Annotated in this window: 88 protein-coding genes and 1 pseudogene; 26 read left to right on the top strand and 63 right to left on the bottom strand. The window is 32.2% G+C overall.

The genetic code is table 11. The features are described 5' to 3' along the window. Positions 1–216: 216 nt before the first annotated feature. From eno to rpsL, 34 genes are all read right to left on the bottom strand, one after another. On the bottom strand, positions 217–1,509 hold the full coding sequence (gene eno, locus JM80_RS15955; RefSeq protein WP_013621740.1) for a phosphopyruvate hydratase: 1,293 nt from the start codon (positions 1,507–1,509) through the stop codon (positions 217–219). Between the two features lie 130 nt (positions 1,510–1,639). Next, the gene (gene carA / locus JM80_RS15960) at positions 1,640–2,752 is read right to left on the bottom strand and encodes a glutamine-hydrolyzing carbamoyl-phosphate synthase small subunit (protein ID WP_144711059.1); all 1,113 of its coding nucleotides are present in this window, start codon (positions 2,750–2,752) and stop codon (positions 1,640–1,642) included. A gap of 108 nt (positions 2,753–2,860) precedes the next feature. After that, positions 2,861–3,349: a 50S ribosomal protein L17 gene (rplQ, locus tag JM80_RS15965; RefSeq protein ID WP_013621738.1), complete on the bottom strand. Its 489-nt coding sequence runs from the start codon at positions 3,347–3,349 to the stop codon at positions 2,861–2,863. Positions 3,350–3,386: 37 nt separating this feature from the next. Beyond that, a complete protein-coding gene (locus JM80_RS15970; protein ID WP_013621737.1) occupies positions 3,387–4,379 on the bottom strand; it encodes a DNA-directed RNA polymerase subunit alpha in 993 nt (330 codons plus the stop codon). Positions 4,380–4,395: 16 nt separating this feature from the next. Beyond that, complete coding sequence (rpsD, locus tag JM80_RS15975; RefSeq protein ID WP_013621736.1) at positions 4,396–5,001, bottom strand: 30S ribosomal protein S4; 606 nt, start codon at positions 4,999–5,001, stop codon at positions 4,396–4,398. Positions 5,002–5,098: 97 nt separating this feature from the next. After that, positions 5,099–5,491, bottom strand: coding sequence for a 30S ribosomal protein S11 (rpsK, locus tag JM80_RS15980; protein ID WP_013621735.1), 393 nt, complete (start codon positions 5,489–5,491; stop codon positions 5,099–5,101). A 99-nt stretch (positions 5,492–5,590) separates the two neighbouring features. After that, on the bottom strand, positions 5,591–5,965 hold the full coding sequence (gene rpsM, locus JM80_RS15985; protein ID WP_013621734.1) for a 30S ribosomal protein S13: 375 nt from the start codon (positions 5,963–5,965) through the stop codon (positions 5,591–5,593). A gap of 2 nt (positions 5,966–5,967) precedes the next feature. Further along, positions 5,968–6,084 carry a type B 50S ribosomal protein L36 gene (ykgO, locus tag JM80_RS15990; RefSeq protein ID WP_013621733.1) on the bottom strand — a complete coding sequence of 39 codons (117 nt, stop codon included), beginning with the start codon at positions 6,082–6,084 and terminating at the stop codon, positions 5,968–5,970. A 1-nt stretch (position 6,085) separates the two neighbouring features. Then, entirely contained in the window at positions 6,086–6,301 is a 216-nt protein-coding gene (infA, locus tag JM80_RS15995; protein WP_013305172.1) for a translation initiation factor IF-1, read from the bottom strand. A gap of 3 nt (positions 6,302–6,304) precedes the next feature. After that, positions 6,305–7,648, bottom strand: a complete 1,344-nt coding sequence (gene secY, locus JM80_RS16000) for a preprotein translocase subunit SecY (RefSeq protein WP_013621732.1) — start codon at positions 7,646–7,648, stop codon at positions 6,305–6,307. A 14-nt stretch (positions 7,649–7,662) separates the two neighbouring features. Further along, complete coding sequence (gene rplO / locus JM80_RS16005) at positions 7,663–8,115, bottom strand: 50S ribosomal protein L15 (protein WP_013621731.1); 453 nt, start codon at positions 8,113–8,115, stop codon at positions 7,663–7,665. Positions 8,116–8,131: 16 nt separating this feature from the next. Next, positions 8,132–8,311 carry a 50S ribosomal protein L30 gene (rpmD, locus tag JM80_RS16010; RefSeq protein ID WP_013621730.1) on the bottom strand — a complete coding sequence of 60 codons (180 nt, stop codon included), beginning with the start codon at positions 8,309–8,311 and terminating at the stop codon, positions 8,132–8,134. 10 nt (positions 8,312–8,321) lie between these two features. Further along, on the bottom strand, positions 8,322–8,846 hold the full coding sequence (rpsE, locus tag JM80_RS16015) for a 30S ribosomal protein S5 (RefSeq protein ID WP_013621729.1): 525 nt from the start codon (positions 8,844–8,846) through the stop codon (positions 8,322–8,324). A 6-nt stretch (positions 8,847–8,852) separates the two neighbouring features. After that, a complete protein-coding gene (gene rplR / locus JM80_RS16020) occupies positions 8,853–9,206 on the bottom strand; it encodes a 50S ribosomal protein L18 (protein ID WP_013621728.1) in 354 nt (117 codons plus the stop codon). 11 nt (positions 9,207–9,217) lie between these two features. Beyond that, positions 9,218–9,760, bottom strand: coding sequence for a 50S ribosomal protein L6 (gene rplF / locus JM80_RS16025; protein ID WP_013621727.1), 543 nt, complete (start codon positions 9,758–9,760; stop codon positions 9,218–9,220). Positions 9,761–9,779: 19 nt separating this feature from the next. Continuing rightward, on the bottom strand, positions 9,780–10,178 hold the full coding sequence (gene rpsH / locus JM80_RS16030; protein ID WP_013621726.1) for a 30S ribosomal protein S8: 399 nt from the start codon (positions 10,176–10,178) through the stop codon (positions 9,780–9,782). Between the two features lie 75 nt (positions 10,179–10,253). After that, a complete protein-coding gene (rpsN, locus tag JM80_RS16035) occupies positions 10,254–10,523 on the bottom strand; it encodes a 30S ribosomal protein S14 (protein ID WP_013621725.1) in 270 nt (89 codons plus the stop codon). A 1-nt stretch (position 10,524) separates the two neighbouring features. Then, entirely contained in the window at positions 10,525–11,076 is a 552-nt protein-coding gene (rplE, locus tag JM80_RS16040) for a 50S ribosomal protein L5 (RefSeq protein ID WP_013621724.1), read from the bottom strand. 2 nt (positions 11,077–11,078) lie between these two features. Further along, positions 11,079–11,393 (bottom strand): 50S ribosomal protein L24, encoded by a 315-nt coding sequence (rplX, locus tag JM80_RS16045; RefSeq protein ID WP_013621723.1) that lies wholly within the window; start codon positions 11,391–11,393, stop codon positions 11,079–11,081. Positions 11,394–11,404: 11 nt separating this feature from the next. Further along, positions 11,405–11,773: a 50S ribosomal protein L14 gene (rplN, locus tag JM80_RS16050; protein ID WP_034642780.1), complete on the bottom strand. Its 369-nt coding sequence runs from the start codon at positions 11,771–11,773 to the stop codon at positions 11,405–11,407. A 1-nt stretch (position 11,774) separates the two neighbouring features. Continuing rightward, entirely contained in the window at positions 11,775–12,032 is a 258-nt protein-coding gene (rpsQ, locus tag JM80_RS16055; protein WP_013621721.1) for a 30S ribosomal protein S17, read from the bottom strand. Between the two features lie 13 nt (positions 12,033–12,045). Continuing rightward, complete coding sequence (rpmC, locus tag JM80_RS16060) at positions 12,046–12,237, bottom strand: 50S ribosomal protein L29 (RefSeq protein ID WP_013621720.1); 192 nt, start codon at positions 12,235–12,237, stop codon at positions 12,046–12,048. Between the two features lie 18 nt (positions 12,238–12,255). Next, the gene (gene rplP / locus JM80_RS16065) at positions 12,256–12,675 is read right to left on the bottom strand and encodes a 50S ribosomal protein L16 (RefSeq protein ID WP_013621719.1); all 420 of its coding nucleotides are present in this window, start codon (positions 12,673–12,675) and stop codon (positions 12,256–12,258) included. Positions 12,676–12,695: 20 nt separating this feature from the next. Then, positions 12,696–13,412 (bottom strand): 30S ribosomal protein S3, encoded by a 717-nt coding sequence (gene rpsC / locus JM80_RS16070; RefSeq protein WP_013621718.1) that lies wholly within the window; start codon positions 13,410–13,412, stop codon positions 12,696–12,698. A 9-nt stretch (positions 13,413–13,421) separates the two neighbouring features. Then, positions 13,422–13,829 (bottom strand): 50S ribosomal protein L22, encoded by a 408-nt coding sequence (rplV, locus tag JM80_RS16075; RefSeq protein ID WP_013621717.1) that lies wholly within the window; start codon positions 13,827–13,829, stop codon positions 13,422–13,424. A gap of 3 nt (positions 13,830–13,832) precedes the next feature. Continuing rightward, positions 13,833–14,111, bottom strand: a complete 279-nt coding sequence (gene rpsS, locus JM80_RS16080) for a 30S ribosomal protein S19 (protein ID WP_013621716.1) — start codon at positions 14,109–14,111, stop codon at positions 13,833–13,835. A gap of 12 nt (positions 14,112–14,123) precedes the next feature. Then, complete coding sequence (rplB, locus tag JM80_RS16085; protein ID WP_013621715.1) at positions 14,124–14,948, bottom strand: 50S ribosomal protein L2; 825 nt, start codon at positions 14,946–14,948, stop codon at positions 14,124–14,126. A gap of 9 nt (positions 14,949–14,957) precedes the next feature. Next, a complete protein-coding gene (rplW, locus tag JM80_RS16090) occupies positions 14,958–15,248 on the bottom strand; it encodes a 50S ribosomal protein L23 (RefSeq protein WP_013621714.1) in 291 nt (96 codons plus the stop codon). A gap of 7 nt (positions 15,249–15,255) precedes the next feature. Then, on the bottom strand, positions 15,256–15,885 hold the full coding sequence (gene rplD, locus JM80_RS16095; protein WP_013621713.1) for a 50S ribosomal protein L4: 630 nt from the start codon (positions 15,883–15,885) through the stop codon (positions 15,256–15,258). Further along, the gene (gene rplC, locus JM80_RS16100) at positions 15,885–16,502 is read right to left on the bottom strand and encodes a 50S ribosomal protein L3 (RefSeq protein ID WP_013621712.1); all 618 of its coding nucleotides are present in this window, start codon (positions 16,500–16,502) and stop codon (positions 15,885–15,887) included. Before rplC ends, rplD begins: the two co-directional genes overlap by 1 nt. Positions 16,503–16,662: 160 nt before the next feature. Then, positions 16,663–16,968, bottom strand: a complete 306-nt coding sequence (rpsJ, locus tag JM80_RS16105) for a 30S ribosomal protein S10 (protein ID WP_013621711.1) — start codon at positions 16,966–16,968, stop codon at positions 16,663–16,665. 10 nt (positions 16,969–16,978) lie between these two features. Next, on the bottom strand, positions 16,979–19,111 hold the full coding sequence (gene fusA, locus JM80_RS16110; protein ID WP_013621710.1) for an elongation factor G: 2,133 nt from the start codon (positions 19,109–19,111) through the stop codon (positions 16,979–16,981). Positions 19,112–19,116: 5 nt separating this feature from the next. Beyond that, positions 19,117–19,593, bottom strand: a complete 477-nt coding sequence (gene rpsG, locus JM80_RS16115; RefSeq protein ID WP_013621709.1) for a 30S ribosomal protein S7 — start codon at positions 19,591–19,593, stop codon at positions 19,117–19,119. Positions 19,594–19,619: 26 nt separating this feature from the next. Further along, positions 19,620–19,994: a 30S ribosomal protein S12 gene (rpsL, locus tag JM80_RS16120; protein WP_013621708.1), complete on the bottom strand. Its 375-nt coding sequence runs from the start codon at positions 19,992–19,994 to the stop codon at positions 19,620–19,622. A gap of 315 nt (positions 19,995–20,309) precedes the next feature. Between rpsL and JM80_RS16125 the strand changes: the two genes are divergently transcribed. The 8 genes from JM80_RS16125 (at position 20,310) to rlmB (ending at position 36,372) form a co-directional block, all read left to right on the top strand. After that, complete coding sequence (locus JM80_RS16125) at positions 20,310–23,411, top strand: SusC/RagA family TonB-linked outer membrane protein (RefSeq protein ID WP_144711061.1); 3,102 nt, start codon at positions 20,310–20,312, stop codon at positions 23,409–23,411. 11 nt (positions 23,412–23,422) lie between these two features. Next, positions 23,423–24,928 (top strand): RagB/SusD family nutrient uptake outer membrane protein, encoded by a 1,506-nt coding sequence (locus tag JM80_RS16130; protein ID WP_144711063.1) that lies wholly within the window; start codon positions 23,423–23,425, stop codon positions 24,926–24,928. A 60-nt stretch (positions 24,929–24,988) separates the two neighbouring features. Beyond that, positions 24,989–25,435 carry a hypothetical protein gene (locus JM80_RS16135; RefSeq protein ID WP_141103699.1) on the top strand — a complete coding sequence of 149 codons (447 nt, stop codon included), beginning with the start codon at positions 24,989–24,991 and terminating at the stop codon, positions 25,433–25,435. 246 nt (positions 25,436–25,681) lie between these two features. Further along, positions 25,682–28,912: a SusC/RagA family TonB-linked outer membrane protein gene (locus JM80_RS16140; protein WP_144711065.1), complete on the top strand. Its 3,231-nt coding sequence runs from the start codon at positions 25,682–25,684 to the stop codon at positions 28,910–28,912. 11 nt (positions 28,913–28,923) lie between these two features. Then, on the top strand, positions 28,924–30,348 hold the full coding sequence (locus JM80_RS16145; RefSeq protein WP_013621703.1) for a SusD/RagB family nutrient-binding outer membrane lipoprotein: 1,425 nt from the start codon (positions 28,924–28,926) through the stop codon (positions 30,346–30,348). Positions 30,349–30,783: 435 nt separating this feature from the next. After that, on the top strand, positions 30,784–34,077 hold the full coding sequence (locus tag JM80_RS16150; RefSeq protein WP_089118132.1) for a SusC/RagA family TonB-linked outer membrane protein: 3,294 nt from the start codon (positions 30,784–30,786) through the stop codon (positions 34,075–34,077). Between the two features lie 13 nt (positions 34,078–34,090). Then, positions 34,091–35,563: a SusD/RagB family nutrient-binding outer membrane lipoprotein gene (locus JM80_RS16155; RefSeq protein ID WP_089118133.1), complete on the top strand. Its 1,473-nt coding sequence runs from the start codon at positions 34,091–34,093 to the stop codon at positions 35,561–35,563. A gap of 71 nt (positions 35,564–35,634) precedes the next feature. Further along, a complete protein-coding gene (gene rlmB, locus JM80_RS16160; protein WP_013621700.1) occupies positions 35,635–36,372 on the top strand; it encodes a 23S rRNA (guanosine(2251)-2'-O)-methyltransferase RlmB in 738 nt (245 codons plus the stop codon). 6 nt (positions 36,373–36,378) lie between these two features. On the opposite strand, the gene JM80_RS16165 is transcribed toward rlmB, so the two are convergent. Next, on the bottom strand, positions 36,379–37,125 hold the full coding sequence (locus JM80_RS16165; RefSeq protein WP_075695191.1) for a rhomboid family intramembrane serine protease: 747 nt from the start codon (positions 37,123–37,125) through the stop codon (positions 36,379–36,381). 89 nt (positions 37,126–37,214) lie between these two features. On the opposite strand from JM80_RS16165, the gene JM80_RS16170 reads away from it, so the two are divergent. Further along, the gene (locus tag JM80_RS16170) at positions 37,215–38,492 is read left to right on the top strand and encodes a replication-associated recombination protein A (RefSeq protein WP_013621698.1); all 1,278 of its coding nucleotides are present in this window, start codon (positions 37,215–37,217) and stop codon (positions 38,490–38,492) included. A 2-nt stretch (positions 38,493–38,494) separates the two neighbouring features. Here JM80_RS16170 and JM80_RS16175 read toward each other — a convergent pair whose 3' ends face one another. Genes JM80_RS16175 through radC form a run of 6 tightly spaced genes read right to left on the bottom strand, consistent with a single transcriptional unit; the run spans position 38,495 to position 44,001 of the window. Continuing rightward, complete coding sequence (locus JM80_RS16175) at positions 38,495–39,277, bottom strand: hypothetical protein (RefSeq protein WP_144711067.1); 783 nt, start codon at positions 39,275–39,277, stop codon at positions 38,495–38,497. A gap of 14 nt (positions 39,278–39,291) precedes the next feature. Continuing rightward, positions 39,292–40,710: a DUF5723 family protein gene (locus JM80_RS16180; protein ID WP_144711069.1), complete on the bottom strand. Its 1,419-nt coding sequence runs from the start codon at positions 40,708–40,710 to the stop codon at positions 39,292–39,294. Beyond that, positions 40,707–41,249, bottom strand: coding sequence for a hypothetical protein (locus JM80_RS16185; protein WP_148228899.1), 543 nt, complete (start codon positions 41,247–41,249; stop codon positions 40,707–40,709). Before JM80_RS16185 ends, JM80_RS16180 begins: the two co-directional genes overlap by 4 nt. Positions 41,250–41,286: 37 nt before the next feature. Further along, positions 41,287–41,976, bottom strand: a complete 690-nt coding sequence (locus tag JM80_RS16190) for a YjjG family noncanonical pyrimidine nucleotidase (RefSeq protein ID WP_013621694.1) — start codon at positions 41,974–41,976, stop codon at positions 41,287–41,289. Continuing rightward, the gene (locus JM80_RS16195; protein ID WP_144711073.1) at positions 41,969–43,264 is read right to left on the bottom strand and encodes a polysaccharide deacetylase family protein; all 1,296 of its coding nucleotides are present in this window, start codon (positions 43,262–43,264) and stop codon (positions 41,969–41,971) included. Before JM80_RS16195 ends, JM80_RS16190 begins: the two co-directional genes overlap by 8 nt. 38 nt (positions 43,265–43,302) lie before the next feature. After that, positions 43,303–44,001, bottom strand: coding sequence for a DNA repair protein RadC (gene radC / locus JM80_RS16200; protein ID WP_144711076.1), 699 nt, complete (start codon positions 43,999–44,001; stop codon positions 43,303–43,305). Between the two features lie 74 nt (positions 44,002–44,075). On the opposite strand from radC, the gene JM80_RS16205 reads away from it, so the two are divergent. Together JM80_RS16205 and JM80_RS16210 are read left to right on the top strand one after the other, a co-directional pair. Next, the gene (locus tag JM80_RS16205) at positions 44,076–44,369 is read left to right on the top strand and encodes a hypothetical protein (protein ID WP_013621691.1); all 294 of its coding nucleotides are present in this window, start codon (positions 44,076–44,078) and stop codon (positions 44,367–44,369) included. Between the two features lie 6 nt (positions 44,370–44,375). Further along, positions 44,376–46,871 carry an Hsp70 family protein gene (locus JM80_RS16210; protein WP_144711078.1) on the top strand — a complete coding sequence of 832 codons (2,496 nt, stop codon included), beginning with the start codon at positions 44,376–44,378 and terminating at the stop codon, positions 46,869–46,871. Between the two features lie 82 nt (positions 46,872–46,953). On the opposite strand, the gene JM80_RS16215 is transcribed toward JM80_RS16210, so the two are convergent. Further along, the gene (locus JM80_RS16215) at positions 46,954–49,050 is read right to left on the bottom strand and encodes a hypothetical protein (protein ID WP_144711080.1); all 2,097 of its coding nucleotides are present in this window, start codon (positions 49,048–49,050) and stop codon (positions 46,954–46,956) included. A gap of 70 nt (positions 49,051–49,120) precedes the next feature. Continuing rightward, on the bottom strand, positions 49,121–50,479 hold the full coding sequence (gene murC / locus JM80_RS16220) for a UDP-N-acetylmuramate--L-alanine ligase (RefSeq protein WP_144711082.1): 1,359 nt from the start codon (positions 50,477–50,479) through the stop codon (positions 49,121–49,123). Between the two features lie 253 nt (positions 50,480–50,732). Here murC and JM80_RS16225 point away from each other — a divergent pair, with 253 nt between their 5' ends. Next, a complete protein-coding gene (locus tag JM80_RS16225) occupies positions 50,733–56,780 on the top strand; it encodes an alpha-2-macroglobulin (protein WP_144711084.1) in 6,048 nt (2,015 codons plus the stop codon). 50 nt (positions 56,781–56,830) lie between these two features. Continuing rightward, positions 56,831–58,288 carry a cardiolipin synthase gene (cls, locus tag JM80_RS16230; protein ID WP_144711086.1) on the top strand — a complete coding sequence of 486 codons (1,458 nt, stop codon included), beginning with the start codon at positions 56,831–56,833 and terminating at the stop codon, positions 58,286–58,288. Between the two features lie 186 nt (positions 58,289–58,474). Here cls and JM80_RS16235 read toward each other — a convergent pair whose 3' ends face one another. The 7 genes from JM80_RS16235 to JM80_RS16255 form a co-directional block, all read right to left on the bottom strand. Then, on the bottom strand, positions 58,475–59,224 hold the full coding sequence (locus JM80_RS16235) for a LytTR family DNA-binding domain-containing protein (RefSeq protein WP_144711088.1): 750 nt from the start codon (positions 59,222–59,224) through the stop codon (positions 58,475–58,477). Then, positions 59,221–60,309: a sensor histidine kinase gene (locus tag JM80_RS16240; RefSeq protein WP_013621684.1), complete on the bottom strand. Its 1,089-nt coding sequence runs from the start codon at positions 60,307–60,309 to the stop codon at positions 59,221–59,223. Before JM80_RS16240 ends, JM80_RS16235 begins: the two co-directional genes overlap by 4 nt. Before the next feature lie 147 nt (positions 60,310–60,456). Further along, positions 60,457–60,591, bottom strand: a complete 135-nt coding sequence (locus JM80_RS16625; protein WP_255436841.1) for a hypothetical protein — start codon at positions 60,589–60,591, stop codon at positions 60,457–60,459. 191 nt (positions 60,592–60,782) lie between these two features. Continuing rightward, positions 60,783–60,917, bottom strand: a complete 135-nt coding sequence (locus tag JM80_RS16630) for a hypothetical protein (RefSeq protein WP_013621682.1) — start codon at positions 60,915–60,917, stop codon at positions 60,783–60,785. 189 nt (positions 60,918–61,106) lie between these two features. Further along, complete coding sequence (locus JM80_RS16245) at positions 61,107–61,631, bottom strand: DUF4136 domain-containing protein (protein WP_013621681.1); 525 nt, start codon at positions 61,629–61,631, stop codon at positions 61,107–61,109. Positions 61,632–61,733: 102 nt separating this feature from the next. Beyond that, the gene (gene obgE, locus JM80_RS16250) at positions 61,734–62,735 is read right to left on the bottom strand and encodes a GTPase ObgE (RefSeq protein ID WP_013621680.1); all 1,002 of its coding nucleotides are present in this window, start codon (positions 62,733–62,735) and stop codon (positions 61,734–61,736) included. Positions 62,736–62,773: 38 nt separating this feature from the next. Further along, positions 62,774–63,880 carry an adenylate kinase gene (locus JM80_RS16255; protein WP_013621679.1) on the bottom strand — a complete coding sequence of 369 codons (1,107 nt, stop codon included), beginning with the start codon at positions 63,878–63,880 and terminating at the stop codon, positions 62,774–62,776. Positions 63,881–64,007: 127 nt separating this feature from the next. Here JM80_RS16255 and JM80_RS16260 point away from each other — a divergent pair, with 127 nt between their 5' ends. Both JM80_RS16260 and purE read left to right on the top strand, forming a co-directional pair. Continuing rightward, positions 64,008–65,162, top strand: a complete 1,155-nt coding sequence (locus tag JM80_RS16260; RefSeq protein ID WP_034642833.1) for a 5-(carboxyamino)imidazole ribonucleotide synthase — start codon at positions 64,008–64,010, stop codon at positions 65,160–65,162. Between the two features lie 3 nt (positions 65,163–65,165). Continuing rightward, on the top strand, positions 65,166–65,651 hold the full coding sequence (gene purE / locus JM80_RS16265) for a 5-(carboxyamino)imidazole ribonucleotide mutase (RefSeq protein ID WP_013621677.1): 486 nt from the start codon (positions 65,166–65,168) through the stop codon (positions 65,649–65,651). A gap of 326 nt (positions 65,652–65,977) precedes the next feature. Here the strand turns inward: purE and JM80_RS16270 are convergent, their stop codons facing one another. The 3 genes from JM80_RS16270 to JM80_RS16280 all read right to left on the bottom strand — a co-directional run bounded on the left by JM80_RS16270 (position 65,978) and on the right by JM80_RS16280 (position 69,134). Continuing rightward, positions 65,978–66,883 (bottom strand): zinc metalloprotease, encoded by a 906-nt coding sequence (locus JM80_RS16270; RefSeq protein ID WP_186439777.1) that lies wholly within the window; start codon positions 66,881–66,883, stop codon positions 65,978–65,980. An 11-nt stretch (positions 66,884–66,894) separates the two neighbouring features. Then, the gene (locus JM80_RS16275; protein ID WP_144711092.1) at positions 66,895–68,439 is read right to left on the bottom strand and encodes a DUF5018 domain-containing protein; all 1,545 of its coding nucleotides are present in this window, start codon (positions 68,437–68,439) and stop codon (positions 66,895–66,897) included. A gap of 80 nt (positions 68,440–68,519) precedes the next feature. Then, positions 68,520–69,134 carry a Crp/Fnr family transcriptional regulator gene (locus tag JM80_RS16280; RefSeq protein WP_013621674.1) on the bottom strand — a complete coding sequence of 205 codons (615 nt, stop codon included), beginning with the start codon at positions 69,132–69,134 and terminating at the stop codon, positions 68,520–68,522. Between the two features lie 201 nt (positions 69,135–69,335). Between JM80_RS16280 and JM80_RS16285 the strand changes: the two genes are divergently transcribed. Next, entirely contained in the window at positions 69,336–71,351 is a 2,016-nt protein-coding gene (locus tag JM80_RS16285; protein ID WP_144711094.1) for a M3 family metallopeptidase, read from the top strand. An 85-nt stretch (positions 71,352–71,436) separates the two neighbouring features. Here the strand turns inward: JM80_RS16285 and JM80_RS16290 are convergent, their stop codons facing one another. Next, complete coding sequence (locus JM80_RS16290) at positions 71,437–72,018, bottom strand: DUF4494 domain-containing protein (RefSeq protein WP_144711096.1); 582 nt, start codon at positions 72,016–72,018, stop codon at positions 71,437–71,439. Between the two features lie 343 nt (positions 72,019–72,361). Between JM80_RS16290 and JM80_RS16295 the strand changes: the two genes are divergently transcribed. From JM80_RS16295 to JM80_RS16305, 3 genes are all read left to right on the top strand, one after another. After that, positions 72,362–73,378 carry an LLM class flavin-dependent oxidoreductase gene (locus tag JM80_RS16295; protein ID WP_144711098.1) on the top strand — a complete coding sequence of 339 codons (1,017 nt, stop codon included), beginning with the start codon at positions 72,362–72,364 and terminating at the stop codon, positions 73,376–73,378. A 113-nt stretch (positions 73,379–73,491) separates the two neighbouring features. Beyond that, positions 73,492–74,076, top strand: coding sequence for a hypothetical protein (locus JM80_RS16300; protein ID WP_144711100.1), 585 nt, complete (start codon positions 73,492–73,494; stop codon positions 74,074–74,076). A 19-nt stretch (positions 74,077–74,095) separates the two neighbouring features. Then, positions 74,096–74,473: a hypothetical protein gene (locus tag JM80_RS16305; RefSeq protein ID WP_144711102.1), complete on the top strand. Its 378-nt coding sequence runs from the start codon at positions 74,096–74,098 to the stop codon at positions 74,471–74,473. A 3-nt stretch (positions 74,474–74,476) separates the two neighbouring features. Here JM80_RS16305 and JM80_RS16310 read toward each other — a convergent pair whose 3' ends face one another. From JM80_RS16310 to JM80_RS16350, 9 genes are all read right to left on the bottom strand, one after another. After that, positions 74,477–76,222: a leucine-rich repeat domain-containing protein gene (locus JM80_RS16310; RefSeq protein WP_144711104.1), complete on the bottom strand. Its 1,746-nt coding sequence runs from the start codon at positions 76,220–76,222 to the stop codon at positions 74,477–74,479. Positions 76,223–76,263: 41 nt separating this feature from the next. Next, positions 76,264–77,148, bottom strand: a complete 885-nt coding sequence (locus JM80_RS16315) for a hypothetical protein (protein WP_144711106.1) — start codon at positions 77,146–77,148, stop codon at positions 76,264–76,266. 35 nt (positions 77,149–77,183) lie between these two features. Continuing rightward, positions 77,184–77,579, bottom strand: a complete 396-nt coding sequence (locus tag JM80_RS16320; RefSeq protein ID WP_144711108.1) for a hypothetical protein — start codon at positions 77,577–77,579, stop codon at positions 77,184–77,186. A gap of 10 nt (positions 77,580–77,589) precedes the next feature. Further along, positions 77,590–78,108: a hypothetical protein gene (locus tag JM80_RS16325; RefSeq protein ID WP_075695180.1), complete on the bottom strand. Its 519-nt coding sequence runs from the start codon at positions 78,106–78,108 to the stop codon at positions 77,590–77,592. A gap of 11 nt (positions 78,109–78,119) precedes the next feature. Continuing rightward, entirely contained in the window at positions 78,120–78,641 is a 522-nt protein-coding gene (locus tag JM80_RS16330; RefSeq protein WP_144711110.1) for a hypothetical protein, read from the bottom strand. A 115-nt stretch (positions 78,642–78,756) separates the two neighbouring features. Continuing rightward, positions 78,757–79,260 (bottom strand): endonuclease V, encoded by a 504-nt coding sequence (locus tag JM80_RS16335; RefSeq protein WP_144711113.1) that lies wholly within the window; start codon positions 79,258–79,260, stop codon positions 78,757–78,759. 26 nt (positions 79,261–79,286) lie between these two features. Next, on the bottom strand, positions 79,287–79,748 hold the full coding sequence (locus JM80_RS16340) for a hypothetical protein (protein ID WP_144711115.1): 462 nt from the start codon (positions 79,746–79,748) through the stop codon (positions 79,287–79,289). 86 nt (positions 79,749–79,834) lie between these two features. Then, complete coding sequence (locus JM80_RS16345; protein ID WP_013621663.1) at positions 79,835–80,251, bottom strand: hypothetical protein; 417 nt, start codon at positions 80,249–80,251, stop codon at positions 79,835–79,837. A gap of 122 nt (positions 80,252–80,373) precedes the next feature. Beyond that, positions 80,374–85,362 (bottom strand): DUF4132 domain-containing protein, encoded by a 4,989-nt coding sequence (locus JM80_RS16350; RefSeq protein ID WP_144711117.1) that lies wholly within the window; start codon positions 85,360–85,362, stop codon positions 80,374–80,376. 224 nt (positions 85,363–85,586) lie between these two features. Here JM80_RS16350 and JM80_RS16355 point away from each other — a divergent pair, with 224 nt between their 5' ends. The 7 genes and pseudogenes from JM80_RS16355 to JM80_RS16535 all read left to right on the top strand — a co-directional run. Beyond that, complete coding sequence (locus tag JM80_RS16355; protein WP_144711119.1) at positions 85,587–86,741, top strand: hypothetical protein; 1,155 nt, start codon at positions 85,587–85,589, stop codon at positions 86,739–86,741. A gap of 155 nt (positions 86,742–86,896) precedes the next feature. Further along, positions 86,897–87,232 carry a hypothetical protein gene (locus JM80_RS16360; RefSeq protein WP_144711121.1) on the top strand — a complete coding sequence of 112 codons (336 nt, stop codon included), beginning with the start codon at positions 86,897–86,899 and terminating at the stop codon, positions 87,230–87,232. A gap of 322 nt (positions 87,233–87,554) precedes the next feature. Then, the gene (locus JM80_RS16365; RefSeq protein WP_144711123.1) at positions 87,555–88,103 is read left to right on the top strand and encodes a hypothetical protein; all 549 of its coding nucleotides are present in this window, start codon (positions 87,555–87,557) and stop codon (positions 88,101–88,103) included. A 176-nt stretch (positions 88,104–88,279) separates the two neighbouring features. After that, entirely contained in the window at positions 88,280–88,768 is a 489-nt protein-coding gene (locus JM80_RS16370) for a GbsR/MarR family transcriptional regulator (RefSeq protein ID WP_144711125.1), read from the top strand. Positions 88,769–88,789: 21 nt separating this feature from the next. Beyond that, a complete protein-coding gene (locus tag JM80_RS16635) occupies positions 88,790–88,996 on the top strand; it encodes a DoxX-like family protein (RefSeq protein ID WP_255436843.1) in 207 nt (68 codons plus the stop codon). A gap of 172 nt (positions 88,997–89,168) precedes the next feature. Continuing rightward, a complete protein-coding gene (locus tag JM80_RS16640) occupies positions 89,169–89,408 on the top strand; it encodes a DUF2071 domain-containing protein (RefSeq protein ID WP_255436844.1) in 240 nt (79 codons plus the stop codon). A 469-nt stretch (positions 89,409–89,877) separates the two neighbouring features. Next, a pseudogene (locus tag JM80_RS16535) lies at positions 89,878–90,067 on the top strand (hypothetical protein); the annotation flags it as partial.

Here is a 90,067-nt window from a genome sequence, read left to right on the forward strand (position 1 = left end):
TTAATCGAACTGTAAATTTAAGAAAAAGACAAGAGTTTATCAATTAGTTGCAGCTATTTATACATTTAATAACATATATTATTTAAAAAATATATAATGTAAATTAAGATACTATAAAAACAACCTAAAAAGTTACTTATATTATATTAATTTAACAAAAACAAGAAAGCCGCTCTCAAAAAGAGCGGCTTTTTATTATATAACTTTAAAGTTAAGTTATTTTATTTTAAATGCATCCATTTGTGGGTAATATGCAACAGTACCTAATTCTTCTTCTATACGTAATAATTGATTGTATTTTGCCATACGATCTGATCTAGAGGCAGAACCTGTTTTAATTTGACCTGTATTTAATGCAACCGCTAAATCTGCAATTGTATTATCTTCAGTTTCTCCAGAACGGTGAGACATTACAGATGTATAGCCTGCATTTTTAGCCATTGTTACAGCTGCAATTGTTTCTGTAAGTGTTCCTATTTGGTTTACTTTAATTAAAATAGAGTTTGCAATGTTATTTTTAATACCCTTAGACAAGCGCTCTACGTTTGTAACAAACAAATCATCACCAACCAACTGTACTTTATCTCCAACTTTTTCTGTTAAAGACTTCCAGCCATCCCAGTCATTCTCATCCATACCATCTTCTATAGAAATTATTGGATATTTAGCAGACAAATCTGCTAAGTATTGTGCTTGCTCTTCAGATGTTCTTACTACACCTTTATCTCCTTCAAACTTGGTATAATCATACTTACCATCCACAAAAAATTCTGCAGCAGCACAATCTAAAGCAATCATAATTTCATCACCCAATTTATAGCCAGCATTAGAAACAGCCTTAGCAATTGTATCTAAAGCATCTTCTGTACCACCTGCTAAATTTGGAGCAAAACCACCTTCATCACCAACTGCTGTACTTAATCCTCTATCATGTAAAACTTTCTTTAAATGATGAAAAATTTCTGTACCCATTTGCATTGCATGCGTAAAGTTTTTTGCTTTAACGGGCATTACCATAAATTCTTGAAAAGCAATAGGTGCATCTGAGTGAGAACCTCCATTTATAATATTCATCATTGGTACTGGTAAAGTATTTGCACTTACACCACCAACATATCTATATAAAGGCATACCCATTTCATTAGCAGCAGCTTTTGCAACAGCCAAAGAAACACCTAAAATAGCATTAGCTCCTAATTTAGATTTGTTTGGAGTACCATCTAAATCTATCATTGTTTGGTCTATTAAGTTTTGCTCAAAAACAGACATTCCAACAATTTCTTCTGCAATAGTAGTGTTTACATTAGCAACGGCATTAGAAACACCTTTACCCATAAAAATATCTCCACCATCTCTAAGCTCTACTGCTTCATGTTCTCCTGTAGAAGCTCCAGAAGGAACTGCGGCTCTACCTAAAACGCCATTTTCTGTATAAACATCTACTTCTACTGTAGGGTTACCTCTTGAATCTAATATTTGCCTTGCATGCACATTTATGATAATACTCATAGAATTTTTTATTTTTTAGGTTGATATAATCTAGTTGTAAAGATACAAAAGTGTAGCATTAACAGTGTTCTTTACGCTATAACTATATCAATAATTAACTATAATTTAAACGAAAACGATATCGTATTATTTAGTTCTGACTGTTTTTTATTAATTCAAAAAAATTATCAAACAAATAATTAGAATCATTTGGTCCTGGGCTAGCTTCTGGATGATATTGAACAGAAAAAACATTCTTATTTTTCATTTTAATACCTGCTACGGTATTATCATTTAAATGTTTGTGTGTAATTTCTAATTCAGCGTTAGCCTCTGTTTCTTCTCTATTAATAGCAAATCCGTGATTTTGAGATGTAATTTCTCCTTTACCTGTTGTTATATTCATTACAGGGTGGTTAATACCCCTATGACCATTATGCATTTTATAAGTAGAAACACCATTAGCCAAAGCAATAACTTGGTGCCCCAAACATATACCAAATAATGGGTTATTATTTGCTATAATATCTTTAGCTGTTTGTATAGCGTCTGTTAGTGGTTCTGGATCACCTGGCCCATTAGATATAAAATAACCATCAGGATTAAAAGAACTTAACTCATTATAAGATGCATTGTATGGATATACCTTAATGTATGCATCTCTTTTAGCTAGATTACGAAGTATATTTTTCTTTATTCCTATATCTAAAGCTGCAATTTTATATTTAGCATTTTCGTCTCCATAAAAATAAGGCTCTTTAGTAGATACTTTAGAAGAAAGTTCTAAACCTTCCATACTAGGAACATTTGCCAATTGCTCTTTTAAACTTTCTATATTATCTACATCTGTAGAAATTACAGCATTCATTGCACCATTATCTCTAATATAACTAACTAAAGCTCTTGTATCTACATCAGAAATAGCAAAAAGGTTACTGTTATTTAAAAATTCTTGCAAACTAGCATTTGCATTAACTCTAGAATAATCATAACTAAAATTTTTACAAACAAGACCTGAGATTTTCACAGAGTTAGACTCTACTTCTTCTTCGTTTGTACCATAATTACCAATGTGTGCATTAGTAGTTACCATTATTTGTCCAAAATAAGATGGATCTGTAAAAATTTCTTGGTACCCTGTCATACCAGTATTAAAACAAACCTCACCAAATGCAGTACCTTCTGCATCACCAACAGCTTTTCCGTGAAAAATTGTACCGTCTGCTAATAAAATTAGCGCTTTTTTTCTTGCTTGATATTTCACCCTATAAAAATTTAATCCTTATTATTTTTACTTTACAAATTTAACATAAAAAAAAGGATAGACTATAAGCCTATCCTTTTTTGAATATTTAAAAATAAAATCATTATTTTATTCTTCTGAATCATCTGATTTTGTTTCTGCTACAGGCGCTACAGCCTTTTTGCTTCTACCTCTTCTAGATTTTTTCTTCTCTTTTGGTTTTCCAGCGTTGTAAACTTCATTAAAATCTACTAACTCTATTAAAGCCATATCAGCATTATCACCTAACCTGTTACCAAGTTTAATAATCCTTGTGTAACCACCTGGTCTGTCTCCTACTTTAGAAGAAACCTCACCAAATAAAGTTGTTACTGCATACTTATCTCTTAAGCTTTTAAAAACTATACGTCTGTTGTGAGTTCCTTTCTCAACAGATTTATTGTTTTCTGCCTTTGATTTAGTAATTAAAGGCTCTACAAATTGTTTTAAAGCTTTAGCTTTAGCAACAGTAGTGTTAATTCTTTTGTGCTCAATTAAAGAACAAGCCATATTTGCTAACATAGCTTTTCTATGCGCTGCTTTTCTTCCTAAATGATTAACTTTTTTACCGTGTCTCATTGTATTATCTTATATATCTCCTTTAATGGAAATAAAATTAATCTTTATCCAATTTATATTTTGACAAGTCCATTCCAAAACTTAATCCTTTATTAATCACTAACTCTTCTAATTCAGTTAATGATTTTTTACCGAAGTTTCTAAACTTCATAAGATCATTTTTGTTAAATGAAACTAAGTCTCCTAATGTATCTACTTCTGCTGCTTTTAAACAATTTAGTGCACGAACTGATAAATCCATATCTACTAATTTAGTTTTTAGCAACTGACGCATATGTAATGATTCCTCATCATAAGTCTCAGTCTGAGCTATTTCATCTGCTTCTAGAGTAATACGCTCATCAGAGAATAACATGAAGTGATGAATTAAAACCTTTGCAGCTTCAGTTAAAGCATCTTTAGGATTTATTGATCCATCGCTACTGATTTCAAAAACTAGTTTTTCATAATCAGTTTTTTGTTCTACACGATAGTTCTCAATACTATATTTTACGTTTTTAATAGGCGTAAAAATAGAATCAATTGGAATAGTTCCTATAGCAGCACCAGGCTTTTTATTCTCTTCTGCTGGTACGTATCCTCTTCCTTTTTCAATAACAATTTCCATATTGATGCTTACTTTAGCATCCATATTACAAATTACTAAATCAGGATTTAATACTTGGTACCCAGAAATAAATTTCTGAAAATCACCCGCAGTTAACTGATTTTTACCACTTACAGAAATTGAAACTGTTTCAGCTTCAACATCTTCTATTTGTCTCTTAAAACGAACTTGTTTTAAGTTTAAAATCATTTCTGTAACGTCTTCAACAACACCAGGAATAACAGAGAACTCATGTTCTACTTTGTCCATTCTCACAGAAGTAATTGCAAAACCTTCTAATGCAGAAAGTAATACTCTTCTTAATGCGTTTCCAACAGTCAATCCATAACCAGGCTCTAAAGGACGAAATTCAAATTTCCCTTCAAAATCTGTAGAATCGATCATTATAACTTTATCGGGCTTCTGAAAATTTAATAATGCCATAGTTGAATTAGGTTGTTTATTTAGAGTATAACTCGACGATTAGTTGTTCCTTGATATTCTCTGGAATCTGAACTCTTTCTGGAATAGATACATATGTACCTTCCTTCTTTTCAGAATTCCAAGTAATCCACTCGTATACTCGACTGTTAGCAGCCAATGCATCTTGTATAGCAGATAATGATTTAGATTTTTCTCTAACACCTACAACATCTCCTGGCTTTAAAGAATAAGATGGTATGTTTACCAATTCTCCATTTACAGTAATGTGACGGTGAGAAACTAATTGTCTTGCCCCTCTTCTTGAGTTAGAAATACCCATTCTGTAAACAACGTTATCTAAACGAGATTCACATAACTGAAGTAAAACTTCACCAGTTACTCCTTTACTACTGTTTGCTTTTGCAAATAAGTTTCTAAATTGTTTTTCTAAAATTCCGTAAGAATATTTAGCTTTTTGCTTCTCCATTAATTGGATAGCATATTCAGATTTTTTACCACGACGTCTGTTGTTACCGTGTTGTCCTGGAGGATAATTTTTTTTCTCAAAAGACTTATCTTCTCCAAATATCGCTTCTCCGAATTTACGTGCGATCTTAGTTTTAGGTCCTGTATATCTTGCCATTTTCTAAAATTTTGAAAGTGAGATTATGAATTAAGGCTTATCCTTCGATAATCGTAATTACACTTTCTGTGAAATGCCCTTAGGGCTATTAATTTAATTAAACTCTTCTTCTTTTTGGAGGTCTACAACCGTTGTGTGGTAATGGAGTAACATCAATAATTTCAGTTACTTCAATTCCTGAGTTGTGAATTGCACGTATTGCAGATTCTCTACCGTTTCCAGGTCCTTTTACGTATACTTTAACTTTTCTTAGTCCTGCTTCATGTGCAACTTTTGCACAGTCCTCAGATGCTACTTGTGCAGCATAAGGTGTATTTTTCTTAGATCCTCTAAAGCCCATTTTACCGGCAGATGACCAAGAGATTACATCTCCTTTTTTGTTTGTTAAAGAAATAATAATGTTGTTAAAAGAAGCTGTTACGTGTGCTTCTCCAACAGATTCAACTATAACTTTACGTTTTTTAGCTGTTTTTGTATTTGACTTTGCCATATGATTTTAGTTTTTAGTTGTTAGTTGTTAGTATTAGAATCCTAAACTATTACATTTCAAACAGATTCAATCCAACTACTAAATACTAATGACTTTTAATTATTTAGTTGCTTTTTTCTTATTAGCAACAGTTTTTCTTTTACCTTTTCTAGTTCTAGAGTTGTTCTTAGTTCTTTGACCTCTTAAAGGTAGACCAGATCTATGACGAATTCCTCTGTAACATCCGATATCCATTAAACGCTTAATGCTTAATTGAATTTCTGAACGTAATTCACCTTCAATTGTAAACTCAGATACAGCATCACGAATACGACCTATTTCGTCATCATTCCAATCTGATACTTTAGTATCTTCACTAACTTGGGCTTTAGCTAAAATTTCTTTAGCTCTACTTCTACCTACACCAAATATATAGGTTAAAGCTATAACTCCTCTTTTCTGTTTTGGTATATCTACACCTGCAATTCTTGCCATAATTACCCTTGTCTTTGTTTAAATCTAGGATTCTTTTTATTAATTACGTACAACCGTCCTTTTCTGCGCACTATTTTGCACTCGGCACTTCTCTTTTTTATTGATGCTCTTACTTTCATCTTAATATCTATATGTAATTCTTGCTTTAGTCAAGTCATAAGGGCTCATTTCTAATTTAACCTTATCACCTGGTAATAATTTAATATAATGCATTCTCATCTTTCCAGATATATGCGCTGTTACCACGTGTCCGTTTTCTAACTCCACACGGAACATTGCATTTGATAATGCCTCAATTATAGATCCGTCTTGCTCTATCGCTGCTTGTTTAGCCATAACTTATGCTACTTTTCTATTTTTACCACTTTTCATTAAGCCATCATAATGTCTATTTAACAAATATGAATTTACTTGCTGAACTGTATCAATTGCCACACCTACCATAATTAGTAGTGATGTTCCACCATAAAACATTGCCCAATTTCCTTGAATTCCTAGCAGTTGAACAACAATAGCTGGTAAAACAGCCAGCAAAGCTAAGAAAATAGATCCGGGTAACGTAATTAATGACATAATTTTATCTAAAAAATCTGCAGTTTCTTTCCCAGGCCTTGTTCCTGGTACAAATCCACCACTTCTTTTTAAGTCATCTGCCATCTTATTTGTTGGTACAGTGATAGCAGTATAAAAATATGTGAATATTATAATTAGAAAAGCAAATAACAAATTATATGCTAATCCAAAGGGATCCTGAAAATTAACCTCAAACCATGAACCTATTGCAGAAGTATTAAAATACTTACCAATCATACCAGGCAAAAACATTAATGCTTGAGCAAATATTATTGGCATTACACCAGATGCATTTAATTTTAATGGAATATATTGTCTAGATCCAGTAATATTTTTCTCATAACCACCAGAAGCTGTTCTTCTAGCGTACTGAACAGGTATTTGACGAGTTGCCAAAACTATAAGCACAGATGCTAATATAACTAAGAACCATAAAATAACTTCTACAAGTATTAACATTGGACCACCAGTATTTTCTCCTGTTCTAGAAGCAACTTCTTGCATAAATGCCTGCGGCATTGTAGCAATAATACCAATCATAATTAATAATGAAATACCATTACCAATACCTTTATCAGTTATTTTTTCTCCTAACCACATTGCAAATACAGTACCAGTTACTAATATTATTACGGCTGGGATCATAAAATCTAATCCTTTACCTAATACAAAAGCACTATCTGGTACACCAAAAGCACCTAAACCTAACAAATAAGCAGGAGCCTGCACTATACATATAGCAATTGTTAACCATCTTGTAATTTGGTTAATTGTTTTTCTACCACTCTCACCTTCTTTTTGTAATTTTTGAAGGTAAGGGATAGCTATACCCATTAATTGCACTACAATAGATGCAGAAATATAAGGCATTATACCCAATGCAAAAACAGATGCCTTGGCAAAAGCCCCACCTGTAAATGCATTTAATAAACCAAATATACCTTGTTCTGTACCCGATTGTAAATTACCCAATTCCTGAGAGTCTATCCCTGGTAGTGCAATTTGAGCACCAAAACGGTATACTAATAGTAAAGTAAGCGTAATAATTATTCTGTTTCTTAACTCTTCTATTTTCCAAATATTGGATATGGTATCAAAAAATTTCTTCATCTTCTGTTTAGTGATTAAAGACTTATTGCTTCTCCTCCAGCAGCTTCAATAGCTTGCTTAGCAGATGCAGTAAATTTGTGAGCAGAAATCTTAAGTGAAGCTTTTAACTCACCACCACCTAAAATCTTAACCAAATCATTTTTCCTTACTAATCTATTCTCTACTAGAGTTTCAAAAGTAACTACATCTTTTATAGCTCCTTTTTCAACCAACCCTTGTAGTTTGTCAAGATTAATACCTTGGTATTCTTTTCTATTAATGTTTGTGAAACCAAACTTAGGCACACGTCTTTGCAACGGCATCTGTCCACCTTCAAAACCAATCTTCTTAGAGTAACCAGATCTAGATTTAGCACCTTTGTGCCCTCTAGTGGCAGTACCACCTTTACCAGAACCTTGTCCTCTACCTACGATTTTACCTGCCTTATTAACAGCACCTTCTGCAGGTGTTAAATTACTTAAATTCATCTTGATAAATTTATAATTAAGCTTCTTCAGTAGAAACTAAATGTTCAACTTTATTTACCATACCAAGGATATTTGGCGTAGCCTCATGCTCAACAACTTGACCAATTTTTCTAAGCCCAAGAGCCTCTAAGGTTCTTTTCTGTCTTTGAGTCTGTTTAATATTACTCTTAACTTGCTTTACTTTAATCTTTCCCATTGTATCCTATTTATCCTTTAAATACTTTTTCTAAAGATACTCCTCTTTGATCTGCAATTGTTTTTGCATCCCTAATTTGTAATAAAGCATCAAAAGTTGCTTTTACTACGTTATGAGGGTTAGAAGATCCTTGTGATTTTGATAATACATCATGTACACCAACTGCTTCTAATACAGCTCTTAAAGCTCCACCAGCAATTACACCTGTACCGTGAGATGCAGGCTGAATGTATACACGTGCTCCACCAAATTTACCTTTTTGCTCGTGAGGTATAGTTCCTTTGATTAGAGGGATTCTAATTAAATTCTTTTTTGCGTCTTCAACAGCTTTTGCTATAGCAGTAGCAACATCTTTAGATTTTCCTAAACCGTGTCCTACAACACCATTTTCATCTCCTACAACAACTATAGCAGAAAAACCAAAAGCTCTACCACCTTTTGTTACCTTAGTAACTCTTTGTACACCAACCAGACGATCTTTTAAATCTAATCCTCCTGGTTTAACTGTTTCTACGTTTTTATATTTTTGGTACATAATATATTAGAATTTAAGTCCGCCTTCTCTAGCACCTTCTGCTAATGATTTAATTCTTCCGTGGTATAAGTTTCCACCTCTATCAAAAGCAATAGTCTCTATACCAGCTTTTAAAGCCTTTTCAGCAATAGCTTTACCAACTTGGTTTGCTATTTCTATTTTAGTTCCTTTTGCATCTAGCTCTTTATCTCTTGATGAAGCAGCAACTAAAGTAGTTCCTGCATTATCATCAATAATTTGAGCGTAAATTTCTTTATTACTTCTAAATACAGCTAATCTTGGTCTAGTTGCAGTTCCAAATGAAACTTTTCTAATCCTTCTCTTGATTCTGTATCTTCTTTCAGTCTTTGATAATCCCATATTGCTAATTATTAAGCTGATTTACCTGCTTTTCTTCTTAATATTTCTCCAACAAACTTAATACCTTTTCCTTTGTATGGCTCTGGCTTACGGAAAGCTCTTATTTTTGCCGCTACTTGACCTACTAATTGCTTGTCAAAAGATGTTAATTTTACAATTGGATTCTTTCCTTTCTCAGAAACTGTTTCCACTTTTACTTCTGGAGCTATGTCCAGAACTATATTGTGTGAAAAACCAACAGCCAAATCTAATTTTTGTCCTTGGTGGCTAGCTCTATAACCTACACCAACCAATTCTAATTCTTTAGTCCAACCTTTAGAAACCCCTTCAATCATATTAAAGAATAAAGCTCTGTACAAACCGTGCTTAGCTTTATCACTCTTATGTTCTGAATTTCTCGTTACAATGATTGATCCTTCTTCTATTTTTACTGAAATTCCTGAAAACTCTTGAGTTAATTCACCCAATTTACCTTTCATAGTAACTACATTATCGTTAACCTCTACGGTTACACCCTCAGGAATTGTTACTGGATTATTACCTATTCTAGACATTATTCTTATTCTTTATAGATTAATAAACGTAGCATAAAACTTCACCACCAACTTTTTCTAACTTAGCTTGCTTGCTAGTCATAACTCCATGAGAAGTAGAAACTATAGCGATACCTAAACCGTTAAGTACTCTTGGCAAGTCTGAAGAACCAGCATACTTACGTAAACCTGGCTTACTTACTCGTTGTATTTTTTTAATTACAGGCTCTTTAGTTGCTTTATTGTATTTCAAAGCAATTTTAATTGTACCCTGTACTGCGTCTTCAATGACTTTATAACTTAAAATATATCCTTGATCAAATAATATTTTAGTTATTTCTGTTTTTAGATTTGAAGCAGGAATCTCTACCACTCTGTGACCTGCACGACTGGCATTTCTAACTCTTGTTAAATAATCTGCTATAGGATCTGTTACCATTTAAAATAATTTGCGGTGACGGTTTTTAACTTTTTTTGTTAAACCTGAAACCAATTTATATTGATTGTTTATTGTTTACCAACTTGCTTTTTTAACCCCTGGGATTAAACCATTGTTAGCCATTTCTCTAAAAGTTACCCTAGAAATACCAAAAGTTCTCATATAACCTTTTGGTCTTCCTGTTAACTTACATCTGTTATGCATACGAACAGGTGAAGCATTTTTTGGTAATTTTTGTAATGCTTCATAATCTCCAGCTTCTTTTAAAGCTTTTCTTTTCTCAGCATATTTTGCAACTGTTGCCGCTCTTTTTCTTTCGCGGGCCTTCATTGATTCTTTAGCCATACTAATTCTTTTTAAAAGGTAATCCTAAATGAGTTAATAATGATTTAGCTTCTTTATCAGTCTCAGCAGTAGTTACAAATGTAATATCCATACCATTGATTCTATTAATCTTATCAATGTTTATTTCTGGAAATATAATTTGCTCTGTAATACCTAAGTTATAGTTTCCACGACCATCAAAACCTGTAGCCTTAATACCTTGAAAATCTCTAACACGTGGCAACGCACTTGTAATTAACCTATCTAAAAACTCATACATTCTCTCACCTCTTAACGTAACTTTAGCACCAATTGGCATTCCTTTACGTAATTTAAATGAAGCAACATCTTTTTTAGACATTGTAGAAACTGCTTTTTGACCAGTGATAAGTGTTAACTCATCAATAGCGTGATCTATAAGCTTTTTATCTGCAACTGCAGCACCAATACCTCTACTTAAAACTATTTTAGTAAGTTTTGGCACCTGCATAACGTTTTTGTACTCAAACTCTTCTGTAAGAGATGAAACAATACGCTCTTTATATTCTTGTTTTAATCTTGGAGTGTAAGTCATAATTAAATTACTTCATTAGATTTTTTAGAAAATCTCACTTTCTTACCATCTCTTACTTCATAACCAACTCTTGTAGTTTCTCCTGATTTAGGATCAATTAAAGATAGGTTAGAAATGTGTAATGGAGCTTCCTTTTTAACGATTCCTCCTTGAGGATTGTTTGCGCTAGGCTTTTCATGCTTAGATACCATATTAGCACCTTCAACAATTGCCTTATTTTTTTCACGGTCTACACTAACAACTTTACCTTCTGTACCTTTATGGTCTCCAGCTATAATTCTTACTGTATCTCCTGTTTTAATTTTTAACTTCATCATTTTTCTGAATATTAAAGTACCTCAGGGGCTAATGAAACAATCTTCATGAATTGCTTATCACGAAGCTCTCTTGCAACAGGTCCAAAAACACGCGTACCTCTCATTTCACCCGTTGGGTTTAATAATACACACGCATTATCATCAAAACGAATGTAAGATCCATCTTGTCTTCTTACTTCTTTCTTTGTTCTTACAACCACTGCAGTTGAAACAGCACCTTTTTTGATACCTCCGTTTGGAGTAGCATCTTTAACAGACACTACTATTTTATCTCCAACAGATGCATATCTTCTTTTTGTACCGCCCAATACACGTATAGTCAAAACTTCTTTTGCCCCTGTATTGTCTGCCACTTTTAGTCTAGATTCTTGCTGTAACATATTATTTAGCTCTTTCTAAAATTTCCACCAATCTCCAACACTTAGTTCTACTCAATGGACGAGTCTCCATTATTTTTACTGTATCACCAATATTGCAATCGTTTGTTTCGTCGTGCGCAACATATTTCTTTGTTTTTAACACGAACTTACCGTACATAGGGTGCTTAACACGCTTAACTTCTGAAACCACAATTGATTTCTCCATTTTGTTGCTAGTAACAACTCCTACTCTCTCTTTTCTTAAATTTCTTTTTTCCATAAAGCAGAACCAATTATTGGTTATCCCTTTTAGTTAATTCAGTTGCTAGTCTAGCCACCGTTCTTCTCGTCTTTCTGATTTGAAGTGGATTCTCCAAAGGTGTAACAGAATGTGCTAATTTTAAATCGCCATACTGTTTTTTGTACTCAGCTAATTTATTTTTTAAATCTTCAACTGATAATTCTTTTACTTCTGATTGTTTCATGATTCCTTAAATTATAAATTAAGCTGAATAATCTCTAGCAACAATAAATTTAGTCTTTACCGGTAATTTTTGAGCCGCAAGACGTAAAGCCTCTTTAGCGATGTCCATAGGAACACCTGCAATCTCAAACATAATTCTACCTGGTTTCACAACAGCAACAAAATATTCTGGAGCACCTTTACCTTTACCCATACGTACTTCTAATGGCTTTTTAGTAATAGGCTTGTCCGGAAATATTTTTATCCATAACTGTCCTTCTCTCTTCATATATCTAGTAGCAGCAATACGAGCCGCCTCTATCTGACGTGAAGTAATAAACTTAGAATCTAAAGATTTTATACCGAACATACCGTTAGAAAGCTGATGCCCTCTTTGCGAAAGTCCTTTCATACGGCCTTTCTGCGCTTTACGAAATTTGGTTCTTTTTGGTTGTAACATTTCTCTATCTCTTTAAATAATTACTTTCTACGACGTTGTTTCTTAGGCCCCTCATTTCTTCCACCTTTGCCCTGTCCTTTAGACATACCAACTAATGGAGAAAGTTCTCTTTTACCATAAACCTCACCTTTCATAATCCACACTTTTATACCTAATCTACCATAAGTAGTATGTGCTTCATTTAATGCATAGTCTATATCTGCTCTAAAAGTAGACAATGGAATTCTACCATCTTTGTAAGCTTCAGAACGCGCCATCTCAGCACCGTTTAATCTTCCAGAGATTTGAATTTTTATACCTTCTGCATTCATTCTCATTGCTGCAGCAATTGCCATTTTTATAGCTCTTCTATAAGAAATTCTATTTTCAATTTGACGAGCAACACTAGCAGCTACAAGATTTGCATCTACTTCTGGTCTCTTAATTTCAAAAATATTAATCTGAACTTCTTTACTAGTAATCTTCTTAAGCTCCTCTTTTAACTTATCTACTTCCTGCCCACCTTTACCGATAATAATACCAGGTCTAGCAGTAGTAATAGTTACAGTTACAAGCTTTAAAGTACGCTCTATAATAACTCTAGAAACACTAGCTTTTGCTAAACGAGCATGAACATACTTACGTATTTTATCATCCTCTGCTAATTTATCTCCATAATCATTTCCACCATACCAGTTAGATTCCCAACCTCTGATGATACCTAGACGATTCCCGATTGGATTTGTTTTTTGTCCCATAGTAATGTCTTAGCTTTGAGTTTTATTGTTAGATTCTAAAACCAATGTTACGTGGTTAGAACGTTTTCTAATTCTATGTGCTCTTCCTTGTGGCGCAGGTCTTAACCTTTTTAACATTGCCCCACTATCTACTCTTATTTCTTTAACAATAAGATCAGCTTCTTCAATATCAGCATCTTCATTTTTAGACTGCCAGTTAGCTATAGCAGAAAGCAATAACTTTTCTACCCTTCTTGAAGCTTCTTTTTGACTAAACTTTAATATAGCCAAAGCTTTTTCTACCTGTACACCTCTAATTAAATCTGCAACAAGACGCATTTTTCTTGGCGAAGTTGGACAGTTGTTCAACTTTGCAAAAGCAATCTTTTTCTTTTCAGCCTTAATTCTTTCGGCCATCTGTTTTTTACGAACTCCCATAGCTTACTTTTTTCCTTTGTTCTTCGCACCAGCATGACCTCTAAAAGATCTAGTTGGTGAAAATTCTCCTAATTTATGCCCTACCATATTCTCTGTTACATAAACAGGAACAAATTGTCTACCGTTGTGTACTGCTATAGTTTGACCAACAAAATCAGGAGTAATCATAGAAGCTCTAGACCAAGTCTTAATAACCGCTTTTTTACCCGACTCAACATTTTGTTGAACTTTTTTCTCTAAACTATAATGAACGTAAGGTCCTTTCTTTAGTGAACGTGCCATTTTTTTCTAATTTTATTTCTTTCTACGTTCTAATATATATCTATTTGTATCCTTAGTTTTAGAACGAGTTCTAAATCCTTTAGCAGGAATACCATTTCTTGATCTTGGATGACCACCTGAAGCTCTACCTTCACCACCACCCATTGGATGATCTACAGGGTTCATTGCTACTGGTCTTGTTCTTGGTCTTCTACCCAACCATCTACTTCTACCCGCTTTACCAGATACAAGTAATTGGTGATCAGAATTTGATACCGCTCCTATCGTAGCCATACAACCCGCTAAAACTAATCTAGTCTCACCAGATGGCAACTTAACAGTTACAAATTTTCCATCCTTTGCCATTAACTGAGCAAAAGTACCTGCACTCCTAGCCATTACAGCTCCTTGTCCAGGACGTAGTTCTATACAAGAAATAATTGTTCCTAAAGGAATAGCACTTAATGGTAAAGCATTCCCTATCTCTGGCGAAGCAGATTCACCAGAAGAAATCTTCTGACCTACTTCTAAACCGTTTTGAGCAACAACATATCTCTTTTCACCATCAGTATACTCTACTAATGCAATAAAAGCTGTTCTGTTTGGATCGTACTGAATAGATTCTACAGTCGCAACAACACCTTGTTTATCACGCTTAAAATCAACTACACGATACCTTCTCTTATGACCTCCACCTTTTTGGCGCATTGTCATTTTCCCCTGACTGTTTCTACCTCCAGACTTTTTTAACGGAGCAAGTAAACTTTTCTCCGGCTTATCAGTAGTAATCGCGTCAAATCCGTTTACTACTCTAAATCGCTGTCCTGGAGTGATTGGTTTTAATTTTCTAACTGACATTCTTTGTCTTTATAGATTATTATAAAAATCAATTATATCTCCTTCTACCACGTCAATAATAGCTTTCTTATAACTATTAGTTTTTCCGTGCTGCACACCTGTCTTAGTGTGACGTGTTTTACGCTTTGGTCCGTAAATCATTGTTCGAACATCTTTTACCGTAACCCCATAAGCCTGCTCTACAGCATCCTTAATTTGGATTTTATTGGCATTTAAATCCACAACGAAACCATAACGATTATATAACTCGCTATCAGCGGTCATTTTTTCCGTAATTATTGGCTTAATTAATACACTCATTGCTTTTCTATTTGTTTAAGTTCGATACAATTCCCTCCAATGCACTCTCACATAACACTACACTTGAAGCATTAAGTATTTTGTAAGTGCTTAATTCTGAGTTAATTACAACTTCGGAACGCTTTAAATTGCGCGATGACAAATATACATTATTATTTGAATCACCCAACACAATTAAAGATTTTTTATTTTCAATACCTAAAGACTTAAGAACTTGTGTAAATTCTTTCGTTTTTGGAGCATCAAAATTAAAGTCTTCAACTACTAAAATTGCGTTCTCATTTTGTTTAATACTAAAAGCAGATTTTCTCGCTAAACGCTTAACGTTTTTATTTAATTTCTGCTTGTAATCTTTAGGGCGAGGACCAAAAATACGACCACCACCTCTAAAAACTGGAGACTTAATACTACCCGCACGAGCAGTACCTGTTCCCTTTTGCTTCTTTATTTTTCTTGTACTACCAGCAATCTCAGCTCTTTCCTTTGACTTGTGGTTTCCTTGCCTCTGATGCGCTAAATACTGCTTAACATCTAAATATACAGCATGCTTATTAGGCTCTATTGCGAATACCGAATCAGAAAGGTCTACCTTTCTACCCGTATCTTTTCCTTTACTATCTAAAACTGCTACTTTCATTACTTCTGAATAGTTACGTAAGCGTTTTTATGACCAGGAACACAACCTTTTACTACTAAAAGATTTTTTTCTGGAACTACTTTATAAACTCTAAGGTTTTGAACAGTGACTCTTTCACCACCCATTCTACCTGCCATCTTCATACCCTTAAATACTCTTGCAGGATAAGAAGCAGCACCAATAGAACCAGGAGCTCTTAATCTGTTATGCTGACCATGCGTAGCCTGACCAACACCTCCAAAGCCATGTCTTTTAACAACACCTTGAAAACCTTTACCTTTAGATGTACCAACTACATCTACAAATTCACCTTCTACAAATTGATCAACACCTACAGTGTCACCTAATTTGTACTCACCTTCAAAATCTTGGAATTCAACGACTTTTTTCTTAGGAGAAGTACCTGCCTTTTTAAAATGACCCATTTGAGCCTTATTAGCACGCTTTTCTGCCTTGTCATCGAAACCAAGCTGAAGGGCATTATACCCGTCAACCTCTTCGGTTCTGACTTGGGTAACAACACATGGTCCAGCTTCGATTACTGTACATGGAATATTTTTTCCATTTTCATCAAAGATGCTGGTCATGCCAATCTTTCTTCCAATTAACCCAGACATATTTATTAATTATTAATTATTAATTACTTGTTTACTACTTAACTTTTTGACAAAAAAACAGGGTCAAAAATAACTCAACCCTGAATTTATTTTTTCCGTCTTTCCATCGCGAAACGCTCAGGACATGTCATCTACTTCATCCAGAAGCAGACATAGATACTTAAACTTTAATCTCTACCTCTACACCACTTGGCAACTCTAACTTCATTAGAGCATCAATAGTTTTAGAAGAAGAACTATAAATATCCAATAATCTTTTATAAGAACTTAACTGAAATTGCTCTCTAGATTTTTTGTTTACGTGCGGTGAACGCAATACCGTAAATATTTTCTTGTGAGTTGGTAACGGAATTGGACCCGTAATAACCGCTCCAGTAGTCTTAACCGTCTTTACAATTTTCTCAGCAGACTTATCCACTAAATTGTGATCGTAAGATTTTAATTTTATTCTAATTTTTTGACTCATTTTACTAAATTTAAGCGGTTGCTCCTTTTGCTGCTTTTATTACTTCTTCAGATATATTAGATGGAGTTTCTGCATAGTGAGAAAATTCCATTGTAGATGTTGCTCTACCAGAAGATAATGTTCTTAATGAAGTTACATAACCAAACATTTCAGATAATGGAACTTCAGCTTTAACAACCTTAGAACCAGCTCTATCATCCATACTACTAATTACACCTCTTCTTCTATTTAAGTCACCTACAATATCACCCATATTTTCCTCTGGAGTTAACACCTCCATTTTCATAATAGGCTCCATTATAACAGCACCAGCAGCTTTACCAGCAGCTTTATAACCCATTTTAGCAGCTAACTCAAAAGATAATGCATCAGAATCCACTGGGTGGAAAGATCCATCTTTTAGAACTATTCTCATAGTATCCATTTCATAACCAGCTAAAGGACCATTCTTCATAGCGATTTCAAATCCTTTTTGCACAGCAGGTATAAATTCTTTTGGAATACGACCACCTTTAATCTCATCAACAAACTGAAGACCTTCACCTTCGAAATCAGAATCCACAGGACCCATTTCAAAAACAATATCACCAAACTTACCACGACCACCAGATTGTTTTTTATACGTCTCTCTATGGTTAGCAGTTTTTGTTAACGCTTCTTTATATTCTACCTGAGGCTCACCTTGATTAACCTCAACTTTAAATTCACGCTTTAAACGATCAACAATAATATCCAAGTGAAGCTCACCCATACCAGATATAATTGTTTGACCAGAAGCCTCATCCGTTCTTACTGTAAATGTTGGATCTTCTTCTGCAAGCTTTCCTAAAGCCATACCTAACTTATCAACATCAGCTTTAGTCTTAGGCTCAACAGCTATACCAATTACTGGATCTGGGAAATCCATACTTTCCAATACAATAGGATTTTTTTCATCAGACATAGTATCACCAGTCTTAATATCCTTAAATCCTACAGCCGCACCAATATCTCCTGCTTCGATATAATCAATAGCATTTTGCTTATTTGAGTGCATTTGGTAAATACGAGAAATACGTTCTTTTTTTCCAGATCTATTATTTAAAATATAAGAACCTGCATCTAAACGACCAGAATAAGCTCTAAAAAAGGCTAAACGACCAACAAAAGGATCTGTAGCAATTTTAAACGCTAATGCAGCAAATGGCTCCTTAGCATCCGGCTTACGCGTAACAGATTCACCAGTATCTGGATCCGTACCCACAATATCATCCTTATCCACCGGAGAAGGTAAATATCTACATACAGCATCTAATAAAAACTGTACTCCTTTATTTTTAAATGAAGAACCACAAACCATAGGAATAATTGCTCTATCCATAACAGCAGCTCTTAAAGCAGCATGAACTTCCTCCTCTGAGATTGAATCTTCATCCTCAAAAAATTTCTCCATTAACTCCTCATCATATTCAGCCACAGCCTCTATTAAAGCAGCTCTATACTGCTTCACTTCAGCTTTCATCTCTTCAGGAATATCAACAACATCAAAAGTTGCCCCAAAGTTCTCATCATGCCAAACAATAGCTCTATTCTTTGCTAAATCAACAATACCTCTAAAATCAGCCTCATCACCAATTGGCAATACAATAGGAACCGCATTAGAACCCAACATTGTTTTTACCTGACCACAAACCTTTAAGAAGTTAGAACCCTGACGATCCATTTTATTAACAAAACCAATACGCGGAACCTTATAGTTATCAGCTAATCTCCAGTTAGTTTCTGACTGAGGCTCAACACCATCAACAGCACTAAATAAGAAAACTAAACCATCTAAAACACGTAAAGATCTATTTACCTCAACAGTAAAATCTACGTGACCCGGAGTATCAATAATATTAAAGTGATAATCTTTAGTCTCTGGTAATGGCTTTGCATTTTCCATTGGAAACTGCCAAGTACAAGTAGTTGCAGCAGAAGTAATTGTAATACCTCTTTCCTGCTCCTGCTCCATCCAATCCATAGTAGCAGCACCATCATGCACTTCTCCTATTTTATGACTAACACCCGTATAAAATAAAATACGTTCAGTTGTTGTTGTTTTACCAGCATCAATATGAGCTGCAATACCTATATTCCTTGTATATCTTAAATCTCTTCCCATTACTATTAGAATCTAAAATGTGAGAATGCTTTGTTTGCTTCAGCCATCTTATGAGTATCTACTCTCTTTTTAACAGCAGCACCTTCCTCTTTAGCAGCAGCTAAGATTTCAGCAGCTAACTTCTGAGCCATTGATTTTTCATTTCTCTTACGAGAATAACTAATCAACCACTTCATAGCTGTAGATATTTTACGATCTGGTCTAATCTGCATTGGTATTTGAAATGTAGCACCACCAACTCTACGACTACGCACTTCTACGTGAGGCATAACATTAGATAACGCTTCCTTCCATAATTCCAAAGCCGACTTTTCCTCGTCAGTATTTTTTTCATCTACAATTGCAATTGCATCATAGAACACCTTAAAGGCTACAGATTTTTTACCATCCCACATCATCATATTAACGAAACGCGTCACTAATTGATCATTAAATTTTGGATCCGGTAAAAGAGGCCTTTTTTTCGCCTGTTTTTTTCTCATTTCTTCTCTTTAAAAGTGTTAGTTAATTACTTCTTAGGGCGTTTAGCTCCATACTTAGACCTACGCTGAGTTCTTCCAGCAACACCTGCTGTATCCAAAGCACCTCTAACGATGTGATATCTAACACCTGGTAAATCTTTTACTCTTCCGCCTCTTACTAATACTATCGAGTGCTCTTGTAAATTGTGACCCTCACCCGGGATGTAAGCATTTACTTCTTTTCCATTTGTTAACCTAACCCTTGCAACTTTACGCATTGCAGAGTTTGGTTTCTTTGGAGTAGTTGTGTAAACACGCGTACAAACCCCTCTTCTTTGAGGACACGAATCCAAAGCAGCCGATTTACTCTTCTTAGTAATTGAGACCCTTCCTTTTCGTACTAATTGTGAAATTGTTGGCATACTATATTTATATGTATATAAATTTTTTCCCTTCTTTTAAGGGCGGCAAATGTAGTAATTATTTATTAAAATTCAAATAGTTACACATTAATTTTATTTTTTTTCAAGAAACACTCTAGACAAAATCAAATTCATTTACAAAAAAACAACTTCAAATATCATCAACAAAAACAAAACAAAGTATCAATTGCTAATTATTATTTAACATTTGTTAATCCTGAAATTAAGCTTGAATGTTAAAAAAAAGCTAATTATATTTTTTTAATTAACATTAATTTAAGATTTTTGAAATCGACTAATTCAAAACTCATAAAAATGAAGACAAAAAAAAGAGGAATCTTAACGCTATTATTAGCGTTTATTGTGCACTTATCATTTGCACAACAAAAAACGATTTCTGGTACAGTAACCGATCAAGATGGTTTACCTCTACCAGGAGTTAACATCCTTGTTAAAGGAACTAAAATAGGAACTCAAACTGGATTTGATGGCGAGTATACTATAGCGGGTAATGTTGGTCAGGTTTTAATCTACACCTACATTGGACAAAAAGAAACCACTAGAGCTATTGGGACAAACAACGTCATTAACGTTCAAATGGAAGAAGATGCAGAAGCGTTAGATGAAATTGTTGTTACTGGTGTTGCCAGAGGTACATCAACTAAAAAACTGGGTTTTGCGCTAAGCAAGGTAAGCGAAGAGAGTTTACAAAATGTTCCTGCGGCTGATCCTGCAAATGCCCTAAGAGGTAAGGTTGCTGGTGTAAGAATCGTTAGTCCATCTGGAAACCCTTCTTCTGATGCTTCAATTAGATTAAGAGGTTCTACATCTATATCTGGGTCACAATCACCTTTAATTATAGTAGATGGAATTATTACTGATGGATCTCTTAAAGATATAGCTGTTGAAAACATCGAATCTATGGAGGTTATTAAAGGTGCTGCCGCATCTTCTCTTTATGGTTCATTAGCCGGTAATGGTGTTATTCAAATCATCACTAAAAAAGGGCGTGGAAAAATGCAAGTAACTGTTAAAACAGAGTATGGTTTCTCTGAAATTGCTAATGATTACGATTTATCATCCGTACACCCATATAAAAATGACTCACAAGGAGTTAGAATGGGTGATTGGGATAATGACCCGTCAACTCCAGACACTAGCAACTACGGTTTTGATTTATCTACTGGAAACAGAGTACTAGATGATGATGCGGTTTTTGACAACCCATACCTAACTAACAACATAAACAATGTTGATAATATTTTTACTAACCAACCTTTTGAAACCAATACTGTTTCGATTGGTGGATCTAAAAATGATATTAACTATTTTTTATCTGCCCAAAGAAATGAGACAAAGGGTATTATAGAAGGTTTAGACCCATACAAAAGAAATAACTTTAGAGCTAACTTTGATGTTAAAGCCTCTGATAAGGTTACTGTTAAATTTAACGGATCATTAGCGCAAACAAAAGGTATTAATGTAACTGAACAAGGACAAGGTGCCAATGTATTTTATAGTGGCCTGGTTGTAGAGCCTTTTATTAACTTACAAGAAAAAACAGCAGATGGCGAATACTCTAACGTACCTAGCGGTTATGAAGTACAAGGTTCTAATTTCCAAAACCCTCTTTATGTGCTACAAAATAGAAGAGATGGGTTTGATAGACAAAGAATGTTATTAGGAGCTTCTTTGAATTATGACATAACAGATAATTTTAGCTTTTCTGCACAACAAAGTTTAGATCAAACCATATACTCATACAAGGGAATAGTAAAATCAGGATTTATTACACCTACACCAAGTCCTACACTTAACAATGGTAGCATAACTTTAAACGAAAGTAAAACAAGTACTTTAGTATCGTCAATGCAATTAAATTATTTTACAGAACTTTCTCCTGATTTGAATTTTGCAGCGAGTTTAAAATACTTGTTTGAAAACAGACAATTTAAAAGTTTAAACACTTCTGGTTACGATTTTATAGCAGCTCAAGGTGTTGAAACAATACAAAATACTCCAATTGACAATAGAAGTGTTTCTTCTTATTACCAAAAAGAAATTGCTAAAAACTATTTTGTCAATGTTGATTTGGATTATAAAGACAAGTTAATACTTAATGGTTTAGTTAGGTTTGATCAATCTTCTTTGTTTGGTAGCGATGAAAGAAACAAAATGTACTACAGAGGATCATTAGCATATAGATTATCGCAAGATTTAGACATTAACGGAATAGAAGAATTCAAATTAAGAGCTGCTTATGGTACTGCTGGTCAAAGACCTCCTGCATTTAATGCTCAATACGAAACATTTACTGTTAATGCAAACTCAATAGTACCTGGTGCTTTAGGTAATACATTTTTAAAACCTTCAGAAACTAGAGAATTAGAGGTTGGTTTGGATATTGATTTCTTAGACAGATTTTCTTTCTCTACCAGTTATGCAGACACAAAAACTATTGATGCAATGATTCAGGTACCATTATCTGGTGTTGCAGGTTTCTCTACTCAATGGCAAAATATTGGTGAAATTTCTAGCAAATACATAGAAATGTCTTTATCTGGTAATATCATTAAGAACAAAAATTTCTCATGGGATTTCCAAGTTAATTTTGACAAGGGAACACAAGAGATAACTGACCTAAATGGTATTGCTCCATTTACGAGAAATACTAACTCTGCAATTGACATTTTTAGAGTTGAAGAAAATTTACCATACGGTACTATGTTTGGACAAACTTTTGCAAAATCTACAGATCAACTAATAACAGATAATTCTGGAGCAGTATTAAATGGTACGCAAGGAGGAACTGTAAGTGATTACTCTGTAAACAGTGATGGTTTTGTTGTTTTAACAAGTGCAATTGGTACAGCAGATGAAGCTCCTGTAAAATTATACGATGAAGCTTCAAATTCAGATTTAATATCAAAAATAGGTGACACCAACCCTGATTTCAATGTAGGTTTTTCATCTTCTTTTAAATATAAAAACTTAGGATTATATGTATTAACAGATTGGCAACAAGGTGGTGATATATACAACTACACTAAGCAACTTTTATACTTTAACGAGAGACATATTGACTTACAAACATTTGGAGCTGCTGGCAAAAACCAAAATTACGCTCAAAATATATACAACAAATCAGATCCAACTGATCACTTTGTAGAGGACGGTTCTTTCGTAAAAATTAGAGAAATATCATTAGACTATACTCTAACAGGCGAACAAATGAATATTGATTTCATTGATAGTATTAAATTCGGAATAAGTGGTAGAAACTTATTTACATGGACAAACTATACAGGATGGGATCCTGAAGTTGCAATAGGTCAAAACCCAACTAACTTTAGATTAGATGAATTTGCTTATCCTAACTTCAGAAATTATTCTTTCACATTTATGATTAAATTTTAAAAAAGAGAAAAATGAAAAGATTAATATACAAAATAACGTTATGCATCATTTCCAGCGCAATTTTTACCAGCTGTGAAGATTTAGATGTAGAAAACACGAACCAACCAGATCTAGTTCAAGCACTAGCAAGTGCAGACGACGTTAAAAGTTTGCTAGACGGTTCTACAACAAATGCCTTTACACATTTAATAGGGTTTACAGGTATTTATATGAATTTAATGGCTGATCAAACAACAACGACTAATGCTTATTTAAGTTTTTGGAATTTTGCAAATCAACCTAGAGTACAAATAAACAACAGTAGTACAAATGCTGATTTAGGCTCACACGTAGGGTCTAACTGGTCTTCATTAAACAATTACATATATAGCGCTAACACAGTTATTGACTTAATTGAGTTTAAAGGAAATACTATGATTGTTGATGATGTAGATAAAACTCAAGAAATGTTAGCAACAGCATACTTTGTTAAAGGCTTATGTCAAGGCTACATATCTTTACTTTTTGATAAAGCATATATAGTAAATCCTGATACAGATTTAGCCGCTTTAGAGTTTAAGACTTACAAAGAACTTAATGATGTTGCCATTCAGAATCTAGATACTGCTATCTCTTTAGCTCAAAGCGATTCTAGTATATCGTTAAAAATACACAATGCATATACTATTGACAATGCTACTTTTATTAAGCTAGCAAATTCTTTTGCTGCTAAAATATTAATTAACTTACCTAGAACTAAAGCAGAAGCTAGTACAACGGATTATAACAAAGTACTTACATATGCTAACAAAGGGATTACAGAGGATTTTAACCCTCCTACAGATGGCGGTTATCAATTTTTTAACAATATGCAAGACTGGTCTACTTATACTTTAAGTGATGGTGCTGGTTATTTGCCTACTGATATTAAAATTGCTTCATTATTTGATGAAACATATCCTAAAGATTATCCAACAGATGCTTCAGTAACACCTGAACCTGCAAATTCTTCTGACCCAAGATTAGATGAATATTTTGAATATGTTACTGCGTTTGGCTTCTTAAGAGAGTCTAGAGGTAGAGAATTATTTACAAACTACAGACATCGTAGGTATTTCACTAACAATGATAGAGGAACAGATCCTGGTTTATCTACAGACATATTTCACACAGAAGAACTAGACTACATAAAAGCAGAAGCAACATTATATGCATCTGGTGCAGGTGCCGCTAAAACTATACTAGACAATTCTGTAAGATTTACTAAAGGTGGCATAACAACTGGAGGTACACCTGAAGAAATTGAAAAAGCATTGTTTTATGAATATTCTATAGAACTAGACTTAGGTAGCACAATAGGTACTCAATGGATGTTTATGAGAAGACACGATTTATTACAAACCGGAACTCCTCTACAGTTTCCTGTACCTGGAACAGAATTAGAAATCACAGGAGATCAATTATATACTTTTGGAGGTGAATCTAATGGTTCCCAAGAAGGAACTGCTGATGGAAGTAACTCTTGGAACGGAAATTAAAAATTAATGATTACGGAGTTAATAAAAACTCAAAAGCTCCGTAATTTTCAACTTTTAGATATGTTAAAAAAACAACTAAAAACTATTATAACATTAGTAACATTATCACTGGTTTTTAGCTGTACTAATAATACAATAAAAAAATCCAATAACATTATATCTATAAATTACCCTGAAAGTAACTTATTTAAAATAAAAGATGGTAACTGGATTATTATAGATGACATAAAAGTAACACATAAGAATAACATTGAAAAAGTAAATAATTTTTCAATACCCTCTTACAGTTTTACAAGCTTAAAAGTTGAAGGCAAAACATTAACAGAAAAAGCAAATACTATTGATATGGGAATGCATTTGTACAATGTATTAAAACATAGCAATAAATATATTTTTCACAATAAAGCTGAAATTTTAATTAATGGTAAAATAACTTTTAGTAGAAAAGACAAAAAAAAAATACTCATTGAGTATAAAAAAAATTACCCAGTAAATATCAGCTTTTAAATGATTTTATTTTTTAATATTTGAGTAGTAACGAAAAAAGTCTTTGAAGAAATTCAAAGGCTTTTTTTAATAACAAACATTAGCTATAAAATATCCTTAATTAACAATAAAAATACAATTGTACATGTTAAAAAAACATATGTTATTTTAATAATTTACTCTATTTGTTAAAATAAAGTGAATATTATTTTTTTAATTAACATTATTTTTTGACTTTTGAAACCGACTAATTCAAATTTCAAAAAAATGAAAACAAAACAAAGAGGAATCTTAACGCTACTCTTAGCGTTTATTGTGCACTTAACTTTTGCACAACAAAAAACGATTTCTGGTACAGTTACCGATCAAGATGGTATACCATTGCCAGGCGTAAACATCCTTGTACAAGGAACAACTACAGGTACTCAAACAGATTTTGATGGGAAATACACTATTTCTGCATCTAGCGGGCAAGTACTTTTATTTACTTATTTAGGTCAAACACCTACTTCTCGTACTGTTAGTAACTCTAACGTTATTAACGTACAAATGCAGGAAGATGCTGAAGCTCTTCAAGAAGTTATTGTTACTGGACTTGGTATAAGCAAGAAAGAAAAAGCTATTGGTTATGCTGTTCAAAAAGTTACAGGAGAAAGTATTGATAACGCCAAAGAAGTTAACATTGTAAACTCTTTACAAGGTAAAGTCGCCGGTGTACAAATACAAGGTAGTTCATCTACTTTAGGAGGATCTTCTAGAATAACTATTAGAGGATCAAACTCTTTCTTAGGAAATAACCAACCATTATTTGTTATTGACGGTGTACCTGTTAGTAACCAAAGTTTTTCTGACTCAAGCCAAGAAAGAGGTTTTGGTGGAGGTAATTATGATTATGGTAACTCTGCTTCAGATATAGACCCTTCAAGTATTAAAACTATGTCTGTATTAAAAGGTGCTGCTGCAACTGCAATATACGGGTCTAGAGGTGCAAATGGTGTAATCTTAATTACAACTAAAAATGGATCTGAGAAAAAAGGTTTAGGTATTACTTTTGATAGTAGTATTACTATTGATGAAGTTAGAAACTTAATACCTCACCAAAGAATGTATGGTGGTGGTTCATCTTATGATACACCAAGTGGATTTAATGAATTTACACAAGATGGTGTAGCATATTTAGCTCCCAACTACGGAAAAGATGGATCTTGGGGTCCTAAATTTGACCCAAATGTAAATGTTAGACATTGGGATTCTTGGGATCCAGGAGCTAGTAACTACAAAGAAACTAGACCTTGGGTTGCCCCTGATAACACATATGATTCATTCTTTAATACCGGTGTAACTCTTATGAATAGTGTTGCGTTAAGCGGCGCAAATGAAAAAGGCTCTTTTAGATTGGGTTATTCTAATGTAGACCAAACAGGTACAACTCCTAATGGTGCTTTACAGAGAAATACAGTAAACCTAAACACAACTTATAATTTAACAGAAAAATTAAAAGCTGGTGTAACAATGAGCTACATAAAAACAGAAGCTCAAAACAGAAACATTACAGGTTATAGCAACGGAAACCCTTTACAAGGATTTAACCAATGGTGGCAAACACAATTAGATGTTGAGAGAATTAAAAATCAACAAAACACAACAGAAGGTAACCAATACACTTGGAACCCAAAAGGAATTGTTACAGATGCTTCTGGTAACTTAACTTCTTTTGATCCTACACCTAATTATTTTGATAATCCATCATGGGTTAGAAATAACTTTATGCAAGAAGATACTAGAAATAGAGTTTTTGGTAACGCTAACTTTAGCTATGCTATAACTGACAACTTAAGCTTATCTTCTCAATTTGGTACAGATATATCTCAATTTAGTTTAATGGAAGGTATTCCATTTAGATCAGTAGATCCTTCTAAATATGTTGAAACTGAAAGAAAATTCCAAGAAAACAACTTTGAGGTTAGATTAAACTATCAAAAAGATTTTTCTGAAGACTTTACTTTTAGTGGTATATTGGGTGCTAACAGGATGAGACAGTTTACAAAAAGAATAACTGCTGCAACTTCTGGTGGTTTGGTAGTAGATCGTTTTTACAATATTAGCAATTCTAGTGCTGCTGCTAACACAGATACTTACGAGGCTAACAAAGGAATTAATAGTATATTTGGATCAACTTCTTTTGGTTTTAAAGATATGTTATTCTTAGATTTATCTGCTAGAAATGACTGGTCTTCTACACTTCCAAAAAAGAACAATAGCTATTTTTATCCTGCTGCTTCTATAAGTTTTGCTTTATCTGAATTAGATTTCATAAAAGGTAGTAACGTAGTAAATTTTGTTAAGCTTAGAGCTAGTATTGCTCAAGCGGGTAATGATGCAGATCCATATAGGTTATCTGATGTATATTCTCCTTTGACTCCAAATTTTGGAAGTTTCCCAATGTACACAGTTCCTAACTCACAGCAAAATCCTGACTTAGTTAATGAGTTAACTACAGAAACAGAATTCGGTATTTTAGTTAAATTATTTAATAGTAGATTAAGTATTGATGCTTCTTACTACGACAGACTTACTGAAGACCAAATTTTTAACGTACCAACTTCATCATCTACAGGTTATTCATCAAAATTATTGAATGCTGGTAGTATGAAAAATTCAGGTTTTGAATTCCAAATTAATGGTACTCCAATTCAAACAGAAAACTTTAGATGGGATATAGGATTAAACCTTACTCAACAGAAAAATGAAGTGGTTGAATTGTTAAAAGATGAAAATGGTGAAACTTTAGTTGAAAGTATAAACATGGGTGGTACATGGGCTGCCGATTTAAGAATTCAAGAAGGTAAACCATATATGGCTATGTACGGTCAAGATTACATTTATGATGACAACGGAAACAAAGTTGTTGGTGATGATGGAGCATACCTATTTACTGATGATAGAGTTTACCTAGGATCTGCAATTGCTGACTGGGTTGGAGGTGTAAGTACATCTTTTACGTATAAAAACTTTACATTGTCTGGTTTAATAGATTTTCAAGAAGGTGGTATAATACACTCTACTTCTTTACAGTGGGCCAAATACTCAGGTATGCACCCAGAAACTGTAGCCTTTAATGGCGAAAGTGACACTAGAGCTAACGGAATGGTTTTACCTGGTGTAACATCTACTGGAGCTGTAAATACTACAAGAATAGATCCACAAACTTATTACCAAACATATTGGAATAGAGCTGCTCCTAACGTTTATGATGCTAGCTTTATTAAATTTAGAGACGTAAGATTAAGTTATTCTTTACCTGCTAAAGTGTTAAAAGACCTTCCTTTTACAAGTGTAAATCTTAGTGTATTTGGCAGAAACTTAGCTATAATCTCTGCAGATGTACCATATATTGACCCTCAAGTTATTACAGGCTCTGGTAACGTACAAGGTTTGGAGAACGCACAGGTTCCACCAACAAGATCATTTGGTGTTAATTTATCTGCTAAATTTTAAATTATTAAATCATGAAAAAAAATAAAATATTTACCTTATTACTTTCTGCAACTATGTTTTGCGCTTGTGATAATGGACTTGAAGAACTAAATGTTGACCCTAACAATGCGGTTATAGTTAGCCCTTCTACCCTACTAACTACAGCAGAATACACATTCTACAACAGTATGGCCGGAACAGGAGTTAATGCTGGATGGGGTATGTTAATGACACAACAGTGGGCAGAAAATGAATATACTGAAGACAGTAGATACAATCAAACAATTACTGCTTTTGATGGTACGTGGTCTACAATGTATGTATCTATACTTAAAGAACTAAATTCTGCCAAAGAATTAGTAGAATTACAAGACGTATCTGACAACATCAAAACTAACAGGAAAAATATCTTAGATGTAATGTCGTCTCAAGTATTTACTTTCTTATCTGATGGTTTTGGCGCAGTTCCTTATACTGAAGCAATTAACAGCGAGTTTAACTTACCAAGTTATGACTCTCAGGAAAATGTTTATTTAGGGATTTTAGAAACTTTAGAACAAGCAAGTAATAGTTTTGACACTAGCTCTCCTTCTTTTACCAGTGGAGATGTAGTCTATAACGGAAATGTTGATAGCTGGATTAAGTTAACAAATTCACTTATGCTAAAATATGCCATACGTCTATCCGACGTTGATTTAGCAACAGCTACACAATATGCAACAGCTGCAGCTTCTAATTTAATCTCAAGCAATGTAGAAAATGCTTTATTTACTTTTGATGCCGCACCAGATAGGTCTAACCCATTATGGAGAAATGTAAACATAAATAATAGAGATGATTATGCGGTTTCTGAATATTTAGTTACTACCCTAACAGACCTAGGTGACCCAAGGTTAGAAGTATATGCTAAACCTGCTTCTAGTGGTTCAATTGTTGGTATGCCTTACGGCTTAAGTGATAATGACGCTACAGTATTAAAGCCTACAACTTCTAGACCAAGCGATTTAGTTAGAGCTGCAACAGCACCTCACGTAATTATGTCTTATGCAGAAGTACAATTTTTATTAGCTGAAGCTTACCAAAGAGGTATATTAACTGGAGATGCAGAAGCAGCATACAACAACGCTGTTACAGCTTCTATGAACTATTGGGGTATAGATGATTCTGCAGCTATAAGTGATTACTTAACTAATAATCCTTATGATGCTGCTAACTGGAAAGAATCTATTGGGGTTCAAAAATGGGTTGCGTTATATGCTAAAGGTTTTGAAGCTTGGAATGAGTGGAGAAGATTAGATTATCCACAATTAACAGCACCAGAAGCGGCATTCATTAGTACAATTCCAGTACGTATGCCATATCCTTTATCTGAAACAACATCAAATGCAGCTTCACTAGAAGCAGTTACTTCTACACCAGGAGATATGACAACAAAAGTTTGGTGGGATGTAAATTAAAATTATTTTAATTTCAAATATATTTCAAACCTGCAGGTATTCCTGCAGGTTTTTTTATTTAAAAAACTTACCAAAAAATAAGCAAAGAAATAAACAACTTAACAAAAAATAAGCACACATAATTATATGTTAAAAACTAACTTAATATCACATTTTAACATAAAATCAGAACTAAAACAAATCACAAACGACTTTTAAGTAAATTAAAAAAGGTTGGCAAGAAAATTAAATATACAAATGTTCATTTTTTTAACATTAACAAATTATTAATAGTAAACAAAATTACATTATTATAATTAAAATAGTGCATTTATTATGAATAAGTCAATGAATTATCAATTTTTATAGCAAAAAGGTTAAAATAAATAGAAATTTAGTTTGCTTATTAACATTAATTTTTGATTTTTGATACCGACTAATTCAAATATTTCAAAAATGAAAACAAAACAAAGAGGAATCTTAACGCTACTCTTAGCGTTTATTGTGCACTTAACTTTTGCACAACAAAAAACGATTTCTGGTACAGTTACCGACCAAGACGGTATACCATTACCAGGCGTAAACATCCTTGTTAAAGGAACAACTACAGGTACTCAAACAGATTTTGATGGGAAATACACAATTTCAGCATCTAGTGGGCAAGTACTTTTATTTACCTATTTAGGTCAAACACCAACATCACGTACGGTGAATAACCAAGATGTTATTAACGTACAAATGACAGAAGATGCAGAAGCATTACAAGAAGTAGTTGTTACCGCTTTGGGTATAAAGAGAGAAGAAAGGACTCTTACATATGCTGCCCAAGAGGTAAAAGGAGAAAACCTTAATATTACTGAAGACGTAAACATTAAATCTGCAATCGCGGGTAAAGTTGCTGGTGTGCAAATCCAAGGTCAATCTGGATCAAAATTAGGCCAATCAGGTAAAATTAGAATTAGAGGAGGAATATCTTTAACATCAGATTCTGATCCATTGTATGTAATAGACGGAACACCGACCACAGACCCAAACAGTGTCGATATGAGCAACGTAGAGTCCCTAAACGTATTAAAAGGACCAAATGCAACGGCATTATACGGACAAAGAGCTGCATCAGGTGTTGTTGTAATTACAACAAAAAGAGGAAAAAAAGGACAAGGATTAGGGGTAGAAATATCTAGCGCAATAACATTTGATAACGTAGCATATTTACCAAATTATCAAAATATGTACGGACAAGGATATTCTGGAGAAGCAGAATTCGCGATTTTTGATTACTCTGCTGGAAATCGCCTTAACGGTGCTCCTTATCCAACATGGATGCAAGCATTTGACGGAAAAAGATACTTTGCGGGAGATGCATATGCAGATGAAAGTTGGGGACCTAAATTTGATGGTCAAGGTCACGTTCCGTGGTACAACTACTACCCAGACAGTCCAACATTTGGTGAAGAAGTGCCTTACGTAGGTCAACCAGATAACATTAAAGATTTTTTTGACACAGGAGTTAGCCAAAAAAATTCTATTTCTTTATCAGGAAGTGGAGACAACTATAGAGCTAGACTATCTTATACCAACATTAAACAAAATGGTATAATACCTAATTCAGATTTTACAAAGAACTTTATTAGTACCAGCTTAGATTTTGATTTATCTGATAAATTAACAGCAGGAGTTAACATAAACTATACTGTAGATAATATCTCGGGTGATTTTAATGATGGGTATTCTAATCAAACCTCTGGTTCTTTAAATAGCTGGTTTAACAGAAACCTAAATATGAATAAGGTACAAGAGTATAAAAATTTAACTACACCAAGAGGATACGCTACATCTTGGAATAACTGGGGATTAGATTATTATGCATATGCTGAAGAAGCATACCAAAGAACTGGTAACGAAACTCTTTTGGAGTATCAAAAACCTGCCTTTTGGTTCAATCCATATACGTATTTAGATGAATATGAAACAACTAATAGTACTAACAGATTGTTAGGTGACATTCATTTTAGTTATCAACTTACCGATAATTTAGATATAAGCGCTAAAGCTTCTAGAAATGAAACAAAGTACAAGAGAGATTATTTTGTACCTTATTCAATAGAGTTTGCTGCTGCACCAAACCTTTATAATAAATGGGTAAATTCATTTGGAAAGTATTATAGCTCTTCAAGTGAAGACAACTACAATGTGTTATTAAAATACACGAAAGATTTTGGAAAGCTAGATATGACAGCTTTTGTTGGTGGTAATATTCTAACTTCCAACTATTATCGTTTTCAAAATGATATGAGTATTGACAATAGTGAAAACGGAGGATTAATTTTACCAGATGTTTACACCTACAGTAACTCAAGAGAAGTTTTAACTGCTCAAACATATGAATATGAAAAGCAAGTTAATAGTGTGTATGGTAATATGTCTCTTGGTTATGATAACATGGCTTATCTAGATTTTTCTGTAAGAAGAGATTGGAGTTCATCTTTACCATCCGACAATAATGGTTATACATATCCTTCAATTGGTGGTTCTTTTATATTATCAGAATTATGGGATAATAAAGGAGCTGTTACATTTGCAAAATTAAGAGGTAGTTGGGCTCAAGTAGGTGATGATGTTAGCGCTTTAGCACTTAACCCTACATACCCTTTGGGATCAAACCTATATAATGATCAGATTTTGATGTACACACCTACTCAGCTCGTATCTAGCGGTATAGAACCAGCTATAAATACATCTCAAGAAATTGGTGTTGATTTAAAATTCTTAGAAAGTAGAATTGGATTAAGTGCCACATATTATACTGAAAATCGTAAGAACGAGATTATTCCTGTATCATTATCAACAGGAACTGGATACTCTACGTTATTAACAAACGCTGGAGAATCAGAAAGAAAGGGTATTGAAGTTACTCTTAACGCAGATGTAATTAAAACAGAAGATTTTAATTGGAGCATAACAGCTAACTATGCAAAAAACAAATCAGAAATAATTAGCTTACCAGGAGACTTAAAAGCGATTAATGGTGCCGGTGGTACAGATGCATGGGGATTTGTACAGGTTGTTCATGAACTTGGTGGTGAATGGGGACAACTTAGAGGTACTGGTTACAAATTAGATGATAATGGTAACAAAGTAATTGGAGCTGATGGGCTTTACGCTGTGGAAACAGATCAATATTTTGGCTCAATTTTACCTGATTTTACTGGTGGTTTACTAACAAATTTCTCATACAAAAATCTTAGTTTAGCAGCTTCTTTTGATTTTCAAAAGGGAGGTAAATTCTTCTCTTTATCAGAAATGTGGGGTACTTATTCTGGCCTACTAGACGACACAGTAGAACTTAATGATAATGGAGTAAATCAGAGAGATGCACTTGCAGATGGTGGTGGTGTCCACGTAACTGGAGTTGATGTAAATGGTAATCCAGTTGACACATATGTAGAAGCTCAAACATATTGGAATCAGTTTCAACCTAATAGACTGGCAAGTCCATTTATACATGATGCAGATTACATTAAACTTAGAGATATTAGTTTAACTTATAATTTACCTTCAAAATTATTAGAAAAAACAGCTTTACAAAGTGTAAGTATTAGTGCTGTAGGACGTAATTTATGGTTAATTTCTGTAGCTGATGACAACAAACACGGATGGGATCCTTCAGAATTATCTCAGTCTTATGGAGAAAACGCTCAATTACCAGGAACTAGAAGTTATGGTTTAAACCTAAAATTAACATTCTAATTTAAAGAATATTATGAAAAAAATTAAAATTATACTATCAGCCCTACTAATATTTGGCGCGTATAGTTGTGACACCGTAGATTTTGGTGATACAGATGAAAACGTTAATGGTCCTAGTGAATATAACTCTGGCGCATTATTAGCTGCTGCACAAAGGAGACTTGCAACCACAGGAGGTAGACAATACAAATCTGTGCCTACACTATATGTACAGTACCAATCACAACCAGCATATCAAGATGAATCAAGATATGGAGAAACACCATATACTTGGACTAGCTTTTATGTTCAAACACTTTCTAATTTAGAAGAAATCGTAAATCAAGCTAATGACCCAGAAGTGAATACTTCTGTATCATTCTTATCTAATGGATCTGTGAATAATCAACTTGGTATTGCTAAAATAATGAAAGCTATCATTTTTAGAAGAATAACAGATTCTTATGGAGACATACCTTACTCTGAAGCTTTAAATCCAGAGATTCAATCTCCAAAATATGATACACAAGAATTCATATATAAAGATTTGATAAATGAATTAAAAGAAGCTAGAGACTTGCTTGATGCTGCTGAAGCAGCTCCAACCGGAGATTTGATATATGATGGTGATGTAAGTAAATGGAAGAAATTTGCAAACTCAAGTATTTTATCTTTATCAATTCAACTATCTAATAAATATCCAGGGGTTTCAGAATTTGCTGCTACCGAATTTAACAGTGCTCTAACAAATACTGCTGGGGTAATTGAATCAATTGAAGATGAAGCTTGGTTTACACACCTTAATACCGCTACATTTGAAAATCCATATTCTGGATTTAGAGCAGCTGATTACGCATTATCTGAATACTTTGTAAATGCTTTACAAGGTGATGGTGATGATTTCTCTTCTACTACTTCTGATAGCAGATTACAAATTTTTGCTGATGATGCAACTTTAGAAGGATATCCTTATGGGCTAGAAAGCAACCCATCTGGTTTAATTACTGCTAAAATGTCTTCTAACATAGCCAGTCCTGATGCACCTGCAGCTTGGTTAACAGCAGCTTATACCTATTTGAATAGAGCTGATGCTGCAAATTTAGGCTGGACTTCTGAAGATGCTGCTAGTATGTTAGAAATGGGAATTCAAAAATCATATGAAACTTTATCTTCTCATTATGGTGTTGATATTACAGCTGATGCTGCTACATTTGCTGCTGCAAGAGTTAATGACGCTACAAGCACATCTATGGCACAGGTAATTGGAGAAGAAAAATGGGTGGCTTTATATCCTGAAGGTTTTGAAGCTTGGTCTGAATGGAGAAGAACAGATTATCCAATTTTAACACCTTCACCAGACCCATTAAACTCTAGTGGAGAAATTGCTACAAGATATATGTATCCAACTTCTGAAATTAGTTTAAATGGAGCTAATTATAGCTCTGGAGTAAGCAACTTGAGCCCTGCAACAGATAATAATGATAGTAAAGTTTGGTGGGATCAATAAAAATTGATTAAACATAATTTAATATCTAAACCTGCGGAGATTTCCGCAGGTTTTTTTTATACCTTTGCCAAATGGAAAAAACTACCCAAATTTATGGTATTAGAGCTATTATAGAAGCCATTAATGCTAATGAAGCTCTAGATAAAATTTTTGTTCAAAAGGGATTAAAAGGTGATCTTTTTAGAGAACTAGAAAATTTAGCCAGAAAAAAAGGAATTAGCATTTCTTATGTACCTGTTGAAAAACTAAACAGGCTAACAAAAAATAATCACCAAGGTGTAGTTGCTAACATATCTCCTATCACGTTTCATAATTTTGAAGAATTAGTTGAAAGCGTTATTCAAAAAAAAGAAGCTCCTCTTTTTCTACTTCTAGATCAATTATCTGATGTACGTAATTTTGGTGCCATTATTAGAACCGCAGAGTGTACTGGTGTAGATGGTATAATTATTCAGAAAAAAGGTGCTGCACCTGTAACTGCAGATACCATAAAAACATCTGCCGGAGCGGCCTTTAAAGTTCCAATAGCTAAGGTTAACCACATTAAAGACGCTGTACATTATTTACAGGCATCTGGAGTAAAAATTATTGCTGCTTCAGAAAAAACGGAAAACACAATTTACGATGTTTCTTTTAAAGAAGCTTCTGCAATAATTATGGGATCAGAAGATGTAGGTATTTCTCCATCAATATTAAAAGCAGCAGACCATACTGCTAAATTGCCATTATTAGGGGAAATAGAATCATTAAACGTTTCTGTTGCTTGTGGTGTGTTTTTATATGAAGCTGTAAGGCAACGCTTAGCATAAATTACGCTACTCTTCTTTGTTTTCTTTATAGTGGTAAGTAATTTTAATTGGACTTGTAGTATCTAAATCGGTTTCAGGTTCTGATTCCGGAGTAGATTCTATAAAATTACCATCTTCGTCAAAATGACGTAAAAACTCATCTGCTTCCTCATTGTAGCTATCCTCTTCCCAAGCATATTTTTTGGGTTTAGGAATATCTGCCTTTAAAAAGTATGCAAAAAACAACCCTGTAATAAATCCGCCTAAATGGCCTTCCCAAGATATACCTTCTTTTATTGGTAAAATATACCAAAGCATACTACCGTAAACAAATACAACAAATAAAGAAAGTGCAATTAATCTAAAATGTTTTGCAAAAACACCTTTAAAAAATATAAAACTAGCTAGTAAGTAAATAACTCCACTTGCTCCAATATGGTAAGATGGTCTACCAATTACCCAAGTAATTAAACCAGACAATAGTGTACCATAAAATAACACTTTAAAAGCTACTGGTTTATAAAAATAAACAAGAGCTGCACTTAACACAACCAATGGCAATGTATTACTATACAAATGCTTTAATGACCCATGTATAAACGGACTAAAAAAAACACCTTTAATTCCGCTAAGTGTTCTTGGATACACTCCAAAATGGTTAAAATTAATTTTAAATTGTAATTCTACCCAATAGACCGTCCAAATACTAAGTACTGCTATTATTGGCACTAATAATACCGAATTGGAGAATTTAAAGTAATTATTGTCTGTCATTAACACTAATTTACTACAATAACGCAATGATTTAGCCAAAAAATATAAATCTGCTAAATTGTCATTTAGATTCTTTTTATTTTTGTGGTATGAATGAGCCTTTAGCAGAAAGAGTAAGACCAAAAACGTTAACAGAATATGTGAGTCAGACCCACTTAGTTGGTGATAATGGCACACTAACCCAACAAATTAAAAGAGGTATATTACCTTCTTTAATTCTTTGGGGACCTCCTGGTACTGGTAAAACCACTTTAGCTAATATTATAGCTAATGAAATAGACAGGCCTTTTTACACACTAAGTGCTATTAGTAGTGGGGTAAAAGATGTTAGAGAGGTTATAGAAAAAGCAAAAAAAAGCGGCGGTTTATTTACTACTAAAAATCCCATTTTATTTATTGATGAAATTCATCGATTTAGTAAATCTCAGCAAGATTCTTTACTGGCAGCTGTAGAAAAGGGTTGGGTTACCTTGATTGGGGCTACAACTGAAAATCCTAGTTTTGAAGTTATACCTGCACTTTTAAGCAGGTGTCAGGTTTATATTTTAAAACCTTTTGATAAGCACGACTTGGTTACTTTGCTTGAACGTGCAATACGACAAGATGCACAGCTACAAAAGAAGAAAATTGAACTAAAAGAAACAGAAGCTTTGTTAAGACTCTCTGGAGGTGACGGCAGAAAGCTGTTAAATATGTTTGAGCTAGTTATAAATTCTGAAGACACAGAAGATGTTGTTATTACTGATGAATTGGTACTAAGCAAAGTACAAAAAAACACTGTTTTATATGACAAAACAGGAGAGCAACATTATGATATTGTTTCTGCTTTTATAAAATCTATTCGTGGTAGTGACCCTAACGGTGCTGTGTATTGGTTAGCTCGTATGATTGAAGGAGGGGAAGATGTAAAATTTATTGCTCGAAGAATGCTTATTGCTGCGTCTGAAGATATTGGCAATGCTAACCCTACTGCTTTGGTTATGGCTAATACCACTTTTCAAGCTGTTAGTACAATTGGTTACCCAGAAGCACGAATTATACTTAGCCAATGTGCTATATATTTAGCTACATCTGCTAAAAGTAACGCCAGTTATGCTGCCATAGGAAAAGCACAGCAGGTTGTTAAACAAACAGGAGATTTATCTGTACCGCTTGCTTTGCGTAATGCTCCCACCAAATTAATGAAAGATATTGGTTATGGTAAAGACTACCAATATGCCCACAATTATGAAAATAACTTTGTAGCAGCAGAATTTTTACCTGATGAGTTATCAGGTAGCTCTTTTTACATTCCTGGAAATAATAACCGAGAACGAACTATTAAAGAATTTTTAAAAAATAGATGGAAAGATAAATATGAACTTTAGAATTAAAACTTTATGTTTAATTCTTTAGATTGTAATTTATCTCCTTGGTAATACTCAAAAAACCATTTGCCGTTTTTAGATACTACTATTCCGTTAATATCATTATTAGTGGCCAAAAATACATTTTGTACTGTAGTTTTATACATTTTGTATTCAATTTTAGGAGTACTATCTACCAATTGGTAACCATTGCTAATCTGTTGTGCATATAAAACACCTTCTAGAACAGACTCTTCTGCTTTAGCAACTGCAACAACTTGTTTTTTAACGGGAGCCGGAGCTACTGCTTTTTCCTTAACCTCTTCTACATCACCTTCATAACTCACAACCAAAGTTTGGTTATTTTGCTTTTCTTGTTGCTTAGGTGTGTAATTATAAGTTATTGTATTAAAAGATTTAAATGCACTTCTAATAGCTTCATTATAGGCTTTTTGATATTCTTTTTGTTTACTCTTTGCAATTGTAGTTTTAAAAACTTGGTCTGCATTACAGTCTTTTAGTAACAAACCTGCTTTTGTAGTAAACATATTAGACTCATCTTTTAAATCTACTGTTAAACCTAAACATCTGTTAGATTTTAAATCTTGTGGCATAGCGTCATCATATACAACATTATACCCCTTTTTATCAAACAGAAACTTAACCAATGCACTTGTTCTATATTGATCTTCCTCTTTAAAAGCATTAAATTTTTTAGGAACAATTATGTATTTATATTCGTTAAAATTTTGAGCTGATAAAAAAAATGAGCACATAAAAATTGTGCTAAAAAGTAACTGTTTCATAGGACTAAGTAAATTTAACGCCAAGATATAACATTAATTCCTAATTGAAAAGATGCGTACTGTGAAGCTGCTAAATTTTTATATGCAATTAAATTATCTGCCATTGCATATAGGTTTACTGAGCCTAAGTTAAGATTTGCTCCAAAACCTATGTTTGTATATGAAAACTTGTCTACCGTGTAAGTTGTTTTTAAGCTAATTGCTTTTCCAAAATTTCTTTGGTAAAAACCAGTTAATGCCACTTGTGGCCCTCTTGGTCTGTTAATTACATATAATTGTCCGCCTACAGCATTAGGAAAACCTAAGCTACCTTTACTACCACCGGCTTTACAATCACAATCTTGCATACTTCTATCTTGTTCTCCAAAATTGTAACGTATAGAGCCATAAAGTTTAGTTGGCCTAAAACTTATATATGAATCTTGATTTTCTTCGTACGGTATTAATCCATCTACCTCATCTACCAAATCTTGCCAAAAATCTCTTGATGGATCTGCTAAAGCATCTGGTAAAATTACCTCTACGCCTTCTACTGTAGCTTGTCCTTTTAAAGTATAATTTTTAACATCTGTAGAATTCATTATAAAACCTAAGTCTAAAATACTAGCAGTAACTGTTGTGTTTCTGTTTAATTGGTAGGTAAACCCTAAGTCTATACCAACACCTAAATCTCCGCCCAACAAGCCTCTTTTTGTAATAACACTACCTAAATTACCATTGTCATTAGCTTCTTCTATGCTATTTAAACCAGATGTTTGCAGTTGCATATCTGCAACTAAAGTAGAGGCTAATAAGTTATTTTGACCTTCTGTGGTTACAAAATACCCTTTATTTTTAGTAGATTTAAATGAAAAAATGCTTGAGTATAATTTAGCTCTTGCACCTACTATAAGTCTGTTGTTTACACGCTTATTTACACCAAAATGAAAAACGTTTACCATTTCTCCTCTTGTTTTTAAGTGAGACAAATCAAACCTTTGATTTAACCTGTCTGCATTTCCCTCAAAACCTAAAATGGCATAATCTTTAAACCAATACCCAATAGCATCACCTTCATTATAAATACCAAAAGAGTAAAAATTATCTGGATTTTTTCTGCTTCTAAATCCAACGTTTAAAATTTCTAAGTGGTAAGTACCGCTTAAATCATCAGATGGTTTCATACCATACAATGCACGTTCTCTAATTTTATCGTTTATATCTAAACCATCATTAGCAAAAAAATCGTTTACAGAAGCACCACTAGATCCTGCCTGAAAAGAAATACCAGACAATAAGGGCACACCAACATACATATTTAAACCTGTTTCTATACCCGGATTTAAAAGCATAGCTTGTGGCACCTCTTTAAAGTCGTACATTATTTGCTTATTTTGCGAAAAACCAAATGTGGCACACACAAAAAACAAAAGTGTTGCATATCTATTTATCATCTTACACCAATTTTTAATTTAGCACTAGATCTAAAAATTAGTTTTGGGTCGGCATTGCTAGATACGCTTGTATTATCTCCTAAATTTTGAGCAGATAAACGCAAAGCAGAAGTATTTCTTATAATATCTAATGGTTTACCTGTACCACCATAAAGCACATCTAAATCTGTAGTTGTAGCAGATTCTGCTCCAATATTTAAAACTGTAGTATCTAATACATTACCACCATCATCAATAAGCTCTATAACCACACTAACAGGTTTACTTGTTGTATTTTCTAATTGATATGTAATAGTACACTCTATAACACGGTCTGATATATAATCCTCCTTAAAGGCATCAAAATTAAAATCGTTTGTATAGAATGATGAAGGGTTAGAATTTATTAAATCTTCTGTAGTTTCAAAGTAAAATATACTGGCTTCTACAGTAGGTTCTATAATAATATCATCAGTTTGGTTAAAGTCTTGTTCATCTATACAAGACACAAATGATAAACACAAAAATAGAACAGCAAATAAATAGTGGGGACTTTTCATTTTTAAGTATTTGTGTAACAATGTTAAAAACATAACTCTACAAATACATTTTTATTTCATCTAAAGAGTTAATTATGCTACAATGGTTATGTAATGGCTCTTGGTGAGCATTAAAATGAAGCGCATGTAAACCTACCGATTTTGCTCCTAAAATATCTGCCTCTAAACTATCACCTATCATTAAGGATTGTTCTGGTTTTGCATTAGCTTTTTGCAAAGCAAGCTCAAAAATATAAGGGTCTGGTTTTTTTACACCTGCCATTTCTGAATCAATTATCACATCAAAAAAGGTGTGTAACTTAGCGTTTTTTATTTTTTTGTTTTGCACTTCCTGAAAACCATTTGTAATAATGTGTAATTTATAGTTTGGTTTTAAGTGTTGCAAAATTTCTATAGCATAAGGAAATAAGTGGTTGTAAGATGATAAATGATTAATATACTCTGCTGCAAGTAAATTAATTTCTGCATCTGTTGCCTTGTAGTTTATGGAGTTAAAGGTGGTTTGCAATCGTTGAAAACGCAAATCTGCTTTGGATATTTTTTCTTCTCTAAACAATTTCCAGTACTGATGATTAATTGGCACGTATGCAGTTAAAAAATCTTCAACTTTAACACCAATTTTATTATCTTCTAATATTTTGGTAAATGTAAGTGCAGAGTTTTTTTCAAAATCCCAAAGTGTGTGATCTAGATCAAAAAAAACATCGGTTACTAATTCTTTATACATTGTATTTTTTTAGTATTGTTTCGTAAATATTCATCCAATTAAAACGTTGTTTACCGCCTAGCAATTCGTTAGAAAATATGGTAACCAGCGTACCATTAACTTTATGCAATTGGAGGTACAAAGCATCTAACTTTTTAAAAATTGCTTTTTCGTTTTTTAACGTAATAAGTGAATAATTGTGCACAGCAAACGGATGAATTTTTATTGGCTGCTGAGACTCTAAATGGATATCATAGAAAGAAAAAGGGGAACAAGTACCTGCCCTAAACCCCATACAATGCGTATAACCCATTGTAAAATCTTCTCTAAAATCTGCATCTACCAAAGCCTTATATGTTGCTGGTATTTCTACCCTATTGTATCTAAAACGCACATATTTTATAGGTCTGTTAATTACAGCTGCTAATTTGCGTTTTTCTTCTTTTAAAATTTCTAAGTTAGAAAAAGAATTGTAAGATGCCGCTAATGACACCACACTATAATCTGCCACAGATTTAATTAAGTATTTAAACTTATTGTTTGTGGTAGATACATTTTTATCAAAAGTAGAATAGTTTGCAAACTGAAAAAAGAACATACTTTTTACAGTATTTGCTTTGTGTAAATTTATAAGGTAATCAAAATTATTATAAGGATCTTTTTTGGGGTTAAACCATACAGATACTCTCTGAAAAACTCGTTTAAATTTTAAGGTAAATACATCTAAAAACAAACCTCCCAAGCTACGCATAATTCCTCTATGGGCATAACAATGAGATGTGGTTACGTCTATTATAGATGTATACTGGTAAGCTCTTTTTTTATAGACTAAATCTGGAAATTGTACTAGTAAAGCATCTAGCACTTTATACATCCAAATATCTACTACAGGTTGCTCTAAAAAATTGTATTTGTATGCTAAACTATCTTTTAAAGGGTACCTACCGTGCTCATCTTTAACGTGTGGCAAATACTCTTCATACCTAGAAATTAAGTAAAAACTTGCTGCAAAAACATCAAACGGAATGTTACTACGTTCTCCAGTAGCAAAAAAACAAGGTGTGCCATCCCAATCTCCAATATTAATCTCTAAATCTGTTATTCCTTGTTGGTACAGCAAATCATTACTACGTATAAAAAATTCGTTTTGTAATGGTTGCTTACTGTACGTAATTTTAGCTCCAGAGTGCTTTATAAAATCTTCTACTTTAGTTGTTAATGTAACCTCTACTCCCAACATTTTACCAAAAAGGTGTTTCATTATATACGTGAAACGTGGTGTTATTTTATGTGTGTAGATTAGTAACATTTTGGATTTTAGCTATTTATATAGTGTATGTTTTTATTTTACAATAAATTATCATCTGCAAAGCTAAAGTATTCTCTTTGAGTAATAATAATATGGTCTAAAACTTTCATATCTAAAGCTGCTGCTGCATTTTTTAGTTTCTCTGTAATTTGCTTATCTGCAGTACTTGGTTTTAGGCCTCCAGACGGGTGGTTATGTGCCAAAATTAAGCCTATTGCACCTATTTCTAAGGCTTGTTTTAACACCAACCTTACATCTACTAAAGTACCAGTTATACCACCTTTACTTAGTTGTGCTTGGTGTATAACCTTATTGGAGTTATTAAGGTAAATAATCCAAAATTCTTCATGCGGTAATTCTCCTAGCACAGGTTGTAACAAGTTAAAAACATCTTTACTACTTCCTATTTTCTCCACCTTTTTTTCTCCTTCTTCTCTTCTACGTCTGCCTATTTCTAAAGCTGCGGTAATAGTAATTGCTTTTGCCTCTCCAATACCTTTAAACTGCATTAGCTGATTTATAGATAGCTTTCCTAAGTCGTTTAAATTATTATTTACAGAGCCTAATATTCTTTTAGATAGTTCTACAGCACTTTCATTTCTGCTTCCAGAGCCAATTAATATTGCTATAAGTTCCGCATCAGACAATACAGATTTTCCTTTTTGTGCTAATTTTTCTCTAGGTTTATCATCGTTAGACCAATTCTTAATAGAAAAGGATTGTGATTGGTTTTGCATTTGTTAAAGATAATAATCTTTGGCAACATACGTATTTGTGTATTAAAACGTTACTTCTATAAATAAATATTACAATGAAAGAAATTCTGAATCAGCTTTACGAGATTGAACAAAAAAGTATAAAAAATAATATTACTTTGTTTAACAGAAACCTAAAACGTTTATTTCATGATATTGAAGAACAAGGTTTTTTTATAAAAAATCCGTTAGGCGAAAAGTTTTCAGAATCTAGAACCGATATTGACGCTACTTTAATGAATAGTTTGGGACCAGAATCTAAAATTACGAAGGTGTTAAAACCTATTATTTACAAAAAAGAGAATGACCAACTAATAATAATACAAAAAGGGGTAGCAATAGTAGAATAAGTAAGTATGAAAACAGTAAATTTTGGAATAGACTTAGGTACAACAAATAGTTTAATTGCTAAATATGAAAACGGATTATTAGAGGTTTTTAAAAACCCTATTGGTCAAAAACAAACCCTTGCATCTGCTGTTGCATTTAGAGGTAGTAGAATTTTAGTTGGAGATAAGGCCAGAGATTTATTAGAGAAAGATCCCTTAAATGTTTTTACCTGTTTTAAAAGAAAAATGGGTACTACAGACCGTTACTTTGCTAAAAGTATTAACAAAGACGTATCTCCTATAGAGCTTAGCGCTTATGTATTAAAAGAACTTAAAAACTTTATACATACAGGAGAAGAGTTACATGAAGCGGTTATTACTATTCCATCTTCTTTTGACACCATACAATCTAACGCAACTAAAACCGCTGGCCAGCAAGCGGGTTTTAAAGAAGTGTATTTACTGCAAGAACCTATTGCTGCCAGTTTAGCCTTTGCCAATAAAAACAATTTAGAATTAAGCGATACAAAAAAATGGCTTATATATGATTTTGGCGGTGGTACTTTTGATGTTGCCTTGTTAGAGATTAACCAGAGAGAAATGAATGTTTTGGACAATGAAGGTGATAACTTTTTAGGAGGTATGGACATAGACAACCTAATAATTGAAAAACTTCTTGTTCCTAAATTAGAACCTATTTTAAATGAAACCAAACTTTTGGACAAGTTTAAAGAGCCTAACAATCCGCTACAAAAATTATATTTTGAACTCTTATTTAGAGCAGAAGAAGCAAAAAAAGAACTCTCTAGGTTTGAAACCACAGAAATAGATATAGATTACCCAGACAAAGATATTTACACCAGTGTAGAGGTTAGCAGAGCAGATTTTAATAATTTACTTGCTCCTTTGGTAGAACACACTATTAATTTTTCTAAAAAAATACTTAACAATAATAACCTGGCCAATACAGATGTAGAAAAAATTATTATGGTTGGCGGCAGTACGCTTATACCGTATGTTAGAGAACAAGTGCAAAATAACCTAAACATTGCTATAGATACTAGTGTAGACCCTACTGCAGCTGTAGGCATTGGCGCTGCATATTATGCAGGCACAAAAATATCTACATTAAAACAAGAAAAAATTAGTCAACCAACTAGCACTACTACAGCGGCAACCAGTGAAAAGCAACCTCTTGTTAATTTAATTTTTGAAAAAAACACAAAAGATGCAGAAGAGCTAATTGCATTTACACTACATAAGCCTACACAAGGTTTTTACCGTATTACAAGAAAAGATGGTGGTTATGATACCGGACTTGTTACACTAGAAAACAATGTAAATGTATTTGTAGATTTATTAGAAGGACAAGTAAACACCTTTAATTTAAAAATTTACAATACGCAACAAGAAGTTCTTTTTTCTACGGATGACATACATATTAACCAAGGCAAATACAACATACAAGGACAATTACTACCTAATGATATTTGTTTAGAGATAGATGATATACAGTATAGTGTAACAAGGCTTGAAGCTATTTTTAATAAAAACACTGTTCTTCCTCTTAAAAAAACAATTTACAAATCTGCCTCCAAAACTATTTTAAAAGATAGTGATGAAAAATTACAAATTAATATTGTAGAAGGTGATGGTAATGGTTTACCTAGCTCTGGTTTATCTATTGGTTATATAGAAATTACTGGTAAACAATTAGAACAAGACTTAATTAAAGGAACAGATATAGAATTAAACATCTCTGTATCTGAATCTAGAGATATTGATGTAGATATATTTTTAACAAGTTGTGACCAAGAGTTTAGTAACTCCTTTAAACCAACAGAAAGGTACATTAGCAGCTCTAAAATGGAGAATGAAATTAGAGTAGTTACCCAAAAAATTGAACAAGAAAAAGCTAAGCCAGAATATGCAGAGAACTATGAGTTATTGCAAAAATTTAAAACTATAGAGCACGCTTTAATAGAGTTACAAATACAGTTAACATTATTAGCAGACACAGATGTTACTGATGCTAAATTTAAAATTGACAATGAAAAAAGAAGCTTAATACAACAGTTTGATTTATTAACTAGGCATAAAGAATTAGATAATGATATTGAAGAATACAAAACTTCTGTTTTAGCTGTAAAGCAATCTTTATCTGAAAATAATAGTGAATATTATACAGCCCAATTTAATAAAGTAATTGCCAACGAAAAATCATTTATAAACTCTGGAAACAAATACTTAATACGTTCTAAAATTGAAGAACTACGGGTTATTAAAAATGCTATTTTTACCGCAGACGAATCTAACTTTATAGGACCTTTTTTCCATTATAAAACTTTAGATAATTACCCAGATCAGCAAAAAGCAAATATGTTAATTGCAGAAGGAGATAAAGCTTTAGAAAACAAACAATATAAGGTTTTAAAACAAGTAGTATATCAGCTTGCTAGTATGCTACCAGATGACACGCCAAAAACGTCATTTAACAACCAAGACAAAACTGGTTTAAGTTAAAACTAGGTGTACGGTATTTTATAAAAAAGAAGGGCTGAATTAAAATTAATTCAGCCCTTCTTTTTTATGCTTAGTGGTTTTATCAACTCTTATTTTCATCATACTCAATATCCACTAAGGTTACTCCAAAAGGAGTTATATTTATTTTGGGGTTTACACCCAAATATGTAATGGTAAAGCTTTTCTTAGATAAGTCTTTACCTATTTTAGACGAGTTCTTAAAAAATCCGTTGGGAGAGTTTATGGTAGAATTCACATCAAAATCTTTATGCTGATAAAAATAAGATCCCATATAAATATATAGTGTATCATCTTCATCATGCAAGTTTAAAGCTACAGAAGTATTCTTTTTTATATAGGTAGACTGATCTCTACTTAACGCTGTGTTTACACCAAAAAGAATAACGTCTTCTGCACTAGTATTATTAACAACAACCTCATAGCCAGTAATAGAATTACTTCTAATACTCTTAAATATTTTAGGAAAAGGGTTTGCCCCTGTTTTTAAATTCTTTAAGCTCCATTTTACAGTACTAACATCTTCTCCTTTAAATAAGTTTACAAAAAATGGCGCCTTATTTTTTCTTGAAACAGTTTCACTAGGTTCTTCATAATACCTATGTGGTTCACTATCTATAATTATAGTTTCTTCTACTTCTTCAACCTCTGGAGGTAAAATTTTATGAGGTTCTAAATGGTAAAACACATCTGTAAAAACAATATCATCATCATAAACAACAATATTAGGATCTGTTCCTAAACTATCTATAATGTATTTATTTTTTAAAAAGCTCAGTTCTTTTTCATTTACACTTTTAAAGTACTTTTTACTAGCACTTAATTTTGTAGATGATCCATAGGTTTCTCGTTTTAAACTTTCGTTGCCCACAAAATCATCACCCATATAAAAAACCAATTCTTCTAAATAATTTTTATTCATTATTTTAAAAGAGTCATTAGGCCTGGTATAAGCTGCGTAATCTGGTTTTATAACGTTAAAATGCTCAAAAAGAATAAAAGGCCTAGTTCTTTTGTTTAGTACTTTTATAAAATCACCAGATCTTAGTCCTTCATTACTTTTAAAAGAAGCTGCGTATGGTGTAGTTCCGGATTTTATAATTATTTTGTTATTTATATCTAAACTATCATTTTCTGCTTTGTGTATTAAGTCTGAGTAAAATGCGGTTTTATCATCCTCGTAAGAAAACTCTAAAGTTGGAATTTTATAATTAGGAGAACTATATGTAGAGTAATTTGTTGATGATGATGAAGACGATGTAAAAATACGCCCCACTCTTACTAGAAATATCATAATCCCAATAACAATTCCAATTGCTTTTAAGCTAGAAAAAGATGACCCTTTACTTTTTTTGGCATCTCTTCTGGTAGATGTATGCTGCTGCTGTTGAGAAGCCCAGTGTTGGCTACCTACATGGTTGGCTACTTTTATATAAAAATCTTTTGTTTCTTGATTGGCTACCTCTATGAGCTTAAAATTACGAAACGCCCTTTGTACTCTGGGAAACTCTTGATATGCATTTTTAGTAATATTGTAATAGTCTATCATAGCATTTACATAGTCTGCCTTAGACTTGGTAATTACACCTAAAGAAACCGTATTTAGTAAATGAATATATGTTTTATAAGTAACCTCCGGACACCTACTTATTAGATCTCCGTTAGAAGATATTTTTACTTTTTCGGTAATAATATCTGCTTGTGATTTTATATAACGGTAATATGTGCTTAATAAATAATCTGTAAAAAGCTCTTTATGCTGCATTGCTTTAATAATAGTATCGTACTTTTTTGCAGCAAAGTCCGTTTTTACCATTTTCATAAAATAAGCTTCAAAATATGGTTCTAAAAACTCTTTTATATTTGGTGTTTTGGCTATTAAGACAGCATCTATTACAAATGTTTTTTCTCCGCTATCATTACCAGTGGTAATAAATTCTTTTAAATACCTGTGTTTTTCTACAAAGTAAACAGACTTTTTTTGTTCTTCGTTAGAGAGTTGTTTTATTATGCTACTTACCTGCTCTGGATTGTAAGCATTAGCGCCAGAACGCAATCTTTGTATTTTTAATGTCTTCTCTAGTCTAATAATTCCTCGGCTATCCAAGTTCATTAATTGGTCTAGTGATAGTCCTAAAAGGTCAACAGGAGAAATATACATAAGTAAGTTTAGATATTCTTTTAACGAAAATATCTAAACTTTATGATGTACTTGCCTAAAAAATAAAAAATTAGGCTTCTATAATTTCTTTAAACTCATTAAGATTTAAGCCTCCGTAGTTACCAGAACTCATAAACAAAACAACAGAGTTGTTGTAATCTTGTTTATGCACAAGGGTTTTAAATTCCTCTGCATTAGTTAAAATTTGCAAATCGTCCCTTTTAAAAGCATCTTTAATTTGTTGTGGACTAACTGGGTCTAGTTTTTTAATAGCCACAGATTCTGGAATATAAAAAACCACTGCTTCATCTGCAGCATCTAATGCTCCTTTATATTCTTTTAAAAACTCTGGATTAAAACTACTATAAGTATGCAACTCTAAAAAAGCAATTAATTTTCTGTTTCCGTATTGTTCTTTTACTGCTTTTGTAGTAGCTGCCACTTTACTTGGCGAGTGTGCAAAATCTTTGTAAGCAACACAAGTTTTACTTTCCGCTATTTTTTCTAATCTTTTAGAGGCTCCTTTAAAAGTTGCTATTGCTTCGTAAAAATCGTCCTCATCTATACCTATGTTTTGGCAAATCCATTTAGCACCTGCCAAATTACTTAGGTTGTGTTTACCAAAAACTTCTATTGGCATTGGACCTTCTGGGGTTTCTAACAAAGTTTCTCCGTCTTCTATAGTATATTCTGGTGTAGAGTATGCTAGTTTGCGTATAGGGTTTTCAGAAGCTTCTAAAACTTTAACTACTTCTGCATCTTCTTCATTGTAAGTAATGCTTCCGCCTTTAACAATACTATCTACAAAAATTTTAAATTGTTCTACATAATTTTCAAACGTAGGAAAAACGTTAATATGGTCCCAAGCAATACCACTTAACAAGGCAATGTTAGGTTTGTATAAATGAAACTTAGGTCTTCTATCAATAGGAGAAGACAAGTACTCATCTCCCTCTAAAATTATAAAGTCGTTTTCTTCTGTTAAGTGCACCATTCTATCAAAACCATCTAACTGTGCGCCTACCATATAATCTACTTCTCTACCGTGGTAATTAAGCACGTGCAAAATCATAGAAGTTATAGTTGTTTTTCCGTGGCTACCACCAATAACAACTCTTGTTTTATTTTTACTTTGCTCGTATAAAAATTCAGGGTAAGAATAAATAGTAAGTCCTAATTCTTTTGCTTTTAAAAGCTCTGGATTATCTGCTTTAGCGTGCATACCTAAAATAACAGCATCTATATCTGCCGTAATTTTATCTGCAAACCAACCAAAAGATTCTGGTAGTAATCCTTTAGCCTCTAACCTACTTTTAGAAGGTTCAAAAATAACATCATCACTACCTGTAATTGTGTATCCTTTGTGTTCTAAGGCTAATGCCAAATTGTGCATTGCACTTCCGCCAATGGCTATAAAATGAATTTTCATACGTAAAATTATTGCCGTAAAGATAACAATACAAATAGGTATAAAAAAAATAAACACTGCAGACAATTACACGGTAAATTGGGATGTAAAAAACTTAGAATGGTACTACTTTTGATTTGTTTAGATGACTTTACTCACTTAAAGGGTAAGTTAACGCATTCTTAATTGCATAGTTGTACTATAAAGCTCATTTTTGTTAGTACTTTTAATGCAGATTTAGATTCATAAGTCTTAACAAGATAACATACAGGTAATGAAAAACTTAACGTCAATTATAGTTCTAATTTTATTTGCAAACATAGCAATGGCACAAGAAAACAACAGTTTTAACGCACTTTGGAAAACCGTAGAAAAGCACGAAAAGTCTACAATGACTAAATCTGCCTTAGAAACAGTACAGCTAATTGCTGCCAAAGCAAAAAAAGAAGGTAACTCGCCACAAAATATAAAGGCATTGTTGTACATCTCTAAATATGCAATGGTTTTAGAGGAAAATGCTGTGTTAACTATTATAAATAATTTTAAATCTGAAATTGCTAAAAGTGATTCTCCAACAAAAAACGTTTTACACAGTTATTTAGCTAATTTATATTTACAATATTTTAGACAAAATAGATATCGATTTTACAATAGAACTACAACTGAAACTAAAGTAGATAGTGTAGATTTTAGAACTTGGGACTTAACTACATTGTTTTATCAAATTGACACACATTTTAAGGCATCATTAGAAAATAGTAGCACATTACAAAACATAAAAGTAACTGAATTTGACTTGTTATTAAACAACAGAAAAGATTCTGAAATATACAGGCCTACCTTGTTTGACCTTTTATCTCATACTGCATTAGAGTTTTATAAAACAGATGAAAGTAACATTACAAGACCTGCTGATAAGTTTGAGATTGATGACCAAAATATGCTTTGTATTGGAACAGATTTTATTAGCTTACCTATTAACGAAGACGATAAAACATCATTAAAAGCCAGAGCCTTAAAAGTATATCAAAATTTATTAGATTTTCATAAAAACGATGCTTCACCAGAGGCTTTTGCTGAAGTAGATTTAGAACGTTTAAATTTTGTATACTCAAATGCTGTTTTTTTAGAGAAAGATAAATACTACTTATCTACCTTAAAAAAAATGGTTAACGTATTTAAAAGCAATGCCGTTTCTGGTTTATACAATTACAACATTGCAACATACTACAATAATCAAGGTGATACTTACCAACCCTTTAGCACTGAGCAAGAAAACAAATGGAAAAAAAATGATGCTATTAAAGTTTGTGAAACTGTAATAGCAAAGTTTCCTAAAAGTAGAGCCGCAGAAATGTGTAACGACCTAATTACATCAATAAAAAGAAGTCAGTTAAGCATAACTACAGAAAGCTATATACAAGCCAATAAACCCGCTAAGGTTCTTGTACGTTATAAAAACGTAGACGATTTAAATTTTACAGCCTATACTATTTCAGACAAGCAATTATATACGTTAGATACAATTTATAAAAATGATAAAAAGCTACAGTTTATAAAAAAGCTTAAAAGTGTAAAAACTTGGAAAACAAAATTAAAAAACGAAAAAGACTATCAAAATCACACCACTGAGGTTATTATACCTAGTTTAAATGTTAACCAATTACTTATACTTGCAGAGCCAACTAAACTAACCAAAACATTTGGTTATAGTACCATACAAGTTACAGATATGGCTGTTGTAAATACATCTACAGATACAGAAGATTATTTTCAGGTAGTAGAGAGGGCTAACGGCAAACCAATTGCTAATGCAACTGTTAAGTTTGAGTACCACAAAACGTATGATGACCCTGTGCAACACGCAAAATTTAAAACCAATAGTTTAGGTATAGTTACCATTCATAAAACAAAAGAAAGATGGCGTAATATAAAACTTAAGGTTAGTAGTAATGATGATTACGCTACATTTGGTACGTATAATGTATACACTAAAGCCAACAGAAATAAAAATACAGAATATAACAATGCCTTTTTATTTACAGATCGTAGTATTTATAGACCAGGACAACCTGTTTATTTTAAAGGGATAGCAGTACAACAGAAAAACAATAAATCTACAGTATTAAAAAATGCTAAGTTTACGGTAACATTAAAAGATGTTAACTACCAAGCTGTAAAAACTTTAGAATTAACTACAAATGAATACGGCTCTTTTAGCGGTGAATTTATATTACCAAGCAATGGCTTAACAGGTAATTTTACTATAGAAGCAATTTCTACTCCTAATAAAATAAATAGTACTAGCTATATAAGTGTAGAAGAATACAAACGTCCAAAATTTACAACAACTTTTAAACCTGTTACAGAGACTTACAAGGTTAATGATATGGTAACGGCAAACGGTACAGCCAATGCTTTTGCTGGTAGTACAATTAGTGACGCTAAAGTTGTATACACTGTAAAAAGATTAGTTAGGTACCCTATCTGGTACTATTGGAGAATGCCTTACTATAATAGCACACCACAAGAAATTAAACACGGAGAAACAACTACAGATGCTAATGGTAATTACCAAATTACATTTAAGGCTATACCAGAAAAAAGTGCCAATAAAGAAAACTTACCTGTTTTTAATTATGAAATTACTGCAGATGTTACAGATATTAATGGCGAAACAAAAAGTACAACAACTGTAGTTAATGTTGGTTACCATAGTTTAAACGCCACTATAAATGTAAACTCGCAAATAGACAAAACAAAAAAAGACAGTGTACTATATGTAAACACAAGCAATTTAAACGGACAATTTGCTGCAGCAAAAGGATCTTTAAAAATATATAAATTACAGGCGCCTAAAAATGTTAAACGTAGTAGACCTTGGTCTGCACCTGACTATAAGATGGATGAGGATATTTTTAATGACAAATTTCCTAATGAAATATATAAAAAACAGCAACCAAAAGATTTGGACAAGGGTCCACTATTATGGAGCACTACTTTTGATACTGAAAAATCTGCTATAGTTAATTTACCAACTATTAAAAAATGGGATTCAGGAAAATATATTATAGAACTAGAAACAAAAGACAAATTTGGACAAACAGTTACAGATAAAGCTATAACAAGCTTGTACAGTACAAAAGATAAAACTACTGCAGACAATGAACTTTTTAATATAAAAATTGATAAAAACAGTTACAGTGTTGGAGATAATGTAGAAGTTAAATTGTTATCAGCAGCTACACCATTGTATGTTACTTTATACATAGACAGAGGTAATAAGCCTGTAGAAACAAAAATAGTGACACTTAACAACAACTCTAAAACAATTAAATTGCCAATAACTAAAGAAGATATGGGTGGTTTATCTATTAATTACTCTTTTACTGCATACAACTCTTATAATGATGGTATAGTATATATTAATGTGCCTTACCCAAGTACATCTTTAGAAATAGAAACAGTAACCTTTAGAGATAAAATTAAACCAGGTACAGATGAAACTTGGAAATTTAAAATTAAAGGTCCTAAAGGAGATAAGGTTGCTGCAGAAATACTTGCCAGTATGTATGATGCTTCTTTAGATGAATTTAGAGGTCATAACTGGTACTTTTACCCAATAAACTACCAAATACACTCCTCAAAAACAAGGACTAATGCATATGTAAGTTTCTCTTCAAATTCGTTTAGAGTTTATACTAACGAACCCTATAAATACCTATATGAAGGTCAAGATTATGACTCTTTTAAATGGTATGACTTGTACATAGGTAACTCTTATTATAACCGCAGGTCTATGATGAGAAAATCTACATCTCCTGTTGCTATGGAAATGGTAGCAGAAGATACTGAAGAAATAGTTGTAGTAGAGGAAAGTGCTTCTGGCGCATTAGATGATGCCATGAGTAGTCCTGTAGAATCTAAAAAAGATAGCACTGCTCCTGCATCTGTTCCTGCATCTGTTCCTGCTAAAAAAGAAGAAGTTAAGATTAGAAAAAACTTACAAGAAACAGCATTCTTTTTTCCTCATTTACAAACAGATAAAGAGGGTAATGTTTCATTTAATTTCACAACACCAGAAGCATTAACTAAATGGAAATTGCAGTTATTAGCACATACCAAGAGTTTAGAAAGTGCTGTAACAACACTGCAAACTGTAACACAAAAAGAGCTAATGGTTATGCCAAATGCTCCACGTTTTTTACGTGAAGGAGACAAGCTTATTTTTAGCTCTAAAATTGCCAATATAACAGACAAAAAATTATCTGGTGCAGCCACTTTAGAGCTTAAAGATGCTGTTACTGGTAAAGATATTACAGCTACATTAATTACATCTACTACAGAAAATAACTTCTCTGTAGATGCAAAAGGCAACACTCAGGTTTCATGGACTATAGAAATTCCTAAAAATCTTCAGGCTGTACAATATACGGTTATTGCCAAAGCAGGTAATTTTAGTGATGGTGAGCAAAACTTACTTCCTGTACTTACCAATAGAATGTTGGTAACAGAAACTTTACCAATGTGGGTAAGAAGCAATCAAACTAAAAAATTCAGCTTAGACAAATTAAAAAATAATACATCTACAACATTAACAAACCATAAATTAAGCTTAGAAATTACATCTAATCCGGCTTGGTATGCTGTGCAGGCATTACCATACTTAATGGAGTATCCGCACGAGTGTAATGAGCAGTTATTCTCTAGGTATTATGCAAATACATTGGCTAGACATATTGCAAATAGTACTCCTAAAATACAGGAAGTTTTTAAGCAATGGGCAAATTCTGATGCATTGTTAAGTAATTTAGAAAAGAACCAGGAATTAAAATCAATTTTAATTCAAGAAACTCCTTGGTTACGAGATGCACAATCTGAAACCGAACAAAAAAAACGTATTGCTTTACTTTTTAATTTAAATAAAATGAAAAGTGAACAAGCAGCAGTGGTTCGTAAATTAGCAAACAACCAAACCAATAATGGTGCCTGGGCTTGGTTTAACGGTGGTAATGAAAGTAGATATATAACGCAACATATTATTGCTGGTTTTGGACATTTAGATGCCTTAAAAGCATTGAATAAAGAAGACAAAGATGTTGCGCAAATGATTAAAAAAGCTATTACCTACCTAGATAATGAATTTGTAAGTGAGTATGAGTATATGAAAAAACATAGCTCTAACTTAAACAGTGACCATTTAAGTAATATGCAACTACATTATTTATATATGCGTAGTTTTTATCCGGATGTTAAAGCGTCTAAAAAAACAAGAGAAGTTACTGCATATTACAAAGGGCAAGCTAAAAAATACTGGACCAAGCGCAGTTTATACAACAAAGGCTTGCTTGCGTTAAGTTTGCATAGAATGGATGAAGCTGCTACTGCTAAAAAGATTTTAAAATCTTTAAAACAAAACAGCATTACTTCAGATGAATTGGGTATGTATTGGAAAGAAAACACCAGTTCTTGGTATTGGTACCAAGCACCAATAGAAACTCAGTCATTATTAATTGAAGCTTTTACAGAAATTGAGAATGACACTAAAACAATTGACAATCTTAAAATTTGGTTACTTAAAAACAAACAAACTAACCAATGGAAAACAACAAAAGCTACAACAGAAGCTGTTTATGCTTTGCTGTTACAAGGTAGTGATTGGCTTTCTGTAACAGATGCAGTAGATGTTTTAGTAGCTGATAAAAAAATAGACCCTAGTAAGCTAGATAATGTTAAAGTAGAAGCTGGTACAGGTTACTACAAAACTAGTTGGAGCGGTAAAGAAATAGAACCAAATATGGCAGATGTACAAATTACCAAAAAAGGTAACGGCATTGCTTGGGGAGCTATGTATTGGCAGTATTTTGAAGATTTAGATAAAATTACATCTGCAGAAACGCCGCTTAAATTATCTAAAAAACTGTTCTTACAAAAGAATACCAATACTGGTGAGCAGTTATCTGAAATAACAAAAAACACAAAACTTGCTGTAGGTGATTTGGTTAAAGTACGTATAGAGCTTAGAGCAGACAGAGCAATGGAATTTGTTCATATGAAAGATATGAGAGCCTCTGGATTAGAGCCTGTAAATATACTATCTAGATACAAATGGCAAGATGGTTTAGGTTATTATGAAAGTACTAAAGATGCTAGCACTAATTTCTTTTTTGACTATTTACCTAAAGGAGTGTATGTTTTTGAGTATAACTTGCGTGTAAATAACGCGGGTGATTTTAGTAATGGTATTACAACAATACAAAGTATGTATGCTCCAGAATTTAGTAGCCATAGTGAAGGCGTACGAGTTTCTGTTAACAAATAATAGACGTTAAACAAATGTATTGCTTATCTTAACAAGATAAACTGTTTTTTATGAACTGGATATTGTTGTTAGAAATACTATACGCACTTTTATTATTATTTACATGTTTGCGTATAATTTATGATACTAGAGGCACTACAAAAACACTTGCTTATTTATTAGGCGCAGTGTTTTTGCCTTTTTTAGGTATTATTATTTATTTCTCATTTGGTATAAATTACAGAAAACATAAAATGTATGCTAACAAATTTTTGTTAGACTCTAAACAAAGAAAAGTTTTAGAAAAAGAAATAATAGCACACTCTAAAGAAGTTTTAGAAAATGGTAATGAGCCTGCAAAAAGCAGATCAGAATTGGTTAACTTATTATTGAAAGATACTGCTAGTCCGCTTACAAATAACAATACTGTAAAACTTTTACTCAATGGTGAAAATAAATTTCCGGAAGTTTTAAAAGCTATTGAAAAAGCCCAGCATCATATACACATAGAATATTATATTTTTAGAGACGATAAAATTGGTAATACCATAGAAAAACTCCTGCTAGAAAAAGCAAAAGAAGGTGTTAAAATTAGGTTTATTTATGATGATTATGGTAGTTCTGAAATAAGAAAAACGCTTAGTAAAAGATTAAGAGATGCTGGTATTGAAGCTGTACCTTTTTACAAAATAAAGTTAATAGCTTTTGCTAATAGTCTTAATTACCGCAACCACAGAAAAATTATTGTTATAGATGGTAAAATTGGTTTTGTTGGAGGTATAAATGTAAGTGATAATTATGTAAACTCTACCCAAACCACAGATGCCGTTTTTTGGAGAGATACGCACTTAAAATTAGAAGGTCCGGCGGTAACTTATTTACAGTATATATTTTTATCGGACTGGAACTCTTGCTCTAACCAAAATTTAATTTTAGAGAAAGAGATGTATGTACCTTTTAATTCATTTACATACACAGATACAAAACTGGTACAAATTGCTGCTAGCGGACCAGACTCTAACTCACCAACAATTTTATATTCTATTTTACAAGCCATTTATTTAGCTGAGGAAGAAATACTAATTACCACACCTTATTTTATACCTGGAGAAAGTTTATTAGATGCTTTAAACATTGCTGCAATGAGCGGGTTAAAAGTTAAACTACTTGTACCTTATGAGTCAGACACCCTTTTAGTAAACGCTGCTTCTAGAGCATACTACAGAGAAATATTAAATGCAGGCGTAGAAGTTTACCGCTATAAAAAAGGGTTTGTACATGCAAAAACTATAGTTACAGATAAAAAAATAGCTATTGTTGGTACGGCTAATATGGACAACAGAAGCTTTGAACTTAATTTTGAGGTTAACGCTATTGTGTATGATGAAGAAATTGCTACTGAATTAACCAAAACTTTTTACAACGATCTATTAAATGCAGAACAAATAGATAAAGAAAAATGGATTAATAGACCTTGGTATATTAGATTAGGAGATAAAATAGCAAAACTGTTATCACCAATGTTATAATTTATTGTTTTACAATACTTTATACTAAAAAGTAAATATTTTTAATTAACTTTAAAGTAGGTATACAATTATACACTATTAGATAGTAAAAATATACAAGCCTGCTTAATGGCTAATTTCCTGAAGAGATGTATAAAAAGTAGTGGTTTTTCCCCACAATTTAGTCATTACTTTTTAGCATCTTTTTTAAATACTCATTTTATCTTTAAAAATATAAGACTGTCTTCTAGACACCTCTACTTCTTCACCAGAGTTCATTGTTAATTTAAGTTTACCATTAAACCACGGTACAACATTAGCAATGTAATTTACATTTATAATCTGTTGCCTGTTAACCCTAAAAAAGTTATGCTCTGGTAATTTTTCTTCAACTTGGTTTAAAGACTTATACAACATTGGTTTTTCTCCTTTAAAATAAACACGTGTATAATTACCCACTATTTCAAACAAAGAGATATCTCCTATTTTAACCAACCAACATTTATCTCCATCTTTTATAAAAATCTGACTACTTTCTGTTAGTTTTTCTTTAGCTTCATTGGTTGCATTCTCTTGACCATTTTCTGTTATAGCCCCCTCTAGTTGGGCCTTAACTTTTTCTATAGCTTTTGCAAAACGCTTAGCGTTTATAGGTTTTAAAATGTAATCTAAGGCATTATACTCAAAAGATTTAATGGCATATTCATCAAAAGCTGTAGTAAACACTGTAATTGGCACCTTATCTAACATTTCTAAGAGCTCAAATCCATCTTTTTCTGGCATATTAATATCCAAAAACAATAAGTCTGGTTGGGTTTCATTAATTAATTTATAACCTTCATCTACATTCTCTGCCTCCCCAACAATTTCTATATCGCCGTGGTTTTTAATCAATTCTTTTAACTCGTTTCTAGCCAATCTAGAATCTTCAACTATAACTGCTTTAATCATACTCATACCATTGGTATTTTAATATTTGCTACTACCTCTTCATTTACTTCTCCTATAGAAAACTCTGCTAAGTTTCCGTATAACAACCGTAGTCGTTGTTTTATATTTTTAAGTCCTAATTGCGTAGAACCTTTTGCTATTTTTAATTTACCCGTATTACGTACTATTATATGTAAATAATCATGGGTTCTGTTAGTTATTAACGTTATTGTGCCTCCTTTAATTAAATTAGCGATACCGTGCTTTGCCGCATTTTCTACCAATAACTGTATAATCATTGGAGGTATGGACACAGAAAGCGAATTAGGATCTACTTCTTTTACAAATTCTAATCTATCTTCAAACTGTATTTTAGACAAAGCAATATAGTTTTCTACCATATCTAACTCTTCTTCTAAAGCAATAGAATTTACATCGTTCTTAATTAATGAATACCTAAGCATTTCAGACAGTTTTGTAAGCATTTCTCTAGACTTACCAACATCTTCTAACATTAAACCTCTAATATTATTTAAGCTATTAAACATAAAATGAGGATTAATTTGTCCTTTTAAAGAGTTTAATTGCGATTCTTTTAAACTCCCCTCTAGTTTAAACTGTTTTAACGTAATATTTTTGTTGTAGTCATAAGCTTTTATTACTAATACTATAAAAATCCATATCACAAACATTGCAGAAAAGAATGGTATATTTGTTAAACGCATAAACCAATTTATAGAGTCTGTTAAGCTTTTTTCTGATTCAAAACTAGAAATACTCTGAACCACATCTAACATTGGCCATAAAATTAAAGAGTATATTATTTGAACTCCAATAAAAAGCAATACCAAACTAACTACATTTCGTTTTTTAAGATTCCCAAATGTAATGTGCTTTTCTATATAATATAACAATATAAAAGACATTGCATATGCTAGTAAGCCACATGCAATACCTTCTCCTATTAAGTAACCTATATAACCGTAATATTCATTTTGGTTTGCATATTCTAATCCGTATGAGACTTTGTCAAAAGTTAGTGTAGATAGTATTAAAACCAACCACCCTATTAAGGCAAAAACCCAGTATTTCCAGTTATTTATAAGTTTCATTAAATTTTATTCTAATACATTAATACGCTGTAAAGGCTATATATTTTTGTTTAAGCGATAATGTTTAAAATTACGACAATCAATAATTCTGCTAGTAGTATCATAATGTTTTTTTTAGATTGATGGTTAATAGTTGATTAGTTGTTTTTAAAATCCTAAGTAGTACAAAAGTTTACCAAAGTTGTAACCTAAACCAAAAAGTACTGCAAGTGCAAAAGTGCTAATTAAAATACCATAAGCAATTGTATTTACTTTTTGGGTTTGGGTTGTTGGTTTCTGCATAACTGTTAGTTTTTAAAAATGATGATTTTGATTGATGAACTAATTATTAATGAACTGTTGTTGATTGATTGATGATTTGTTTTTTGATTGATGATTCAAAAATAAAATAGTTTAAATGTCTTTTTAGGTAATTTATGATGAACGGTAGTATTTAAAACCTAAACGGTAATACACGTTAACACCTTGGTTTATTACACAAATAACTGTACAATAGCACCGCCTAATTTGTAGCCTACGTGGTATACTGGCACTATTGCTATAATGCTACATATTAATAAGGCTTTAATTTGTTCTGCTTTTTTGATGATTGCTATTCTATTTTTCATAATACTAAAATTTAAGGTTATTATTAGTTGTTTAATTATGATGTAAAGGTATAGCAACTTACCCCTAAAAAAATCCGTTTTATGACAAACGGTAATTTAAGAATTGCGAACGGTAATTTTGAAGAATTGAATTGAAATTGCTGTATTTGCAGTACATAACTACTTAGTTTGCAGCAAACAAACTAACAACTATTTTACCTTAGGCGGGTATTTACTTAGTGCTTTTTCTACTATTTGCAGTAGTTTAAGTTCTTTGGCTTCTGGGGTTTGGTTTTCTTTATAACCACTAACACTTACAGCTTGCCAAACCAAAGCATCTCGTTGTACGTCTATAAAGTCAAAGGTAATTTCGCGTTGCAACTGGGCACCACCAATTGGAACTCCTACAGATAGGCCGCCACCAATATTGTTACCGCCACCACCTAAGCCAACACCAACAGAGTTGCTTGGTGCTCCTTTATATACTTGTGCAGTAATGTTAATATAAAGTTCTGGTTCTTCTGCCAATTTAAAACCTTTGGTGCGCATAACATCTTCTATAGCATTTAATAGGCGCTTGGTATCTAAATCATTTAAACCAGTATTCATATCTCTATAAAAACCATAAGTAGTATACGCTGTAAAGTCTAAATCTTTATCATAATCATAATTTACACGTACAGTATTGCATGAAACCAACAGTATAATAAATAGTAGAGATATGTAGTTTTTCATTGGTATGTATTTAATTAATCTTACTTATTATACGGTATAAATAAGAGGTATGGTCTTTTAAAGTTATTAAAAAGATTTAATAATACCCTACAATGTAACTCATTAATTGTTTAGCTGTTGCCACAATTTATCTTTTAACTCTTGCAAACCTTGTTGTGCAACAGAAGAAATAAACATATAAGTAGCACCGTCTAAATCTTTATCTAACTCTGCACTCATTTCTGCAATAAGTTCATCATCTAGCATATCACTTTTAGAAATTACTACAAAACGTTCTTTGTCTATAAGTTCTGGATTATACCTTTTAAGTTCATTTAAAAGTATTCTGTACTCCTTACCAATATCTTTACTATCTGCAGGTATTAAAAATAATAATGTAGCATTACGCTCTATATGTCTTAAAAAGTAATGACCTAGGCCCTTACCTTCTGCAGCACCCTCTATAATACCAGGAATATCTGCCATTACAAAACTTTGAAAGTCTCTGTACTTTACAATTCCTAAGTTTGGTTTTAATGTAGTAAACTCATAATCTGCAATTTTAGGTTTTGCAGAAGTTAATACAGATAGCAACGTAGATTTACCTGCATTAGGAAAACCAACTAAACCAACATCTGCTAATACTTTTAGCTCTAAGGTAATTTGCATTTCTTCTCCAGGTAAACCAGGTTGTGCATACCTTGGTGTTTGGTTGGTACTACTTTTAAAGTGCCAGTTACCACGGCCACCTAAACCACCTTTAAGTAGTATAACTTCTTCTCCGTGTTCAGTAACTTCTAAAACAATTTCGTTAGTTTCTGTATTTCTAACTACGGTACCTAATGGTACATCCATAAAAACGTCTTCGCCATCTGCTCCTGTACTACGGCCTTTACTACCGTGTTCTCCGTGTCCGGCTTTAAAATGCCTTTGTACTTTATAATTTAATAAAGTCCATAAGTTTTTATTACCACGTAAAATAATATGACCACCACGGCCACCATCACCACCATCTGGACCACCCTTGGTAATATACTTTTCTCTATGCAAGTGCACAGAGCCTTTACCTCCGTTACCAGAAGAAACCGTCATCTTTACATAGTCTACAAAATTACCCTCGGTCATTGTTTTAGGTTATGGAATTAATATAATAAGTGTTTAGGTTATAAAGTATCTATTACTTTACTTAGCCTAGTTGTAATTTCTTTTATTTCTCCTATACCATTAACGGTATGAAACTTACCTTGCTTGTTATAATACGCTTGTAAAGGAGCTGTTTTTTGGTTGTACTCTTCAAACCTGTTACGAATTTTACTTTCGTCTTGGTCATCAGATCTACCGCTAACTTTACCACGCTCTAATAAACGCTGTATTAAAACTTCATCATTAGCATCTAAAGCAATAGTTGCATCTATCTTCATATCTTTAGTAGATAAAAAGTTATCTAATGCTTCTGCTTGTGCTGTTGTTCTTGGGAAACCATCAAAAATAAATCCACTAGCATCAGGATTTTTTTCTACTTCTTCCTTTAACATATTTATAGTTACCTCATCTGGTACCAACTCACCCTTATCTATAAAAGATTTTGCCAACGTACCTAATTCTGTACCATTTTTTATATTGTAACGAAACACATCTCCTGTAGAAATATGTTTTAAATTGTACTGTTCTTTTAAAAAATTTGCCTGTGTGCCCTTGCCAGCTCCCGGTTTCCCGAATAGTACAAGATTTATCATATTATTTTGATTTAGTTGATACACTTCTCTTAGGTTTCTACCAAGCTCATTATAATCTAGCCCGTAACCTACAATAAATTTATTTGGTATTTCTATACCTACATAGTCTATATTATACTCTCCAGAATATACAGATGGTTTGTAAAATAATGTTGCAATTTTAAACTCCTTTACATTACTATTGCTAAACATATGCACTAGTTGTTTTACAGTACGGCCAGTATCTATAACATCTTCTAGTATTATTACGCTTCTACCTTCTATAGTATCAGACACGTCTATAAGTGTTTCTACAATACCTGTAGAAGACAAGCCACTGTAAGAGCTTAATCTAACAAAAGAAACCTCACAATTGTGTTGGTACTCTTTTAATAAATCTGCTACAAACATAAAAGAACCATTAAGTACACCAATAAATACCGGAGTCTCGTTTTTATAGTCTTCAGCAATCTGACCTGCAATTTTTTTAACTGCAGCTAATATTTCTTGCTCTGTTAAATAAGGTCTAAAATATTTGTCGTGTAGCTTAATCAATTGAATGTTCTTTTAGTAAAAGCGCAAATATACCATTTTGATTTCTCTTTTTAGGATATACAAGAGCAGTTTTAAGATTTAAGTGTATTTTTGTTACCAAGTTAACAATACTGCTAAAATTACAAAAATGAACTTTTTTTCTTCAGATTTTAAACTGGGCATCTTAGGTGGTGGCCAATTAGGAAAAATGATGCTTTATGAAACCCGTAAACTAGACATATTTACCAAGGTTTTAGAGGCTTCAGAAGATGCACCATCTAGCATAGCTTGCAATCAATTTGTTAAGGGTAATATTTTAGATTTTGACACCGTTTACAATTTTGGTAAAACGGTAGACATACTTACTATTGAAATTGAAAACGTAAATTTATCTGCGCTTGAAAAATTAGAAGACGAAGGTAAAAAAGTATACCCACCAACTAGTGCTTTGCGAATTATACATAATAAGGCTACTCAAAAATTATTTTATGTAGACAATAATATACCTACTGCAGATTTTCACAGGTTTGCTTACACCAGTGAAATTAAAGACAGTATAGAAAATGGAGGGTTAAATTTTCCGTTTGTTTGGAAATGTGCACAGTTTGGTTATGATGGCCAAGGTGTTAAAGTTGTGCGTAATTTTTCTGACTTAGAAGGTTTGCCAAATGTAGAGTGTATTGCAGAAGATATGGTACCGTTTAAAAACGAACTTGCTGTAATTGTTGCTCGTAGTAGTAACGGAGAAGTTAAAACATACCCTGTGGTAGAAATGGAGTTTCATCCAGAAGCCAACCAGGTAGAATATGTTATTTGTCCGGCTAGAATACCAGACGCTGTTGCCCAAAAAGCACAAAAAGTGGCTTTGCAAGTAGCAGATAAAATTAAACACGTTGGTTTATTGGCTGTAGAAATGTTTCAAACAAATGAGGATGAAATATTAGTGAATGAGGTTGCCCCTAGACCACACAATAGTGGACATTATAGTATTGAAGCTAGCTACACCAACCAGTTTGAACAACATATACGTGCTATACTTGGTTTGCCATTAGGCGATACAAAAAGTAAAGTAGCTGGCATTATGGTAAACCTTGTTGGCGCAGAAGGGTATACTGGCAATGTAGTATACCAAAATATGGAAGATATTTTAAAGTTAGAAGGAGTTACACCACATATTTACGGCAAAAAGGAAACAAGACCTTTTCGTAAAATGGGACACGTAACTATTGTAAATAAAGATATAGATAAGGCTCGTGAAATAGCAGAGCAAGTAAAAAATACAATTAAAGTAATAAGCGAATAAATTATGAGCAAAGTAGCCGTAGTAATGGGAAGCACAAGTGACCTTCCTGTAATGCAAGACGCAATAGATATTTTAAAAGGTTTTGATATTGAGGTAGATGTAGATATTGTTTCTGCTCACCGTACCCCAGAAAAATTATTCGACTTTAGCAAAAATGCACATACAAATGGTTATAGTGTTATTATTGCTGGTGCTGGTGGTGCTGCACATTTACCAGGTATGGTAGCATCTATGTCTCCTTTACCAGTTATTGGTGTTCCTGTAAAAAGTAGCAACTCTATAGATGGTTGGGATTCTGTTTTGTCTATTTTACAAATGCCAGGTGGTGTACCTGTTGCAACTGTTGCTTTAAATGGTGCAAAAAACGCAGGTATTTTAGCTGCACAAATAATTGGAGCGTCAGATAAATGTGTGTTAGATAAAGTTATTTTTTACAAAGAAGGATTAAAACAAAAAGTTATTGAAGGAGCTAAAAGCATAAACAAATAAATTAAAAGCAAGTACATTACTGTACTTGCTTTTTTATTTTATTGTATTCTTACATAACTATTTCCTTTAGATTTTTTATGAAGAACATCTTATGTTAAAACTACATCATCAACCTTACAAATTTTGTGTTTATGGTGCACCTTCGTTCCAAGAAGTAAAAATTAATGCTTATATCAAATTTAAATATTTCAGGATAAGTATTTTTTTGTAATAACTCTCTATTTTTCCAAAACCTGGGATTACCTTCTCACCTTTATCTTTTGAATTAGAATAAAATTTTATGTAAAAAGATTACCTCTCAATTAATATAAATGTTTTGTTTACAATTATTTTGAGCTTATATACAAAGACCTCCTTGCTTTATTTTTATTAAATACAGAACGCATTCTTTTTTTTTGACCGTGGGTAAACATACACATTGCATTGTCATTAACCCTGTCCATAAAATTCATATACATATCATTTGTTTCGCATGAATTTTGAGGATAACTAGGCACTCCTAAATATTGTGATTTTTGAGTGGGAGTATCATCTATTAAATCACCCTCTTCACAATCTCCGTCTTTACCATAAATATGTAGTAAATTAAGCCAATGACCTATTTCATGAGTTAACGTTCTTCCTAAATCAAAATTTTTAATTAAAGGAGGTAAGGTTCCAAATACTCTTGGATCTATTACAACACCATCTATTCTTGGGTCTGCTCCAGGAAAAGTTGCATAACCTCCTAGACCCAAATTACCATGACGATCACTTAAATCTGCAATCCATATATTTAAATAGTTTTTTTGCCAAGCATCTTGGCCTCCTTTATCTGAATAATAAAGTTTAAAATTTTCTATTGCTGTTTCATCAAACACAGATGTCTTTCCGTCCCAACCTGTAACCTCGCTAGATGATCTTATTATGCCTGTTGTTGCGTTACCTAAAGGATCAATAACTGCTAATTTAAACTGAATTTTAGTATCTGCCGCTAAATGAACAAACTCATCAGGTACATTAGTAACATCTACATTTCGCTTTCTAAAATCTTTATTGAGTACAGCTATTTGTGAAAAAATCTTTTCATCACTAATATCAAAAGGATTTGGAGCATAATTAACAATATGAACAACCACGGGTATGGTAATAATTTCATCATCAGGTACTACGTCTGGTATATTGTCCGCTGCATCTGTTTTACTGCATGCGTAAATAAGTACTATACTAAAAACAATTATAAACTTTTTCATTAGTGAGTTTGTTACTTGCATTCATCGTCAGTATCTTTTGAAATTGTAATCTGTCTTCCTCCTTCTGTGGTCATTTCACATATTTCTTGTGGTATTTCTGTTAAAGGGTTATTGGTAATATTTAACAACAGCAAATTAGGAATATTAGAAATTTCTACTGGTAATTTGTTTAAATTATTATTTTGAACTTCTAAAATTGATAAATTATTTAAGTTTCCTAATTCTACAGGTAATTGTTCTAATAAATTATTTCTTAAAAATAATCCTTTTAAAGACTGTAGGTTTCCTATTTCTATGGGTAAACTTGTTAACTGATTATCGTATAAAGTCAATGTATCTAAATGTTCTAAGCTCCCTATTTCTGGTGGTAAAATAGCTAAACTTTTTCCAGAAATAGTTAAGGTTTTTAATTGATTTAAAGCGGTTATGCTAACAGGAATTTCATTGATGCTTACTCCAGAAATCACAAGTTTTGACACTCTACCATCAACAATTGTAACGCCTTCCCAGTTTTGCATTGTAGAGGCCTCTAAATCCCAATCTAAATAAAATGATGGTGAGTTATAAGCTTCGTTTACGTTATACAATTCTTCTAAAAACTGCCTATCTGACTCTAAAGGACTTAAAAAACCCACATAAACAGTATATTCTTTTTCTGAACCATCTTCAGCTGTTACTGTATAAATAACAGGATTAGAAAAATTTTGAGATGTTCCACTTAAAGGTGAGACTTCAGCTTTATCTGACAATTGAGTTTCTGGAGTTAAGCTGGTAATATCTGTACCTTCAGGAACTTTCAATCTAATCTCATTTAAATCATTATTAATAATTGCTTCAAATGCTTTATCATCAATAGTAACCTCAAATTTAACAACATCCTTAACACTCCTTAACCTTACTATTTTTACTGTATACTCTTTTTGTACTTCACCGTTTTCAGAGGTTACAGTAAATACAACATCATTTCTAAAGTCTATACCAGTATCAATTGTTGGTGATATTGTAGCTCCTTCGGAAATTTCAATTATTGGAACAATGCTCTGTAAATCTTCTTTTTCTGATATTTGTAATTTAATCTCATTATTTTCAATTACAGCTTCATAATTATCAGATAAACTAGCATTATTTTCCTTTAAAAAAGAAAAGTTTAAAACTGAAGCATCACTTTCTTCTTGCTCTTCTTCTAAAGTTACAATAACTGAATAAGTAACGTTGTTAAGCCCAGCTTTAGAAAGCACATAATCTATAGGTTCTAAAAAATCTTGTGTTTTATTATTACCAGGGGTGATTGTAGCACCATTAGTAATTGTTATTGTTGGAGTTAATGAAGTTACAGATGTATTAAATGGTAAACTTAAATAAATTTTATTTTCATCTTCATTAATTTCACCTATGATGTCGTTTGATATTGAAGAGTTGTTATCTGCTAAAAACTGAAAGCTTAAAATTTGTAAATCTCCTTTTACAGGATCTGGTGGTAGTTTGTCTTCTTCCTTAGAACAACCAAAAAACAGTAGTATGGTTAAAAGTAGTATGGTTAAATTTGGGAATTTCATAAATGTTTTGTTTAGATTTTTTAATAGGACAAAACAAACTATTTCAGATCAACAATAAGTTATGTACAGATAACTATTGCTTATAAACTTTTATAAAAAATATTTTTTTCCTTACTGTATTGTTGCGGATTCATTTTTAAATACCTAGCTATATGCTTATCTGGTGTATGCTGTATAATTAATTTAGACCTTTCTACATTTTCATAAAAATATTTAAATCGTTTTGCTGCACTCCTATATTGTAGCAAATGCATTCTATTTTCTCTGTCTAACAATATATCTTCATGCAGTCTGTATAAAAGAATTCCTATTTCATTATAATTTTTAAGTATTTCTTCTATATGCTCTTTCTTTAAACTTATTAATTCAACATCAGTTAATGCTTCTTGTATTTCTTCTGTAGGCACTTGATTAACGTAGCTCACTAAACTATTAAAACCTAAACCTGCCGGGGTTAAATTTGTCGTTACTTCCTTATCAATATCAACAATGTATTGATGCACTACACCTTTAATTACAACATTAGAATATTGCTCTATCTCTCCTCCTTTAAGTATACATTCCCCTTTTTGATAAACCCTTTTTATACAAAAACTCTTAACAACATTAAATATTTCTTCATTTATTTTATATGAGTTATTAAAAAAATCATACAAAATTTTAAAATCCTCATCCTTTAGTTTTTTACAAATCATTATCTAACTATTAAAAAAAGCAAACATATTTTTTATTTAAAAGACAACTTATATTTACAATGTTAACTTATTTTTAAATTGTATTTTAATAGTTGTGATTAGCTATGCTAGAATAAAAATAGAGCAAGTAAAATATTCGTTTTTTAATTAATAACTTTGTTATAACATAAAACACTAATTTACACACAAAGTATACAATTAATGAATCCATTATTATCCCCTTTTGATACTGCACCATTTTCCCAAATAGAAAACGAGCATTTTATGCCTGCTTTTACACAAGCTATGGCAGATGCAAGAGCAGAAATAGACGCTATTACAGAAAATAAAGAAGTTCCTACGTTTACCAATACTATTGAAGCTTTAGATTTTGCTGGTGAGCAGTTAGACCGTATTTCAAGCGTATTTTTTAATTTAAATTCTGCGGAAACTAATGAAAAAATTCAGAAAATAGCACAGGAAGTTTCTCCTTTATTGTCTGAGTTTGGTAATGATATTACTTTAAACGAAGCTCTATTTAAAAGAGTTAAAGCTGTTTATGAGCAAAAAGACAATTTAGATCTAACTGTAGAGCAACAAACATTGTTAGACAAAAGGTACAAAGGGTTTAGCAGAAACGGTGCAAACTTGGCTGATGATAAAAAAGCACGACTTAGAGAAATAGATGCAGAATTATCTAAACTTAAACTAAAGTTTGGAGAAAATGTATTGGCAGAAACCAATAAATTTAAAATGCATTTAACTAATGAAGAAGATTTAGATGGTTTGCCAGAAGGAGAAAAAGAAGCTGCTGCGCAACTAGCCAAATCTAAAGATTTAGATGGTTGGTTAATAACATTAGATTATCCTAGCTATATACCTTTTATGAAGTATGCTAAAAACAGAGAACTTCGTAAAAAATTATCATTAGCCTTTGGCAGTAAAGCGTTTAAAGGTGATGAGTTAGACAACCAAGAAAATGTATTAAAAATAGCAAAATTACGCCACGAGCGTGCCAATTTACTTGGGTATGCAACACACGCAAATTTTGTACTAGAAGAGCGTATGGCTGAAACGCCAGAAAAAGTACATTCTTTTTTAAACGAATTATTAGAAAAAGCAAAACCAGCTGCTGAACGCGAGTTTAAACAGCTTGAAGATTTTGCTAAGGAATTGGATGGCATAGATCAATTACAAAAATGGGATGGTGCTTATTACTCAGAAAAACTAAAGCAAAAACTCTTTAATTTAGATGATGAAATACTAAAACCTTACTTTAAACTAGAAAATGTAATTGCTGGTGTTTTTAAAGTAGCCGAAAAATTATTTGGCTTACAATTTAAAGAAGTTACCAATGTAGACAAATACCATGAAGATGTAAAAACATATGAGGTGTATGACGCAGAAAATACTTTTATTTCTTTATTTTACGCAGATTTTCACCCAAGATCTGGCAAGCGTGGTGGTGCTTGGATGACGTCTTACAAACCACAATATATAAAAGATGGTGTAAACGTACGTCCGCATATATCTAACGTATGTAATTTTACAAAACCTACAAACACTAAACCATCGTTATTAACTTTTAACGAGGTTAGTACATTGTTTCATGAGTTTGGTCACGGTTTACACGGTATGCTAGCAAACACCACTTATCCTAGCTTATCTGGCACATCTGTGTATTGGGATTTTGTAGAGTTACCAAGTCAGGTTTTAGAAAACTGGTGTTATGAAAAAGAAGCCTTAGAGCTTTTTGCTACTCATTACCAAACAGGAGAAGTTATACCAATGGAGTTGGTACAAAAAATAAAAGAATCTGCTACTTTTCAAGAAGGTATGCAAACCTTACGCCAATTAAGTTTTGGCATGTTAGATATGTCTTGGCACGGTGTAGACCCAACAAACTTTACAAATGTAAAAGCACAAGAAGAGAAAGCTTTTACAGGCACAGATTTATACCCTAGCACAGCAGAAACTTGTATGAGCACTGCTTTTTCTCATATTTTCCAAGGAGGATATTCTTCTGGGTATTACAGTTACAAATGGGCAGAAGTTTTAGATGCCGATGCATTTGCTTACTTTAAAGAAGAAGGGATTTTTAACAAAGACGTAGCTACTAAATTTAAAGACAATGTATTGTCTAAAGGAGGCACAGAAAACCCAATGGTTTTATACAAACGTTTTAGAGGTGCAGAACCAAAAGTTGAAGCTTTATTAGAAAGAGCAGGCTTATTGTAAATTACAATAAACTTAAAACATAAAAACCAGGATAATAATTTACTTATTATCCTGGTTTTTTTATTTATAAAAGAGTAACTAATTACTACTCTTCTTCATCTAAATCTACGTCTGCACTAACAAGTGCTAACGCTTCATCTTCTAAAATTTCTTTAGCCTCTTCTGTTTCTTCAACCTCAGGAACAGAATCTTTTATCTCGTTAAATTTATGAATACGATCTAGTTCTCCTTCTTCACCAGAAAAGTAAGGAAAAACATCCATAATAGGAGACTCCGTAATTGCAGGTATAGTATATTCACCCATAGTGTCTTTCATTACAGCAACGGTATTATCGTAAGCTTCTTTAACATCGTTAGCTTGTACCAATAAATACATGTTGGTTTTACGTTCTTTACCACTTTCCTCATCAAAAGCAATTAAAGAAACTTTACTTTTAAACCAACGGTCTGTATTTTCAAACGGATGAATTTCTGCAAAATTTGCAACTTTTATGTTTGTTATTTTAAACTCATCACTAATGTATGCTTTCATTTCCTCATTAATTCTAGTTTCTGCCTCTGTATAAGAAATTGCATCTACCAAATAAGGTTCTGTTGTTATTTTTTGAGCTCCAGTGTCGCTCATTTTTCTATATTTTACTTTGCATTCGTACCAAGTTGCGCTCATAATTTTTATTTTTTTTGGGAAGCCAAATATAACCGTTACTAAAAAAAATAGATTGTAATTGCGCAAATAGATATTCACAATTTAAATATAAAAAACGTAGTATTCTTATTACAAGACAGTTGAGCGCTAAACTTTTAAAATAGTTTCTGCATTATTCCTAAACTTGACTTAAATAAGTCATAACACATCTTAAAATAGCCGTGTTATTTATTGCTTAATTGTACTTTTGTAGTTCATAATTTACACTCATCTATATACGTGTAATTAATAGGTCTTTAGTACGACAAAATAAAGTCCAAAAAAACTGTTACTTTCTTAAAATAACAGCAACAAACAGAAAAAAATGTCATCAAAAAAAATAGCATACTCGGTTTTAGAACTTGCCATAGTATCTAAGGGTAATTCTTTACAAACCACATTTAAAAATAGCGTAGATCTTGCGCAAAATGCCGAAACCTTTGGTTACAAGCGTTTTTGGCTTGCAGAGCATCATAACTCTATAACTATTGGTAGTTCTGCTACTGCAGTTTTAATTGGTAATGTTGCAGAAAACACAAAAACAATACGTGTTGGTTCTGGCGGCATAATGCTACCAAACCACTCACCTTTAATTGTTGCAGAACAGTTTGGCACACTTGGTACACTGTACCAAAACCGTATAGATTTAGGTTTGGGTAGAGCTCCTGGAACAGACCCTGAAACGGCACACGCCATAAGACCAAACCATACACAGGCAGCACACTCTTTCCCTGAAGAAGTAGCACAAATACAACAATATTTTTCTGAAGATAACAAGAACTCTAAAGTTAGAGCTACTGTTGCAGAAGGTGTTCATGTACCTTTATATATTTTAGGCTCTAGTACAGACAGTGCACATTTATCATCTAGAAAAGGCTTGCCTTATGCTTTTGCTAGCCATTTTGCTACTGCTAAGCTACACGATGCTTTAAAAATTTACAACGAAGAATTTACACCTTCTACTACATTAAAAGCACCTTATACAATGGCTGGTATAAATGTTATTGTGGCAGATACAGATGAAGAAGCAGAAAACATATCTACATCTTTACTTAAAATTATTGTTGGTTTACTTACCAATCAAAGAGATTTTATGTTACCTCCTGTAAAAATGACTGATGATTTACGACAAATGTTTAAACACCCTGCTGTAGACCAAATGTTAAAGTATTCTTTTATAGGAAGCAAAGCAACTGTAAAAAAGCAAGTAAAAGAATTTTTAGAACAAACACAGATTGATGAGCTTATAGCAGTAACAAACATTTACGACCATCAAGACCGCATAAAATCATATAAATTATTTGCAGAAATAATGAAAGAGGTAAATTTAGAAAAGGAGTAAAAGAGCTTTTTTTGTTTTGGTAAAGCAATTTATTGGATTTGTATTTTCACGGTAATCCGTGTATACAGGCTTAGTAAGTTACTTTATTTTTGTTTTAAAACTAACTATCTAAAATGAAACCCAAATATTTATTTTTACTTGTATTCTCTTTTTTAACTTTACTAAGTAGCGCCCAAAACAAAAAACTTCTGTTAGAAAAAACTATTGCCAATATAGTTACTGCGTTTAAAGAGAAAAACGCTACAACTATAAACAACTATGTCTCTAAAGAAAAAGGTATTATTATACTTGTTAGATATGGTGTTTTAGACAATTTTACAACTATTGACTCTATTAATTTTGAAAAGCCTACACCTAGTTACCTACCGTACGCAGAACCAAAATCTATAGCAAAAATAAATTATAATAACCTACCTAAATTTAATTGTAGTGATTACAGCTGGTCCAAAAAAGGATTGTTTTGCGATACTCTAAAAGCCAATAAACTCTTTTACAATACCGTAAAAAATTTAAAGTATGAGTTTACTTCAAAAAAATATAAGAAAGAGTTAAAACGTGCTTTAGATTTAGAAAAAAATAGCTGTAAAGTTATTTTAGTTGATGAAAATGATGAGGATTTAATTTTTAACTTAGTATACAGTAACAAAAAATGGTTATTAACTATAATAGATAGAGTAACCACAGACTGCAGCGCTTAATTTTGATAAAATTTTACGTATGATGCCTATAAAAGGAACCTTTAGTATTATTCTGTTTTTTATTTTTTATTCTTCTTTTGCTCAACAAGATGCAAACATTAAATGCTACGTACAAATAAAAAAGGAGACTAAAATGTTAAATAAAGTTGAATTTAACAAAGCAATAAAAAAATTAGGTAATGCTTTTGAGCAGCACAGCTATACAGTACAGGCCAAAGAATTATCATCTATTTTATCTAGCAAAACTATAGCTAAACATTATAAACACACTAAAGATGCTGCTAGTATTATAATTCTTGAAGCTAGTTTTAAAAGGTGTAACGGTAGTTTTATAACAGTATACTATAAGCAAAAAAACAGAAAATGGCTCCCTTTAGAGAGTCTAGTCTCACTTTAAAAGTTAATACATTATTACCTCTATACTTTTCTTCTTTAATTTTGCTACTAATTCATCTGAAAAATTCATAGAATTGGTAACTTTTAAACTTGGTAAATATTTAATGTCCGCTATAGATTTTACATCAAAACAATCATCTTCTCCGCTCCAAAACGGAATTAATTGGGCGTAAATTTCATCTCCTCCATCTGGTTGTAACTCTACAATATCTAACAATAATGATGACGGAATTGGTAACTTTTTAAAATAAGCTGCAACTTCTGGTATTATTTTATACCCTTCTTCCTCAATATTTATAGTACGATCTTTATAATTTTTGGCAAAAAAATGAACATTAAATTTAGGATACAAAACCTCATCTATGTACATTAACTTATTTATTACCATTAATTTAAAGTTAAAGTCAGACTCAAAATAGCAATCACCATCTGGTAATTGTTCTAACTTTAGCTTAACCTCTTCACTAAACAATGCCTTATTTTGCATTTCTAGTTTTAATACATTCATAGGTATTTTAACTAATGACTGTGGCAAATCTTTAAAAGGGTTTTTCCTTAAATTAAGTTCTTTTAAATTGGTAAGGTTATAAATACTATCTGGCAGTGTAGTAAGTTGTGTTTCTTGCAAATCTAAAACCTCTAATTGCTTAAGTTTCCCTATCCAATTTGGCAACGTTAAAAGCGGATTATTATTTAACCTTAATACTTTTAAACGCTTTAAAGTAACCAAGCTCTCTGGCAGTTCTGTTATTTTGTTGTTAGACAAATCTAACTCTTCTAAACGGTTTAGGTTTTTTATTCTTGATGTTATTCTAGTTAATGATGTATTAGATAAATTAAGGGTTTTTAAGCCCGTAATTTTAACAACAGAAGACCAAAGCGGACTTTTATTACCTGAGAAATCTAAATATTTTAGACTATTTATTTGTTCTAATTTTGGAGGCAAACCATTTAATGGCACACTGTAATAATCTCCATCTCTAGAAATTGTTAATGACACTAAATACTTAAACTTATAAAGTTTATTAATTAAGTCTGGAGCCATTAAGCTAACATTACGCAAGGTTAGCTCATTAAGTGATTTTAACTTTAAAATACCTGGATATAAATCTTTTACAGTTTGATTAGACACTGCTAAACATCTTAGGTTGTTACACTCAAAAATACCACGTGGCAACTCAAAACCATAACCATAGTATAATTTTTGGGTTGCTAGTCCAAAATCATTTTCACTATTTAACTCCCAAATATCTGAATAAAATTGCCTTGGGTTTTTCTCTATATATTTTAAAACCTCCTTATGGTATACAGACAAATCTACCTTTTCTGCATTGGGGTTTGTACTGTTATATGGGTCTGATGCACAATAGCCGTAAACTTGGTCTTTGCTAGTTTTTCCTAATCTCTTTTTAAGCTCTAACCGTAACCCAAACCTAGTAATTAAAGCATCGTATAAATTTTGTATTTGTTCTGGCACATTGCGTTTAAAAAAAAAGGACTTTCTTTTTACAGTTAAAAACTGCTGAAAAGTATCCTCATCAAAAGCAATAACCTGACACAAAAACATAAATTCTCCTTTTTTTGCTGGATTATCTACTGGTCTGGTTGGAGGTAAAATTTGACAAACGGAATACACTTTTCCTCCTTTTAAGTCATCTTCCTTAAAAAAAATATCTCCAAAAGGTGAAACCTTCAAAACTTCTCTTTCTTTAAAGTCTTGAAATAATGCATCTAAAATTAATTCTTCCAATGGTTAGTTGTGTTTAATTTATTCTTGCGTAATACTACAAATTACTCTACCTCTAAAAAGGTTTTGGCTGTAATTGTTGCATCACTATTTTTATCCCAAATTTTCACTTGCCATTTTACAGGGTTACTAATAGCTCCTTTAGTTAAAATTAAAGAAGCCTGTATTGATTGTTCTACCAGTGCTGGGTTAACTTTTTGGTTTAAAAATAGATCTGGTTGGTCTAATATAACACGGCCGTCATCATCTCTAACAACCATTGTCATACCCAGTTCTACAGCACCATTTTTTTTAGTAAATCCTTTAAGGCCTTCAAATATAAACAACATTTTATCATTAAACCCAACTTTTCTGTTGGTAATCACAGACTTACGCTCTGGAGAAAACAAATAAGACTCTTTATACTCTAGTTTTTCTGCATCAATCTTAATATCTGGGTCTTTAACCAGCTCAACATCCATAGTAGATGTTAATACTCCTTCTCCTTTTAGATCTGTTAATGTATATACCAATGTGTAGGTTTTGTCAGAAAAAATAGGGTTTGCAAAACTAACTTGCCCCCTTAAATCTTTCATATCTAAATTTAAACCTTTGTTAGAATTTGGCAATAAATTAGCCTGTTTTAAAACTGTGTCTCCTGCTTTAGAAACTAAAGATACCGCTAAATTTGGGTAGTATTTTCCGTTTTCTTCTGTAAAACCATCTACAGACTTAAAGGTTGTTACTAATGTTTTACCATAAATTAATGTATTATCGTCTAGGATGTGGTCATCTAAAGTAACTTCTACCTCATCTACATTTATACCATCTCCTTTAGTGATTAAACCTATACTAAAGTTTTTTTTTACAGATTTGTTAAAACTACATGATGCAGATAACGTTAATAATATAGTTGTAATAGCTAAGCATATTATTGTATTTTTTTTCATAAGGTTAGTGTTTTGTGGTTATTTTTTATTTTTAACTAAATTGGATATCCTCCTAAGGCCTCTTTTACATAAATATTAAATTCTTTACGTACCTTTTTAAAGTCTAGATTATTATACTCTGCTATTTCTTTTAACTTCCCTTTTACTTTTAATTGTTTAGTAAAATAAACACCTGAAAAAACTAATAATACTATTATAAATATGCAGCATATTAAAATAACAGATGTTTTTATAGTGTTATAATCTGAGTAAGAATATGATTTGCCAGCTATAAATACATTATATAACAACACTAATGCACCAAAAAGCAGCAGAACATAGCGAATGTACTTTGTACTAGACATAAATTTTAGGTATTCTTCTAATACCACGTTAAGCTTTGTTTCTGGTATTCTCTGCAATTCTGATAGTTTATTTTCTTCTGATTTCATTACTACTGTATTAATATTGTTTTTTATTCCAAGCTGGAGCTAAAGAAATTAGTTTAACGTCTTTATAAATAATTGGTGTTATTTTAAATTTTATATTTTGATCTGCTTTAAAATTATATTGATGCTCCTCTTCTACTCCATTATCAGTTAGTAACTCTATTGTATTATTTTTATAATAAGCATACGTACCATCTGTATTTAAATGAAACCCTAAAGATGTAATGTATTTTATAGAATTGTAACTTAATTTTATGGTTGCATTAAGCGTATTATCTTTTTCATAGATCTTTTTAGATATTAATGTTAAACCTTGTAAAGAGTCGTCTAAAGATGTTTGTTCCATAGCTAATTTTAAACCAACAGTAGCAGCTTCTTCTTGCCCTTTAATTGTAGATAAATTATGTTGCTCTATAGTTATTGTTTTAGACTCTACATCTACAAAAAACACTGTATCTGTACTAACAAGAGGAACTTCTCCTTGTATAAAAAAGCTAATTATAGCCATTACTAAAGATTTTACTTCTACCATATTTTATTTTTTTAAGGAATTGTACTTAGTTCATCTAAAACCCAAATTTTGTTTTGTTTTACAAATCTAAATGTATGTTGCCCACCTTCATGAAACTTAGTTGGTTTAGTGGTAGTTACTAAAACCTCTATGTAATTAACAGCTTCTATTGCGTGGTTTACATAAATAGTTTCGCTTTCTGCTAAAAGTCCAATAAAGTGATGTGTAAAAATTAGATTGTAATCTTCTGCTAAAAATTTTGTTATAGGAATGTAAATATCTTGCTCATAAATTTTAGCATACCAATCCTCATCATTATCTCTAGAGTAAGCAAATTTCTTTTGCTCTTTTAGAGTATTCTCTAAACAGTTATAACATCTAATTTTTAAAGCAGATAATTGCTTAAACTTTACAGTGTCTTTTGTTTTTAAGGTTGATAAAAAAGTAGCCCATACTTGTTTCATTTCTTTTAAAGAAACGTCTTCTGTTTTTTGCTGTGCACATGCTATGCTAACAATAAATAAAAACATTAAAACAATTTTATTCTTTACCATAACAATTGTACACCAATTAATTGACCGCAATTTACAGCAATACATTGTTATATAAACCCCTTTTTTCAGGGATATTACTTTTTAGAAAAGTCTAAAAAACAGAGTAATAGTGTAATTATTTTTCTTTTGTTTTGGTATCTAAAATCTGCAATAAGGTTGGTATTCTGTAATTACCGTGCATAGATTTAACTAACTCATAAGCCTCATCTAAATTTATACCTATAGCAGATATGTAAAGTGGCTTTATACTGTCTCCCCTTAAAAGAGGCTTACTGTTTGTTTTATTTAAATGAAAACTAGATTTTGCAACACCAACAATAGGAATTTTTTTATCTAGACTATTATATAAATGTCCACCTAAACCTAATTTTCCGTCATCATCTAATAAAACATAACTATCTACTATTACTAACTCAACATCTTCTAAGTTATACTGTTTAAGCAAACTTAAAATACAAGGCAATTCTCTTTTATAAAATGCACCCGGTTCATAGTCCGGCACATCTTCTATAATTTCTTCCTTTATTTCAAAAACAGTATCATCTAACCAACTATTAAAGCTAACACCTACTGTTTTTGCTTTGTTATTGTAGTAATAAGTATCAAAGGCTAAAATCATAATATTTGTTTCTTTTTAAGTTGGTCTTACTTATAGGCATACAAAATTCTTCTACCTCCCAAAATATTTTTGTTCCCTTTTTCAATTAAAATTAGCTTTTCTTTTTCAAAAATTCTTTCAATTTTAAAGATAGTATTGTTGTCTATAATTGCTGTTCTATCTTCTTTTACTTTTATATTAAAATTATTTAGTTTTTCGTGTGACTTAAACTTTAGATCTCCATTTAGTTGCTGCATAGAATAGGTTAATGGTCCTTCTGCCAAGTATCGCCAGTACTCTTTTAAACTTCCATTCTTGTTAAGTACATATTTACGTTCAATATCAAACTCAAATTCTTCTATTTTAAATGAACAATCGTGGTCCTTCATTTGTAAATACGGAGCTACTTTGTTAGCACAATTTGTATTATTAGGACTTATTTCTTCATCTAAAACCCTATATTTCACCATAATTTTAGCAGATTTAGGCAGTTTAGCTATGTTTTTCATACAACCAAAGTTTAATACAAGTAGAAGAAGAACTATTTTTTTCATTACCTTTTTTTATAATTAAAACGTTTACTTTATACGAAAAACTACCAGTAAGTGCCAACCAAAAACGTCATACGTATAAAGGCTACAACACTGTCTTTTGTTAATTGTAAAGGAGTATCTAAACTGGTAACTTCATCACCATCTACAAAAACAACAAAAAGACCGTCTTTAAAAGCAAGTAGTACATTATCTATAGCTTCTTGTTCTACAGCTAAATCTTTATTTGCTAAATCGCCAAAATCTACTTTACCACTCTGGGCTTGTTCTTGTATTTCTGCCGGACTTAAAAATCCAACTACATTAACCTCTACTCTTTTTTTATTAAAAGCTTCTACTTGGTTTTTTACACAACCTACCAATAACTGTTGCAAGTTATTAGGAGTTGCATCTAAGGTTAATGGTATTTGTTTTACCTTTTTTTTACCTAGTCTTTTAAGTTGTAGTGTTAGTTGTGGCATACGTATTTATAGTTTTTTGGCGCGTTAGGGATTGGCGTGTAAAGCCCACAGTGCGATAGCACGAGGACTTGCAACAAAAGCCCGCCCCACCTTAAGTGGGGAACGCCCTTATTATTTTTAAATTAGCTATTTATTTGTGCCAAAATGGTTGGATCTTGTATTTTGTTGTCTTCTGATAAAAGTTTCATTTTAGAAATAATTTCTGCCGATTTTGGATCGTCGTCTACAAAGGGTAAAAACATACGTCCTCTGTGCTGACTGTGTACCGGAATTATAGATAATTGTAAGCCGTTTTTACTTACTTGTCCGCTTCCTAAATGTATGCTATACTCGCCCAAAGTACCTGCTACCAATATGTGGCGCTCTTTAACTGTAATGTTTTTAAGTTTAAAAAGCTGTGCAGACTCGGTTGCCAATGCTGCTCGCATTTGCATAGTGCTATGGCTAGCTTCTGGGTCTACACCACCTACGTGAGCAACACTAACCACAAGGTCTATGTCTCTCATAATTTCACTAAAAACTACAGATGGCACGTCTTTTAACGGAATTGGCTTGTAATTTTCTAAGGAATAAAATACAATGTGCTCTAAGGTTGGTGCCTCTATATCTGCTGGAGAAAACCAGTCTGCCATAGCATACATTGTTGCCATAAAGCCTTTTTTATGATATACTTTTTGTAACCCGTCTTCATGACTTACCGTCCAACCTCTGCTACGCAATAATGCTACTGTTTTTTTAGGCTGAATCTGGTGTCCTTGGTAACGCTCTGACTTTGCACCAAGCTCTAGCTCATCTTTAGTAACCAAGTATAACTCTCTAAATACCTGCTTAAACGGCTGTACCAAACGCTCTGCAAATAGGTGTTTTTGGTACAAATCCCACTGTACGGCTTTGTATAGGTGAGATGGGTGTGCAATTACCAAAACATCATCATCTTGTAATTGATGCTTTTTACCTTCTGTATCTGTTAATACTCCGTCTGCATAAAAACCAGAAAATTCTTTTTCTGGAGCAAACAACACCAATTTGCTAAGCATAACTTTAACTATTGGATGTTGCATTATTTTTTGAATCTCTGCTGCAGTAAACTCATCTTCATTTACCATTGCATTTTCTAAAGACAAACGGGTTCTACTGTATTGTTTAGATAAGTAAGACTTGCCTTCTTTTAAGGCCAATACTTGCTTGTCTTTTTTATACTTAGCAGGTATAGATTTTTGTTTTTTATTGCCTTTAGTTACTAAAATATCTGTTTTGCCATCTTCTGTAATTACCAGTTCTATAACTGCATCATCAAACTTTAAAACGGCGTTTTCCATTATTGCTAAAGTTGCTTTACTCTCCATAGCCCAACTAAAGCGTACGCGGTCTTGAAAACCTGCGTTTCTAGACAGGTTGTCTAACGCAATTTCTACTGCATTTTTCTCGCTCTCTTGACGTTGTGCACCAAACTGCTTGCTTTCTTTTAAAAACTGTTGCAACAAGTTGTAGCGTTTTAATAAATCTTTTTCTGGAATAGTTTTACTAAGCGGAATTAAGCCTAAAGCACGTACATAGTCTTTATCTCTTTTTTCCTTTATTTTTTTTAAGGTCTCTGTAATTTTTACTTCGCCAAGCATTACACTAGAGTATAGTTTTACTTGTCTGTGCCCATTACCATCTGTAATATATTTGGCTGCTTCGTGTAAAATTTTCCAGTTGGCTTTGCCTATACTTTTATACACTTTATTAAACCAGTCTATGTCTATAGCTCCAATTGCAAAGTCGGACTTTGGAATATTAGAATACCTAGAAATAATGGTTTCTTTTTCGCTACTCATATATTCTGATGCATGTGCTTGAAACCACCAAACTGCATCTTCTAATTTTTCTAACCCAAGATACTCACCTACAAAACCTGCCCATTGCGTTGCGTAACAAGCAAGCTCTACTAAACGTTTTTTAGGAATTTTAGTTTCATTTGCTAGTGCTGCAAAGTTTGCATAAGTTTCGGTTTCTTTTAACACACTCTTTTTTAAGATAGAGCTAAACTTAGATCTTTTACTGTCTCCATAATAGCTATAACCACGCTCAAAAGTATCTTTACCCATGCGTTGTAGTACTTTAAAAACATAGTCTACACCTTCTACTTTATAAAGAGAAGAAATATATTCTGATGCATCTGTTGCTAAATCTCCACGCTCTAACTCTACAGAAAGTATATTTGCTTTAAGCTCTGCAAGAACACCTTTTGGAACCAATGCTACATCTAAACTACCGTTACGTAGTCTGTAATTTTGCACCCCATCTAAAATAGACATTAGTTCTGATAAGTATAGTGCCTGAAAAAGAAGATCGTCTTTATTAATTATATTTTTTTGATACAACACTAAAGAAATATCTAAATACGGCAATACCAAACCTCTGTCTTGTATTTTTTTATCTGTAATGTCTTTAATGTTTGTTATTACCTTTGGATACCCTATGTATTGTGCAGCCAAATACATTTTTATATCCCAGTATTTTTTTAGTTGTTCTAATGTACCATACTCAGTTAATTCATCCTGATTGATAACACAAACCAAACCATCTACAACACTTACCCAGTTGTAATTGTCATACATATACCCTTTGTATGAAAATTTAGTTGTTTTTAATTTCTCTGGAAAATTAGCAATAACATCTTCCCATAAGCTTAACTTAAAGCTAAATAATGCTGGCATATCTGCGTAAGCATTAAGTAACAGGTTTAATACTTTTGTGTATTTAGAGTTTACACTGTAATAACTACGGTCTGATGCGTCTACATTTATAGCTTCTAAATTAGGCACATATTTTTGTACATAATCTTCTAATTTATCATAATTACCATAAGGAGCATTAACTCTATTAATGTAGCGTATGGCCATATACATTTCAAAATCATTAAGGCCACTTTCTTCATACCACTTTATCCAAAGATCTGCTAAAGGAACATTTTTTAAATGTACTTCTGGCGTAACAATTTCTTGAATTCTTTTTATGTCATGAATACCATTTGCAATTAATGTTGTACCTGTTTCTCCATCATAAGCCTCAAACTGGTACTCATAATTTCTATTTTCATGTATAAGATTTATTAACTTATTTATTTGAGTTACAATTTTTTCATCATCTATAAATTTTTTGAACTTAAATTTTGATGGTGTAAAACCAAGTTTATCAAATAAACTTTTAGGCTCTTCAAAATTTACCTGTGGTGTATATAAAGGTGTTAAGTTGTTATAGTCTACAGCTCCAAAACCATTACTAAACGTATACCCTACTTTTGTTTTAGAAAACTTATCTAAAAATACACTTTCGTTCTTTGTAAATTTAGGGCGTTCTTTAAACAGTGTTATTTGTTCTTCTATAAAGTCTGGGTATTTCTCCTCTTCATCTACAATTGTTAGTATTTCTAATGCAGCTAAGCGCCTATCTACACTTTTAGATGTGATTAAATTTTGCGTAGTTTGCTTAAATACTTTTTCTGGCTGCTTAATTACAAGTTTTATTAACCCAGAGCGTAACGTTTTGTTTTTACGTCCAAATAAATCCTCTACAATATCTAATTCTTTTTGGTATAAAGGCATATGATGAAAAACCGTTAAACCCGTAGACATTACAGACTCATTTCTATCTTTAACTGCTTGGTGCGCTAATTCTCTTCGCCATGCATCTTTAGATAGTACAAGCATTTTTGGTTTTGTTCTTCCGTAACTATATCCAAAAGAATATGTATAATGGTTTGGGAAAATTTTTCTAATATAACTTTCTCTAATTTCTGATGGCAGCTTTGCTAAATCATTAGATAACAAAATTAATTGCTCTTCTGAAGCATGCTTGATTAAAAAATTATAAAAATAGTTTGGTGTAACTGTAAAATTTAGCCAAGAAAAAACCATTCCTTCATACACCTTACCATCTTTTGGTAGACTCGTTGCTATTTTTTCAATTCGACTAAAAAGATCATTATCTATTTCTAAAACAGGTAAATTAACAGTTAACCAATAATCTAATGCAGGGTTATTGCCTAGTTCATTTTTATAATAATCAACAATAGAATTCTGGGTACGCTGCGTTTGACTAACAAAATACAGGCACAGTATTTTTTTCTCTAAACTATCTGTTTTATAAACCAACTCTAATGCTTTTTGGTTAGCAGCATCTACATTTATTAAACCAATAGCCCAAAGACCTATATAAATTTCTAAATTATCATTACTAGTTAAACAGTCTTCAATATTTTTTAAATCTAAAATATGATCTCTACTTAATTCTAAAACTCTTTTTATTGTAGATTTTTTAGGAGCTTCCCAACCAAATCCAAACCACGTATCTACTGCTCTAACTACACTACTAAAACGAGTTAAATCATGCTCTAAAATTACATTCATCATATATTTTAGAGCTCCCAAACTGGTAGTATCAATAGATTCTAAAATAGTTTGCCTTAACCCTTCTTGGCGTTGTGCTGCAAGCAAAAGTTTAGCTACCAACTCCCAATACGCCTCTTTTTTTGTAAGTAATAAACCTTTAATTATATCCCTACTTATACCACCAATTTCATCTTCGGCCTGTATAATATCTTTTACAACCTCATCTACCAACTCACCCTTAAACTCCAATACAACAGCAAAAAAATAACTGTGTCTATTATCAAAATACGTAGAATACTGAAATTGTTCTTTTAATGACAAATAGCCAAAACCACTACGGTTAGCATATAAAAGACGTTTAAAATACTCTAACTTATTATATAAATGATCTGTGTTTGGTTTTGTTCTAAAAGCTCTTCTACTATACCCGTTTTGGTAAGGCAAGGCATTAAACATACTCCATAACACTGGTAAAAAAGGAGATTGTATATCTCCAAACAAAAAAGAACCTAAGCGTATACCTTCTTCAGTTGCCCATGGGTTTACGGTAGTTTCATCATCAAACACATTAGAGAAAATAGTTACAGTCTCGTGTCTTTGTCGTGGGTTAAGCACATCTGCCACAATCATACCCAACACTTGATATGGATATGAAAACTGTTCAAAATCTGCGTCTGTTAATTCTTCTTTTTTATACTTTTTAATATACGCTTGTGCTTTTTCAAATGGAATCATATAGGTAATATTCTTTTCTAAATTTAGGCTTTGTTTACTATGGTTTAAATATAAACTAAGTCTTTATGTTCTTATTTTATTTAATCTTAAAACTTTCGCAAATTATTAAGACTACAAACATTTTTTATCCCTGAATTATGGGATATTTTAGCTCCACTGAATACCGTTAGAAAACCTATTTACTTATATTCTAAGTTTGTAAGTCTAAAAATTTAATTATTGCAATGCCAAAAACAATAAATACCCCTGTTTTTAATTTTTTTGAAATTGAAAAATCTTATAAAACTATTAAAACCCACAACAACTATCCTGAGGATTTTTATTATGAAATTTTTGTAATTGCAAAATCAACAACAGACAAAAATATTAGAACTGCGTGTACCAATATCATAAAAAAACAGGCACCAGAAGCTTTACAACTCGCCTTTAAAAGTCGAAAAAAACTCACCCAAAAAGGAGGGATAAAATCTGTAAACGCAAGACTGATTAGCATTTTAGAATATGGATTGCTTTCAGAAGACTTAGACCTGTTTAAACTCTATAGCCTTATTAGTAGAGCGCCAGAATTGGGATTATACAGTTTATCGAAAGAGTTTTTGGTTCAGTTGTTAGAACATCCTGAAATTTTAGGACGCTTTAATGGGATTGAAAGTCTAGAGATTCATTTAAAAGGCGAAGGCAATACCTATGATAATATCCTTAATGAAATACCAAAACTAACAACTTTAAAATCATTAGACCTTGAAGGTGAGTTTGAGCAATTACCTGAGGCTATTGGTAATTTACCCAATTTAAAAAAATTAAAGCTTGTGGTGCCTTGTTTAAAAAGGTTCCCCTGTACAATGTCGCAATTAACTTCTTTGAAAAAATTAGGTATTGAAGGGGCTTACTGGTCTAGAAACTCTACTGACAACCTGAATTTAACGGACTTTAATTGGCTTACAGCACTAACTAAATTAAAAGCGTTGAAACTGCGTTATGTTGGGGTTCAAGATTTGTCTCAAGTCGTGTTTCCAGAATCCTTAAAACGTATGGATTTATTTAGCCTGGATGAATTAACAGCATTACCTAAAGATGTTAGTCATTTAAAGCAACTAGAATGGTTTATGTTGCTGTCCAAAAGCATAACAAGCCTACCAAATGGTTTTGAAGATTTACCCAAATTAGAACATTTTGAGCTGATAGCACCGAAGATAGATACCATATCAGCGGCCTTGTTTTTTGGAGATGCGTCCAAACCTAAATTGGTCACTAAAATAGGTAATAGCAATATTAACATTGCACCTATGACTACGGAAACCCAACAAAAAACAATAGAATTAAACACGCCTAAATTGTTGAATTACGTTTTAGATAATGCCTCGTTTTTCCTAATTTAGAAACTATAATTGTAAACTGTGAAGCTCCTAAAATAGAAAACACAACAACATTAGCTGCATTTAAAAACCTAAAACACCTTACTTACAGGCTAGAGCATAAATTAGATTGGTTATTTAAAGGCATAGAGCAATGTTTAAAATTAGAATCTTTAGAAGTGTATCGTTCTAAAGAATGGCACCATAAAGATGAGGAAGCACCAGTAACAATCTTCCCCAAAGCATTTTTAACAATAAAACAGCTAGAGAAACTTGTTGTAAAAAATGCAAGTGCACTGGTTTTAAATACTGATTGCTTACCTAAGTATATTACCAATTTAACTATTTCTGAAATTAAAGGTATAGAAGCGGGATCACAACCGCTTAATGTGTTTAGTATGGAAGTTAAAGCAACTCAAATACTCAATTTACAGCAATTTCACACTATAATTAGTGCTGCTAAATTTAATCTTGGACATAGAAATAATGATGTAGAAAAATGTTTTAAATTTTGAAACTTTTAGGCATCCAGAAAAAATTGAATCTTATGAATTTACAAGTGATGCAAGTAAGCTTGGCAGCTTACTTAAAACTTTAGTAAATTTAAAAAGTCTTAGCATCACATTTAATAAAGATAACCCTGAACAAAACAATGCTTTAACAGCCTTTAAACACCCAAATCTAAAAGTATTAAGAATAGATGATTATAACGGAACTACCGAAGCTCTAGAATGTTTATTAAGTCAGACACCAAACCTTGAGTTTTTAGGAATATTTGAAGCAAAAGGTTTTGATGCTTTTCCTGCTGTAAATTTGCCTCAGCTTAAAAAGTTAAGAATGCAGAGTGTAGCTCTTAAAACCATAGACAACCTAAACGTTGATACTATAGAAGCTGTAAAACTGATACATTGTGATCATATTAACGATGAAAGTATTGAAGTGATATCGTGTTGGAATACTTTAAAAAACCTTTGGTTAGAAGGTTTAGATGAAAATGGAGGTATATATCCTGAATCAATTTCTGAATTAAATTTAGAAACACTTTTTATTAGAGCACATAAAAGAGAAGAAAAAATTCCAACCTGGATTGCTAATCTAAAAAATCTACGTGTTTTAGGAATAAACAATTTTAAACAAGTTGTTTTACCGGTAGAATTAGCCACATTAACACAGCTTGAAGTATTAAGTATTAGTGGTTGTGAATTTTCAGAAAAAGTATCTGACGATTTTAAAAATCTTAACCTACAAAAATTAGTGTATTGGACCTCTAAATTTAATGGAAGTAATATGAAATCTGAACTTTACCAGCCTTTAGAACATAAATTAGTGGCTCAACGTAATTTTGATGAGGAAGATAGTGAAGTGCCTTTTAAAATAGAACTATAATCATATTGTAAAATATTTTTTAATCTTATTTAAAAGCACATAATAACCTAGTATTGTACCAAAAATAACAGTACTAGGTTAGTTATTTTACATTGTTAGATAATTAAACTTTCGGTAATTACTGAAACTTTAAAATATTCAATATATATTTGTGATGAATTTAAGTTTTTTTAAAGATGAACTACACAGAAGCAAAATCTAAATTTATAAACACTTGGGGTAGTTTAGGTACTCTTTGGGGCATTAATAAAGCAATGGCACAAATACAGTCGCTCTTATTTATTTCTTCAGAACCACTTTCTATGGAAGAAATTATGGAGGAATTAAAAATCTCTAGAGGTAATACAAGTATGAATCTTAGACAACTTATAGATTGGGGAATTGTTAGTAAAGAGTTTAAAGCAGGCGAACGTAAAGAATATTTTACAACTGAAAAAGATGTGCAAGAATTAGCACGTATAATTGCTAAAGAACGTAGCCGAAGGGAGCTACAACCTACCATAAAAGTATTAAAAGAAGTTAGCAATATAACTCCCGATGGCACAAAAGAAACTGATGAGTTTATTAAACAAACTAAAGCTATGTGCGAGTTAACAGAGACTGCAGATAGTCTTTTAAATAAAATGGCTAATCAACAGAAAAACTGGATACAAAATCCATTTTAAAAATATTTAGCTAATCCAACAATGCAAAAAAACATCTTAAATAAAATATTAACTATTGGTATTGGGCTTATTTGGCTTGCAAACGGGTTAATGTGCAAAGTGCTAAACTTAGTTCCAAGACACCAAAAAATTGTAGGTAATATTTTAGGTGATGGTTTTGCTAAGCCCCTAACAATTAGCATTGGAGTATTAGAAATTTTTATGGCAGTTTGGATTTTTAGTGGGTAAAAATCTAGAGTAAACGCAATGCTACAAATGCTAATAATAGGTGTAATGAATATTTTAGAATTTGCTCTAGTGCCAGAGTTATTGCTTTGGGGTAATTACAACATCGTTTTTGCTTTACTTTTAATTTGTGTGATCTTTTATAGTGAATTTCATTTAAAAAAAACAAACTAGTATGGTAGCATCATTAAAAAATCATCCGTTTGCGGTTAAAGCTTTTTTTACAAACTCTACTGTACTTACTTTTGCCATTCCCAAAGAAGAATTAGCACACAGGATACCAAAACACTTACAACTAGACACGTTTAAAGACAAATGGGCTTTTGTAGCTGTTGCAATGGTACAAACAAAAGATTTGCGTCCTAAAGGGTTACCCAAATTTATGGGCAATAACTTTTTTTTTAATTGGTTATAGAGTTTTTGTTACTTACACTAACAAGGCAGGTAAGCGCTTACGAGGATTGTATATTTTAAAGTCTGAAACCAATAAAAAAGAAAATGCAGTTTATGGGTAATATTTTTACACATTACAACTACACCACAACAGACATTACAATTAAAAAAGAACATAAAAACACCCAAATAATCTCTTTAATTCAAACTTTAAAATTGATTATAATGATAATTTAGACGATGTTAACCTGCCAAAAAACTCACCCTTTGGCACTATAAAGAGGCACGCAGATTTGCAGGACCATACCATTCACTTTTACATACAATAAAGAGAATAATAGCATTTTAATTATTGGGCGTACGACAAAACTGGAAACCATCTCCTATACATATCAATGAATCAACTAATATTTTTTAAAGAAGTTGGTTAAAACGCTGTTTTAGCTAATGCTTTTGCATAAAAAACATACCATATTATTGGAAAAAGAATTATGGAATTTGGGGTATTAAATGGCATTTTTATGTTATTGGCTTACTGTATTAGCCATTGCATTAACAGTTTGCTATTATACCTAATAGTATGGATTACAATTAGTGCATTTGTTTATGGCTTAGTAACTCTTCTAGTTTCTGCATATGTTTACGATTTTTCCGGCTACTACAGTTTTAAATGGTTGCAAC

Source organism: Cellulophaga sp. RHA_52 (assembly GCF_007827205.1).
Lineage (GTDB): Bacteria > Bacteroidota > Bacteroidia > Flavobacteriales > Flavobacteriaceae > Cellulophaga > Cellulophaga lytica.

Coding starts and splice junctions, on each gene's coding strand:
- JM80_RS16625 (WP_255436841.1), bottom strand. CDS start 60,591: ATGCAGAAACCAACAACCCAAACCCAAAAAGTAAATACAATTGCTTAT.
- rpsK (WP_013621735.1), bottom strand. CDS start 5,491: ATGGCAAAGTCAAATACAAAAACAGCTAAAAAACGTAAAGTTATAGTT.
- eno (WP_013621740.1), bottom strand. CDS start 1,509: ATGAGTATTATCATAAATGTGCATGCAAGGCAAATATTAGATTCAAGA.
- JM80_RS16325 (WP_075695180.1), bottom strand. CDS start 78,108: ATGGTAGAAGTAAAATCTTTAGTAATGGCTATAATTAGCTTTTTTATA.
- purE (WP_013621677.1), top strand. CDS start 65,166: ATGAGCAAAGTAGCCGTAGTAATGGGAAGCACAAGTGACCTTCCTGTA.
- JM80_RS16365 (WP_144711123.1), top strand. CDS start 87,555: ATGCAGAGTGTAGCTCTTAAAACCATAGACAACCTAAACGTTGATACT.
- cls (WP_144711086.1), top strand. CDS start 56,831: ATGAACTGGATATTGTTGTTAGAAATACTATACGCACTTTTATTATTA.
- JM80_RS16240 (WP_013621684.1), bottom strand. CDS start 60,309: ATGAAACTTATAAATAACTGGAAATACTGGGTTTTTGCCTTAATAGGG.
- JM80_RS16330 (WP_144711110.1), bottom strand. CDS start 78,641: ATGGTAAAGAATAAAATTGTTTTAATGTTTTTATTTATTGTTAGCATA.
- JM80_RS16635 (WP_255436843.1), top strand. CDS start 88,790: ATGCAAAAAAACATCTTAAATAAAATATTAACTATTGGTATTGGGCTT.
- JM80_RS16130 (WP_144711063.1), top strand. CDS start 23,423: ATGAAAAGATTAATATACAAAATAACGTTATGCATCATTTCCAGCGCA.
- JM80_RS16180 (WP_144711069.1), bottom strand. CDS start 40,710: ATGATAAATAGATATGCAACACTTTTGTTTTTTGTGTGTGCCACATTT.
- JM80_RS16165 (WP_075695191.1), bottom strand. CDS start 37,125: ATGACAGACAATAATTACTTTAAATTCTCCAATTCGGTATTATTAGTG.
- rplE (WP_013621724.1), bottom strand. CDS start 11,076: ATGACTTACACTCCAAGATTAAAACAAGAATATAAAGAGCGTATTGTT.
- rpsM (WP_013621734.1), bottom strand. CDS start 5,965: ATGGCAAGAATTGCAGGTGTAGATATACCAAAACAGAAAAGAGGAGTT.
- rpsE (WP_013621729.1), bottom strand. CDS start 8,846: ATGTACCAAAAATATAAAAACGTAGAAACAGTTAAACCAGGAGGATTA.
- JM80_RS16135 (WP_141103699.1), top strand. CDS start 24,989: ATGTTAAAAAAACAACTAAAAACTATTATAACATTAGTAACATTATCA.
- rpsG (WP_013621709.1), bottom strand. CDS start 19,593: ATGAGAAAAAAACAGGCGAAAAAAAGGCCTCTTTTACCGGATCCAAAA.
- rplD (WP_013621713.1), bottom strand. CDS start 15,885: ATGAAAGTAGCAGTTTTAGATAGTAAAGGAAAAGATACGGGTAGAAAG.
- JM80_RS16195 (WP_144711073.1), bottom strand. CDS start 43,264: ATGTTACTAATCTACACACATAAAATAACACCACGTTTCACGTATATA.
- JM80_RS16295 (WP_144711098.1), top strand. CDS start 72,362: ATGTCATCAAAAAAAATAGCATACTCGGTTTTAGAACTTGCCATAGTA.
- JM80_RS16155 (WP_089118133.1), top strand. CDS start 34,091: ATGAAAAAAATTAAAATTATACTATCAGCCCTACTAATATTTGGCGCG.
- ykgO (WP_013621733.1), bottom strand. CDS start 6,084: ATGAAAGTAAGAGCATCAATAAAAAAGAGAAGTGCCGAGTGCAAAATA.
- rplW (WP_013621714.1), bottom strand. CDS start 15,248: ATGAGTGTATTAATTAAGCCAATAATTACGGAAAAAATGACCGCTGAT.
- JM80_RS16260 (WP_034642833.1), top strand. CDS start 64,008: ATGAACTTTTTTTCTTCAGATTTTAAACTGGGCATCTTAGGTGGTGGC.
- JM80_RS16275 (WP_144711092.1), bottom strand. CDS start 68,439: ATGAAATTCCCAAATTTAACCATACTACTTTTAACCATACTACTGTTT.
- rplP (WP_013621719.1), bottom strand. CDS start 12,675: ATGTTACAACCAAAAAGAACCAAATTTCGTAAAGCGCAGAAAGGCCGT.
- JM80_RS16320 (WP_144711108.1), bottom strand. CDS start 77,579: ATGAAATCAGAAGAAAATAAACTATCAGAATTGCAGAGAATACCAGAA.
- rpsC (WP_013621718.1), bottom strand. CDS start 13,412: ATGGGACAAAAAACAAATCCAATCGGGAATCGTCTAGGTATCATCAGA.
- JM80_RS16630 (WP_013621682.1), bottom strand. CDS start 60,917: ATGAAAAATAGAATAGCAATCATCAAAAAAGCAGAACAAATTAAAGCC.
- JM80_RS16280 (WP_013621674.1), bottom strand. CDS start 69,134: ATGATTTGTAAAAAACTAAAGGATGAGGATTTTAAAATTTTGTATGAT.
- JM80_RS16335 (WP_144711113.1), bottom strand. CDS start 79,260: ATGATTTTAGCCTTTGATACTTATTACTACAATAACAAAGCAAAAACA.
- murC (WP_144711082.1), bottom strand. CDS start 50,479: ATGAAAATTCATTTTATAGCCATTGGCGGAAGTGCAATGCACAATTTG.
- rplX (WP_013621723.1), bottom strand. CDS start 11,393: ATGATGAAGTTAAAAATTAAAACAGGAGATACAGTAAGAATTATAGCT.
- rlmB (WP_013621700.1), top strand. CDS start 35,635: ATGGAAAAAACTACCCAAATTTATGGTATTAGAGCTATTATAGAAGCC.
- JM80_RS16205 (WP_013621691.1), top strand. CDS start 44,076: ATGAAAGAAATTCTGAATCAGCTTTACGAGATTGAACAAAAAAGTATA.
- rplV (WP_013621717.1), bottom strand. CDS start 13,829: ATGGGAGTTCGTAAAAAACAGATGGCCGAAAGAATTAAGGCTGAAAAG.
- rplN (WP_034642780.1), bottom strand. CDS start 11,773: ATGTTACAGCAAGAATCTAGACTAAAAGTGGCAGACAATACAGGGGCA.
- JM80_RS16170 (WP_013621698.1), top strand. CDS start 37,215: ATGAATGAGCCTTTAGCAGAAAGAGTAAGACCAAAAACGTTAACAGAA.
- rplQ (WP_013621738.1), bottom strand. CDS start 3,349: ATGAGACACGGTAAAAAAGTTAATCATTTAGGAAGAAAAGCAGCGCAT.
- JM80_RS16300 (WP_144711100.1), top strand. CDS start 73,492: ATGAAACCCAAATATTTATTTTTACTTGTATTCTCTTTTTTAACTTTA.
- fusA (WP_013621710.1), bottom strand. CDS start 19,111: ATGGGAAGAGATTTAAGATATACAAGGAATATAGGTATTGCAGCTCAT.
- JM80_RS16355 (WP_144711119.1), top strand. CDS start 85,587: ATGCCAAAAACAATAAATACCCCTGTTTTTAATTTTTTTGAAATTGAA.
- rplC (WP_013621712.1), bottom strand. CDS start 16,502: ATGTCTGGGTTAATTGGAAGAAAGATTGGCATGACCAGCATCTTTGAT.
- rpmC (WP_013621720.1), bottom strand. CDS start 12,237: ATGAAACAATCAGAAGTAAAAGAATTATCAGTTGAAGATTTAAAAAAT.
- JM80_RS16640 (WP_255436844.1), top strand. CDS start 89,169: ATGGTAGCATCATTAAAAAATCATCCGTTTGCGGTTAAAGCTTTTTTT.
- rplO (WP_013621731.1), bottom strand. CDS start 8,115: ATGAATTTAAGTAATTTAACACCTGCAGAAGGTGCTGTTAATAAGGCA.
- rpsJ (WP_013621711.1), bottom strand. CDS start 16,968: ATGAGTCAAAAAATTAGAATAAAATTAAAATCTTACGATCACAATTTA.
- JM80_RS16270 (WP_186439777.1), bottom strand. CDS start 66,883: ATGAAAAAGTTTATAATTGTTTTTAGTATAGTACTTATTTACGCATGC.
- rplF (WP_013621727.1), bottom strand. CDS start 9,760: ATGTCTAGAATAGGTAATAATCCAGTAACAATTCCTGAGGGTGTAACC.
- JM80_RS16315 (WP_144711106.1), bottom strand. CDS start 77,148: ATGAAAAAAAATACAATAATATGCTTAGCTATTACAACTATATTATTA.
- obgE (WP_013621680.1), bottom strand. CDS start 62,735: ATGACCGAGGGTAATTTTGTAGACTATGTAAAGATGACGGTTTCTTCT.
- rplB (WP_013621715.1), bottom strand. CDS start 14,948: ATGTCAGTTAGAAAATTAAAACCAATCACTCCAGGACAGCGATTTAGA.
- rpsD (WP_013621736.1), bottom strand. CDS start 5,001: ATGGCAAGATATACAGGACCTAAAACTAAGATCGCACGTAAATTCGGA.
- rpmD (WP_013621730.1), bottom strand. CDS start 8,311: ATGGGAAAGATTAAAGTAAAGCAAGTTAAGAGTAATATTAAACAGACT.
- JM80_RS16350 (WP_144711117.1), bottom strand. CDS start 85,362: ATGATTCCATTTGAAAAAGCACAAGCGTATATTAAAAAGTATAAAAAA.
- JM80_RS16305 (WP_144711102.1), top strand. CDS start 74,096: ATGATGCCTATAAAAGGAACCTTTAGTATTATTCTGTTTTTTATTTTT.
- JM80_RS16345 (WP_013621663.1), bottom strand. CDS start 80,251: ATGCCACAACTAACACTACAACTTAAAAGACTAGGTAAAAAAAAGGTA.
- JM80_RS16190 (WP_013621694.1), bottom strand. CDS start 41,976: ATGTATAAAGAATTAGTAACCGATGTTTTTTTTGATCTAGATCACACA.
- JM80_RS16340 (WP_144711115.1), bottom strand. CDS start 79,748: ATGAAAAACATAGCTAAACTGCCTAAATCTGCTAAAATTATGGTGAAA.
- JM80_RS16210 (WP_144711078.1), top strand. CDS start 44,376: ATGAAAACAGTAAATTTTGGAATAGACTTAGGTACAACAAATAGTTTA.
- infA (WP_013305172.1), bottom strand. CDS start 6,301: ATGGCTAAACAAGCAGCGATAGAGCAAGACGGATCTATAATTGAGGCA.
- JM80_RS16175 (WP_144711067.1), bottom strand. CDS start 39,277: ATGAAACAGTTACTTTTTAGCACAATTTTTATGTGCTCATTTTTTTTA.
- rpsH (WP_013621726.1), bottom strand. CDS start 10,178: ATGGTAACAGATCCTATAGCAGATTATTTAACAAGAGTTAGAAATGCC.
- JM80_RS16225 (WP_144711084.1), top strand. CDS start 50,733: ATGAAAAACTTAACGTCAATTATAGTTCTAATTTTATTTGCAAACATA.
- JM80_RS16150 (WP_089118132.1), top strand. CDS start 30,784: ATGAAAACAAAACAAAGAGGAATCTTAACGCTACTCTTAGCGTTTATT.
- JM80_RS15970 (WP_013621737.1), bottom strand. CDS start 4,379: ATGGCATTATTAAATTTTCAGAAGCCCGATAAAGTTATAATGATCGAT.
- rpsN (WP_013621725.1), bottom strand. CDS start 10,523: ATGGCTAAAGAATCAATGAAGGCCCGCGAAAGAAAAAGAGCGGCAACA.
- rpsL (WP_013621708.1), bottom strand. CDS start 19,994: ATGCCAACAATTTCACAATTAGTACGAAAAGGAAGGGTCTCAATTACT.
- rpsS (WP_013621716.1), bottom strand. CDS start 14,111: ATGGCACGTTCACTAAAGAAAGGACCTTACGTTCATTATAGTTTAGAG.
- radC (WP_144711076.1), bottom strand. CDS start 44,001: ATGCAAAACCAATCACAATCCTTTTCTATTAAGAATTGGTCTAACGAT.
- JM80_RS16290 (WP_144711096.1), bottom strand. CDS start 72,018: ATGAGCGCAACTTGGTACGAATGCAAAGTAAAATATAGAAAAATGAGC.
- JM80_RS16185 (WP_148228899.1), bottom strand. CDS start 41,249: ATGAAAAGTCCCCACTATTTATTTGCTGTTCTATTTTTGTGTTTATCA.
- rpsQ (WP_013621721.1), bottom strand. CDS start 12,032: ATGGAAAAAAGAAATTTAAGAAAAGAGAGAGTAGGAGTTGTTACTAGC.
- JM80_RS16235 (WP_144711088.1), bottom strand. CDS start 59,224: ATGAGTATGATTAAAGCAGTTATAGTTGAAGATTCTAGATTGGCTAGA.
- JM80_RS16245 (WP_013621681.1), bottom strand. CDS start 61,631: ATGAAAAACTACATATCTCTACTATTTATTATACTGTTGGTTTCATGC.
- JM80_RS16285 (WP_144711094.1), top strand. CDS start 69,336: ATGAATCCATTATTATCCCCTTTTGATACTGCACCATTTTCCCAAATA.
- JM80_RS16370 (WP_144711125.1), top strand. CDS start 88,280: ATGAACTACACAGAAGCAAAATCTAAATTTATAAACACTTGGGGTAGT.
- rplR (WP_013621728.1), bottom strand. CDS start 9,206: ATGGGATTATCAAAGACTGAAAGAAGATACAGAATCAAGAGAAGGATT.
- JM80_RS16125 (WP_144711061.1), top strand. CDS start 20,310: ATGAAGACAAAAAAAAGAGGAATCTTAACGCTATTATTAGCGTTTATT.
- JM80_RS16215 (WP_144711080.1), bottom strand. CDS start 49,050: ATGTATATTTCTCCTGTTGACCTTTTAGGACTATCACTAGACCAATTA.
- JM80_RS16145 (WP_013621703.1), top strand. CDS start 28,924: ATGAAAAAAAATAAAATATTTACCTTATTACTTTCTGCAACTATGTTT.
- JM80_RS16140 (WP_144711065.1), top strand. CDS start 25,682: ATGAAAACAAAACAAAGAGGAATCTTAACGCTACTCTTAGCGTTTATT.
- secY (WP_013621732.1), bottom strand. CDS start 7,648: ATGAAGAAATTTTTTGATACCATATCCAATATTTGGAAAATAGAAGAG.